103 protein-coding genes and 8 pseudogenes (2 of these 111 only partly in view) are annotated in these 110,657 nt (G+C 71.0%); 57 read left to right on the top strand and 54 right to left on the bottom strand.

Translation table 11 applies throughout. The features are described 5' to 3' along the window. Positions 1–1,603 carry the 5' portion of an AMP-dependent synthetase/ligase gene (locus NGB36_RS05005; protein WP_255918818.1) on the bottom strand. It extends 230 nt beyond the left edge of the window, so 1,603 of the gene's 1,833 nt are visible here — the first part of the coding sequence; the start codon lies at positions 1,601–1,603; its stop codon lies beyond the left edge, outside the window. A gap of 161 nt (positions 1,604–1,764) precedes the next feature. Next, positions 1,765–3,210, bottom strand: coding sequence for an NADP-dependent phosphogluconate dehydrogenase (gene gnd / locus NGB36_RS05000; protein WP_255918817.1), 1,446 nt, complete (start codon positions 3,208–3,210; stop codon positions 1,765–1,767). Between the two features lie 417 nt (positions 3,211–3,627). On the opposite strand from gnd, the gene NGB36_RS04995 reads away from it, so the two are divergent. The 6 genes from NGB36_RS04995 to NGB36_RS04970 all read left to right on the top strand — a co-directional run bounded on the left by NGB36_RS04995 (position 3,628) and on the right by NGB36_RS04970 (position 9,059). Next, on the top strand, positions 3,628–3,813 hold the full coding sequence (locus tag NGB36_RS04995; protein ID WP_255918816.1) for a hypothetical protein: 186 nt from the start codon (positions 3,628–3,630) through the stop codon (positions 3,811–3,813). A 248-nt stretch (positions 3,814–4,061) separates the two neighbouring features. Then, a complete protein-coding gene (locus NGB36_RS04990; RefSeq protein ID WP_255918814.1) occupies positions 4,062–4,823 on the top strand; it encodes a DeoR/GlpR family DNA-binding transcription regulator in 762 nt (253 codons plus the stop codon). Positions 4,824–4,865: 42 nt separating this feature from the next. Continuing rightward, a complete protein-coding gene (locus NGB36_RS04985; RefSeq protein ID WP_255918813.1) occupies positions 4,866–6,233 on the top strand; it encodes an ABC transporter substrate-binding protein in 1,368 nt (455 codons plus the stop codon). Continuing rightward, the gene (locus NGB36_RS04980; protein ID WP_255918812.1) at positions 6,233–7,216 is read left to right on the top strand and encodes a carbohydrate ABC transporter permease; all 984 of its coding nucleotides are present in this window, start codon (positions 6,233–6,235) and stop codon (positions 7,214–7,216) included. The genes NGB36_RS04985 and NGB36_RS04980 overlap by 1 nt, the downstream gene beginning before the upstream one ends. Next, the gene (locus NGB36_RS04975) at positions 7,213–8,073 is read left to right on the top strand and encodes a carbohydrate ABC transporter permease (protein ID WP_255918811.1); all 861 of its coding nucleotides are present in this window, start codon (positions 7,213–7,215) and stop codon (positions 8,071–8,073) included. Before NGB36_RS04980 ends, NGB36_RS04975 begins: the two co-directional genes overlap by 4 nt. Further along, positions 8,070–9,059, top strand: coding sequence for a zinc-dependent alcohol dehydrogenase family protein (locus NGB36_RS04970; RefSeq protein WP_255918810.1), 990 nt, complete (start codon positions 8,070–8,072; stop codon positions 9,057–9,059). Before NGB36_RS04975 ends, NGB36_RS04970 begins: the two co-directional genes overlap by 4 nt. 286 nt (positions 9,060–9,345) lie before the next feature. On the opposite strand, the gene NGB36_RS04965 is transcribed toward NGB36_RS04970, so the two are convergent. From NGB36_RS04965 to NGB36_RS04955, 3 genes and pseudogenes are all read right to left on the bottom strand, one after another. After that, a complete protein-coding gene (locus NGB36_RS04965) occupies positions 9,346–10,248 on the bottom strand; it encodes a chitosanase (RefSeq protein WP_255918809.1) in 903 nt (300 codons plus the stop codon). Positions 10,249–10,350: 102 nt separating this feature from the next. Next, positions 10,351–10,787 (bottom strand): annotated as a pseudogene (locus NGB36_RS04960) (DUF6624 domain-containing protein). A 22-nt stretch (positions 10,788–10,809) separates the two neighbouring features. Continuing rightward, positions 10,810–11,547: a GNAT family N-acetyltransferase gene (locus tag NGB36_RS04955; RefSeq protein ID WP_443740958.1), complete on the bottom strand. Its 738-nt coding sequence runs from the start codon at positions 11,545–11,547 to the stop codon at positions 10,810–10,812. A gap of 289 nt (positions 11,548–11,836) precedes the next feature. Here NGB36_RS04955 and NGB36_RS04950 point away from each other — a divergent pair, with 289 nt between their 5' ends. The 6 genes from NGB36_RS04950 to NGB36_RS04925 all read left to right on the top strand — a co-directional run bounded on the left by NGB36_RS04950 (position 11,837) and on the right by NGB36_RS04925 (position 20,257). Then, positions 11,837–12,769, top strand: coding sequence for an ATP-grasp domain-containing protein (locus NGB36_RS04950; RefSeq protein WP_255918807.1), 933 nt, complete (start codon positions 11,837–11,839; stop codon positions 12,767–12,769). Next, complete coding sequence (locus NGB36_RS04945) at positions 12,766–15,111, top strand: phosphotransferase (protein ID WP_255918806.1); 2,346 nt, start codon at positions 12,766–12,768, stop codon at positions 15,109–15,111. The genes NGB36_RS04950 and NGB36_RS04945 overlap by 4 nt, the downstream gene beginning before the upstream one ends. Further along, the gene (locus NGB36_RS04940; protein ID WP_255918805.1) at positions 15,108–17,009 is read left to right on the top strand and encodes an ABC transporter ATP-binding protein; all 1,902 of its coding nucleotides are present in this window, start codon (positions 15,108–15,110) and stop codon (positions 17,007–17,009) included. Before NGB36_RS04945 ends, NGB36_RS04940 begins: the two co-directional genes overlap by 4 nt. Before the next feature lie 144 nt (positions 17,010–17,153). After that, positions 17,154–17,822: a transglycosylase SLT domain-containing protein gene (locus NGB36_RS04935; RefSeq protein ID WP_255918804.1), complete on the top strand. Its 669-nt coding sequence runs from the start codon at positions 17,154–17,156 to the stop codon at positions 17,820–17,822. Positions 17,823–18,017: 195 nt separating this feature from the next. Further along, positions 18,018–18,479, top strand: a complete 462-nt coding sequence (locus NGB36_RS04930) for a MarR family winged helix-turn-helix transcriptional regulator (RefSeq protein ID WP_255918803.1) — start codon at positions 18,018–18,020, stop codon at positions 18,477–18,479. 104 nt (positions 18,480–18,583) lie between these two features. Continuing rightward, positions 18,584–20,257: an MFS transporter gene (locus NGB36_RS04925; RefSeq protein WP_372509371.1), complete on the top strand. Its 1,674-nt coding sequence runs from the start codon at positions 18,584–18,586 to the stop codon at positions 20,255–20,257. A 15-nt stretch (positions 20,258–20,272) separates the two neighbouring features. Here NGB36_RS04925 and NGB36_RS04920 read toward each other — a convergent pair whose 3' ends face one another. From NGB36_RS04920 to NGB36_RS04900, 5 genes and pseudogenes are all read right to left on the bottom strand, one after another. Next, a complete protein-coding gene (locus NGB36_RS04920; protein ID WP_255918801.1) occupies positions 20,273–22,042 on the bottom strand; it encodes a cholesterol oxidase substrate-binding domain-containing protein in 1,770 nt (589 codons plus the stop codon). 200 nt (positions 22,043–22,242) lie between these two features. Beyond that, a pseudogene (locus NGB36_RS04915) lies at positions 22,243–23,054 on the bottom strand (esterase/lipase family protein). Between the two features lie 291 nt (positions 23,055–23,345). Beyond that, positions 23,346–24,458, bottom strand: a complete 1,113-nt coding sequence (locus NGB36_RS04910; protein ID WP_255918799.1) for an AI-2E family transporter — start codon at positions 24,456–24,458, stop codon at positions 23,346–23,348. A gap of 131 nt (positions 24,459–24,589) precedes the next feature. Then, positions 24,590–25,603, bottom strand: a complete 1,014-nt coding sequence (locus NGB36_RS04905; RefSeq protein ID WP_255918798.1) for a PHP domain-containing protein — start codon at positions 25,601–25,603, stop codon at positions 24,590–24,592. 153 nt (positions 25,604–25,756) lie between these two features. Continuing rightward, on the bottom strand, positions 25,757–26,980 hold the full coding sequence (locus NGB36_RS04900; protein ID WP_255918797.1) for a GDSL-type esterase/lipase family protein: 1,224 nt from the start codon (positions 26,978–26,980) through the stop codon (positions 25,757–25,759). Between the two features lie 106 nt (positions 26,981–27,086). Between NGB36_RS04900 and NGB36_RS04895 the strand changes: the two are divergent. The 4 genes and pseudogenes from NGB36_RS04895 to NGB36_RS04880 all read left to right on the top strand — a co-directional run. After that, positions 27,087–28,160 (top strand): annotated as a pseudogene (locus tag NGB36_RS04895) (NtaA/DmoA family FMN-dependent monooxygenase); the annotation flags it as partial. 88 nt (positions 28,161–28,248) lie between these two features. Beyond that, the gene (locus NGB36_RS04890; protein ID WP_255918796.1) at positions 28,249–28,863 is read left to right on the top strand and encodes a flavin reductase family protein; all 615 of its coding nucleotides are present in this window, start codon (positions 28,249–28,251) and stop codon (positions 28,861–28,863) included. A 53-nt stretch (positions 28,864–28,916) separates the two neighbouring features. Beyond that, positions 28,917–29,753 (top strand): patatin-like phospholipase family protein, encoded by an 837-nt coding sequence (locus NGB36_RS04885; protein ID WP_255918795.1) that lies wholly within the window; start codon positions 28,917–28,919, stop codon positions 29,751–29,753. 33 nt (positions 29,754–29,786) lie between these two features. Next, positions 29,787–30,632, top strand: a complete 846-nt coding sequence (locus NGB36_RS04880) for a spermidine synthase (protein ID WP_255918794.1) — start codon at positions 29,787–29,789, stop codon at positions 30,630–30,632. A 69-nt stretch (positions 30,633–30,701) separates the two neighbouring features. Here NGB36_RS04880 and NGB36_RS04875 read toward each other — a convergent pair whose 3' ends face one another. After that, positions 30,702–31,787 carry a DUF8017 domain-containing protein gene (locus tag NGB36_RS04875; protein ID WP_255918793.1) on the bottom strand — a complete coding sequence of 362 codons (1,086 nt, stop codon included), beginning with the start codon at positions 31,785–31,787 and terminating at the stop codon, positions 30,702–30,704. 118 nt (positions 31,788–31,905) lie between these two features. Between NGB36_RS04875 and NGB36_RS04870 the strand changes: the two genes are divergently transcribed. Beyond that, positions 31,906–32,358, top strand: coding sequence for a DUF4442 domain-containing protein (locus NGB36_RS04870; RefSeq protein WP_255918792.1), 453 nt, complete (start codon positions 31,906–31,908; stop codon positions 32,356–32,358). Here NGB36_RS04870 and NGB36_RS04865 read toward each other — a convergent pair. Together NGB36_RS04865 and NGB36_RS04860 are read right to left on the bottom strand one after the other, a co-directional pair. Then, on the bottom strand, positions 32,341–33,888 hold the full coding sequence (locus tag NGB36_RS04865) for a sensor histidine kinase (protein ID WP_255918791.1): 1,548 nt from the start codon (positions 33,886–33,888) through the stop codon (positions 32,341–32,343). The two genes, NGB36_RS04870 and NGB36_RS04865, sit on opposite strands and share 18 nt — an antisense overlap. Beyond that, positions 33,885–34,649, bottom strand: a complete 765-nt coding sequence (locus NGB36_RS04860; protein ID WP_372509370.1) for a response regulator transcription factor — start codon at positions 34,647–34,649, stop codon at positions 33,885–33,887. The genes NGB36_RS04865 and NGB36_RS04860 overlap by 4 nt, the downstream gene beginning before the upstream one ends. Positions 34,650–34,855: 206 nt before the next feature. On the opposite strand from NGB36_RS04860, the gene NGB36_RS04855 reads away from it, so the two are divergent. From NGB36_RS04855 to NGB36_RS33685, 4 genes are read left to right on the top strand one after another with little or no spacing between them, the layout of a single operon-like run. Next, positions 34,856–36,178 (top strand): ferredoxin reductase family protein, encoded by a 1,323-nt coding sequence (locus NGB36_RS04855; protein ID WP_269469840.1) that lies wholly within the window; start codon positions 34,856–34,858, stop codon positions 36,176–36,178. A 43-nt stretch (positions 36,179–36,221) separates the two neighbouring features. After that, complete coding sequence (locus tag NGB36_RS04850; protein WP_255918789.1) at positions 36,222–36,713, top strand: FMN-binding protein; 492 nt, start codon at positions 36,222–36,224, stop codon at positions 36,711–36,713. Positions 36,714–36,768: 55 nt separating this feature from the next. Beyond that, entirely contained in the window at positions 36,769–37,536 is a 768-nt protein-coding gene (locus tag NGB36_RS04845; RefSeq protein WP_255919019.1) for an FAD:protein FMN transferase, read from the top strand. Between the two features lie 29 nt (positions 37,537–37,565). After that, positions 37,566–37,778: a DUF6126 family protein gene (locus tag NGB36_RS33685; protein WP_372509369.1), complete on the top strand. Its 213-nt coding sequence runs from the start codon at positions 37,566–37,568 to the stop codon at positions 37,776–37,778. On the opposite strand, the gene NGB36_RS04835 is transcribed toward NGB36_RS33685, so the two are convergent. Further along, positions 37,738–39,144, bottom strand: coding sequence for an MFS transporter (locus tag NGB36_RS04835; protein ID WP_255918788.1), 1,407 nt, complete (start codon positions 39,142–39,144; stop codon positions 37,738–37,740). The genes NGB36_RS33685 and NGB36_RS04835 overlap by 41 nt on opposite strands. 112 nt (positions 39,145–39,256) lie before the next feature. Between NGB36_RS04835 and NGB36_RS04830 the strand changes: the two genes are divergently transcribed. Together NGB36_RS04830 and NGB36_RS04825 are read left to right on the top strand one after the other, a co-directional pair. Continuing rightward, positions 39,257–40,039: an ArsR/SmtB family transcription factor gene (locus tag NGB36_RS04830; protein ID WP_255918787.1), complete on the top strand. Its 783-nt coding sequence runs from the start codon at positions 39,257–39,259 to the stop codon at positions 40,037–40,039. A gap of 130 nt (positions 40,040–40,169) precedes the next feature. Continuing rightward, positions 40,170–40,844, top strand: coding sequence for a DedA family protein (locus tag NGB36_RS04825; RefSeq protein ID WP_255918786.1), 675 nt, complete (start codon positions 40,170–40,172; stop codon positions 40,842–40,844). On the opposite strand, the gene NGB36_RS04820 is transcribed toward NGB36_RS04825, so the two are convergent. Further along, positions 40,829–41,371: a gamma carbonic anhydrase family protein gene (locus NGB36_RS04820; RefSeq protein ID WP_255918785.1), complete on the bottom strand. Its 543-nt coding sequence runs from the start codon at positions 41,369–41,371 to the stop codon at positions 40,829–40,831. The genes NGB36_RS04825 and NGB36_RS04820 overlap by 16 nt on opposite strands. 118 nt (positions 41,372–41,489) lie before the next feature. On the opposite strand from NGB36_RS04820, the gene NGB36_RS04815 reads away from it, so the two are divergent. After that, on the top strand, positions 41,490–42,245 hold the full coding sequence (locus NGB36_RS04815; protein WP_255918784.1) for an acyltransferase: 756 nt from the start codon (positions 41,490–41,492) through the stop codon (positions 42,243–42,245). 27 nt (positions 42,246–42,272) lie between these two features. Here NGB36_RS04815 and NGB36_RS04810 read toward each other — a convergent pair whose 3' ends face one another. Together NGB36_RS04810 and NGB36_RS04805 are read right to left on the bottom strand one after the other, a co-directional pair. Beyond that, positions 42,273–42,512, bottom strand: a complete 240-nt coding sequence (locus NGB36_RS04810; protein ID WP_372509368.1) for a DUF1059 domain-containing protein — start codon at positions 42,510–42,512, stop codon at positions 42,273–42,275. A 101-nt stretch (positions 42,513–42,613) separates the two neighbouring features. Next, on the bottom strand, positions 42,614–43,477 hold the full coding sequence (locus tag NGB36_RS04805) for an EamA family transporter (RefSeq protein ID WP_255919017.1): 864 nt from the start codon (positions 43,475–43,477) through the stop codon (positions 42,614–42,616). A 114-nt stretch (positions 43,478–43,591) separates the two neighbouring features. Here NGB36_RS04805 and NGB36_RS04800 point away from each other — a divergent pair, with 114 nt between their 5' ends. Both NGB36_RS04800 and NGB36_RS04795 read left to right on the top strand, forming a co-directional pair. Beyond that, positions 43,592–44,164, top strand: coding sequence for an XRE family transcriptional regulator (locus NGB36_RS04800; protein ID WP_255918783.1), 573 nt, complete (start codon positions 43,592–43,594; stop codon positions 44,162–44,164). A gap of 43 nt (positions 44,165–44,207) precedes the next feature. Then, complete coding sequence (locus NGB36_RS04795) at positions 44,208–44,768, top strand: YbaK/EbsC family protein (RefSeq protein ID WP_255918782.1); 561 nt, start codon at positions 44,208–44,210, stop codon at positions 44,766–44,768. On the opposite strand, the gene NGB36_RS04790 is transcribed toward NGB36_RS04795, so the two are convergent. Continuing rightward, the gene (locus NGB36_RS04790) at positions 44,765–45,268 is read right to left on the bottom strand and encodes a GNAT family N-acetyltransferase (RefSeq protein WP_255918781.1); all 504 of its coding nucleotides are present in this window, start codon (positions 45,266–45,268) and stop codon (positions 44,765–44,767) included. The genes NGB36_RS04795 and NGB36_RS04790 overlap by 4 nt on opposite strands. Before the next feature lie 121 nt (positions 45,269–45,389). Between NGB36_RS04790 and tdh the strand changes: the two genes are divergently transcribed. The 3 genes from tdh to NGB36_RS04775 all read left to right on the top strand — a co-directional run bounded on the left by tdh (position 45,390) and on the right by NGB36_RS04775 (position 48,644). After that, complete coding sequence (gene tdh, locus NGB36_RS04785; RefSeq protein ID WP_255918780.1) at positions 45,390–46,418, top strand: L-threonine 3-dehydrogenase; 1,029 nt, start codon at positions 45,390–45,392, stop codon at positions 46,416–46,418. A 74-nt stretch (positions 46,419–46,492) separates the two neighbouring features. Beyond that, positions 46,493–47,701: a glycine C-acetyltransferase gene (locus NGB36_RS04780; protein ID WP_255918779.1), complete on the top strand. Its 1,209-nt coding sequence runs from the start codon at positions 46,493–46,495 to the stop codon at positions 47,699–47,701. A 4-nt stretch (positions 47,702–47,705) separates the two neighbouring features. Continuing rightward, entirely contained in the window at positions 47,706–48,644 is a 939-nt protein-coding gene (locus NGB36_RS04775) for a LysR family transcriptional regulator (protein ID WP_255918777.1), read from the top strand. A 150-nt stretch (positions 48,645–48,794) separates the two neighbouring features. Here the strand turns inward: NGB36_RS04775 and NGB36_RS04770 are convergent, their stop codons facing one another. Further along, positions 48,795–50,027, bottom strand: a complete 1,233-nt coding sequence (locus tag NGB36_RS04770) for a S53 family peptidase (protein ID WP_255918776.1) — start codon at positions 50,025–50,027, stop codon at positions 48,795–48,797. A gap of 353 nt (positions 50,028–50,380) precedes the next feature. On the opposite strand from NGB36_RS04770, the gene NGB36_RS04765 reads away from it, so the two are divergent. Continuing rightward, positions 50,381–51,397, top strand: a complete 1,017-nt coding sequence (locus tag NGB36_RS04765; protein ID WP_255918775.1) for a LacI family DNA-binding transcriptional regulator — start codon at positions 50,381–50,383, stop codon at positions 51,395–51,397. 797 nt (positions 51,398–52,194) lie between these two features. On the opposite strand, the gene NGB36_RS04760 is transcribed toward NGB36_RS04765, so the two are convergent. Together NGB36_RS04760 and NGB36_RS04755 are read right to left on the bottom strand one after the other, a co-directional pair. Next, a complete protein-coding gene (locus NGB36_RS04760; RefSeq protein WP_372509378.1) occupies positions 52,195–53,850 on the bottom strand; it encodes a protein kinase domain-containing protein in 1,656 nt (551 codons plus the stop codon). A gap of 259 nt (positions 53,851–54,109) precedes the next feature. Then, positions 54,110–54,535, bottom strand: coding sequence for a CoA-binding protein (locus NGB36_RS04755; protein ID WP_255918772.1), 426 nt, complete (start codon positions 54,533–54,535; stop codon positions 54,110–54,112). Positions 54,536–54,663: 128 nt separating this feature from the next. Between NGB36_RS04755 and NGB36_RS04750 the strand changes: the two genes are divergently transcribed. Next, positions 54,664–54,924 (top strand): helix-turn-helix domain-containing protein, encoded by a 261-nt coding sequence (locus NGB36_RS04750; RefSeq protein ID WP_255918771.1) that lies wholly within the window; start codon positions 54,664–54,666, stop codon positions 54,922–54,924. A 50-nt stretch (positions 54,925–54,974) separates the two neighbouring features. Here NGB36_RS04750 and NGB36_RS33680 read toward each other — a convergent pair. Then, positions 54,975–55,334 (bottom strand): annotated as a pseudogene (locus NGB36_RS33680) (STAS domain-containing protein); the annotation flags it as partial. Positions 55,335–55,488: 154 nt separating this feature from the next. Between NGB36_RS33680 and NGB36_RS04745 the strand changes: the two are divergent. The 3 genes from NGB36_RS04745 to NGB36_RS04735 all read left to right on the top strand — a co-directional run bounded on the left by NGB36_RS04745 (position 55,489) and on the right by NGB36_RS04735 (position 60,347). Continuing rightward, entirely contained in the window at positions 55,489–56,115 is a 627-nt protein-coding gene (locus NGB36_RS04745) for a YigZ family protein (RefSeq protein ID WP_255918770.1), read from the top strand. Positions 56,116–56,184: 69 nt separating this feature from the next. Beyond that, on the top strand, positions 56,185–57,345 hold the full coding sequence (locus NGB36_RS04740) for an exonuclease SbcCD subunit D (RefSeq protein WP_255918769.1): 1,161 nt from the start codon (positions 56,185–56,187) through the stop codon (positions 57,343–57,345). Further along, positions 57,345–60,347 (top strand): AAA family ATPase, encoded by a 3,003-nt coding sequence (locus tag NGB36_RS04735; RefSeq protein WP_255918768.1) that lies wholly within the window; start codon positions 57,345–57,347, stop codon positions 60,345–60,347. Before NGB36_RS04740 ends, NGB36_RS04735 begins: the two co-directional genes overlap by 1 nt. Positions 60,348–60,360: 13 nt before the next feature. Here NGB36_RS04735 and NGB36_RS04730 read toward each other — a convergent pair whose 3' ends face one another. The 3 genes from NGB36_RS04730 to NGB36_RS04720 all read right to left on the bottom strand — a co-directional run bounded on the left by NGB36_RS04730 (position 60,361) and on the right by NGB36_RS04720 (position 64,537). Then, on the bottom strand, positions 60,361–62,085 hold the full coding sequence (locus NGB36_RS04730) for a DUF885 domain-containing protein (RefSeq protein WP_255918767.1): 1,725 nt from the start codon (positions 62,083–62,085) through the stop codon (positions 60,361–60,363). 101 nt (positions 62,086–62,186) lie between these two features. Then, a complete protein-coding gene (locus NGB36_RS04725) occupies positions 62,187–63,590 on the bottom strand; it encodes a GNAT family N-acetyltransferase (protein ID WP_255918766.1) in 1,404 nt (467 codons plus the stop codon). Positions 63,591–63,790: 200 nt separating this feature from the next. Then, positions 63,791–64,537 (bottom strand): SDR family oxidoreductase, encoded by a 747-nt coding sequence (locus NGB36_RS04720; protein ID WP_255918765.1) that lies wholly within the window; start codon positions 64,535–64,537, stop codon positions 63,791–63,793. A gap of 210 nt (positions 64,538–64,747) precedes the next feature. Between NGB36_RS04720 and NGB36_RS04715 the strand changes: the two genes are divergently transcribed. Further along, positions 64,748–65,530, top strand: coding sequence for a GntR family transcriptional regulator (locus NGB36_RS04715; RefSeq protein ID WP_255918764.1), 783 nt, complete (start codon positions 64,748–64,750; stop codon positions 65,528–65,530). 28 nt (positions 65,531–65,558) lie between these two features. Here the strand turns inward: NGB36_RS04715 and NGB36_RS04710 are convergent, their stop codons facing one another. The 5 genes from NGB36_RS04710 to NGB36_RS04690 all read right to left on the bottom strand — a co-directional run bounded on the left by NGB36_RS04710 (position 65,559) and on the right by NGB36_RS04690 (position 71,576). Continuing rightward, positions 65,559–66,734, bottom strand: a complete 1,176-nt coding sequence (locus NGB36_RS04710) for an ROK family transcriptional regulator (RefSeq protein ID WP_255918763.1) — start codon at positions 66,732–66,734, stop codon at positions 65,559–65,561. 68 nt (positions 66,735–66,802) lie between these two features. Then, complete coding sequence (gene mug, locus NGB36_RS04705; RefSeq protein ID WP_255918762.1) at positions 66,803–67,360, bottom strand: G/U mismatch-specific DNA glycosylase; 558 nt, start codon at positions 67,358–67,360, stop codon at positions 66,803–66,805. 25 nt (positions 67,361–67,385) lie between these two features. Next, a complete protein-coding gene (gene purB, locus NGB36_RS04700) occupies positions 67,386–68,819 on the bottom strand; it encodes an adenylosuccinate lyase (RefSeq protein ID WP_255918761.1) in 1,434 nt (477 codons plus the stop codon). A gap of 413 nt (positions 68,820–69,232) precedes the next feature. Continuing rightward, positions 69,233–70,024, bottom strand: coding sequence for an alpha/beta hydrolase family protein (locus NGB36_RS04695; protein WP_255918760.1), 792 nt, complete (start codon positions 70,022–70,024; stop codon positions 69,233–69,235). Positions 70,025–70,031: 7 nt separating this feature from the next. Continuing rightward, entirely contained in the window at positions 70,032–71,576 is a 1,545-nt protein-coding gene (locus NGB36_RS04690) for an FMN-binding glutamate synthase family protein (protein WP_255918759.1), read from the bottom strand. Between the two features lie 380 nt (positions 71,577–71,956). Between NGB36_RS04690 and NGB36_RS04685 the strand changes: the two are divergent. Then, positions 71,957–72,207 (top strand): annotated as a pseudogene (locus NGB36_RS04685) (transposase); the annotation flags it as partial. Between the two features lie 9 nt (positions 72,208–72,216). On the opposite strand, the gene NGB36_RS04680 reads toward NGB36_RS04685, so the two are convergent. The 5 genes from NGB36_RS04680 to NGB36_RS04660 form a co-directional block, all read right to left on the bottom strand. Then, the gene (locus NGB36_RS04680; RefSeq protein ID WP_255918758.1) at positions 72,217–73,059 is read right to left on the bottom strand and encodes an SGNH/GDSL hydrolase family protein; all 843 of its coding nucleotides are present in this window, start codon (positions 73,057–73,059) and stop codon (positions 72,217–72,219) included. A 64-nt stretch (positions 73,060–73,123) separates the two neighbouring features. Beyond that, the gene (locus NGB36_RS04675; RefSeq protein WP_255918757.1) at positions 73,124–74,146 is read right to left on the bottom strand and encodes a hemolysin family protein; all 1,023 of its coding nucleotides are present in this window, start codon (positions 74,144–74,146) and stop codon (positions 73,124–73,126) included. Then, positions 74,143–75,534, bottom strand: a complete 1,392-nt coding sequence (locus tag NGB36_RS04670) for a hemolysin family protein (protein ID WP_255918756.1) — start codon at positions 75,532–75,534, stop codon at positions 74,143–74,145. Before NGB36_RS04670 ends, NGB36_RS04675 begins: the two co-directional genes overlap by 4 nt. A 110-nt stretch (positions 75,535–75,644) precedes the next feature. Beyond that, the gene (locus tag NGB36_RS04665) at positions 75,645–76,070 is read right to left on the bottom strand and encodes a GNAT family N-acetyltransferase (RefSeq protein WP_255918755.1); all 426 of its coding nucleotides are present in this window, start codon (positions 76,068–76,070) and stop codon (positions 75,645–75,647) included. 41 nt (positions 76,071–76,111) lie between these two features. Then, positions 76,112–77,011 (bottom strand): LLM class F420-dependent oxidoreductase, encoded by a 900-nt coding sequence (locus NGB36_RS04660; RefSeq protein ID WP_255918754.1) that lies wholly within the window; start codon positions 77,009–77,011, stop codon positions 76,112–76,114. Between the two features lie 82 nt (positions 77,012–77,093). Here NGB36_RS04660 and NGB36_RS04655 point away from each other — a divergent pair, with 82 nt between their 5' ends. The 3 genes from NGB36_RS04655 to NGB36_RS04645 are packed head-to-tail and all read left to right on the top strand — an operon-like array spanning position 77,094 to position 78,016. After that, the gene (locus NGB36_RS04655; protein WP_255918753.1) at positions 77,094–77,393 is read left to right on the top strand and encodes a hypothetical protein; all 300 of its coding nucleotides are present in this window, start codon (positions 77,094–77,096) and stop codon (positions 77,391–77,393) included. Between the two features lie 16 nt (positions 77,394–77,409). Further along, positions 77,410–77,637 (top strand): toxin-antitoxin system HicB family antitoxin, encoded by a 228-nt coding sequence (locus NGB36_RS04650; RefSeq protein WP_255918752.1) that lies wholly within the window; start codon positions 77,410–77,412, stop codon positions 77,635–77,637. A 4-nt stretch (positions 77,638–77,641) separates the two neighbouring features. After that, positions 77,642–78,016, top strand: a complete 375-nt coding sequence (locus NGB36_RS04645; RefSeq protein ID WP_255918751.1) for a fic family toxin-antitoxin system, toxin component — start codon at positions 77,642–77,644, stop codon at positions 78,014–78,016. Positions 78,017–78,035: 19 nt separating this feature from the next. On the opposite strand, the gene NGB36_RS04640 is transcribed toward NGB36_RS04645, so the two are convergent. The 4 genes from NGB36_RS04640 to bioB all read right to left on the bottom strand — a co-directional run bounded on the left by NGB36_RS04640 (position 78,036) and on the right by bioB (position 81,979). Then, complete coding sequence (locus NGB36_RS04640; protein WP_255918750.1) at positions 78,036–78,701, bottom strand: class I SAM-dependent methyltransferase; 666 nt, start codon at positions 78,699–78,701, stop codon at positions 78,036–78,038. 82 nt (positions 78,702–78,783) lie between these two features. After that, positions 78,784–79,497, bottom strand: coding sequence for a dethiobiotin synthase (gene bioD / locus NGB36_RS04635; RefSeq protein WP_255918749.1), 714 nt, complete (start codon positions 79,495–79,497; stop codon positions 78,784–78,786). A gap of 18 nt (positions 79,498–79,515) precedes the next feature. Further along, on the bottom strand, positions 79,516–80,820 hold the full coding sequence (locus NGB36_RS04630) for an adenosylmethionine--8-amino-7-oxononanoate transaminase (protein WP_255918748.1): 1,305 nt from the start codon (positions 80,818–80,820) through the stop codon (positions 79,516–79,518). Further along, on the bottom strand, positions 80,813–81,979 hold the full coding sequence (bioB, locus tag NGB36_RS04625; protein ID WP_255918747.1) for a biotin synthase BioB: 1,167 nt from the start codon (positions 81,977–81,979) through the stop codon (positions 80,813–80,815). Before bioB ends, NGB36_RS04630 begins: the two co-directional genes overlap by 8 nt. A 151-nt stretch (positions 81,980–82,130) precedes the next feature. Here bioB and NGB36_RS04620 point away from each other — a divergent pair, with 151 nt between their 5' ends. Further along, positions 82,131–83,273, top strand: a complete 1,143-nt coding sequence (locus tag NGB36_RS04620; RefSeq protein ID WP_255918746.1) for an 8-amino-7-oxononanoate synthase — start codon at positions 82,131–82,133, stop codon at positions 83,271–83,273. A 180-nt stretch (positions 83,274–83,453) separates the two neighbouring features. On the opposite strand, the pseudogene NGB36_RS04615 reads toward NGB36_RS04620, so the two are convergent. Further along, positions 83,454–83,870: pseudogene (locus tag NGB36_RS04615) on the bottom strand (helix-turn-helix domain-containing protein); the annotation flags it as partial. Positions 83,871–84,141: 271 nt separating this feature from the next. On the opposite strand from NGB36_RS04615, the gene NGB36_RS04610 reads away from it, so the two are divergent. Further along, entirely contained in the window at positions 84,142–84,570 is a 429-nt protein-coding gene (locus NGB36_RS04610) for an ATP-binding protein (protein ID WP_255918745.1), read from the top strand. Positions 84,571–84,625: 55 nt separating this feature from the next. Here NGB36_RS04610 and NGB36_RS04605 read toward each other — a convergent pair whose 3' ends face one another. From NGB36_RS04605 to NGB36_RS04595, 3 genes are all read right to left on the bottom strand, one after another. After that, entirely contained in the window at positions 84,626–85,117 is a 492-nt protein-coding gene (locus NGB36_RS04605) for a C40 family peptidase (RefSeq protein ID WP_255918744.1), read from the bottom strand. Between the two features lie 307 nt (positions 85,118–85,424). Then, complete coding sequence (locus NGB36_RS04600) at positions 85,425–85,706, bottom strand: hypothetical protein (RefSeq protein WP_255918743.1); 282 nt, start codon at positions 85,704–85,706, stop codon at positions 85,425–85,427. Positions 85,707–85,733: 27 nt separating this feature from the next. Then, a complete protein-coding gene (locus NGB36_RS04595) occupies positions 85,734–86,369 on the bottom strand; it encodes an ATP-dependent Clp protease proteolytic subunit (protein ID WP_255918742.1) in 636 nt (211 codons plus the stop codon). Between the two features lie 78 nt (positions 86,370–86,447). Between NGB36_RS04595 and NGB36_RS04590 the strand changes: the two genes are divergently transcribed. The 7 genes from NGB36_RS04590 to NGB36_RS04560 all read left to right on the top strand — a co-directional run bounded on the left by NGB36_RS04590 (position 86,448) and on the right by NGB36_RS04560 (position 91,554). Beyond that, the gene (locus NGB36_RS04590; RefSeq protein ID WP_255918741.1) at positions 86,448–86,744 is read left to right on the top strand and encodes a type II toxin-antitoxin system Phd/YefM family antitoxin; all 297 of its coding nucleotides are present in this window, start codon (positions 86,448–86,450) and stop codon (positions 86,742–86,744) included. Positions 86,745–86,934: 190 nt separating this feature from the next. Beyond that, positions 86,935–87,237, top strand: a complete 303-nt coding sequence (locus tag NGB36_RS04585; RefSeq protein WP_255918740.1) for an urease subunit gamma — start codon at positions 86,935–86,937, stop codon at positions 87,235–87,237. A gap of 16 nt (positions 87,238–87,253) precedes the next feature. Further along, the gene (locus tag NGB36_RS04580; RefSeq protein WP_255918739.1) at positions 87,254–87,580 is read left to right on the top strand and encodes an urease subunit beta; all 327 of its coding nucleotides are present in this window, start codon (positions 87,254–87,256) and stop codon (positions 87,578–87,580) included. Further along, positions 87,577–89,298, top strand: coding sequence for an urease subunit alpha (locus NGB36_RS04575; protein ID WP_255918738.1), 1,722 nt, complete (start codon positions 87,577–87,579; stop codon positions 89,296–89,298). Before NGB36_RS04580 ends, NGB36_RS04575 begins: the two co-directional genes overlap by 4 nt. A gap of 20 nt (positions 89,299–89,318) precedes the next feature. Next, entirely contained in the window at positions 89,319–90,017 is a 699-nt protein-coding gene (locus NGB36_RS04570; protein ID WP_255918737.1) for an urease accessory protein UreF, read from the top strand. Positions 90,018–90,052: 35 nt separating this feature from the next. After that, the gene (gene ureG, locus NGB36_RS04565; RefSeq protein ID WP_255918736.1) at positions 90,053–90,751 is read left to right on the top strand and encodes an urease accessory protein UreG; all 699 of its coding nucleotides are present in this window, start codon (positions 90,053–90,055) and stop codon (positions 90,749–90,751) included. Then, a complete protein-coding gene (locus tag NGB36_RS04560) occupies positions 90,748–91,554 on the top strand; it encodes an urease accessory protein UreD (RefSeq protein WP_255918735.1) in 807 nt (268 codons plus the stop codon). The genes ureG and NGB36_RS04560 overlap by 4 nt, the downstream gene beginning before the upstream one ends. Here NGB36_RS04560 and NGB36_RS04555 read toward each other — a convergent pair. Then, on the bottom strand, positions 91,526–92,035 hold the full coding sequence (locus tag NGB36_RS04555; RefSeq protein WP_255918734.1) for a mycothiol transferase: 510 nt from the start codon (positions 92,033–92,035) through the stop codon (positions 91,526–91,528). The genes NGB36_RS04560 and NGB36_RS04555 overlap by 29 nt on opposite strands. Positions 92,036–92,209: 174 nt before the next feature. Between NGB36_RS04555 and NGB36_RS04550 the strand changes: the two are divergent. Both NGB36_RS04550 and NGB36_RS04545 read left to right on the top strand, forming a co-directional pair. Continuing rightward, a pseudogene (locus tag NGB36_RS04550) lies at positions 92,210–92,471 on the top strand (RNA polymerase sigma factor); the annotation flags it as partial. 109 nt (positions 92,472–92,580) lie between these two features. Next, positions 92,581–93,228, top strand: coding sequence for a DUF1707 SHOCT-like domain-containing protein (locus NGB36_RS04545; RefSeq protein ID WP_255918733.1), 648 nt, complete (start codon positions 92,581–92,583; stop codon positions 93,226–93,228). A gap of 32 nt (positions 93,229–93,260) precedes the next feature. Here NGB36_RS04545 and NGB36_RS04540 read toward each other — a convergent pair whose 3' ends face one another. From NGB36_RS04540 to NGB36_RS04510, 7 genes are all read right to left on the bottom strand, one after another. Continuing rightward, on the bottom strand, positions 93,261–94,307 hold the full coding sequence (locus NGB36_RS04540) for an NAD-dependent epimerase/dehydratase family protein (protein ID WP_255918732.1): 1,047 nt from the start codon (positions 94,305–94,307) through the stop codon (positions 93,261–93,263). 19 nt (positions 94,308–94,326) lie between these two features. Continuing rightward, a complete protein-coding gene (locus NGB36_RS04535) occupies positions 94,327–95,040 on the bottom strand; it encodes a lysophospholipid acyltransferase family protein (RefSeq protein ID WP_255918731.1) in 714 nt (237 codons plus the stop codon). Between the two features lie 16 nt (positions 95,041–95,056). Continuing rightward, on the bottom strand, positions 95,057–95,215 hold the full coding sequence (locus tag NGB36_RS04530) for a hypothetical protein (RefSeq protein ID WP_255918730.1): 159 nt from the start codon (positions 95,213–95,215) through the stop codon (positions 95,057–95,059). A gap of 112 nt (positions 95,216–95,327) precedes the next feature. Then, positions 95,328–96,305, bottom strand: a complete 978-nt coding sequence (locus NGB36_RS04525; RefSeq protein ID WP_255918729.1) for a cytochrome c oxidase assembly protein — start codon at positions 96,303–96,305, stop codon at positions 95,328–95,330. Between the two features lie 183 nt (positions 96,306–96,488). Further along, the gene (locus tag NGB36_RS04520) at positions 96,489–97,514 is read right to left on the bottom strand and encodes a 6-phosphofructokinase (RefSeq protein ID WP_255918728.1); all 1,026 of its coding nucleotides are present in this window, start codon (positions 97,512–97,514) and stop codon (positions 96,489–96,491) included. 172 nt (positions 97,515–97,686) lie between these two features. After that, positions 97,687–98,415 carry a type 1 glutamine amidotransferase gene (locus NGB36_RS04515; protein ID WP_255918727.1) on the bottom strand — a complete coding sequence of 243 codons (729 nt, stop codon included), beginning with the start codon at positions 98,413–98,415 and terminating at the stop codon, positions 97,687–97,689. A 21-nt stretch (positions 98,416–98,436) separates the two neighbouring features. Next, complete coding sequence (locus NGB36_RS04510) at positions 98,437–99,675, bottom strand: MurT ligase domain-containing protein (protein ID WP_255918726.1); 1,239 nt, start codon at positions 99,673–99,675, stop codon at positions 98,437–98,439. Between the two features lie 224 nt (positions 99,676–99,899). Between NGB36_RS04510 and def the strand changes: the two genes are divergently transcribed. After that, complete coding sequence (def, locus tag NGB36_RS04505) at positions 99,900–100,439, top strand: peptide deformylase (RefSeq protein WP_255918725.1); 540 nt, start codon at positions 99,900–99,902, stop codon at positions 100,437–100,439. Between the two features lie 34 nt (positions 100,440–100,473). Here the strand turns inward: def and NGB36_RS04500 are convergent, their stop codons facing one another. Beyond that, complete coding sequence (locus NGB36_RS04500; RefSeq protein WP_255918724.1) at positions 100,474–101,124, bottom strand: TetR/AcrR family transcriptional regulator; 651 nt, start codon at positions 101,122–101,124, stop codon at positions 100,474–100,476. 255 nt (positions 101,125–101,379) lie between these two features. Between NGB36_RS04500 and NGB36_RS04495 the strand changes: the two genes are divergently transcribed. Both NGB36_RS04495 and NGB36_RS04490 read left to right on the top strand, forming a co-directional pair. After that, positions 101,380–102,606, top strand: a complete 1,227-nt coding sequence (locus NGB36_RS04495; protein WP_255918723.1) for an acyl-CoA dehydrogenase family protein — start codon at positions 101,380–101,382, stop codon at positions 102,604–102,606. Positions 102,607–103,083: 477 nt separating this feature from the next. Further along, positions 103,084–103,599 carry a C40 family peptidase gene (locus NGB36_RS04490; protein ID WP_255918722.1) on the top strand — a complete coding sequence of 172 codons (516 nt, stop codon included), beginning with the start codon at positions 103,084–103,086 and terminating at the stop codon, positions 103,597–103,599. 229 nt (positions 103,600–103,828) lie between these two features. Here NGB36_RS04490 and NGB36_RS04485 read toward each other — a convergent pair whose 3' ends face one another. Then, on the bottom strand, positions 103,829–104,746 hold the full coding sequence (locus NGB36_RS04485) for a LysR family transcriptional regulator (protein WP_255918721.1): 918 nt from the start codon (positions 104,744–104,746) through the stop codon (positions 103,829–103,831). Between the two features lie 631 nt (positions 104,747–105,377). Between NGB36_RS04485 and NGB36_RS04480 the strand changes: the two genes are divergently transcribed. From NGB36_RS04480 to NGB36_RS04465, 4 genes and pseudogenes are all read left to right on the top strand, one after another. Beyond that, a complete protein-coding gene (locus tag NGB36_RS04480; RefSeq protein ID WP_255918720.1) occupies positions 105,378–106,586 on the top strand; it encodes an ATP-binding protein in 1,209 nt (402 codons plus the stop codon). Then, positions 106,583–107,012, top strand: a pseudogene (locus NGB36_RS04475) (roadblock/LC7 domain-containing protein). The gene NGB36_RS04480 and the pseudogene NGB36_RS04475 overlap by 4 nt, the downstream one beginning before the upstream one ends. A gap of 10 nt (positions 107,013–107,022) precedes the next feature. Beyond that, complete coding sequence (locus NGB36_RS04470) at positions 107,023–107,400, top strand: DUF742 domain-containing protein (protein WP_255918719.1); 378 nt, start codon at positions 107,023–107,025, stop codon at positions 107,398–107,400. Next, positions 107,381–108,007 carry a GTP-binding protein gene (locus NGB36_RS04465; RefSeq protein ID WP_255918718.1) on the top strand — a complete coding sequence of 209 codons (627 nt, stop codon included), beginning with the start codon at positions 107,381–107,383 and terminating at the stop codon, positions 108,005–108,007. The genes NGB36_RS04470 and NGB36_RS04465 overlap by 20 nt, the downstream gene beginning before the upstream one ends. A 217-nt stretch (positions 108,008–108,224) precedes the next feature. Here NGB36_RS04465 and NGB36_RS04460 read toward each other — a convergent pair whose 3' ends face one another. Continuing rightward, positions 108,225–110,657: the 3' portion of an alpha-mannosidase gene (locus tag NGB36_RS04460; RefSeq protein ID WP_255918717.1), read on the bottom strand. 612 nt of this gene lie beyond the right edge of the window; 2,433 of the gene's 3,045 nt are visible here — the last part of the coding sequence; the start codon falls outside the window, past its right edge; the stop codon is at positions 108,225–108,227.

The raw sequence follows: 110,657 nt of genomic DNA, 5'->3' as shown, positions 1-110,657 counted from the left end.
CGGCCTGCTCCCGGATCAGACGCTGCCACCGCGGCAACGCATCGGGATCCAGGGTGATCAACGCCCCTATGTACGGGCGGTTGTCACCCACCACCACACACTGCGAGACGAGGGGGTGCATCCGCACCCGCGCCTCCAGCACCAGAGGGCACACGCTCTTGCCGCCGCTGGTGATGATCACGTCCTTCTTGCGGCCGGTGATGGTGAGATAGCCGTCGCCGTCCAGGTACCCGAGGTCCCCGGTGCGCAGCCAGCCCTGGTGCATGGCCGCCTCCGTCGCCGCGCGGTCGCCGAGGTAGCCGGCGAAGACCGTATTGCCGCGCACCCACACCTCACCGTCATGAGCGATACGTATCGAGTTCCCCGGCATCGGGCAGCCGACCGTGCCGAACCGGACGCGCCCCACGGGCTGGGCCGTCACCGCCGCGGTGGTCTCGGTGAGCCCGTAGCCGTCGTACACGGTGATCCCGGCGCCCGCGAACATCAGCCCCAGTTCGCGGCTGAACGGCGAACCGCCGCTGACGGCATACCGTACCCGGTCCCCCAGCACGGCCCGCAGGCGCCGGTACACCATGCGGTCGAAGACGGCGTGCGCTGCTCTCAGCCATGGTCCGGGTCCCTTGCCCGCACCCAATGCGTGCTGCTCCACCGCCTCGGCGTAGCGCACCGCGACGTCCATGGCCCTGTCGAAGAGCCGGCCCCGGCCGGCCTCCTCGGCAACGCCGCGCGCGCACTTGAGCATTCTCTCGAAGACGTAGGGCACGGCGAAGACGAACGTCGGCCGGAAGGAGGCGAACGCGGGCACCAGCGCAGCGGCCGTGAGAGCGGGCTCGTGACCCATGATGACGCCCGAGCGTATGCAGGCCACCTGCACCATCAGGCCGTAGATGTGCGACAGCGGGAGGAAGGCGAGGATGGAGGGCTGCTCCCCGGGAGCGGCCAGCAGCGAACCCCAGCCCGCGTACAGCGTGTCGCACTCGGCCGCCAGGTTGGCATGGGTGATCAGGCACCCCATGGGCGTCCCGGTGGTGCCGGAGGTATAGGCGATGACCGCGACGGAGTGCGGCTCGACGGCCCAGCGCCGTTGGTGCACCAACTCCTCGGGCACGCCCCGGCCCTGATCGCACAGCGCCTGCACGCACCCGGTGTCCATCTGCCAGATCGAGCGCAGCGCCGGCAGCCGGTCGCAGACGGCGCCGACCGACATCGCGTGGTCCTCGCCCTCCACGACGACGGCCACCGCCTCGGTATGGGAGAGGATCCAGCAGACCTGGTCCTCGGAGGAGGTGGGGTAGACGGGCACCAGTTGGGCGCCGATCGACCACAGGGCATAGCTGAACAGCGTCCACTCGTACCGGGTCCGCGCCATCATGGCCACCCGGTCCCCGAAACCGATGCCGCTGGCCAGCAGTCCCTTGGCGAGCGCCACCACCTCGTCGCGGAAGGTCCTCGCCGTCACCGGGCTCCACCGGCCGGGGTCGCCGGGGTCACGTCTGGCGAGCTGGACTCTCCCCGGCTCCAGGTCGGCCACCTCGTACACCGTGTCGGCAAGGCCGCCGGAGAGCAGAGGTCCGACGATGTGAGGGCGGCTGAATTCGCGCACGGCACCCCCTTTGCGAGCCGGAACACCTCCCCGGTCAATGGGGAGGAGGACGGCAAGCTATCGGTCCGGAACCGCCGCTGCCTAGGACACCGGACGATTAAGTTCCGTAATGGGGGCACCGGTTGCCGCAGATGCACGGCGTGCGGCCCTCGGCACCCCGTCTACACCTCGGCCTCTGACCGGTCCTCGGACCAGCGCGTGTGGAAGACGCCCTCGCGGTCGGTGCGCCGGTAGGTGTGCGCACCGAAGTAGTCGCGCTGTGCCTGGGTGAGAGCGGCGGGCAGCCGCTCGGCGCGCAGGGCGTCGTAGTAGGCGAGGGCGGCGGAGAACCCGGGCGCCGGGACACCGTGCCGCGCCGCGGCGATCACCACCGTGCGCCACGAAGGCTGGGCGTCGCCGATCTCCTTGGCGAACTGCGGGTCCGCCAGCAGGGAAGGCAGCGCCGGGTCGGCGGAGTAGGCGCCGCGGATCCGGTCGAGGAAGGCCGCGCGGATGATGCACCCGCCGCGCCAGATGGAGGCCACGGCGCCCAGATCGATCTCCCAGCCGTATGCGTCGGCCCCGGCCTGGATCATGTTCCAGCCTTGCGCATACGACACAATCTTCGATGCGTACAGCGCATGCTCGACCTGCTCGGCGAAGCCGTCGGCGTCCCGGCCCCCGAGGGCGGAGGCGGCCGGGCCGGGCAGCGGCCGGGCGGCGGCGCGCAGGTCCGTGTGCCCGGACAGCGACCGGGCGAAGACCGCCTCGGCGATGCCCGGCACCGGAACCCCCAGGTCGAGGGCGGTCTGCACGGTCCACCGGCCGGTGCCCTTCTGCTCCGCACGGTCGGCGACGATGTCGACGAACGGTCTGCCGGTGGCGGCGTCTGTGTGGGTGAGGATGTCGGCGGTGATCTCGATCAGGTAGGAGTCGAGTCGCCCGCTGTTCCAGCGGCGGAAGATCTCGGCGATCCGCCCGGGCTCCAGGCCGGCCACGCCCCGTAGCAGGTCGTACGCCTCGCCGATCAACTGCATGTCGGCGTACTCGATGCCGTTGTGCACCATCTTGACGAAGTGCCCGGCGCCGTCGGCGCCGATGTGCGTGCAGCACGGTGCCCCGTCCGGCCCGTCCACGTGCGCGCTGATCGTCTCCAGCATCGGACCGACGGCCCGGTACGCCTCGGCCGAACCTCCCGGCATGATGGACGGGCCGTGCAGCGCACCCTCCTCGCCGCCCGAGACACCCGTTCCGACGAAGTGGATGCCGCGTTCGCGCAGCGCGGCCTCGCGGCGCCGGGTGTCGGCGAAGTGGGCGTTGCCCCCGTCGATGACGATGTCGCCCTCGTCGAGTAGCGGGGCGAATTCGTCGATCACCTCGTCGGTCGGCGCGCCCGCCTTGACCATCACCAGCAGGCGCCGCGGACGCTCCAGGGCGGCGACGAACTCCTGCGGCGTCTCGGCCGGGACGAAGCTGCCCTCGTCGCCGAACTCGTCGACCAGGGCGCGGGTGCGCGCCGCGGTGCGGTTGTGCACAGCGACGGTGTAGCCGTGCCGAGCGAAGTTGCGGGCGAGATTGCGGCCCATGACCGCAAGGCCCGTCACGCCGATCTGGGCGGTACCGGTCACCTCATGCTCCTTCCCCTCAGCCCCTCGTGGGCAGCCTGCCACGAGGTGTTCGCCGCGGCATCCCAGGCGGTACGGCGGTACCTCCAGTGTGCCCGGGCGCCCTCGCGTCCCGGTTGGACGACACGGCCTGACGCCGCGGTGCGGTTCATGTCGTCCGTCTCGTTCGTCGTGGCCTCCGGTGCCCGCGCGGGATCACCGTCCTGGTCGCCGACGACGACCCGGCAGTGCGCAGCGCCCTGCACACCATCATCGACGCCGTCGCTGCTGGGCGGAACGTTCGCAGCGGACCCCGACGACCGTGGCGCCCAGGCCGCGCCGTGCCGCGGAGCCCGCCGATGCCCACCACGCCTCCGATCCCCTCGACGCCCTCGACGCTTCCGGATCCTTGAGGCCGAGTGCGGGCGCGGACTGGCCCTGATGCACGCCCTCAGCGCAGCCTGCGGGGTCCAGCGCATCCCTGGCAAGCGCGTGTGGTTCCACATCACCGGGGACGAGGCGATTCACGGCGTCGCCCGCTGGCCGGCCTCGCCTCGACGGCGATCCGTACCTTCGCGCATCACCAACTGGCTTCTCGCCTTGCCCGCTCTCGTCCTCGCCGCCTGACCGCTCGGGCGGCGAACGGGCAGAGAACGGTCAGCTGCGGAGGGGCAAACGGGCACGGCCCGTTGCGGTGGGACGGCGCCGGATGGCGCTGCGCAGGGCGGATCCCCTGTGTGAAACGGGCATATCCGGTCGCAATCCTTTCGATAAAGATCCTGGTCAGCCAGGTGCGGGGCTTGTAGAAACTCATCCACAAGCCCGAACGGGCTTCGTCACACCTGAGCAGTGCGCTGGGAATCGAGGGGTGCGCCATGGACGCCGAAGAACGCCGTCGGCGGATAGTGGAAGCGGCACGGAGCACGGGGTCGGTCGATGTCGGCAAGGTGTCCGCGGACCTCGGGGTATCCAAGGAGACCGTCCGGCGCGACCTGCGCGTACTGGAGCAGCACGGTCTCGTACGGCGGATGCACGGCGGGGCGTATCCGGTGGAGAGCGCCGGCTTCGAGACCACGCTCGCTTTCCGCACCACCATGCACGTGCCGGAGAAGTCAAGTATCGCCGCTGCCGCCGCCGAGTTGCTGGGCGATGCCGAAACGGTCTTCATCGACGAGGGGTTCACACCGCAGTTGATCGCAGAGGCGTTGCCCAGGGACCGGCCCCTGACCGTGGTGACCGCCTCGCTGGGGACGGCGGGCACGCTCGCTGCCCGCGAGAACATCACCGTGCTGATGCTGGGCGGGCGTGTGCGCGGCGGCACCCTCGCCACGGTCGACCACTGGGCCGCCGGGATGCTCTCCGGCTTCGTCATCGACCTGGCGTACCTGGGCGCGAACGGCATCTCCCGTGAGTACGGCCTGACCACGCCCGACCCCGCCGTGAGCCAGGTCAAGGCCACGGTGATGCGCGTTGCCCGGCGTCGGGTGTTCGCCGGAGTGCACACCAAGTTCGGGGCCGTGAGCTTCTGCCGCTTCGCCGAAGTGACCGACTTCGACGCGATCGTCACCGGCACCGGGCTGCCCTCCGCCGAGGCCCGGCGCTACTCCCTGCTGGGCCCGCAGGTCATCCGGGTGTGAGCCGCACACCGCACACCGTCCCCTTCCGATCAGGAGCCGATCATGATCAACCACGTCATCCGCAGAGAACGCGGGATACGCACAGCGGCCGTGGCCGTGGCAGCCGGGGCGCTGCTGGCGGGGTGCGCCGGGGCCGGCGGCGCCGGAGGCTCTTCCGGTGGCAACGCCATCAATGTGCTCATGGTGAACAACCCGCAGATGCTGGAGCTGCAGAAGCTCACCGCGGCGAACTTCACCAAGGAGACGGGCATCAAGGTCAACTTCACCGTGCTGCCCGAGGACGACGTCCGTGACAAGATCAGCCAGGACTTCTCCAACCAGGCAGGCCAGTACGACGTCGCCACCATCAGCAACTACGAGGTGCCGTTCTACGCCAAGAACGGCTGGCTGCTGCCGCTGGACGGATATGCGGCCAAGGACGAGGGATTCGACCAGGCCGACATTCTCGCGCCGATGCGGGAGTCGTTGACCGGGGGCGACGGCAAGCTGTACGGCGAACCGTTCTACGGCGAGTCGTCGTTCCTGATGTACCGCAAGGACGTCTTCGCCGCGAAGGGCTTGACGATGCCGGCCCATCCAACCTGGCAGCAGGTCGCCGAGCTGGCGGCGAGGACCGACGGCGCCCAGCCCGGTATGAAGGGGATCTGCCTGCGTGGCCAGCCCGGTTGGGGCGAGGTGATCGCCCCGCTGACCACGGTGGTCAACACCTTCGGCGGGACCTGGTTCACCAAGGACTGGCAGGCACAGCTCACCTCGCCCGCCTTCGAGTCCGCCACCGATTTCTACGTGAACCTGGTACGTCAGCACGGCGAGTCCGGGGCAGCCCAGTCCGGATACGCCGAGTGCCTCAACGACTTCACCCAGGGCAAAACGGCCATGTGGTACGACTCCACCGCTGCCGCCGGTTCCCTGGAGGCTGCCGGCTCACCGGTGAAGGGCAAGGTCGGCTATGTCCCCGCACCGGTGGAGAAGACCAACAGCTCGGGCTGGCTGTACACCTGGGCCTGGGGGATACAGAAGGCCACCAAGAGCGCCGATGACGCGTGGAAGTTCGTCTCCTGGGCCTCCAGCAAGCAGTACCAGCAGCTGGCGGCGAAGGACGCAGGGTGGGCCAATGTGCCCGCGGGCACCCGTGCCTCCACCTACGCCGATCCCTCCTACCGGGCCGCCGCATCCGCGTTCGCCGATGTCACCCTGGCCTCGATCGACAGCGCCGATCCGCGCAACCCCGGCATCCAGCCACGTCCGACGATCGGCATCCAGTTCGTCGACATCCCCGAGTTCTCCGATCTGGGCACCAAGGTCTCCCAGGAGATCAGTGACGCCATCGCGGGACGTGAATCGGTCGGCCAGGCGCTGCAGCACTCCCAGGCACTGGCCGCACAGGTCGCCAAGGGGTACCAGAAGTGATGAGCACCCCTGCCACCACCCGGGCCACAGCGCCCGCCGCCCGCACCGGACCACCGGCCACCTGGGCCGCAGGGGCCCGCAGCCGCGGCCGGGCCCTCGCCTGGGCGAGGCGCGCGCCGCTGATGCCGGCTCTGGTCTTCCTGATCGCCGTCACCCAACTGCCGTTCGTGGCAACCCTGGTGATCTCCCTCTTCGACTGGAACGCGCTCTACCCGGACGAGCGGCACTTCACCGGGCTGTCCAACTACACGGCGGTGGCCACCGACCCGGCGCTGCGCCAGTCTGTGATCACCACCGCCGTGCTGACCGCGGGCGTGGTCCTCGTCAGTCTCGTCCTGGGGCTGGGAATCGCGCTCCTGCTCGACCGCCGGTTCTTCGGCCGGGGCATCGTGCGCACCCTGTTCATCGCCCCGTTCCTGCTGGTCCCGGTGGCGGCCGCGCTGCTGTGGAAGCACGTGCTGTTCAACCCCGAATACGGGCTGATCGACGGCACGCTGACCTGGCTGGGCCATCTGTTCGGCGTCGCGCACCCGCCGCAGCCGGACTGGGTGTCCTCGATGCCGCTGGCCTCGGTGGCCACCGCACTGGTGTGGCAGTGGACCCCGTTCATGATGCTGATCCTGCTCGCCGGGCTGCAGAGCCGTCCGATGGAGATGGTGGAGGCCGCCCGGCTGGACGGCGCGGGCAACTGGCAGATCTTCCGTTATCTCACCCTGCCGCACCTGAGGCGCTATCTGGAGCTGGGCATCCTGCTCGGATCGATCTACATCGTGCAGAACTTCGATGCCGTGTTCACCATCACCTCCGGCGGCCTGGGCACGGCCAACCTCCCCTACACCATCTACCAGACCTTCTACCAGGCCCATGAGTACGGACAGGCCTCCGCAGCCGGCGTCCTCGTCGTGATCGGCTCGATCGCGATCGCCACCTTCGCCCTGCGGGTGGTGTCCTCCCTTTTCCGCGAGGAGGTGTCCCGCGCATGACCCAGGCCGCCATGTCCCTTCGGCACACTGCGCGCCGCGCCAGGCGCCGGGGAACAGCTCTCGGCCTGCTCGCCTGGCTGGCCGGCATCGTCTTCGTCCTTCCGGTGCTGTGGATGGTGCTCACGTCCTTCCACTCCGAGACGGACGCGGCCACCAACCCGCCGTCGCTGACTGCGCCGTTCACCCTGAGCGCGTACCGCGAGTTCTTCGGTGCGAGCGGCGCCAGCCCGTGGCCGGCGCTGATCAACTCCACCACGGCGAGCGTGGTCTCCACGCTGCTGGTGCTCCTGCTCGCTCTCCCCGCCGCTTACGCACTGTCGATCCGGCCGGTGCGCAAGTGGACCGACGTGCTGTTCTTCTTCCTCTCCACCAAGATGCTGCCGGTGGTGGCCGGGCTGCTGCCGGTCTACCTGTTCGCGAAGAACGCCGGTCTGCTCGACAACATCTGGCTGCTGGTCATCCTCTACACCTCGATGAACCTGCCGATCGCAGTGTGGATGCTGCAGTCGTTCCTTGCCGACATCCCCGGATCCCTCATCGAGGCCGCCCAGATGGACGGGGCACGGCTGCCCACGATCCTGGGCCGTATCGTCGCCCCGATCGCAGGCCCCGGCATCGCCGCCACCGCACTGATCTGCTTCATCTTCAGCTGGAACGAGATGCTCTTCGCCCGTGTGCTCACCGGCGTCGTCGCCCAGACCGCACCGGTGTTCCTCACCGGATTCGTCACCAGCCAGGGCCTGTTCCTCGCCAAGGTCTGCGCCGCCTCCACCGTCATCTCCCTGCCGGTGCTCGCCGCAGGATTCGCCGCCCAGGACAAACTCGTCCAGGGCCTGTCCCTAGGAGCCGTCAAATGAGGGCCGCCGTCATCGAAGCCCCCGGCACGGTCACCGTCACCACCGTGCCCGACCCCGCACCGGGGCCGCGTGACGTGGTCGTCCAGGTTGCTGCCTGCGGCCTGTGCGGTACCGATCTGCACATCCTCCAGGGCGAGTTCGCCCCCACCCTGCCGGTCATCCCCGGGCACGAGTTCGCCGGCGAGGTCGTCGAGGCCGGCTCGGAGGTCACTGAGGTCGCGGTCGGCGACCAGGTCGCGGTCGACCCGTCGCTGCACTGCCATGAATGCCGCTACTGCCGCATGGGCCGTGGCAACCTGTGCGACCGCTGGAACGCCATCGGCGTCACCGTCTCCGGCGGAGCCGCCCAGTACGTCGCCACGCCGGTGGCCAACTGCGTCCGCCTCCCCGACCACGTCGACGTGCGCGACGCGGCGCTCATCGAGCCGCTGTCCTGTGCCGTCCGCGGCTACGACATCCTCGGCAGCCGGCTCGGCGCCCACGTGCTCATCTACGGCACCGGCACCATGGGCCTGATCATGCTGGAGCTCGCCAAACGCACCGGCGCCGCCCGCGTTGACGTCGTCGACACCAACCCCGACCGGCTCGCCACCGCCACCCTCCTCGGCTGCTCGAACGCGGCGAGCAACGCCGACGAACTCGACCGGCCCGGCGGCTGGGATGTCGTCGTCGACGCCACCGGAAACCAGGCCGCCATCCAGGACGGACTCGGCCGGGTGGCCAAGGCCGGCACCTTCCTTCAGTTCGGCGTCGCCGACTACGCAGCCCGGGCCACCATCGACCCGTACCGGATCTACAACCAGGAGATCACCATCACCGGCTCCATGGCCGTGCTCCACAGCTACGAACGCGCCGCCGAACTGTTCGCCACCGGCGTCCTCGACCCGAAGCTCTTCATCAGCCATCGCCTGCCCTTGGAGCAGTACCCGAATGCACTCGACCGCTTCCGCTCCGGGCACGGACGCAAGATCGTCGTGGAGCCCTGACCGGCCGCACCGACGGTGAGCACGAGACAGACAAGATCATGTGCCGTGCCGTGCCGTGCCGTGCCGTGCCGTCGCCGGAACGGCGGGACCGGACCGGCACGGCACATCGTCCGACCGCGGCCAGCCCCAGCCCGATGCGCGCGACCGGCGACCCGCCGGCAGGCAGGCGTTCCAGGCCCATACGCGGTCACCTCCGATACCCGGCACCCGGCATCCGGCGGTCACGCTACAGCTCCCGGTGCTGAACGCCCGGGGACGCGGGCCCGTCGGCGGGGCGCCGAGCGCGTCAGATCGGATCGCCCGGTCCACGCTTGGGGATGGTGAAATTGAAATCGGCGCCCACGTGCAGCGGCAGCGGCAGGTCCCACTCGCCGGCAGAGGCCATCTGGTCCAGCGCCTGCACGCGGTCGACCGAACTCGGCCAGTCCGTCTGACGGCCCGGGGTCTTGGGGTGCTTGAGATGATTGGTACGCACTTGGTTGAAGATGCCCAGCCAGGTGTGCTCGTTCACCCCGGAGGCCGGAGTCCCGCCTGCCTTGGAGGTCGTCTCGGCGACGAGCACGAGCAGTCCGTCCGGGCTGTCCGGTGTGCCGTCGGGGCCCATCTCCACTGCGGTGTCGAAGAAGTTGGCAACGCCGAGAGCCGACTGGATGCCTACTTTCTGCGCCTCGGCGAGCGCGGGATCCAGGTAGTGGGCGTGGGCCTGCTCGAACTGGGCCTGGACGAACACCGTGTCCTTGGCCGCCTGCTTCCACGCGGCCGGAAAGCCGTTCAGCCCGGTGTGCGCGTCGCTGCTCGCGGCGGCGAGCTTCTTGAGCGCAGGCAGGTATTTGGCCAGCGGGTTGTCCGGCTCCTGGGAGTCGTAATACGTGACGAGGTCGACGTCGTCGTTGGTCGCGGTGCAGAACCCGATGTAACCGGCGGTGTAGCCGCAGCCGTCGCCGTAGTCCTGGATGTCGGCGAAGCCACTGGTGATGTCGCCGTTCTCGAAGACGTTGGTGATCTCGTCGATGGCGTAACGCTGGTCGTCACTGAGGGCGATGCCTTTGTTGATGCCCTTGGGCGCCGCAGCAGGGGTACCGGCGGTCGTGGCAGTCGTGGAGGCCAAGGCGGAGGGAACGGTGACGGCGGCGAGTGCGGTGACGGATGCCGCGACGGCGATCCCGGTGAGCCGATTCCGTAAGGCCATGGGGCGTCCCTTCTGTGGCGCTGAGAATGATAGGAAGCTTTCCTAACACATCTCACGGTGCGAGTGTGCCGATGTCAAGAGGCGGACCGAGCAGACGGTGCGTCAGCCCGCGCAGAACGTGGCGGCATACTCCTCGAAAGACTCGATACCGACGTCCACGCGCAGTTCGTCCATGCGCCCGGGGTCCTCGCGCGGCCACGCAACCGGCGAGCCGTCCTCCACTCCGGCGATCTGTGTGCCGTCGATCTGCTTGTGCCCTCGTTCATCAGCGTCCGATCGTGCAGGAAAGCCAGCTCGCGAGCGCCGGCTGAACCTGCGTCCACCGCCTGCTGCATCAACCTGAGTGCCTGTCGCTGCACATCGAGCTGCCGGTCGGCGTGCTGTGCGATCAGCCACGCGGCGCGTGCGGCTTTCTCACCGACCAGTTCCGCCGTGGGCCAACCGTGCTCGTCCATGATCTCGTTCAGCCGGTCACCGTGCTGCGCTGTCAACCGGCGCCACGCCAGGATCTGCACACGGAGTTGGCGCCTTACCGGGATTCAACTCAACGCGCCCAGCGGCTCACTCCGCACTGCGGTAGTGGTATCCGCACACTTCGCTGAAACCAGTCCGCTCATAGAGCCGGAGAGCTGGAACATTGTCGCTCTCCACCTGGAGATACATGTGGTCGGCCTGGTGTCCGCCGGCCCACTCGGCGAGTGCGGCGAGCACACTGCGCGCCGCGCCCTTACCGCGTGCCCGGGGAAGGGTGGCCATTCCGAAAAGCCCCGCCCAGCCGGTGTCGGCGACCGCGCGGGCCACGGCAACGACACCACCGGCGACCATGGCACACGCATAGGCGGACGGCGCGTTCACGCGCTCGAGCATCTCCCACTCAGCGGCGGGGTCACCGCCCTGACCGTGCACAGCGTTCCAGACGTCGAACCACGCGGTTGTCGGCTGGTCGTCCCATCGAATCCGCAGCGAGCCGGACGGTGTCTGCGCGACGCGGGCGGCTGGGGCTGCCCGCAACGACATCGGACTCTCACGACGATAGCCGCGCTCCGCCAGGATGGCGTCGAGCCCTTGGGGGCATGCCCCCGGGGCGATCTGGAAGCGCGCGGTCATGCCGCGGTCGGCACAGAACTTCTCTGCCGTGACCACCCTGCGTACCAATGCGTCCGGCCCGGCATCACCATGTGGCAGCACGGTCTGCGCCCACCACGCGCAGCCCGGGGCATGGCGCAGCCACCACCCATGGACATCCTCGACGTGTGCCGCCGGAAGTGCCCGTGCTGCTCTTTGCTGCAGGCCCCTCACCGTCTCCGGGCCGCTCCTGGCACCCACTGCCGGCACCGCCTCCCGCACCGCTGTCGCCAGCCATCCACGGATTCTGGCCCACTCAAGGGCCACTTCTGACAGCGCCCCCGGTGCTCGGGCACCTGTGCTGCGGTGGCACCTGGCGGCGTCGTGGGGCCTCACCCGGATGGATCCGCTGATCGGGCGCCCGGCGTTCACCCCTGGTTGGCTCAATGTTCAACCGGCGTTCGTCGGAGCAAGACCATATCCGTGCGCTGTGTCCTGGCCGCCCGGACGAGAGGACAGTCCGATGAGGCTGTGTTTCGTCGTGGAAGAATGTTATCGCCGTGACAGCATGCCCTTGGCTGTTGTCCGCCAATTGGCCGATTGGGGGCATGATGTCCATGTGTTCGAGCCGGGCAGATCCATAGCCCGGATATCAGAACTGGCGCGCGATAGGGATTACGATGCGTGGGTTCTCAAGACCGTCTCGGGCGGCCCCGGGCTGAGCGTGCTGGAGGCCGTCGCCGCCAGCGGACTGACCACGATCAACGACGTCAACGCGATCCGGCTGGTCCGTGACAAGGCCGTAGCCGCGGCCGTCGCCCGTCGGGCGGGTCTGGCGTCGCCGTTGACGTATTTCGCGGCCGTCCCCTCGCTGTTGCAACAGGTCCCTGCCGACCACTACCCGCTGGTCGTCAAGCCCACGGGGGGCAACTCTGGCCGCGCGGTGCATCTCGTGACGAACCCGCCCGAGCTGGCCTCCCTCGCCGGTTCGCTGGCCGGACAGGGTTACTTGATCGCCCAGCCCTACGTCGAGAACCCCGGTGTCGACGTCAAGGTGTACAGCGTCGCAGGGGAGTTGCACGCCACGATACGGCGCTCGCCGCTGCACCCGGACGTTCCGGTACGGGGCACCACCACCGCGTTGACCAGCGAACTGGCCAGGATTGCGACCGCTGTCGGCGAGGTCTTCGGTCTGGACCTGTACGGCGTGGATCTGGTCGAGGGCCCGGACGGCTGGGTCGTCGTCGACGTCAACGACTTTCCCAGTTTCCGGCAGGTGCCCGATGCGGTGACCCGTGTGGCGCACAGCGTCGTCCGACTCGCCGCTCTGGAACGTATTCCACGAACTCTGGGCGCCGATCTCGCGACCACCGGCCTGAGGCAAGGCGCCGATTCGGCAGTCTCGCGTTCACTCATACCGGCCACGGACGAAAACGAAGTCGGGTGGAGGATATGAGGGTTTGCCTGATCGCCCGCAGGCCGAACCATCCGCTGCTGGCAGCGCTGCCCGGTCTCCTGGGGGCCCGGCATCGCGTCGAGACCGTCGATCCGGGGGGACCGACCGGGCCCGCGGCCGCCTGTCCGCCTGCCGACCTGTACCTGCTCAAGGCCCACTCGCCGCAGGCCGTGGAACTCGCCCGGCAGGCCGAGAGCCGGGGCGGCCTGGTGGTGAACAGCGGCGACGCGACCGAGTTCTGCCAGGACCGGGTCCAGATGGCCGAACGAGCCTTCCGCGTCGGCCTGCCGTTCCCGCAGACCTGTCATTTCTCCTCGTTGTCCGAGCTCGGCGCCGCACTGGCGAGACCGTCGGCGTCGGAGTTCCCCCTCATCGTCAAGAGCCGCACGAGCCGCCGGGGGGATCTCGTGGCCCGCTTGGCCGGACCCGCGGACGTGCGCTCGCTGGAGGCTCGGTGGGGGGACGAGCCGGTGGTCACCCAGGATGCGGTCGCCAACGACGGACGCGACTACAAGGTCTATGTGATCGGCTCACGGGTCTTCGCGAAGCTCTGTGGCAGTCCGCTGGACGGCCGAGCGCCAACGGTCACCAGCGCGCTCGACGTGGACCGGTTGCCGCGGGGGTGGCTCGATCTGGTCCGCGCGGTCGGCGAGAGCTTCGATCTGCAGATCTACGGTGTCGACATCCTGGCCACTGTGGACGGTCCGATGATCGTCGACATCAATCCGTTCCCCGGATGCCGTGGCATCCCCGGTCCGCCCGAAGCGCTCGCGGACTTCGTGATCCGGACCGGCGCCGGAACCGCATCCGCTGTCTCACCGACTCGAATACCGTCGTGCGCCGCGCCCACACCGCGTGACGACGGTCCGGCGCCCGGGGAATCGACGGTGGAGGCGGTCCACCATGTGGTGCGGAAGACTTTCGCCGCCCTGGCCGGCCGGGCACCGGATGCATTGCGGGTCGCCTCTGTGCGCCGCAAACCCGGCCGGGGCTTGACCGTCGGCTACCGGTCGGCGGCCGAGGGGCGGCCGTCCCTCGGCACGCAGGAAGCTCTGGTGACGGCTCGCATCGCCGAGCCGGACCTACGCGATCCCTGCGCAGGCAAGCTGATCGCCTCCGTCGAACCGGCGGACTTCCAGGGACGTTGGCCCGGCGTCCTGCACTGCAGCCGAATCGGCCTCACCGTGCAGTGCTTCCCCCATGACGCCGAACTCCCGGCCCTGGCCGCGGCGTTCGGCCCCACGGCCACCGCGCTGAACTGCGATCTGGCCGCGGCGCTGACGGACGGAGCCAGGGAGGTGCTCGGCTTCCCGGGCGCGGAACCGGCCGAGGTGCTCGTCAGCCCGGTCCGGTACAAGCCCGGGGACCGATGCGTGCTGCAGTACCGGGTGCGACTGACCACTCAGGAAGAGCTGGTCTTCTTCGGCAAGCTCTACCGGGATGCCGCGCGTGCCGAAGCGGCGTACCGGCTGGCCGGGCAGCTGTGGGCGGCGTGGGCGGCGCACGAACGGGCAGGCCCAGGCCCTCATCGAGGGCCGACGACGGTGCCTGCGGCAGTGCCGCGGCCGTTGGCGCTGCTGGAGGAGCTCGGGCTGGTGATCACCGAGACCGCGGGCGGTGCCCACGGCGGTGGCCAGATGCCGGGCAATGTCCTGCTACGACCACCTCGCCGCCCGCGCGGTGGCGTCGTCCCACCCAGGACCGCGCTCGCTGCCGCGGCCGGGGCCCTCGCCTGGCTGCACACCAGCGGCGTGCCGGCAGAGCCCCGCGCGTCATCCGGCCGTGACTGTGCGGACCGGGTACGGAAATGGGGCCAGGCGCTTTGCGAGGCGGTGCACGGTGCCGACGCGGAGCTGCACGGGGCGGTCGCCCGCCTGACGGACACGCTGGAGAGCCTGACGCGGACCGGAGCGGAGGAAACCGTCCTCGCACACGGTGCGTTCAAGCCGAGCCAGCTCGTCTTCTGCGGGCCCGACCACCCCGTCATCACCGACCTGGACGGCGCCGGACCCGCAGATCCGGCACTCGACGTCGGGTGCTTTCTCGCCTACCTGCGCCCCCCGGGCCTGTCGCGCGGCCAAGGCGCTGCCCGCTCCTGGTATGCGACAGCGAGGGAGGCCTTCGTCGACTCCTATCTGGCGGAACTGGCCTCTCGCGGCGCCGCCGCGCCGTACCTGGCGGGACTGCGACGCCGAGCCGCTCTGTACGACGCGGCGCTGCTCGTGAAGATCGCGTCGCGTCGCGTCCGCCGCCTCAACAGCCCGCGTCCCGCGGAGGTCCGGGAGACCGCGTGTGAGATCGCCCGGTGTGTGGAACGGTTCAGGGAGGAGGGGGAGAGATGATCCGGTTTCTCTTCCGGCACCTGAAGGGTCGTCGGCTGGCCGTCTTCGTGGCGGCCGCTTTGACCTTCGTCGCCGTGGCGTGCGACGTTCTCGCGGCGATCCCGTTCAAGATCATCCTTGACAAGATCGTCGACCACCGGGACCCGTCCCTGCCCTTCTCCGGCTGGCTGATGACCTACTTCGACCGCTTCGGCGCCCGAGGCGGGCTGACCCAGGCTGAGGCGCACACCCGGCTCGGTGTCGTCCTCTTCGCCGGCGTGATGTTCCTCGCGCTCGGGGTGATCAGCGCGGTGGTCGCGTATGTCCAGCTCTCTGTGGCCGCCTTCGTCGGGCAGGATCTCGGGGCGAGGCTTCGTAAGCATCTGTTCGCCCACGTCGAGCACCTGTCCCTCGACTGGCATGTGCGTCAGCAGGTCGGCGAGATCGTCCAGCGGATCAGCGGCAACATCACCGACATCGAGAAACTCGTCACCGACGGCCTGGTCGACCTGCTGTCAGGCGTTTTGACACTGGCCGGGATCCTCACCGTCATGCTGGTGATCAACTGGCAGTTCACCCTGTTGTCGATGTGCATCGTTCCGCTGCTGTTCGTGACCGTCCTCATCTACACCCGGTGGGTCAAACGGGCCTCGAAAGAGGCCGCCCGCGCTGCCGGTGGCGTGGCCCGAGTGGCCAGCGCGAGCATCACCGCGATCGTCGAGCTCAAGGCCTTCACCCTGGAACGGTGGACCGCTCGGGTCTTCGGGGAGCATGTCGACCGGCAGCAGCGCTTCGCCCTGCAGGCCGGACGCCGCCAGGCCGAGTTCAACCCCCTGGTGATCCTCTTCATCACTCTGAGCGATGTGGTGATCATCACCGTGGGGGCGCTCATCGCCGCCGCGCATTCGGGGAGCTATGCCCTGGGTTTCCTCACCGTCCCCACCGCGAGCCTCACCGTCGGCACGCTGACGGTCTTCCTCGCCTACTCCAAACAGCTCTATCAGCCCATGCGGGACCTTTCCAAGCTCACCCTGTTGGCCTCCACCGCCTCGGCCGCCTCCGGACGCATCCAGGAAATCCTCGACCAGCCCGTTGAGGAGCGTTATGCGCCCCGCGGTCCCGTGCACCCCTCCCGTGTCCGCGGGGACATCGTCTATCGCGGTGTGGTGTTCGGCTACGACCCGCAACGGCCCGTCCTGCACGGCATCGATCTGGAGATCCCCACGGGCACTCGCCTTGCCCTGGTGGGACTGTCCGGCAGCGGCAAGACGACCACCGCCCGACTTCTGCCCCGGTTCTACGAGCCCTGGCAAGGCTCACTCACCATCGACGGAGTCGACGTGCGGGACTACCCGCTGAGCGACCTCCGCCGCAACATCGCGATCGTGCCCGAGGATTCGATCCTGTTCGAAGGAACCGTGCGCGACAACATCGCACTGGGGTGTCCGGAGGCCACCGACGAGCAGGTCGAAGCCGCCGCGCGGCTGGCCTGCATCCACGACACGATCGCCGCCTTGCCGGGAGACTACGCCGCCGAAGTCCGTGAGATGGGCAGGAACTTCTCCCGCGGGCAGCGCCAACGCGTCGCGATCGCCCGAGCGATCCTCCGCGACGCACCCATCCTGATCCTCGACGAGCCCACCACCAATCTCGATGTCGAGGCCGAGGCGGAGGTCCTGCGTGCGCTGGACCACCTCACTCGGGGCCGCACCGTCATCGTCATCTCCCACCGGCTGAGCACTCTGGGCCAGGTCGACGAGATCGCCGTCCTGCAGTCCGGCCGCATCGCGGAACGCGGAACCTACCAGCAGTTGCGAACCGGAGGAGGTCCCTTCGCCCGTATGCTCGCCGAGCAGTACCGCTATGCAGCCGAACCCGTCAGGTTCGGGACGGTCGGTGATGTGCCGGGTGCCGATTGACCCTTGCTCGATCCTTGCTTGACGCCGCTGGGGTGATCGAGGGGCACAGGCCAGGGGCGCATACTCGTCGGGGGCGCCGAACTCGACACGCGCAGTGCGGGCGCGCGCCGTGGTGACCGACTGGATGGCGGAGAGGTCCGAACGATGGCGCGTGGTCGCTGGTGGCTCGTTGCGGCGGCGGCAGTGCTGCTGGGCTGGGGCGTGATGCACAGCGGCACGAATCCCACGTCGTCCTCGCCGTCCTCGGGGGCCGCGGCCCGGGACGGGGCCGTCGCGAGCCCCGGTGTCCCGGCAGCGTCCCCCAGCGCATCGCCGTGGAACTGGTCGTCCTATGACCCGGCTCAGTGTGCCGCCCAGGTCCGGGTGTATGCGCGCCAGGCCGGGGTCGACCCGCAACTGGTGATGGCCATCCTCTACAACGAGGCATACAAGCCGCATGACCCCGCCTTCGAGCGCGCCTGGCTGCAGGCCAATCCGGACGCCGCCCTCGGCATCGCGAACATGCACCGCGCGACCTTCGACCAGACCAAGCAGGGCAGTCCGTTCGCCGACAGCCGGTGGACGGATCTGCCCGGGAACCCTGCCCTCGCCGTCCAGTCAGCCGCCTGGTATCTGCACGATCTGGCGACCGACCTCCCTGCCCACACCGTCGGCCCGCTCAGCCGCGACGAGCTGCTGGCGCTCGGCTACAACACGGGACCGGACAACATGCTCGCTTTCGCGCGAGGTGTTCCCCTCGGCCCTTCGGCCCGGGCATATCTCGATCGGTTGCAGGGGAACTGGGCCAGGGCAGGCGCAGCCGTCCGCGGGTGAGGCCGTGGGGGAGCGGGTCGGCTCCCCCACAGCACGACCCGATTTGAACGGCTCGGCGCCGCACGCACCGATCACCGCCTGCGGCGCCTCGGATCGTTGGTGCGCAGACGTCGCTCTCCTTCGCCGAACGCGGCGTCCGCCGCGCCGCCAGGACGGCATCTTGTACACCTGGGTTGATAAAGCTAACTTTGCTATATGGGCGCTGTGGGACAGGATGTCGGTCTCGGGGCTGTCGAGGAGACCGTCCGGCTGGGTGGCGATCTGCGGGTCGCGGTGGGACGCATCGCGCGGCGACTGCGGCAGGCGCACCGGACCGGTGATCTGACTTTCTCCGAGGCGTCGGTGCTGGCCCGCCTCGACCGGGAGGGTCCGACGACCCCCGGGGTCCTGGCCGAGTTGGAACGGGTGCGTCCGCAGGCGATGACATCCACCGTGGGCGCTCTGGAGCGACGCGGCCTGATCGCCAGGAGCGCGGACGTCGAGGACGGGCGACGCGTGGTGGTCTCGGTGACCGAGCAGGGGCGCCGTGTGCTCACCGATATGCGACAGGCCAGCACGATGCGGCTGGCCCGTGGCTTGGAGCAGTTCACACCCGCCGAGCGTGCGCGACTGGAGCAAGCGGTGCCGCTGCTGGACCGTCTGGCGGGGCTGCTGTGATACCCGGCCCCGCTTCCCGGCCCCGGCCGCCGGGCCGCGAGAGGCGGCGGGGCGCAAGCGGTGACGGCTACAAGTGGGTGGCCCTGTCGAATACGACACTCGGCATGGGCATGGCCGCCCTCGACGCCTCGATAGTGATCATCGCGATGCCTGCGATCTTCCGCGGTATCCATCTGGACCCGCTCGCCCCGGGCAACATCAGTTATCTACTGTGGATGATCATGGGCTATCTGCTGGTGACGGCGGTGCTCGTGGTCGCTCTCGGCCGCCTCGGCGACATGTTCGGCCGAGTGCGGACGTACAACCTGGGTTTCACGATCTTCTCCGGCGCCTCCCTGGCCCTGTCTCTCGACCCGCTCACCGGCAGCGCGGGCGCGCTGTGGCTGATCTGCTGGCGGCTGGTACAGGCGGTCGGCGGCGCGATGCTCATGGCCAACTCGGCGGCCATCCTGACCGATGCCTTTCCCACAGAGCAGCGCGGTATGGCGCTGGGTGTCAACCAGATCGCAGCACTGGCCGGGCAGTTCCTCGGTCTGATCGCGGGCGGGCTGTTGGCCGCCTTCGACTGGCGTGCGGTGTTCTGGGTCAACGTACCGATCGGCGTCATCGGCACCATCTGGTCGTACCGGAGCCTGCGTGAGGTCGGCACCAGCAGGCCAGGCCGCATCGACTGGCCGGGCAACCTCGCCTTCACCGCGGGCGCGGCGGCGATCCTGATCGGCATCACCTACGGCATCCAGCCGCACGCCGGGCACACCATGGGCTGGACCAGCCCGCTGGTCATCGCCTTGCTCTTCGGCGGTATCGCGCTGCTCGGCGTGTTCTGCCTGATCGAGACCAAGGTTGCCGAGCCGATGTTCGAGCTCGGCCTGTTCCGCATACGTTCCTTCGCCGCGGGCAATGCCGCCGCGCTGCTGACCGCCATCGCGCGCGGCGGGCTGCAGTTCATGCTGATCATCTGGCTGCAGGGCGTCTGGCTGCCGCTGCATGGCTACGCCTATGCGGACACCCCACTGTGGGCCGGCATCTACATGTTGCCGCTCACTGCAGGATTCATGCTCGCCGGACCCCTCTCGGGACATCTGTCCGACCGTTACGGGGCGCGTCCGTTCGCTACCGGCGGGTTGGTGATCGTCGCCTTGTCCTTCCTCGGGCTGCTGGCCTTGCCGGTGGATTTCGACTATCCGGTCTTCGCCGCCCTGCTCCTGCTCAACGGGATGGGCCAGGGGCTGTTCTCCGCGCCCAACACCTCCTCCGTCATGAGCAGTGTGCCGCCCGGGCGGCGTGGCGTCGCTTCCGGGATGCGGGCCACGTTCCAGAACTCCGGTATGTCGCTGTCGATCGGCATCTTCTTCTCGCTGATGATCGCAGGGTTGGCGGCCCGGCTCCCGCAGGCCCTGGCGGCCGGCTTGCACGGGCAGGGCGTGCCGGCCGCCGTGGCCACGCAGGTAAGCCAACTGCCGCCGGTGGCCACGTTGTTCGCCGCCTTCCTCGGCTACAACCCGATCGGTCACCTGCTCGCGCCATCCGGGGTGCTGCACTCCATCCCCGCCGCCCACGCCCAACTGCTGACGAGCACCGCGTACTTCCCGCGGCTGGTCGCGGGCCCGTTCCACCACGGCCTGATCGTGGTGTTCACCGCCGCTGCCGTGATGGCGGCCATCGCCGCGATCGCCTCGCTGTTGCGCGGCGGACGCGGCGACAGCAGGGCACAGACCCCGTCGGCCGCAGGCGCGGTCCCGGCCGAAGCACCTGCGGGGCGAGAAGACCGCACCTGACGCGCCTGGTGCCCCTCACGCCCCCAGCAACTGCTTGAGGAACGGGCTGGAGAACACCCCTGCCGGGTCGTAGCGGTGCAGGGTGGCCACGGCGTCGTCCCACTGCGCGCCCGCGGGCAGTCCGGCGCGGAAGGCGTCGGGCCACGTGGTGCCGATTACGGTGGGGTCGGTCCAGGGGCCGCCGGATGCGGTGTGGGCCCAGCCTTTGGACCACTCGGGGCGGACCATCGACCAGCCCGTGTAGTGGCCGAGGATCCACTGGTCGAGCTGGGCGAAGAAGGGCGCCGATTCGGGGGTGCCCGGGTAGGTGGCGAAGTCCAGCCAGACGACGGTGTCCCACTCGGGGTGGTCCGGCCTCGCCCTGGCAGGGGAGAGCAGCGCTTCACTGCCGCCGCCCACGGCGGCGGGCGTGTCCACACCGGTGATCCGCAATTCGACGGGGCAGTTGACGGGATACTGTCCGGCGTTCTGCGCCGCCGAGACCTGGGCCTGGTAGGCGACGTAGAAGTCGTGGACCACCCGCTGCACATCCGTACGGGAGCACACCACGGCCCAGCCGGCCTCGAAGATCCGCAGGGTGGTCGGCTGGACGTAGAGCAGGACGTTCTTCGACCAGCCCCAGACGTCCCAGACCCCAAGCGTGATCATCCCCGACCCGGCGACGCTCATCTCGCCGTTGGTGAAGGTCGGGGTGAGCCCGCCGTCGCCCTGGAGGATCTGCTTGATCTGGTCGGACTCGGTCTGGGTGACTTGATTGGCGAAGGTGTACGGGTATGGGGCGTCCAGCTCTGTGGAGAACAACGGCTTGGTGGGTGCGACGCTCCACACCTTCAGCCACGGGATGGTGGTGAACGGGAACCAGATTGCCTCCACTCGACCGGTGGTACCGAGGTACCGGTCCAGATTGGAGCCGCTGCTGCCGGGCGCACCGAAGAGGTCGGTCACCTGGATGTCGAACCAGTTCTGGCAGCGCATGCGGGTGTTGGCCGGAACCTGAAGCGTCACTTCGGTGAGGAAGGCGCGCCCGAGGTGGACCAGAAAGGCACCGATGTCCGGATCTTCGCGCTGGAAGGTCCGCAGCACGTACTGGGCCGATGCCGCGTTCCAGACCACGGCGGTGAGCGAGAGCACCAGATTGCTCAGGCTCCCGAAGCCCGCACCTGCGGGCGGCTGCTCGCCCGGAGCCGGAAGACCCGTGCCGTGCGCGCCGATGGCCAGCGCCCCTCCGACGGTCAGGTCACCGGGAGCGGGGATCGCGGCCAAGCCGAGGCCCGCGCCTTCCAGGGCGGCGTGCACGGCGTCCAGGGTGGCGCCCGTCTGCGCCGTCACGCTACCGGGGTTTCCGGAGTTGCCCGGACGGATGCTGATCGCGGTGAGGTGCGGCTTGGTGTCCACGAGCACGGTACGTGAGACGTCCTGGCCGTTACTTGCCAGGAACGGCGCCCAGTTGTGGCCCTGGCCCTGGGCCCGCAGCTGGTAGCCCTGGGCCAGGGCCCAGTTGGCGAGGGTGACCACGTCGGAGGGCGCGGCGGGGACAGCCGTCCACACCTGGTCGAGCACGATCTGCTCGGACCAGTTGGAGAAGGCCTGTTGGGCGAGGGTGATTCCGGCCGGGAAGGCGGGTGGCACCGGCAAGGTCGCGGCGTCGGCGGTCAGCCGGAACAGCGGGGTCCAACCGCCGGCCGTGACGACTGCGGCCCCCGCCGCAGCGGCGAGGAGGCCGCGTCGGCTGGGGCCGGCGGAGGAGTCAGGGGTGACGCGCGCGGGGTGTCTCTTGGAGTCCATGGCAAGCCCCTTGCTGCATGGGAGAGGGGTGCGGTGCGGACGGTGAAGAGAGAGTAGGATGACGCACCGTCAGATACAATGCGCGCGCCCATGGTCGCTTCGGTCGTTTCCGCGGTGCATCAGGCCGGCACCGCGGGCTTCGCCAAACTGCTCACCCTGGTCACGTCCGGCGAGCCGGTCACTGCGCTGCCCGACTACGTTCAGCCGCCGTTGACCGGCAGTGTGAGGCGGCAACTCGGTGCGGTCGCGTGGGCCGGATCGAGTGCGTTGAGGACGTCGTGCAGGGCGTTGGCGTCGTAGGAGATGGCCAGGTGGTCCGAAGTGTCGAGAGGGCACTGGTCCTGCAGCTCGATGTTGGTCACGTCCGGACCGCTCAGGAATGCCGAGGTGTACGGGGTGATCACCCCGTCGAACCGGGTCGCGATCACCGTGTAGTGCACTCCGGGCACGGTGTCGCCGCCGCCGTTGAGGCGCCGCAGGAAGGCGGAACCGGCGATCTGGTCACGTACGGACTGGCGTAGTAGCGGGGCATCATGCCGCCCTGGCTGTGCCCGACGATGTCCACCTTGGACGCGCCGGTCGCCGCGAGAACCCGCTTGACGAAGGCGGCGAGCCGGCCGGCCGATTCGGCGACAGGTGCCGTTCCACCAGGTTTGGTCGACCCCGGCAGGCCGACGTGGATCTGCGGCTGCTGGCCGTAATTGAGGGCGAAGACGCAGTACCCGCTGTCGTGCAGCAGCGGGGAGAGCGTGTACCAGTTGTCGGTCATGTTCTCGATTGTGCCGTGTACCAGCACCACCGGCTCCGGATGAGCCGCCGATGGCCGACAGGACCAGTTGTTCGCACCGGGCGGCGAGGTATCGGGGTGCAACGTGGCGTTGATCGTCGCCGCGGCTCCCGAGTAGACCACGGGAAGCCGTGGCGCGGCTGCGGCTGCGGGTGCCGGTGTGGCCGCACTCACGGCGAGGGCTGCGTCGAGGGTCGGGACCACCGTCTGCGTCCATGCTTTCATGACTCGGCTCCCGCCACGTTCGCTTGCCTTATCAGGCAGTACATTGCTCAAGAACATTGCGCAAGAGCTCCTACGCGGGAAGCGGTGTCCGGGTCAAGGAGCCGACGCGGCCTCAACTCCGATTGCGCTGTGAACCGTGACCGCAATGGCGCATGCGGACCGCACTTCACTGCTGACCGGAGCGCTGGCCGATCGGATCAGCTGGCGAGCGGTCTTGTGGATCAACGTGCCCATCGCCCGTGCCGCCCGGCTGATCGCGCTTCTCGCCTTCGCACTCCCCGCACGGGGCCTTCATGACGCGTCGAGGCGGGGGAAGGCGACCTCCGTGAGCAGGAGGCGGATGGCGGCGGCGAGCGGAATGGCGATCAGGGCGCCGGCGATCCCCAGCAGGGTGCCGCCGATCAGTACGGCCACCACGGTGACCATGGCCGGAACCTCGACCTGTCTGCTCATGATCTTCGGTACCAGGAGATAGTCCTCGGCGAGCCGGTAGACGGTGTAGAAGGCCCCCGTGGCGCCGGCGACCGGCAGTGACACGGTGAGAGCCACCAAGGACACGATCACCCCGGCGATGGTCGATCCCACCACGGGGACGAGGTCCAGGAGGGCGACGAACAGGGCGAGGAGAAGCGCGTAGGGCACGCCTACGATCTCCAGCCAGGCCAAGGTGCCCACCGCGGCGATGAGCGCGAGCATCACCTGGCCGATCACGTACCGCCCGACCTTGGCGAAGACCTCCTCCGTGATGAGTGTGACCCTCTCCCGCCGGGAGGCGGGGACGAGCCGGAAGAGGGTGGCCTTGATATGGGGAAGGCCCAGCAGGAAGTACACGGTCAGCACGGCGACGACCACCACCGATGCCAGGGTGCCGAACACCAGCTTTCCGGCCCCGAGCAGCCCCCCGGCGACGGAGAGGCCACCGCTGCCGGTCAGCACGTGCTGGAGGCCCTGCTCGATATGGAACTGCTGGTTCAGCCGGCCCAGGACCGAATGGGTGTTGCTCAGTGTGCGGAGGTAGACGGGGAGTTCGCGAGCGAGCTGTCCGGCCTGTTCCGCCAGCGGTGGGATGGCCAGTGACAGAAAGCCGGCCAGCACGCCGAGGGCGGCCAGGCCGATCACACACACCGCCGCCCACCGCGGCAGGCGGCGACGCCCGAGCCACCGCGCGATCGGGTCGAGGCCGAGGGCGAGGAAGAGCGCCAGTACGATCAGCACCAGCACCGAGCGGACGGCGAGCAGTGCCTCGACCACGGCCGCGGTCACCGCCACCCCCGCGGCTCCGGCCATGCCGATGAAGAACGGCGACCGCCGGTTCAGCGGCTTCCCTGGGCTGCCCAGTCCCCGCTCCCCGTCCGGCCTGCCGCGCCCGCCGGGTTGCCCCTCGGAATCGCTCGACGGCCTCACGCCTCGTCACCTGCTCAACCGTTCGCTGTGCCGGAGTGCGAAGTCAGCACAACCAGACCAGCATGGAACGAGCGGGCGCGCGAGCGGGGAATGGGGACGGCCATCAGGGTGACCGCCGTTCGTGGGTCGCATCACGGGGTGCTTCGTGCCCAGTCCAGGAGCTGATCGGCGGTCCAGGTGGTGATGACGGCGCCGCGCGGAACGCCGCATTCCTCGGCCCTGGCGCATCCGTTGATCTGCCAGTCGAGCTGGCCAGGGGCGTGGGCGTCGCTGTCGATCGAGAAGAGCGCGCCGATGTCCACTGCCTGACGCAGGAGGCGCCGGGGCGGGTCGAGGCGCTCGGGTCTGCTGTTGATCTCGACGGCAGTGCCGTGCTCCGCACACGCGGTGAACACCGCGGCCTCGTCGAACTGTGACTCCGGGCGCTGCCTGCCGGTGAGCAGGCGACCCGTGCAGTGTCCCAGCACATCGACGAGCGGGTTGGAAACGGCCGCGACCAAGCGGCGGGTCATCGCGGAGGACGGCATGCGCAGCTGGGAGTGGGCCGATGCGACGACCACGTCCAACTCATCCAGCAGAGCGGGCTCCTGGTCGAGTGATCCGTCCGGGAGAATGTCACACTCGATGCCGGTGAGCAGCCGGAAGGGCGTCAACTCCTTGTTGAGCTCAGCCACGACCCTCAGCTGCTGCCGCAGACGCTCCGGGCTCAGCCCGCGGGCGACGGTGAGCCTGGGGGAGTGGTCGGTCAATACCGCCCACTCATGGCCGAGATCGATGGCTGCGCGGGCCATCTCCTCGATGGGGCTGCCGCCGTCGGACCAGTCGGAGTGCAGGTGGCAGTCCCCGCGCAGAGCTGCCCGCAGCGACCGGCCCTCGCCGGTGGCGGCTGCGCCCGCCTCGTTCTCGAGCCGCTCCAGATAGCCGGGTGTCCGTCCGGCCACGGCCTCCCGGATCACCTGGGCCGTCGTCGGCCCGATCCCCGCCAGCCTCTCCAGCGTTCCGGCCGCTGCCCGCTGCTCCACTTCGGCCTCGGGCAGCTGCCGGACCACCGCGGCGGCGCGGCGGAATGCCCTGACCCGGTAGGTCGGCGCCTGGGCACGCTCCAAGAAGAACGCGATCCGCTCCAAAGCGGTCACCGGCTTCATGGCGCACCTCCCGGTTGCGGACCGGCGCGTCCCCCCTGATCAGAAGCGTCGGCCCCACTGCGGCGGGCTCGCAACACGAGCGGTGGGCCACCGCTGCGGCGGCTCCTGCGTGACGCCGCCCCTGTGAACGGTTGCGGCCCGATGGGCGTTGCCTCAGGCACACTCGGCGGCGAACGGTCCGCCGGTCCCGAAGGCCAGCCGGGCGAAGCGTTCGCCGATGCGGCGGTGTGTGGCGGCGTCCGGGTGGAGCTGGTCGGGCAGCGGCAGCTCGGCGAAGTCCTTCTCGCCGTAGAGGTCGCGGCCGTCCATGTAGTGCAGGTTGGGGTCTTCGACCGCCCGCTGCTTGACGATGCGGGAAAGTTCCTCACGGATGACGCTGAGCGTCAGCTTCCCGGCCGCGCGCTCCGCGGGGTCGCCCGCGGCCCGGAACTGCAGCTTCCCGGCGTTGAGGTTGATGAAGTCCGGGGCGCTGGGGCCGGGGGTGTCCTCGTGGATGGGGCAGAGGATGGGTGAGACGACCAGCAGCGGCGTGCTGGGGTGCCCTTCGCGGATGGTGTCGAGGAAGCCGTGCACCGCCGGGGTGAAAGCACGCAGACGCATCAGGTCGGCGTTGACCAGATTGATGCCGATCTTCACGCTGATCAGCTCCGCGGGAGTGTCCCGCAGGGCGCGGGCGGTAAACGCATCGAGCAGGGCGCTGCCGCCCAGGCCCAGATTGATCAGCTCCACGCCGCCGCGGGATGCGGCCAGCGCGGGCCAGGTCGTGCTGGGACTTTCGGCGTCGGAGCCGTGGCTGATCGAACTGCCGTGGTGCAGCCACACCTTGCGGCCCGTGTCCGGTACGGGCTCGACGGCGGCATCGGTGCGCAGGGCGACCAGCTGGGTGATCTCGTTGTGCGGCAGCCAGATCTCGATGTCCTTCACACGGTCGGGCAGATCCGCGAACCGGACGGTGCCGACCGGGCCGGGCCGGGTCTCGGCGGAGCCGGTGGTGATGTCCACGATCAGGACGTTGCCGCCGGGCGCGTTCTCCCGGCCGGCCAAGCGGCCGTCGACAAGCAGGTCGTACACGCCGTCGGGACGAGGCGGGGCACCCTGATAGACCGTCTTGGTGGCGAGCGTGTCGAGCTCGACAGCGGTGGCCCGGGTGCGGAAGACCAGCCGTACGCCGGAAGGCTGGGCCTCCGCCATGGCCAGCTGCCCGTCGGCGCACTGTGAGCGGGCCCGGGCGGGCAGCCGGTGCGGCAGCACGCCGTGCTCGGTGCGCTCCAGGTCGAGCGCACCGCGCAGGAGGTGCGCCGTGATCGGTGTGGTGATCCAGTCCGTCGGCCGGGGTGTGGTGGAGGGCCCGGGGACGTCGTCGTGCCGACCGTTCATGATCTCAGCCTGTCAACCGAATGGCCGATCCGCATATGATTTTCCGGCTCGGCACCCCGGCGGCCGCCGCTCGCCGCCCATGCGGTTCTCACCCGGGCAGCGCGCCCTCGGGCTCGCGGCGACCGTCAGCACCACCTTCAACGAACCTTACGAACTCGCCCGCCGCCTCTCCTCCCTCGACCACCTCTCCGGCGGGCGCGCCGCCTGGAACGTGGTGACCACCTCCGACGCCTTCACCGGCGCCAACTTCCGCCGCGGCGGATATCTCGACCACGCCGACCGCTACACCCCGTGCCGCCGAATTCCTCGAGATCGCCCGGGCGCTGTGGGAGTCCTGGCCGCCCGGCGGCACTCCGCGGACCGTGCACCACACCGGACCCCAGTTCGATATCACCGCCCGTGCCACGCTTCCGCATTCTCCCCAGGTCCACCCGGTGCTCATCCAGGCCGGCGACGCCGACGAGGGCCGAGAGTTCGCCGCCGCCACCGCCGACATCGTCTTCAGCCGCTACGGAACCCTCGAGGCGGGCCGCGCCTTCTCCGCCGACGTCAAACGCCGACTCGCCCGCTACGGCCGCAAACCGGACGAGCTGAAGATCATGCCTGCGGCCACGTTCGTGCTCGGCGACACCGAGCAGGAGGCGCAGGAACGCGCGGCGCACATCCGGCGCCAGCAGGTCAGCGCGCAGACCGCGATCGCTCACCTGGAGAACGTCTGGGGCCGTGACCTGTCCTCGTACGACCCGGACGGGCCGCTGCCGGACGTCGATCCCGTACCCGACAGGGACCTCGCACACGGCTGGGTCCACTCCGGCGACCGGTTCGGCACGGCGACGCAGTGGCGCGCCGCCGCCACGGAGAAGAAGCTCACCATCCGCGAACTCGTCATCGAACTCACCGGACGCCAGTCCTTCATCGGCACCCCGGCCTCCGTCGCCGCTCAGATCACCACACACGTCCAGGCCGATGCAGCCGACGGCTTCGTCCTGGTACCCCACCTCACCCCCGGCGGACTCGACGACTTCGTGGACGACGTCGTCCCGCTGCTCCAGGAAGGCGGCGTCTTCCGCACCGAATACTCCGGCCCACCCTGCGCCACCACCTGGGCCTGCCGGTACCCCGCGGCACGGCCACGCCGAAGGGAAGGGTAAAGCGAGGGGCAAAGCGATGGCAGCCATGAGGGGCCGGCGGGCGCACCCTGCGCGACGCTGGGCGCGGCCACGATCCGCCGTTGGGATGCACGCCCGGCGGCATGGATACTGGCGGGTATGCGTGTCGACTTCGATCCCGCGGTCATGGGCCGGACCTCCTTCTACAAGCTGCTGACCGCGACGGTGGTGCCTCGCCCGATCGCCTGGGTGTCCACGGTCTCGGCGGACGGCTCCGCCAATCTGGCGCCGCATTCGTTCTTCGGCGTAGCCTGCGTCAGCCCGCCGATCGTGCAGTTCACCTCGGTGGGGCGCAAGGACTCGCTGCGCAACGTCGAGGAGACCGGGGAATTCGTGGTGAACCTCGCCCCCGAGCGGCTCTTCGAGCAGATCAACGCGACCGCCACGGACTTCCCGCACGGCGTCAGCGAGTTCGACGCGGTGGGCATCGAGCGGGAGCCCAGTACGCGGGTGAAGCCGCCGCGCGTCGCCGCCTCGCCGGTCGCGCTGGAGTGCGTGGTGCACAACACGCTCGGGCTCGGGGACTCCACAGTCGTCTTCGGACGGGTGGTGCACGCCGTGGTCGACGACGCCGTGCTCGCCGACGGGCACCCCGACGTGCGCGCGTTGCGGCCGCTGACCCGGCTCGGCAAGGACGAGTGGGGCACGGTCGGCGATGTGCTGGAGATCTCACGGATCCGGTACGCGGACTGGCCGGGCCACCGCGAGGGTTGAGTTCCACGACGTCGTCCGATACGACAGTCGTCGACGGAAGGGGCGGGGCGGAGATGACGGCGCAGACCGCGTTGGTGCTGGGCGGCGGCGGGATCACGGGCGTCGCGTGGGAGATCGGCATGCTGGCCGGGCTCGCCGAGGCAGGTGTCGATCTACGCGCCGCCGATGTGGTGATCGGGACCTCGGCGGGTTCGGTCGTCGGAGCGCAGCTGCGCTCCGGGATGTCGCTCGACGAGCTGTACGAGCGGCAGCTCGCGGAACCGAAGAGCGAGATCGGCGCCCGCATCCCGCCCGCCCTCGTCGCCAGGGTGGCGTGGGCGATGCTCGCCGCCCGCGATCCCGAGGCGGTGGGCAGAAATCTCGGACGTATGGCGCTCGCCGCCCGCACCGTCCCGGAGGCCGAGCGGCGCGAGGTGATCGCCTCACGGCTGCCGGTGACCGACTGGCCCGACCGCGCGCTGCGGACCACGGCGGTCGATGCGCACAGCGGTGAGTTCACCGTCTTCGACTCCGGCAGCGGTGCCGAGCTGGTCGACGCGGTCGCCGCCAGCTGCGCGGTTCCCGGCGTATGGCCGCCGGTCACGATCGGCGGCCGCCGGTGGATCGACGGCGGCGTGCGCACCGTCGCCAACGCCGACCTGGCCGAGGGCCACCGCCGTGTCGTCGTCCTCGCCCCCATGGGCAGGGGGTACGGACCGAGCGCCGCACGCCAGGTCGCGCAGCTGACCGAGAACGGTTCGCAGGCGGCGCTGGTGGTCGCGGACACCGCGGCCCGGCGCGCCTTCGGGCGCAATCCACTCGATCCGGCGCGCCGGGCGGCCGCGGCACGAGCGGGGCGAGCCCAGGCCGCGGCCTGCGCCCAGGCCGTTGCCGCGGTGTGGAACGCGTGATCCGAAGCGCCGGCGGGCGGCGAGAATGGACTGATGGACGAACGCGTACCCGTCGCACGTGACGTCGATTTCGGCACGGCGAGGCTGCTGCCGGACGTGGACCGGCCGCACGCCTGGCTGCTCACCGTCGACGGCGCGCCGCAGTCGTACGTCGACCTCGACGACCCCGGGCACCTGGAATTCGAGTACGTGCAGCGTCTCGCCCACGTCGTCGACGGCGCAGCCGAACCCGGCGCGCCGCTCGACGTGCTGCACCTCGGCGGCGGCGCGCTGACGCTGCCGCGCTACGTCGCCGCCACCCGCCCCGGATCGCGTCAGGACGTCGTGGAGGCCGACCGCGGCCTCGTGGCGCTGGTGGCCGAATACCTGCCTGCCCGCCCCGGGGACGGCATCACGACGCATGCGGCCGATGCCCGTGCATGGTTGCGCGGCGCGCCCGAGCGGTTCGTGGACGTGCTGATCGCCGACGTCTTCGGCGGCCGGCGGGTGCCCGCCCATCTGACGTCCGTGGAGTATGTGCGCTCGGCCGCCAGAGTGCTGCGGCGGGACGGGCTCTACGTGGCGAATCTCGCCGACAGCGTGTCGTTCACCTTCCTGCGTCCGCAACTCGCCACGCTCGCCGCGGTGTTCCCGCACGTCTGCCTGATCGCCGAGGCGTCCGTGCTGCGCGGCCGCCGCTTCGGCAACATCGTGCTGGTCGCGGGGGAGCGGGAGGTGCCGGTGCAGTACCTCGCCCGGCACACTGCGGCCGACGTCTTCCCGGCGCGCGTCGAATACGGCGACGCGGTGCGGCGGTTCATCGGCGACGCGCGGCCGGTACGCGACGAGGAGGCCGTGCTGTCCCCGGAACCGCCGGACGGCGCCTTCTCCATCGGCTGAGCGGCCCGAGCGGCCCGAGCGGCCCGAGCGGCCCGAGCGGCCCGAGCCGGCTGCGCCGGGACAAGCGGGCTACTGGATCTGGCGGATGCTGTTCTCCATGGCCGTGATCGTCGACGCCGGCACCTGGCCCGGGACGCCGGTGGCCGTGTACAGCACCCAGACGGTAAGGGTGTTGTCGGCGCCGACCCATGCGACGGCGTAGGCCGCACCATCGGTGGAGCACGGGTTGGTCCTCCGCACACCGGTCTCGGTCGCGGATGCCGCGTATCCCTTGATTCCGTGTCCGTTGGTGAACGGGACGGGCTTGGTCGCCCTGAGCGTGCCCTTCTTCCCGCTCTTGAGGTCGGTGAATCCGTAGTAGGCCCATGAGGCCGCCTGCGTCTCGGCGGCGTCCTGAACCGACTTGGCGCCCACCGCGCCCTTGGTGCCCGCGGCGGCGAGGGAGTTGTCCTGGCACCAGTTCTGCTTGTACTCCGCGGGGCCGCCCATCTCCACCTCGGGGTTGCCGTTCGGGTCCTCGAAGCCGATGTCGGTGCCCGAGCTCAGCGCCGTCCAGTCCTGGGGGATGTCGAAGGCGACCTGGCGGTCGCCCCGCGCCACGGCCTTCCAGCCGGGCACCACCGGCTTGGTGCCGGCGTTACTGCTGTGCGGATCGCCGTTGAAACCGTCGTTCGGGGCGGTGGCGTCGCTCCCCGACGACTCCGCGGACGGCGCGGACGTTGCGGTCGCGGACGAGTTCGGGTTCGCGACGGTCCTCTGGCCGTCGTGCCCGCCGAGCAGCACCGCGGCGCCGGCCGCGCCCGCCAGCAGCACCACGGCCGCGGCGATGGCCAGACCGATCACCGGTCCTCTGCGGCTGCCCGGCCCGGGCGGCGCAGGCGGCGGCACCGGTGCGCCCCACTGGGGTGCGGGACCGAAGCCCGGGTACTGCCCGTACACCGGCTGCTGTCCATAGGCCGGCTGGTGGCCGTATCCGGGCTGTCCGTATCCGGGCTGTCCGTAGGCCGGCGGACCGAACCCCGGTTGCTGTGGCGGCTGCGGTTGCTGCGGATAGCCGTAACCTGGGGCCGGGCCCTGCGGGTTGGGCGGCTGAGGCTGCTGATGGCCGGGGTGTCCCTGAGACTGCTCCCCCGGCCGCTGGTCTTCGGGCCACATGTCCGCAGAGATTACGGCGTGGCGGTCGGCCGTGCCACGGCCGCCCCGTCCTGTGAGACACCGGCCCGTACCGACGGATGGCTACTCATTGGTTGCTACTCGCTGGTAACATGTGGGCATGTCTGAGACCGTGCCCTCGATCGGCGAGCTGCTGAGCTCCACTGTGCCCATGGCGCGCACCCTGAAGCTCGAATTCCTGGAAACGACCCCGGAGCGCGCCGTGGTGCGGCTGCCGGACCGGCCCGAGTACCACAACCACATCGGCGGCCCGCACGCCGGTGCGATGTTCACCCTCGCCGAGTCGGCGAGCGGCGCGATCGTCCTCGCCGCCTTCGGGGACCAGCTCTCGCGCGCGGTACCGCTCGCCGTGCGCGCCGAGATCGGCTACAAGAAGGTGGCCATGGGCCCGGTCACCGCCACTGCCACGCTGGGCCGCCCCGCGTCCGAGGTGGTCGCCGAACTCGACGCCGGGACGCGGCCCGAGTTCCCCGTCGCCATCACCATCGAACGCGAGGACGGCGCGACGACGGGCGAGATGACCGTTGTGTGGACGCTACGCCCGAACTCCTGACGATTCGTCAGTCGAACGGGGGGTGCTGCGGCCGTCGTCCGCGCCGTCGGGGGAGGCCAGGCGCGGGCCCGGTCCGCCGCCCGGCGGCGACCCCGGCAGCACGACCTCGAACCGCGTCCTCCCCGGCCGGCTGGTGAGCCGCACCCGGCCGCCGTGCGCGTTCACCACCGCCTGGACGATGGCGAGCCCGAGCCCGGTGGAACCGGCGGCCCTGGAGCGGTTGGGGTCGGCGCGCGCAAACCGCTCGAACACCTCGTCCTGCAGCGTCTGCGGGATCCCGGGTCCGTCGTCGGTGACGGTGACCACGGCCCCGTCACCGCGCGGCCGCAGTTCGACCGTGACCTCCGTACCGGCGGGGGTGTGGGAGCGAGCGTTGGCGAGGAGATTGGCAAGGACCTGGGCGAGCCGGTGACCGTCACCGGCGATCGTCACCGGGTCCTCCGGAAGGTCCAGCGTCCAGCGGTGGTCGTGACCGGCCGCGCGGGCGTCACTGGCGGCGTCGAGAATCAGCCGGGTCAGATCGACCGGCTCTCGCGCCAGCGGGCGGCCGGCGTCGAGGCGGGCCAGGAGCAGCAGATCCTCGACGAGCCCGCTCATGCGTTTCGCTTCCGACGCGATCCGCTCCAGCGCGTGCCGCACCTCGCCGGGGACCGGGCCGCGGTGGCGCAGCGCCAGTTCGGCGTGGCCGCGCATGGACGCCACCGGAGTGCGCAGTTCGTGGCTGGCGTCGGCGGCGAAGTGGCGCAGCCGCTCCTCGCTCGCGTGGCGTCGGGCCAGTGCATTGCCGACGTGGCCGAGCATGCGGTTGAGCGCGGCCCCCACCTGGCCCACCTCGGTCCGCGGATCGGAGTCCGGCACGGGATGCGGCATCGCCACCTCACCGCTGGCGAGCGGCAGTTCGGCCACGGTGGAAGCGGTTGCCGTCACCCGGTGCAACGGGCGCAACGACAGATGCACCCACAGCGCGCCCGCGGCTCCGGTCGCCGCGACCGCGATGCCGAAGACCACGAGTTCGACGAGCTCCAGCTGCTCCACGGTCTCCTCGACCGGGTGCAGCGGCAAACCGGTGATCATGATGTCGCCGTCGTCGCCGTGGACCGCGGCCACCCTGTAGTGGCCGAGTGCAGAGAGGTTGACGCTGTAGCCGCGGCCGTTGGCGGGCAGGGCGGCCAGGGTCCGCCGGTCGTCGGCCGTGAGCGGCACGGTGGCGTCGGTCTGGCTTCGCACCACCGCGGCCTGGGTGGGCGTGCCCTTCAGCAGCCGGGCGCCGAAGGTGCCGTCCGCCTGGCCGCGGGTGTCGGGCCGGTTGTCGGCATCGGGCCTCCGCTCGTGCTCCAGGCTCGCCGCGAACCGCCCGCCGGATGCGACCAGCTGCTGGTCGACCCGGCTCACCAGGAACCCTTCGAGCGCCCACACGGTGCTGACACCGATGGCGAGGCAGGCCGCCGCGAGCAGCAGCACCAGGCCCGTCGTCAGTCGGGCGCGCAGCGTCCGCGGCACCGGCAGCCTTCGTATCACCCGCCCGGTCATTGGGCGTCCGGTTTGAGCACGTAGCCGACGCCGCGCACGGTGCGGATCAGCGGCGGCCGTCCGGCGTCGATCTTCTTGCGCAGATAGCTGATGTAGAGCTCGACGACGTGCGCCTGCCCGCCGAAGTCGTACGACCACACCCGGTCCAGGATCTGCGCCTTGCTCAACACCCGGCGCGGGTTGCGCATGAGGAAGCGCAGCAGCTCGAACTCGGTCTTCGACAGTTCGATCGCCTCCCCGCCCCGGGTGACCTCGTGCGCCTCCTCGTCCATCACCAAATCCCCGACGACCAGCCGGTCGGCGCTCGGCTCACGCGCCATCCCGGCGCGCCGCAGCAGCCCGCGCAGCCGCGCCAGCACCTCCTCCAGGCTGAACGGCTTGGTCACGTAGTCATCCCCGCCGGCCGTGATCCCGGCGATCCGGTCCTCGACGGCATCGCGCGCTGTGAGAAAGAGCACACACACGTCCTCCAGTGCTGCGCGCAGTTCCCGCAGCACCCGCAGTCCGTCCATGTCAGGGAGCATCCAGTCGAGGACGACGGCGTCGGGGCAGAAGTCACGGGCCACGGCGAGGGCGGAGGCGCCGTCCGCGGCGGTACGCACCCGCCATCCCTCGTAGCGCAGAACACCCGAGAGCACCTCGGTGAGATCGGGCTCGTCGTCGACGACGAGCACGCGGGGCGGGGTGCCGTCGGCGCGCAGCAGGGAGGGGGCAGCGGCGGAGGTCTCGGGGCCGGGAGTGTCCATGATGCGATCCAGCATCTCCTGCCCGGGGCTGAGAGGGGAATCTCGGGTTCCTCTGCGTTCCCTCTGAAACCAGTTCCGAACGTGTTACAGGCGGGGCCTTCAGAGACGTTTCAGAAGTTCCGCTGCGAGGGTGGGGCCCTCACGCCGAGGAGAGCCCAAGAAGAGCCGAAGACAGGAGTCCGGTGGCCACCACGTACGACAGCCGTACCGACACCCGTGCGCTGCGCTCCGCCCCGCGGCCGAGGAACGTCGTGCCCGCCCTCGCCCAGCTGCTGATCTATGCGGGGGCGGCCGGAGTGCTGGGCCTGTGGTGGATGGACACCACCTCGGTGACCGGCACCGCCGACTGGATCACCGGAGCAGGCCGGATCACCGGGCTGCTCGCCGGTTACGCCTGCGCCGTGCTGCTCGCTCTGATGTCGCGCTTCCCGCTGCTCGAACGCGGCGTCGGCAGTGACCGGCTGGCGCGCTGGCACGCGATGGGCGGGCGTTACACGGTCTCGCTTGCGCTCGCCCACACCCTGCTGATCATCTGGGGTTACTCGATCAGTGCGCACACCGACGTCGTCAGCCAGACGACCACGCTGGTCTTCCACTACCCGGACCTGCTCAAGGGCACGATCGGTTTCCTGCTCCTGCTCGCCACCGGCGTGATCTCCGCACGCGCCGCCCGCGGCAGGCTGCGCTACGAGACCTGGCACTACCTGCACTTCGCCACCTACCTCGCGGTCTTCCTCGCCTTCTTCCACCAGCTGTCCAACGGCGCCGACTTCGTCGGGCACCGCCCCGCGCAGCTGGCCTGGTACGCCCTGTACATCGGGGTCGGCGCGCTGCTGGTGTGGTGCCGCTTTCTCACCCCGCTGCGCCGGGGGCTGCGCCACCGGCTGGCCGTCGCCGAGGTGCGCCCCGAGTCGCCCGGCGTGGTCTCGGTTTATGTGACCGGGCGGCATCTGGACGAACTCGGCGCCGAGGCAGGGCAGTTCTTCCGCTGGCGCTTCCTCACCCGGGGACTGTGGTGGACCGCCAACCCGTACTCGCTGTCCGCACCGGCCCACCCGCAGTACCTGCGCATCACCGTCAAGGCCGTCGGCGGTCACAGCGCCGCCCTGGCCGGTCTGCGGCCCGGGACCCGGGTGTGGGCCGAAGGCCCGTACGGCGCGTTCACCGCTGCCCGCCGCAGCCGCCGCAAGGTGCTGCTGCTCGGCGGCGGCGTCGGCATCACCCCGTTGCGCACGCTCTTCGAGACTCTGCCCGGCGACGTCACACTCATCTACCGGGCGCGGCGCCCGGAGGATCTGGTGCTGCGCGGCGAACTCGACGCGATAGCCCACGACCGCGGCGCCGTCGTGCACTACGTCGTTGACGAACCGGCGGAGTACTCCTCCCCGCTCACCGCACGGGCACTGCGCGGTCTCGTCCCGGACCTCGCCGGCCACGACGTCTACCTGTGCGGGCCACCGGGGATGACCGACGCCGCGATCCATGCGCTGCGGCGCGCCGGAGTGCCGCGCCGCCGCATCCACCACGAGTCGTTCGCGTTCTGACAGGCCAAGACAGGTCACAGACGTCTGAAGGGAGGCCCGGGCCGTGCGCCGAGCCGTCATCGCCACCACATCGACCGTCGCGGGCGTGGTCCTGCTGCTGTCGCTCAAGCCGCACCACAGCGCCGGCCCCGCGCTCGCCGGATCCGGCGCCGGGTCCGCGACGCTGCCCAGCCAGGGGGCGGGCACGCCGGCGCCCACGTCCTCCTCGACAGCGTCCGCGCCGACGGCGGGCTCGGGCTCGAAGAAGAGCAGCGCGGACAGCGGAAGCTTCGTCGGATCCACGGTGCAGACCGACTACGGGCCCGTGCAGGTCGAGATCACCATGTCCGACGGCAAGCTCACCGGTGTCACCGCGCTGCAGACCCCGTCCGGCGCCGCCCGCAGCCAGGAGATCGCCGCCTACGCCGTGCCGCGCCTGACGCAGGAGGCCCTCGGCGCCCAGAGCGCACAGATCGACGCGGTCTCCGGCGCCTCGTACACCAGCGCCGGCTACATCCAGTCCCTGCAGAGTGCCCTGGACAAGGCCCGTGCCTGAGCGGGACGCGGCGACGGAGGCGGGCAGCGGCGGCCTGCGCCATGTCGAGCACGCGATGGGTACCGTCTTCTCCTTCGACGTACGGGACACGCCCACCCCCGCTGTCACCGACGCCCTGCGGGACGCGGTCGCCTGGCTGCACCGCGTCGACGAGGTCTTCTCCACCTATCACCCCGGAAGCCAGATCAGCCGTCTAGGGAGCGGCGAGATCCGGCTCGGCGACTGCGACCCCGAGGTGGCCGAGGTGATGGGACTGTGCGAGTGGGCCGGGCGCGTCAGCGGCGGCTGGTTCAGCCACACGCCCGGTGGCAGCCTGGACCCGTCCGGCATCGTCAAGGGATGGGCGATCGAACGCGCCTCGGACATCCTGTACCGAGCGGGCGCCCGCAACACGTGCGTCAACGGTGGCGGGGACCTGCAACTGCGCGGCGAAGCGGCCCCCGGCATCCCCTGGCGGATCGGTGTCGCCCACCCGCTCCACCCCGGGGACCTGACCACCGTCGTCACCGGACGCGACCTCGCCGTCGCCACCTCCGGCACGGCAGAGCGCGGCGCTCACATCCTCGACCCGCGCACCGGCGCCCCGGCCTCCGGCGCGCTGCTGTCGGTCACGCTCGTCGGCCGCCACCTCACCGACGTCGACGCGTACGCGACTGCCGCCTTCGCCATGGGCGATGCCGCGCGCTCCTGGACCGCATCGCTCGACGGTACCGAGGCCTTCGCCGTCACCCGTGACGCCCGCGCGTGGTGGACCGCGGGCTTTCCCGACCACGGCCTCGTTCCCGCGGCCGCCGGGCCCGGACCGCGGCAGCCCGCGGTCTGAGTCCTTCGCGGCTCGGCTAGGGTTGCCGCGTGGGCGAGGACATCACCGCAGGGCAGACGGCAGCCGCCGCTCCGGCCGGCCCTGCGCCGGTACAGCGCGAGGCGCCTGCGAGCAACGGTGCCGGCACCGAGAAGTACAAGGAGCGCGGGGTGTTCCTGCGCGTCTTCATCTATGTCTTCGCCACGCACCTGTTCGCCGGGTTCATCTGGCTGCTGTTCTACCTGGGCGGCCACCGGATGTAGCGGTGTCGCCGGCGCGGGTGGTCGTGGCGCCGGGCGCCGTGAGCGCGGCCGTGAGCGCGGCGAGGAGAAACGCTCCCGCGGCGAGCAGCGCGGACAGGTGGAGACCGGGTATGAAGCGGCTCGCCGCCAGGCTGCCGAAGAGCGCGACACCGAGCGCGCTGCCGATCTGCCGGGCGGTGTTGAGGGTGGCGGCCGCCGTCCCGCCGCGTTCGGTCGGCGCCGACTCCATGACCGCCGTCGTCGCTGCGGGCATGGTGAAGGCCGTCCCGCCCCCGGCCAGCGCCATCGGGATGACGAGAGAGGCGTACGGGGAGTGCGGGCCTGCGAGCACCCACCCGGCGAGGCCCGCGGAACCCGCCAGCAGACCGGCGACCATCGGCACCCGTGGACCGGTGTGCGCGCAGAGGCGTCCGGACAGGAACGAGGAGGCGGTCATCACCGCGAACAGCGGCAGCAACCCCAGGCCCGCCTCGAGCGGGCTGTAGCCGCGGAGCCGCTGGAAGTAGAGCGTGGCGAGGTAGATCAGGCCGTAGATGCCGAGGTTCAGCAGCAGGCCGACCATCGTCCCGCCTGCCAAGCCACGCGCCCGGTGGGACGGCAGCCGTGGCTGGCGGGGCGCCGGCCACCGCACCAGCGCGGCGCATCCGAGGCCCGCCGCGATGCCGGCGCCGAGGCAGCCGGTGACCAGCGGATCGCTCCACCCGAGGGCACCGGCTTCGTTCAGCCCGGCGGTCAGCGCCGCGAGCGAGGCGATGCCGAGCAGCTGCGCGGGCAGCCGCAGCGATGTGCCCGCACGGGGAGCAGGGGCGGGTACGGAGCGGACGGTCAGCACGATCGCCAGCAGGCCGAAGGGCAGGTTGATGCCGAACGCCGCCCGCCAGTCCAGGAACCGCACGGCGAGACCGCCGACGAGCGGCCCGGCAGCCGCCCCCAGACCGGAGAGCGCCGCCCACGCCCCGAAGGCGCGGGCGCGCGCCTCCGGCTCCGGGTAAGCGGCGCGCAGCAGCGCGAGTGACGCCGGGACCATGAGGGCGGCTCCGATCCCCTGCACCAGACGGGCAGCGATCAGCAGCCCGGCCGTGGGCGCGGCACCGCACGCCGCAGAGGCCGCCGTGAAGACCACAAGCCCCGCGACAAAGGTGCGCCGGTGCCCGAACCGGTCACCGAGCCGACCGCACAGCAGCATCAGAGCCGCGAAGGCCAGGGTGTACCCGTCCACCACCCACTGCAGCGCCGAGGCACCGGCCCGCAGATCGGAGCCGAGCGACGGCACGGCCACCGTCACCACGGTGACGTCGAGGATCACCATGAAGAAGCCGAACGACACCGCGACCAGCGGCAGCCACCGCCGCCGTCGGAGATCCATGTCAGGGAAACGCCTGTTCAGAGAAGGTCGTTGACGCAGGGAAGGCATATCTCCACCGTGTCATCGGAACACTTCGCCGTGCGTCGAAACGTCCGCGACCTACCCTGAGGGCATGGACACGCAAGCAGCGGCAGCACCCGCCCGTGAGGCGGACGTCGCCCGCGCCGCCGTCGCTTTCGGAGACCCGTCGCGCGTGCTCGTCCTGCTCGCTCTCGGTGACGGACGTGAGCTGCCCGCGAGCGTGCTCGCCGCCGAGGCCGGTATCAGCGCCTCGACGGCGAGTGCACACCTCGCGCGGCTTCTCGACGCAGGCCTCGTCACTGTCGAGGCCCACGGCCGCCACCGCTACTACCGTCTCAGCGGCCCGGACGTCTCCGACGTGCTCGAAGCCCTCGCCCGCGTCGCACCGCCCAAGACAGTGCGCTCGCTGCGCGACGGCACCCGCGCCGAGGCGCTGCGCCGCTGCCGTACCTGCTACGACCATCTCGCCGGGCGGCTCGGGGTCGAGCTGATGGACGCCCTGCTCGCGCACGGCATCCTCACCGGCGGCGACGGCCGCTACCGCTCTGACGGGGCCGGCCGCGACCGGCCGTCCGCCCCCGGCCGCGACGCCTCGTACCAACTCACCGACCGTGGGCGCGAGGTGCTCACCGCATTCGGTGTGGACCCGGACGCGTTGCCGCGCCGGCGGCCTGCGATCCGTTACTGCGTGGACTGGAGCGAGCAGCGGCACCACCTCTCCGGTGCGCTCGGGGCCGCCATCACCGGCAGGCTGTTCGCCCTGGGCTGGATACAGCGGGGCGAGGCGCGGCGGATCGTCCGTCTGACCGATGCCGGGCGGGAGGGACTGGAGCGTACTTTCGGAATCCGGCGGGACTGGGACGGCGTCGCCTGACACCGCTCACCACTCACCAGCCGTACTCACCGCACGGGTGCGACACGCGCAGAATTGCGCCCGCCCTGCGCGGTTCGCTTAGGCTTTTGGTGATCGGGTGGCCTGCGGCATCCGGGGAGAGGAATCGGCCTTGCACATTAATGAATGGCTTCAGACCATCCCGCCCCTCACCATCTACCTGCTCGTCGCGGGCGTCATCGGCACAGAGAGCCTCGGCGTGCCGCTGCCCGGCGAGATCGTGCTGGTCAGCGCGGCGCTCATGGCGTCGCAGGGCCATGTCGACCCGGTGGTGGTGGGAGTGTGCGCCATCGCGGGGGCCGTGATCGGCGATTCCATCGGCTATGCGATCGGCCGCAAGGGCGGCAAGCCGCTCTTCGAGCGGATCGGCCGAAGATTCCCCCGCCATTTCGGTCCGGAGCACCTCGCGAAGGCCGAGCGCTCCTTTCAGCGGTGGGGCATGTGGGCGGTGTTCTTCGGCCGGTTCGTGGCGCTGCTGCGGATTTTCGCTGGGCCGCTCGCCGGAGCGCTGAGGATGCGCTACTGGAAATTCCTGACCGCCAATGTTCTCGGCGGCATCGCATGGGCGGGAGGGACCACGGCCGGCGTGTACTACATCGGCCTCGTCGCCGAAGCCTGGCTGCGGAAGTTCTCCTACCTGGCGCTGATCGCCGCCGTGCTGCTCGGCATCGCCTCGTTCGTCGTCGTACGGTGCCGGGCCGGCTCCCGTCCGTCGTCGGGGGAGGAGCCGCAGAACCTGGCCGCCCGTGCGGCGGTGGAGGAGGAGCGGGCTCAGCTGCCGTCGTAGACGGCGCGGTGCGTGCGGGCCAGCTGGACGTAGTGCTCGGCGTTGAGGCGCACCATCTCGCGTTCCTCGTCGGTCAGTTGCCGCTTGACCTTGGCGGGCACGCCCGCGACCAGCGATCCGGGGGGCACCTGCAGCCCCTGCGGCACCAGGGCGGCCGCGGCGACGAGTGAACCGGCGCCGATGTGCGCGCCGTTGAGCACGGTGGCGCCCATCCCGACCAGCACGTCGTTCCCGACGGTGCACCCGTGCAGCACCGCGTTGTGCCCGACGGAGACCCGCTCGCCGACGACGGCGGGGAAGCCGGGGTCGGCATGCACGGTGCAGTTGTCCTGGATGTTGGACGAGGCGCCGATGGTGATGCGGTCGCAGTCGCCGCGCAGCACCGCGTGGTACCAGACGCTCGCCCCACCCGCGATGTGCACGTCGCCGAGGACCACCGCCGTCGGGGCGACGAACGCCTCAGGCTCCACCGCAGGAGCGTGCCCCACCACCTGACAGACCAACGCCCGCTCACGCCGTTCAGTCATCCGCGCACCCGCCTCGCCCTCGTCTCCGTACGGAGCTTGCACCGTACAACCCCACCGGCGATGCGCGTCACACCCGCCTGAGCTGCTGAGCCCTGCCACAGGTCGATACGGTGTGCGAGTGCCGAAGAACAGCAACGTGTTCCCGTCCCTGACGGCCTGGCGCCGGCGTGCCGCGTCGCGGCTGGTGCACTCCGGTTGGCGCTGGGTGCGTGAGGCCGGGGCCGTCAGCGCCGAGTCGCCGGGGCCGTACTGCTTCCGGAGGATCGGGGCCGGCACCCGCCTCGCGTTCCCGCAGGGCACGATCTTCGGCGAGCGATGGATCGAGATCGGCGAGTGCTGCATCATCGCCGAGCAGGTCACCCTGACCGCCGGGATGATGCCGGATCTCGACCTCGGCCCCGACCCCGTCGTACGCATCGGCGACGGTGTGGTGCTGGGGCGCGGAAGCCACGTCATAGCCTCGCAGCCCGTCGTCTTCGGCGACGACGTCTACTGCGGGCCGTACACCTACGTCACCAGCGACAACCACTCGTACGACGACCCGACTCAGCCGATCGGCAAGCAGTGGCCGCGCAGCGCTCCGGTGGAGATCGGCAGCGGGAGCTGGCTCGGCACGGGAGCTGTGATCCTGCCGGGCGCCAGGCTCGGACGCAACGTGGTCGTCGCGGCGGGCGCGGTCGTACGCGGCGACGTGCCGGATCACGCGGTGGTGGCGGGCGCGCCCGCCCGGATCGTGCGCAAATGGGATCCTGAGGAGGGCTGGCAGCCGCCGATGCGCAGCCCGGCGCCCCCGCCGATACCCGCGGGCGTCACCGCCGAACAGCTGCGCGGGCTCGGGCTGCCCGATCCGCTGCCGCCGGCGACTGCGACGTAGCCGCCCGGCTGTGCCCGAGGGGTGCGCTCACAGATCGAATATCTCGCCCTCGGGAGGCGGCGGCCCCGACTTCGGAATCGTCGGCACGACCTCGTCCTTGAGACTTGCCCGGATCTGTATGCGCAGTTCCGGGCTGTCGGGGTGGTGGTGCACCGAGATCGCGTGCTCGGTGGCGGCCCGTACGACCTCCTCCTCGTCCCCCGAAATGGCGAGCGAGCAGTGCGACTCGCTGGGGTAGTCGCGGCAGTCGACGACTTTCCTCGTCATGACGACCTCCTGGACTCCGAGTCCCACTCTTCACATTAGACCCGGTGAACAAGCGTGCAAAAGGTGCGGAAAGGGGATGAAAAGGAGGTGAAGCGGCCGGGTCAGCCGGTCGCCAGCAGCACGGATCCGGCGAGCGCGAGCGCTGCGCCCGCCGCCTGTACCAGGCGCAGCCGTTCCTTGAGGATGCCGCGCGCGGCGAGCGCGGTGACGACGGGGTAGAGCGAGGCGAGGACGGCGGCCACGGCGACGGGACCGCTGCGGGCGGCCATCGCGTAGGTGCCGTTGGCGGCGACATCGGTGAGACCCACGCAGGCGAGCGCGGGCAGGGTGCGCCACACCGCGCCGAGCCCGTCCGGCGGCAAGGTCCGCGCGCCGCGCCGCGCCGAGACCGCGAGCGCCGCGCCGCCGAAGGTGACACTCACCAACCGCTGCACGAACAGCGCGAGGAAGAGGCCGGTGACGTTCGCGGAGGCCTGTGAGATCAGCGCCATCACCGCGCCGAAACCGGCGGCCGAGGCGAGGGTGAGCGTGATCGTCTTTCGCTGCACGGGCGCCCCCCGCAGCTGTGGCCCGCCCGCGAGCGCGATGCCGATGACGGCCACGAGGATCCCCACGCACTGCAGCGGCACCGGCCGTTCGCCGAGGACGAGCCCGACCCCGACCGGCACGGCCACACCGACGGTGGCGAGCGGAGAAACGACACCCATCGGGCCAAGTGACAACGCCCGGTAAAAGCAGAGCATCGCGCCGGGTCCCGCCACTCCCGCGGCCACCGCGAACCACAATCGCGGACCGGCCTCGCTCCAGCCGCCCGTGGCGACGACGATCACGCCGAGCACCACTGCTGCCGCCGCCTGCGAGAGGACGACGACCGTCAGCGCCGGGAATCGTCGGGTCAGCAGTCCGCCGCCGAAGTCGGCGAGGCCCCACAGGAGGCTGGTGGCCAGGGCGAAGGCTGCTGTCATCGGGTACCCCGCAGTAGAGTGCAGTGTGATGGACATCGTGGTACATCACACGATAGTGCATCTTGGTGCACAGAGTCATCCAGAATATTGGACGCCAGACCTTGGGACGGAAGCGTGCCAGATCTCGACATCGTCGCGCAGTCGCTCGCCCGCAACCTCAAACACCTGCGGCAGGAGCGCGGTTACTCCCTCGACGCCCTTGCCGCGCGGTCCGGAGTCAGCCGCGGGATGATCATCCAGATCGAGCAGGCCCGCACCAATCCGAGCATCGGCACCGTCGTGCGGATCGGCGACGCCCTCGGGGTAAGCATCGCCGGACTGCTGGACTACGCGGACAAGCCGCCGGTGCGGCTCATCGGCCCTGACCAGGCGGTACGGCTGTGGAGCACGCCCGCCGGCAGCCACGGCACGCTCCAGGCGGGCACCGAGGCGCCTGGCCCGCTCGAACTGTGGTCATGGCGGCTGATGCCCGGCGAAGGCCACGACTCCGATCCCCATCCGCCCGGCACCGCGGAGCTGATCCGGGTGGACGCGGGGGAGCTGACACTCGTCGTGGAGGGCACGGAGTACCTCATCCCGGCCGGTACGACGGCGAGCTTCGAGGCCGGGGTACCGCACGGCTACCACAACGCCGGTGCCGTCGCGGCCGAGATGACGCTCGCCATCTCCGTTCCCCCTCCGCGCTGAGGACGCTCCCGGGCCCAGGTCGGAGCGGGTTATCGTGCGGACCATGACGAGTGCACCCATCGGGCGCTTCGACGAAGCCCTGCCCGCCGCCGAGCACACCGACCTGCTCGCCGCGCCAGTGGCCGCCGCCCTGCGAGCCTGGCAAGGCCCTGTCCCCGTCGAGCAGTTGCTCTACGTCGACACCGACCCGGCCAACGCCGACACCGCCGTCTTCGGCGAGGTCTACGGCGTGCCGCCCGAGCAGTCCGCCAACTGCGTGGTGATCGCAGGCAAACGCGGCCAGGAGGTCACCCTCGCGGGGTGCGTCGTGCTCGCCCACACACGTGCGGACGTCAACGGCATGGTGCGCCGCCATCTCGGAGTGCGCAAAGCGTCCTTCGCCTCGATGGACACCGCCGTCGGCGAGAGCGGCATGGAGTACGGCGGCATCTCACCGATCGGCCTGCCCGCGGGCTGGCCGCTGCTGATCGACGCCGCCGTCACCGACACCCCGTACGTCGTCATCGGAAGCGGACGCCGGCGCGGCAAACTGCTCGTCCCCGGCAAGGCGCTCGCCGCACTGCCCGGCGCCGTCGTGCTGGACGGACTCGGGACCGTCGTCTAGCCGGCGCGCTCCGAGACGTCCAGCGAGAGCGCGATGGAATGCTCGGCGAAGCCGAAGTCGCGGTAGATGCGCTCGGCTTCGGGTGTGGCGTGCAGGTCGACACGGGTCACGCCGCGCTCGGCGAACCAGTCGAGCAGCGCCTCGGTCGTCGCCCTGGCATAGCCGCGGCCGCGGTGGCCGGGATCGGTACAGACGTTGAAGACGAAGCCGAACCGGCCGGAAGGGTGTGCGGGCGCGGGCAGGCGCTGCTCGATGGTCCCGACGGCACAGGCCGCGAGCCCTCCGGCGCCGTCCGCCCCGTCCCCGCCCGCGTCCGCGTCCACGACGAACGCGCCCAGCTCCGCTGTGCCCTTGCCGGACAGAAGGGCGCGCACCATTTCACGGGCCGCCTCCTCCCAGTCGCCGGGTTCGTCACGGCCGGTCATGGCCTGGAACATCACTCGGCGCAGCCGGACCAGCTCGGCGGCGTCCTCGGGGCGTGCGGCTCGTACAGGTATCACGCGAGCACGTTAACCCAGGTGCAGGATCACGCTTGCGGGAGGCATCGTGAAGCTCAGCTGTTGCCGCGCTTAAGAAATCCGCGATGGACTGAACGCTCCCGGCCGGGCAGATTGCGTAGCCGTGAAGGCACTTGTCAAGGAGAAGGCAGAGCCCGGACTGTGGCTGATGGACGTACCCGAGCCGTCCATCGGGCCCGGCGAGGTGCTCATCAAGGTGCTGCGCACCGGCATCTGCGGCACGGATCTGCACATCCGTGCGTACGACGGATGGGCACAGCAGGCGGTGCGCGCTCCGCTGGTCCTCGGGCACGAGTTCGTCGGCGAAGTCGTCGACACCGGCCCGGATGTGGCGGACGTCAAGACCGGTGACCTGGTGAGCGGTGAGGGCCACCTGGTGTGCGGCAAGTGCCGCAACTGCCTGGCCGGCCGACGCCACCTGTGCCGCAGCACGGTCGGCCTCGGGGTCGGCAGGGACGGTGCGTTCGCCGAATACGTCGCGTTGCCGGCCTCCAACGTCTGGGTGCACCGGGTCCCGGTCGACCTGGACATAGCGGCGATCTTCGATCCGTTCGGGAATGCCGTGCACACGGCGCTGTCCTTCCCGCTCGTCGGCGAGGACGTCCTGATCACCGGCGCAGGACCCATTGGGATCATGGCCGCCGCGGTGGCCCGGCACGCCGGCGCCCGCAACGTCGTCATCACCGACGTCAGCGACTACCGGCTCCAGCTCGCCCGCTCGGTCGGGGTCAGCCTCGCCCTCAATGTGGCCGAGACCTCGATCGAGCAGGGGCAGCGCTTGCTCGGCCTGCGCGAGGGCTTCGACATCGGTCTGGAGATGTCCGGGCGCCCCGAGGCGATGCGCGACATGGTCGCCAACATGACCCACGGCGGCCGGATCGCGATGCTCGGGCTGCCGTCCCAGGAGTTCCCGGTCGACTTCGCCCGGATCGTGACCTCCATGATCACGATCAAGGGGATCTACGGGCGCGAGATGTTCGAGACCTGGTACGCGATGTCGGTGCTGCTGGAAGGCGGCCTCGACCTCAGCCCGGTGATCACGGGCCGCTACCCGTACCAGGAGTTCGACGAGGCCTTCGACAATGCCGCCGGCGGACGCTGCGGCAAGGTCATCCTCGATTGGACCGCCTGAGCATCCCCTCCCTGTCTCCCGCTCCCACTCCTGCTCTCCCACTCCCGGACCCCGCCCCTAGGAGACCCACGGTCATGTTCGACTCCGTGCGCGACGACCTGCGCGCCACCCTGGACGAGATCAGCGCCGCCGGACTGCACAAGCCCGAGCGCGTGATCGGCACCCCGCAGAGCGCAGCCGTCGCCGTCACTGCGGGCGGCCGCCCCGGCGAGGTGCTCAACTTCTGCGCCAACAACTACCTCGGACTCGCCGACCACCCCGAGGTCGTCACCGCCGCAAAGGCCGCCCTCGACCGATGGGGTTACGGCATGGCCTCCGTCCGGTTCATCTGCGGCACCCAGGAGGTCCACAAGGAGCTCGAAGACAGGCTCTCCCGCTTCCTCGGCACCGAGGACACCATCCTGTATTCCTCCTGCTTCGACGCCAACGGAGGCGTCTTCGAGACCCTGCTCGACGAGCGGGACGCCGTCATCTCCGACGCCCTCAACCACGCCAGCATCATCGACGGCATCCGCCTGTCCAAGGCCCGGCGCCACCGCTACGCCAACCGCGACATGGGCGATCTGGAGACGCAGCTGAAGGAGACCGCCGGAGCGCGCCGCCGCCTGATCGTCACCGACGGCGTCTTCTCGATGGACGGCTACGTCGCGCCGCTGCAGGAGATCTGCGAGCTCGCCGACCGCTACGACGCCATGGTCATGGTCGACGACTCGCACGCCGTCGGCTTCGTCGGACCGGGCGGCCGCGGCACGCCCGAACTGCACGGTGTGATGGACCGCGTCGACATCATCACCGGCACCCTGGGAAAGGCACTCGGCGGCGCCTCGGGCGGCTACGTCGCCGCGCGCGCCGAGATCGTCGCACTGCTGCGTCAGCGTTCCCGTCCGTACCTGTTCTCCAACTCCCTCGCCCCGGTCATCGCAGCCGCCTCCCTCACGGTGCTGGACCTGATCGAGGGACGGGAGCCGGGCCTCGGCGCCGAGCTCCGGCAACGCCTCGCCGACAACACCGCCCTGTTCCGCTCCCGCATGACGGAGGCGGGCTTCGACATCCTCCCCGGCGACCACCCCATCACCCCCGTCATGATCGGCGATGCGGCCGTCGCCGGGCGCATCGCCGAGCTGCTGCTGGAGCAGGGCGTCTACGTCATCGGCTTCTCCTACCCCGTCGTCCCGCACGGCCAGGCCCGCATCCGCGTCCAGCTCTCCGCCGCCCACTCCACCGCCGACGTCGAGAAGGCAGTGGCCGCCTTCACCGCAGCCCGGGAGGCCCTGGCAGGATGACCTGGTGATCGATGCGCGGCGGCTGCGGATTCTGCGGGCCGTGGCGGACCACCGGACGGTGACCGCCGCGGCGGCCGCGCTGTACCTGAGCCCGTCCGCGGTCTCCCAGCAGCTGGCCGCTCTGGAGAGCGAGACCGGTCACCGGCTGCTGGAGCGCAACGGGCGGGGCGTCCGGCTCACTGCTGCGGGCGAGATCCTGCTCACCCACGCCAACGCCGTCCTCGCCCAGCTGGAGCGCGCCGACGCCGAACTCGCCGCTTACGCATCCGGCGCCGCCGGGCAGCTGACCGTCGCCTCCTTCGCCACCGGTATCGCCCAGGTCCTCGCCCCCGCCATCGCGCAACTCGCCCTGACCTCGCCCGGCATCCGGGTGCGGGTGTGCGACGCGGAGGGCGACGAGAGCCTGCCGATGGTCCTCGACGGACAGGCCGACCTGGCGGTGGCGGTGGAGTACCGCGGCGCGCCGCGCGAGGACGACCAACGCCTCGCCCGCGTTCCGCTGTACGCGGAGCCCTTCGACGCGGTCCTGCCGGTCGGCCACCGGCGCGCAGCCTCGGCCCGGGTGCGGATCGACGAACTGGCCGACGAGGCGTGGATCGGCCCCTACCCCGGCAACCCGTGCCACGACGTGATGGTGCTCGCCTGCGAGTACGCCGGCTTCAAGCCCCGCCTCGAACACTCCTCCGACGACTTCCGTGCCGTGGTCGCCCTCGCCGCCGCCGGTGCCGGGGTCGCGCTCGTGCCGCGCTCGGCGTTGCGGGGCACGGATCTGTCGGGGGTGGTGGTGTGCCAGGTCGACGACGTCCGCGCGACCCGGCGCGTCTTCGCCGCGGTACGACGCGGGGCCGAGGAGCACCCCTTGATCCGCCCCGTGCTCGACGCCCTGCGCTCCGCGGCCGCCCGCGGAGGGCTCGACGACGCGGACGCGGGTCAGCGGGACTGACGCACAACTTCGCGTCCGCACAACTTCGCGTCCGCACAACTTCGCGTCCGCACAACACCGCGTCCGCACAACGCAGAGCGCCGGGCCGCCCCCTCGCGCGGGGACGGCCCGGCTGGTGTGCCGGTGACGATGTGCCGTTGACGATTGGCGTCAGCCGGTGAAGGCGGTCAGGCCGTTGGGGGTGCCCAGGCCGGTCGGGCCGTCGTAGCCGACCTCTGCGCTGCACAGGTAGGCGGGGGAGCAGGTGGCGGTGGAACCGGTCGTGACGTCGTTGAGTGCCGAGGGGTGGGCGTAGGCGATCGATGCCGGGATGCTCGCCGAGTGGGCGCCCGCGTCGGCGTAGACGCCGGCGACGAGCGGGGAGGCGACGCTGGTGCCGCCGTAGACGGTCCAGCCGGAGGCGCCGTACGTCTGGTAGACGGCGACACCGGTGGCCGGGTCGGCGACGGCCGAGACGTCGGCGACGGTGCGCTTGGAGCAGCCGGAGTCGGTCTGCCAGCCGGGCTTGGGCTCGTATGCCGAGCAGCCGGAGCCGGTGCCTTCGGTGCTGGAGGTGTTCCAGACGCTCTCGCTCCAGCCGCGGCTGTTGGAGGCCCGGGTGAGCGAGGTGCCGCCGACGGCGGTGACATCGGGCGAGGCTGCCGGGTACTCGACGCCGTAGCCGCCGTCACCGGAGGAGACGGTGATGGCGATGCCCGGGTGGTTGAAGTAGCTGCTGTCGTAGGAGGTGTCGGAGGAGGACTCCGAGCCGCCGTAGCTGTTGGAGATCTCGGTGGCGCCGAGGCCGGCGGCGGTGTTGACGGCGGTGCCCAGGTTGGTCATCGACGCGCTGGATGCCTCCACCAGGATGATGTGCGCGTTGGGGGCGATGGCGGAGACCATGTCCAGGTCGAGCGAGATCTCCCCGGACCAGCTGCTGTTGTTGCGCGGGAGGCTGGTGCCGCCCGTCTGGTTGACCTGCTTGAAGCAGCCGTTGGAGGTGGTGCAGGCGGGCAGGCCGTACTGCGCGCGGTAAGTGGCCATGTCCGAGGCCGCGTTCGGGTCGTTGTAGGCGTCCACGATCGCCACGGTCTGGCCCGCGCCGCCGTTGGCAGGGATGTTGTAGGCGCTCAGAAGGTCGCTCGGTCCGTAACCGGAGGGGGTGGCGTTCGGGGTGACTCCCTCGGCGTGGACGTGTTCGGTCACGCTGGTGACGTGCAGGGCGTTGCAGTACTCCTGGCCGGGGGTGGTCACCACGGCGCAGGCCCGGGCCCACGAGACGCCATGGGTGGCGGCGTCGGCCGGGGTGGTGAAGGCGAAGAGCCCGGTCGTGGCAAGCGCTGCGGAGCCCAGCAGCGGGAGTGCTGATCTTCGGACCGACGCGGTTATCGATGTGGTGCGCAACGTACTGCCTCCTGAGTGTGATCTACCTGGGGCATGTGTGGTGCGACTGTGTAAAGGGGTTGCCCTGACAGCAGTTGGGGAGAAGTGGCCGATTCTGATGCCACCCCGAGATGGGGTGGCAGGCTGAGCGTGAACGTTAAGTGAGATGATGGCGCGGCGACAAGATGCTTGCGGAAGATCATCCTCAGTTTTACGAACCGGAAAACTCCGCAGCGGCAATTTCCATAAAAGGGGTGAATTCGAACTTCTCGCATGGCTCGTCGTCAACGAGAAGGCGGCCGGGGGCGGATGAATGCCTTGCTATCTGCAAACGGCCGCAAGAGGCTTGCGCCAATTGCGCTACAGTCGTGCTCATGAGTCGACGGCTTGCTGAGGTGGCGCAGAAGGTCGGGGTGAGCGAGGCGACCGTTTCCCGGGTGCTCAACGGCAAACCGGGGGTCTCCGATGCGACCAGGGCTGCTGTTCTCACGGCTCTGGACGTACTCGGTTATGAGCGGCCGACCCAACTGCGCGGCGAGCGCATGCGATTGGTCGGCCTCGTCCTCCCGGAGCTGCAGAACCCGATCTTCCCGGCGTTCGCCGAGGTGGTCGGCGGGTCGTTGACCCAGCAGGGCTTCACGCCCGTGCTGTGCACCCAGACCGCGGGCGGCGTCTCGGAGGCGGACTATGTGACGCTGCTGCTCCAGCACCATGTCTCCGGGGTGGTCTTCTTCGGGGGGCTGTACGCCCAGTCCGACTCCCCGCACGACCACTACGGACAGCTCTCCGAGCGCGGGCTGCCCACGGTGCTGCTCAACGCCGCCGTCGACGAGCTGGACTTCCCGCAGGTCTCCTGTGACGACGCGGTGGCCGTGGAGCAGGCCATGGGCCACCTGATGCAGCTCGGGCACCGCCGGATCGGACTGGTCCTGGGCCCGCCGGATCACGTCCCATCGCAGCGCAAGCTGGCGGCGGCCCGGGCGTTCGCCGAGCGCGAGGGGATCGACCTGGCGGAACGGGACCGTGTCGGACATGCGCTTTTCACCATCGAAGGCGGGCAGGCGGTGGCGAGCCGGCTGATCCGGGACGGCGCCACCGGGCTGGTCTGCGCCAGCGACCCGCTGGCCCTGGGCTCGGTGCGGGCCGCACGGCGGCTGCGGCTCGATGTTCCCGCCGATGTCTCGGTGGTGGGTTACGACGACTCCGCGCTCATGACGTGCACCGACCCACCGCTGACCACCATCCGTCAGCCCATCGAGGCGATGGGCCGGGCCGCGGTCGAACTGCTCACGGGCGCGATCGCCGGCGCCCGGGTGGCTCACGACGAGCTGCTCTTCGAGCCGGAGCTTGTGGTACGCCGGTCGACGGGGGTCGCCCCGACGCAACGCTGAGCCGCGCAGTCGGCGGACGGCCCCGGGAATGCCCGGGGGCCGTCTCGTGCGGTCGGTTCAGCCTGATCTTGCGAGAAACCCCGTGGATAAATGAACGTCCGGGACGAATCGCATCCTGAGCTGTGCAGCGCGGAGCGCTGCACAGCAGCTCGGGGAGCTGCCCTGCGGGCCAGCTCGTGTTGGCGGTGAAGGTGAGCTTGACGTAGCCAGCGCCACGGCCGCCCTGGGCTCCCTCGGCCTCGTACTCGGTCATGCCCGGGGTGGAGGCTCCGCTGCCGTTGGCGGCGCCGGCAGCGAAGGGGGTGAGTGCGGCCCCGTATAGATGGCCACAATATCCTGAATAAGAATCAGCAAAAATCCTGTGAGTGTCTGCAAATCACTGCAGTCGGTGGGGGCTCGGGAGGACGGAATCACCGCCCCTAGGACGCCGAGCGGCTGCGCGCCACCGTCACCGTGACGCGGCAGCCAGGGCGAGGAGTTGGGGCTTGCGGAGGTCGAGAACCTGCCCGACGCCGTGCGCCGGGGCCCCACCGTCCTCCACGCTCATCCTCTGCCGAACGGCGCTCGCCCTGCGGCACACCGGACCCGGTCTGGGAGGCGGCGAACTGACCTGGCTGGAAGGCGCCCCACCGGCGTACTCGACTTCGCCCGCGGTGCGGACTTCTGCTGCGGCGTCAATCTCCCCACGGTCCCGGTCGGACTGCCCGCCCATGACGCGGTGCTGCTCCGTGCGCTGCTGCCCTCGGGCCGGCAGCCGCCCGATACCGCGGTCTGGCTGCGCACGGACAGCGCCCGCCTCACGCTCGCAGCGCGGCCCAGGTGTTCACGCCCACCTGGCCGTCGACGGTGAGGTGGTGGTCGCTCTGGAAGCGCTCGACGGCGGTCCGGGTGTCCGGGCCGAAATTCCCGTCGACACCGCTGGACCCGACGCTGTAGCCGCGAGCCTGGAGGATGCACTGGACTTCGACGACCCGTTCTCCTGTGTCGCCGTACTGGGTGAGTTGGGTCCCGGAGTAGTAGTTGCAGGATTTCCAGGGCTCGGGGTTCGCCGTCGGCTTCGGGGACGGCGTGGGGGCGGACCCGCCGGTACCGCTGTTCCCGCCGCTCGAACCACCCGGTCCGGAGGAGCCACCCCCGCCGTTGCGGCCACCGTTCGATCCACCGGCGGCACCACCCGCAGACGCCTGGCTGCGGTCGCCCGGCGCTGGGCGGCCGGACCGCGATGCACTCGCCCGAGGGGCCGTGTGCGCTGTCGACCGCGAGGGGGCGGGGGACTGGCCACTGCCCGCTTCCACAGGGAGATTGACGCCGGAGACGGTCGGCTGCGCCTCGTTGCGTCCCGAGCCGCTGGAACCGGAGTGGCCGGCCATCGCCCACGTCACCCCGGCGCCCGCCAGCACGACGGCGGTGGTGGCAGCCGCGACGGCGAGTCTGCGGCGCCGGCGGGCGCTTCCCGGAGCCTGCTCCGGTATGACGGGCGGGCGCGGGGAGCCGGCGCCGGCGGCGGCCGGTGGGCGCCAGCCGAGATCCGGACGCGTGGCTCGCTCTTGGCCGGCGTCGGCGTCGGTGGGCGAGGTCCGTGGTGACTGCGGCGGCACAGGGGAGTGCGGCTGCTCACCGCGCGGCCTCAGCATTGCGGTGTGCAGGTCCGTGGCCGCCGTGTCCGGCGTGGCCGGCGGCGCAGACGTGCCCTGCGCGACCGCTGCCAGCAACTGCCGTGCCCGCTGAGCATCGGGCCGCGTCTGCGCGTCCTTGTCCATCAACTCCCGCAGCACGGGGGTCAACGGACCCGCCCGGCGCGGTTCGGGCAGCGGCTCGGTGACGATCGCGGTCATGGTGGACCAGGCCGAGGTCCGGCGGAACGGTGACGTCCCCTCGACAGCCGCGTAGAGGGTCGCCCCGAGCGACCAGATGTCCGAGGCCGGTCCGGGCTGCTGCCCCTGGGCGCGTTCGGGCGCGAGGAAGTCCAATGAGCCGACGAGCTGGCCGCTCTGCGTCAGATTCGAGGTCGTACCGTCGCCGGGGTCGTCCATCGTCGCGATGCCGAAATCGGTGAGGACCACTCGGCCACCGCGTTCGAGCAGGATGTTTCCCGGTTTGACATCGCGGTGGAGCACACCGACGCGATGAGCCGCACCGAGTGCGTCCGCCACCTCCGCACCGATGGCGGCAGCCTCCCGTGGATCGAGGACTCCCCTCTCCTGAACCACGTCATCGAGAGACGGGCCGTCGACGAGCTCCATCACGATGATCGGGCGGCCGTCCTCCTCGGCGACGTCGTACACGGAGATCACGCCCGAGTGCCGGATCCGCGCCGCGGCCCTCGCCTCACGCTGCATCCGCAGCCGCAGATCCGCCAGCTCGGCACTCGATGCGTCCGAGAAGGTGCGAAGCTCCTTGACGGCGACTTCACGGCCAAGGACTTCATCGACGGCTCTGCACACCATGCCCATGCCGCCGCGGCCAAGCTGTTCGATCACCCGGTAGCGCCCGGCCAGCAACCGGCCGTTCGGCTCCCCTTCGGGGCGTGCCGCAGACACCGCTCCGCTCCCCGTTCGTAGTCGTGCCGGCACAGGGCCCTGAAATTGCAGCGTCACCTTACAACGGGCGCCGTTCGCCCCACTACCGAGCCGTCCTGCCGCACTCCGCGTCAGGAACGGCCGGGCGTGACGAGCCCCGATCCATAGGCCGGGACGACGAGTTGGGTACTTGTCACGCGCGCCGAGCCCGCTGGCTCAAGGAGTTGAGTTCGATCGCGGGACAGCGGTCCATCACCATCTCCAGCCCCGCGGCGCGCACCCGCTCGTGCGCCGCCTCGTCGACGACTCCGAGCTGGAACCAGACGGCCCTGGCGCCGATGGCCACGGCCTCGTCGGCGACCTCACCGGCGAGATCGCTGTTGACGAAGACGTCCACGACGTCGACGTCGAACGGGATGGTGGACAGCGACGGATAACCCTTCTCGCCGTGGACCGTCTCGGCCTTCGGGTGCACGGGCACGATCCGCTTGCCGTGGCGCTGCAGCACCTCCGCGACCCCGTACGCCGCGCGCCGCCGGTTGCCGGACAGCCCGACGATCGCCCAGGTGTCACCGACCTCTGTGAGGATCTTGCGGATCGTCGCCGGGTCGCCGTACACGCCTGCCTCCTGTGGATGGGGTGGATGGGAACGACACTCGTGCACGGCAACCGGCGCCGGGTCCCGGAGATTCCCGGGACCGGCAACCGTAGGATCGGCCCCAGAGCCGCCGGTCGCCGGTACGCGCCATGCCGCGCCTGCGGCCGCCGTCCGCACTCACCCCGAAGCGGGGCGAGCGGCCGGAGCTGACCCTCCTCGCCTGGCTGCAGACCAATCGCGGCAGCGCCCCCGAGGTCGCCGCAGGCCTCGGCATCCATCCGCAGACGGCACGCAGGCGACTCCGCCGCGTGCAGCGGCTCTTCGCTGTGGCGCTCATTGATCCCGACGCCCGCTTCGAACTCGAAGTCTCGCCCCGCGGGCGGCTCAACCGTCTCAGCCGTCCGCCCTGAGTGCGCGATCCAGCGTCCCGTGGACCGGCAGATCGTGGGTGAACCCGCGTGAGTCTGAGGAACCGCAGCACACGCCCCTGCGGGCAGACCAGCCGCAGCATGTGCCCCTGCTGGCGTGCTCTCCTGTGGGCGCCGACGAGCACACCGAGTCCCGCCGGGTCGCAGAACGTGACGTGCGTCAGGTCGACGATGATCCTCACGCGCCCGTCACGAACGGTGAGCCGCTCGTCGAGGTGGGCGCGGAGCACGGGGCCGGTCGCCAGGTCGAGTTCGCCCTCCACAGAGGCGACCGACCATCCCTCCCACTGGACGCAGGACACGACGAGCGGCGCCGACGGTCGCTCACCCGTGTCGCTGCGGTGGAGCGGGGACGGCCGGCTGCCCGTTGCGGCACCGGTGTGATCCGGCATGGCGACCTCCGTGCGGATCCTTGCCGATCAGCGTGGAGTCAGCGTCGGTCACGCGAGCCACCCGGCACAGGGCCACCCGGCCTCACCGTGGTGGGCCGACCGTCCCCGGTGCGGCTCTGGCGGAGGGACCGAAGGGCCCGCATAGGGTGAGGGAATGCAGGAGCAGTACCGGACGGTCGCGCGCGAAGGCGTGCACGAGATCGAGATCAACAAGTCCCGTTTCATCTGCGCGCTCGCACCGGCCGCGACGGAGCAGGAGGCCCAGGAGTTCATCGCGCGCATCCGCAAGGAGCACCCGTCCGCCACGCACAACTGCTTCGCGTATGTCATCGGCGCCGACGGCGCGATCCAGAAGGCGATCGACGACGGCGAGCCCGGCGGCACCGCAGGCGTGCCCATGCTGCAGATGCTGCTGCGGCGCGAGGTGCGGTACGTCGTGGCCGTCGTCACCCGCTACTTCGGCGGGGTCAAGTTGGGCGCGGGCGGGCTCATCCGGGCTTACGGCGGCGCCGTCGGCGAGGCGCTCGACGCGTTGGGCACCGTCACCCGACAGCGGTTCCGGCTTGCCACAGTCACCGTCGACCACCAGCGGGCGGGGAAGCTGGAGAACGACCTGCGCTCCACCGGGTGCGTCGTGCGCGATGTCCGGTATGCCGAGGCCGTCACCTTCGAGGTGGCGCTGCCCGAGCAGGAGCTCGACGCCTTCCGCGCATGGCTCGCCGACACCAGCGCCGGCACCGCGGTGCTCGAACTCGCCGGCGAGGCGTACGGGACGGCATGACCGCCGAGGGGCGCCCGGTTCACCGGTTGCCGCCGAGCCTGTCGGACCCTGCCGATACGCTCGGGGATCATGCGGTTGCTGCACACGTCGGACTGGCACCTGGGACGCTCGTTCCACCGGGTGAGCCTGCTGTCCGCGCAAGAGGCGTTCATCGACCACCTCGTCGAGGTGGTGCGCGGTGAGCACGTCGACGCGGTGCTGGTCGCCGGTGACCTCTACGATCGCGCGGTGCCGCCGCTGCCGGCCATCGCGCTCTTCGACGACGCCCTGCACCGGCTGGCGACGCTCGGCGTCCCCACGGTCATGATCTCCGGCAACCATGACTCGGCCCGCCGACTCGGCGTCGGCGCACGGCTGATGGAGCGCTCCGGCATCCACCTGCGCACCGACCCCGCGGGCTGCGGCGCGCCGGTCGTCCTCTCCGGCCCGCACGGGAACGTCGCGGTCTACGGCCTGCCCTATCTGGAACCGGCCCTGGTACGGGACGAGTTCGGTGTCGACCGCGCGGATCACGCGGCCGTGCTCGGGGCGGCCATGGACCGCGTCCGCGCCGACCTCGCCGCCCGTGCACCCGGCACCCGCTCCGTCGTCCTCGCCCACGCCTTCGTCACCGGCGGCGAGGAGTGCGACAGCGAACGCGACATCACGGCCGGCGGTGTCGCCTCCGTGCCGGCCGGGATCTTCGACGGCGTCGACTACGTCGCCCTCGGGCACCTGCACGGCTGCCAGACCATCACCGAGCGGGTCCGCTACTCGGGCTCCCCGCTCGCCTACTCCTTCTCCGAGGCCGGCCACCACAAGAGCATGTGGCTGGTCGACCTCGGCGAGGACGGCGGCGTCACCGCCGAGCGCGTCGACTGCCCGGTGCAGCGGCCACTCGCCCGCATCCGGGGCACCCTCGACGAGCTGCTCACCGCCCCCGCGTACGCGTCGAGCCAGGACGCCTGGGTCGAGGCGACCCTCACCGACGCCCACCGCCCGCACGATCCGATGGCCCGCTTGGCCAAGCGCTTCCCGCACATCCTCGCCCTTGCCTTCGACCCCCAGGACGCGCCCGACGACCCGCTGGTGTCGTACGCGCAGCGGCTGCGCGGCCGCACGGACCAGCAGATCGCCGACGACTTCGTCACCCATGTGCGCGACCGCGGCCCGGACGAGCGGGAGCGCTCCGTGCTGCGCGACGCACTGGACGCCGCACGCCTGCGCGATCCGCGTACCGAGGCGGTCTGATGCGCCTGCACCGGATGACCGTCACCGCCTTCGGACCCTTCCCCGGCACCGCGACCGTCGACTTCGACGAACTGTCCGCAGCCGGGCTGTTCCTGCTGCACGGGCCGACCGGCGCCGGGAAGAGCTCCGTGCTCGACGCCGTCTGCTACGCGCTCTACGGCGGCGTGCCCGGCGCCCGCCAGGGCATGCGGCTGCGCAGCGACCACGCCGATCCGCACACCCCCACCGAGGTGGAGCTCGAACTCACCGCGGGCGGACGGCGGTTGCGGCTGACCCGGCGCCCCGAGCAGCCCCGGCCGAAGAGACGCGGCACCGGCACGACGGTGGAGAAAGCCTTCGCCGCCATGAGCGAGTACCGGGCGGACAGCGGGGGCTGGAAGGGACTGAGCCGTTCGCACCAGGAGATCGGCGAGGAGGTCACCCAGCTGCTCGGCATGAACCGCGAGCAGTTCTGCCAGGTGGTCCTGCTCCCGCAGGGCGACTTCGCACGCTTCCTGCGCGCCGATGCGGGCGAACGGGCGGTGCTGCTCGGCAGACTCTTCGACACCGGCCGGTTCGCCGCGGCCGAGGAATGGCTCGCCGAGCAGCGCAGGCTCGGCGAGATGCGGGTGCGCGGCCACGACGAACACCTGATCGCGCTCGCCCACCGCATGCAGCAGGCTGCAGGCGCTACCGAGGACGGCCAACCGCTGCCGCAGATCGCGCCCGGCGATCCCGGCCTCGCCGAGCGGATCCTGGAATGGGCCGCCGTGGCCCGCGCGGACGCCCGTGAGCAGGCGGACATCACGCGACTGGCCCTCGCCACCGCCGAGGCCGGTCACCGCGCCGCCGAACGCGCCCTGGAACAGGCCGTCGAGACCGACCGCCTGCAACGGCGGTACGCCGCCGCCGTCGCCCGCGCCGCCGCACTCGACGCGCACCAGCAGGCTCACCGCGAGGCCCAGCACGCACTGGAACGGGCTCGCGCCGCCGATCTGGTGGCCCCCGCCCTGGCCGTGCGCGATGCCGCACTGCGCGATCACGACGCGGCGCGCGCCGCCGAACACGCCGCACGCGAACGGCTGCCCGACCGCTGGTCCGGCGCCGACGCCGAGGTGCTCGCCGAAGAGGCCCGCCGCGCAGGCCGGGACCTCGGCCGTCTCGCCGCCGCCCGCCGGGCCGAGCAACGCGCCGCCGAACTGGTGCGGGAACGTGACGCGCTCGGCCGGGAGGCGGCCGCGGACGAGGCCGCCGGGCGGGGGACGGCGGCCCGGCAGGCGGAGTGGGAGGCCGTGCGCGCCGCACACCAGCGGCGCATCGACGCCGCGCACCGGGCCGCGACCCGCACCGAGCAGCTCGCCGCGGCACTGGAGGTGACGCGTGAGCGGCTCGAGGCGGCGCGCCTGCGCGACACCCTCGCCGACGAGGAACGCGCCGCCGCCCGGCGACTGCTGCACTCCAGGGAGGCGGCCGCCATCGCCCACGAGCGCTGGCTGGAGCTGAAGGAGCGCCGGCTGCGCGGCATCGCCGCTGAACTCGCGGCGGAGTTGAAGGAAGGCGGCCCCTGTGCGGTCTGCGGCTCGACCGACCACCCGGCACCGGCGCTGCCCGGCGCCGGGCATGTCGACCGTACGGCTGAGGAGGCGGCGCACGCCGCTCACCGGGCGGCGGAAGCGACCCGCGAACGGGCCGACGCGCAGCTGCACACCGTACGGGAGCGGCTAGCCGCGGCCCGCGCCGCGGCCGGTGACCGCGACACCGACGCACTCGTCGTCGAACTCGACGACGCGCGGCGGGTCCACGCCGCCGTACGCGACGAGGCGGACGACCTGCCTGCGGCGCGCGAGCAGTTGGAGCACGCCGAGCGCGAGCACGCCGCGCGCCTCGACGAACAGCAGCGCGTGCGCTCGCGCGCCGCTGCACGCGCCGCGCGCCGAGACGCGCTGGAGCGCGAACTCGCCTCCCTGAGCGCCGACATGGCTGAGGTACTGCCGGACGGCGCAACCGACGTGGCCGAGGTGGAACAGCAGGCCCGGCTCCTCGCCGAGGCCGCCGACGCGGCACGCGCCGCGACGGCCACAGCACAGCGCCTCGCGCAAGCAGAGGCGCGGCTCGCCGAGACGGCGCGGCGCGAAGGGTTCGCCACACCGCGCGAGGCGGCCGACGCGATGCTGGACGAGGACACGCGGCAGGAGCTGCGCGAACGCATCGAGCGCCAGCGCGCCGAGCAGTCGGCCGTCGCCGCCGAACTCGCCGATGAACAGGCGCGCGCGGCCGCCGCAGCGCCGCCCGCCGCACCGGACGCGCGCCGCGCGGAGCTCGACGCCGCCACCCGCCTGCTCACCCGTGCCTCCGCCGCGGACTCCGCCGCCCGTGGCCGGCGCGCACAGCTGGACCGGCTCTCCGCCGAGGCCGCACGCCGCACCGCCGAGCTCGCGCCGCTGCGCGAGGAACACGCCCGGATGCGGCAGCTGTCGTACCTCGCCGCCGGCACCTCCTCCGACAACCAGCTGCGGATGCGGCTGGAGTCGTACGTGCTCGCCGCCCGCCTCGAACAGGTCGCGGCCGCCGCGAGCATCCGCCTGCACCGCATGTCCTCGGGCCGTTACACCCTCGCCCACACCGACGCCCGCGCCGGCGGCCGCGGCCGCTCCGGACTGGGGCTGCAGGTCGTCGACGCCTGGACGGGCACTGCCCGCGACACCGCGACGCTCTCCGGCGGTGAGACCTTCTTCGCCTCGCTCGCCCTCGCGCTGGGCCTCGCCGACGTCGTCACCGACGAGGCGGGCGGCGTCCGCCTGGACACCCTGTTCATCGACGAAGGGTTCGGCAGTCTCGACGACCAGACCCTCGACGAGGTCCTCGACGTCCTCGACCAACTGCGCGAACGCGACAGGGCGGTGGGCATCGTCAGCCACGTCGCCGATCTGCGGCACCGCGTCCCCGCCCAGCTGCAGGTGGTCAAGGAGCGCGACGGGTCGACCGTGAGGCACCGCACGACGGTGCCGTGGCCGACCCGTTGAGCCCCTTGCGCCATCACAGGTGGGACAACTCGTCCACCAGGTCGTCGAGGCCGAGCGCGCCCTGGGAGAGGGCGGCCATGTGCCACGCCTTGAGGTCGAAGGCATCGCCGTGCGCGCGCCGTGCGGCGTCGCGGCCCTTCAGCCAGGCACGTTCGCCGAGCTTGTAGCCGATCGCCTGGCCGGGCATGCCCAGGTAGCGCACGAGCTCGCTGTCGAGGAAGTCGGCGGGGCGTCCGCTGTGCAGGCCGAAGAACTCCCTGGCCAGCTCGGGCGTCCACACCTCGCCCGGGTGGAAGGAGGAATCCTGCGGGATCAGCAGCTGCAGGTGCATGCCGATGTCGATGATGACGCGGACCGCACGCATCATCTGCGCGTCCAGGTAGCCCAGCCGCCTGCCCGGGTCGGTGAGGAATCCCAACTCGTCCATGAGCCGCTCGGCATACAGCGCCCAGCCCTCGACGTTGGCGCTCACCGAGCCGACCGTCGCCTGGTAGCGCGACAGCGTGTCGGAGACGTGCACCCACTGGGCGAGCTGCAGATGGTGGCCCGGCACACCCTCGTGGTACCAGGTGCTGACCAGGTCGTAGACGGGGAAGCGGTCACGGCCGAGCGTCGGCAGCCAGGTGCGGCCGGGCCGGGAGAAGTCCAGGGCGGGGGCGGTGTAGTACGGCGCAGCCGCGCTGCCCGTGGGTGCGATCATCGCCTCGACGCGGCGTACCGGCTCCGCCAGGTCGAAGTGGGTGCCGTCGAGCGCCTCGATCGCCTCGTCCATCAGGCCCTGGAGCCACTCGCGTACCGCGTCGACCCCCTCGACCGCCTCGCCGGCCTCCTCCAGATGCGCCAGCGCCTGCTGCGGGGTCGAGCCGGGCAGTACCTTCTCGGCCTCGGCGCGCATCTCGGCGTCGATGCGCCGGAACTCCTGCCAGCCCCAGGCGTAGGCCTCGTCCAGATCCAGATCGGTGCCGTTCCACTGGCGAGCCCAGCGTGCGTACCGTTCGCGGCCCACCGCGTCGGGGGCGCCTTCGACGGCGGGGGCGTAGTGGTCGCGCAGCCAGTCCCGCAGCTCGGCGATGGCCCCGGTGGCGAATGCGGCGGCACTGTCGAGCTCGTCGCGGCGCGCCTCGGGCCCGGCCGAGACGAACTCGGCGAACCAGCTGCGCTCTCCGCCGAGCCATTCGCTCAGCTGCCCGATGACGGTGGTGACCTGACGCGGGCCTGCGGGCAGCCCGCGCTCCAGACCTGTCGCGAGCGAGTCACGGTACCCGGCGAGCGCCTCGGGCACATTGCGCAGCCGCCCCGCGATCGCCTTCCAGTCCGCGTCCGCCGCGGTCGGCATCAGAGTGAAGACATCGCGGACCTCGTGGACGGGCGAGAAGAGGTTGCTCACGCGCCGCAGGCCCTCACCGGCCTCGTGCACGGCGAGCCAGGCGGTGAGCCGCTCGCGCAGCAGCCGGGCGCAGCGGCGCTCGGCGTCGTCCCGCACGGCGGGCGAGTCGGGGCCGGCGGTCTCGGCGGCGTCCAGCTGGGCGAGGGTGCGCCGGGTCAGCTCGGCATGCCGTTCCTGGCCGGCGGGGGAGAAGTCGGGCAGACGGTCGTCGCCGGGGTTGAGGCCGAGGTACTGGCCGGTGATGGGGTCGAGGTCGGCCAGCGCGTCGACGTATGCGTCGGCGATCCGGCGCGGCAGCGACTTGCCCTCCGGCGTGTGGAGGGCGTCGGGAGCATCTGTTGTATCGGGCATGCGGACATCCTGGTACGGGATCCGGGCCCGCGTCGATCACTTTGTGCCGCCCCGCTCGAAGCGGGGCGGCACAAAGCCGGATGGATCGGTGCGATCAGTCGTCACCCCTGCCGGGCGGCCTCGCGTCCCAGCTCGGCGTGCGGGCTGCCCGCCGGGGCGGTCGCGTGCTCCCGCAGGGTCGCTGTGATCACGAGGGTGCCCTCTTCGACCTGGTAGTCGAGCGGCAGACCCAGTCCGCGCATGGCGGCGACCATGGCCGTGTTCACCGACCGGGTCACCGCATAGACGGCGGCGCAGCCCGCCTCGTCGGCGAGGCCGACCAGCCGCCGCATCAGCTCGCCACCGATGCCGCGGCGCTGCCAGTCGTCCTCCACCAGCAGCGCGATCTCGCTCTCGTCACCGTCCCAGAGCAGATGGCCGAGCGCGACCAGCCTGCCGGAGGCGGTCTCGACGGCGAGGGTACGGCCGTGCCGGGGGCTGAGCAGATGGCGCAGATAGTGGTCGGCGTCGCCGACGGGACCGTGGTAGCGGCTCAGCAGCGTCGCGCGTGAGCAGCGGTCGTGCATGGCGCGGGCGGCGGGCAGATCGCGGGGGTCGGCGCGGCGGATGCTGATCTCGTTGCCCTCGGGGAGCGTCAGAACGTCGCGGCGGCGCGGGACGCGCGGACCGAGCCGGGAGTCGAGGGCGACAAGGGCACGGGCGCGCGCGAACTCGGTGGGGGTGAACGGCAGATACGGTCGCTCGATGGTGATTGTGCCGCCCGATGGGTCCCTCAGCCGCATCACGGTGTCCTGCAGCGTCCCCTCGGGGGGCGGCAGTCGGTCACCGTCGGCGCAGGGGCGGGACCTTATCGTGCACCGGCCCAGCAACTGACGTAGAGCCAGCGGGAGTTCGGCGGCGTCAAGTGCGGTGCGGGCAGCGAGGTTGAGCACTCGCGTCGGGGTGTCCACCAGGTCGTGGGCGTCGGCCCGCTCCAGCCAGGTGTCCCGGCCGCCTGCCGAGGCGACCACGCGGATGAGCTGCTGCGCCGTCAGCGGCGCAGGGGCGCGGACGAGGAACTCGTCGACGGTGCCGTCGGAGAGCGGGTGGGTCTGGAGGGTGAGGATGTCCACCTGGGCTGAGGCGAGCGCTCCGCACAGGGCGGCCAGGCTGCCAGGTGCGTCACGCACGGTCGTACGCAGCCGCCACAGCGTGGTTTCGGCCGCCGCGGCCCGCATGGGGTCGGGGTCGGCCGATGTGGCTGCCGCCGCCGCGGCGGTACCCGCGCCGGGCGGCGAGTGACCGTGGCGGCGTGCCCACCACGTGTGGAACCCGACAGCGCCCAGCAGGGCCATGGCGGAGAGGATGAGCAGGTCAGGGCCCTCGGGGCCGTGTGCCACGAGATTGGAGAGAAGGTCGGCGACGGAGGCCGCAATGAAGACCGCGGCCAGCTCGACGGCGTCACGCCGCCAGTGGTGCCCGGGGTGGAGGGCCTGGAGGTTCTTATTACGGGACGATTCATTCATGGCTCCAGAGTTGCGCACCCCTGTTGCGTGATCACGAACGCTTCGTGTCGGATGGGTAAAGGGTGTCGCCTGTGCACGGGTTGTGCGTTTTACGGTCCCTTTTATGTGTCTTCTGCGGTTCTTCGCCTACGCGCGTCAACGCGGCCGGCCGCCGATCCGCGGCTGATCGGCGACGCCGGCGGCGCGTTGGTGACAGTGCGTCACAATCCTCCGGTCACCCGCAGGACGGCGCCGGTGGTGTACGAGGCGTCGGAGGACAGCAGCCACTCGACCGCGCCCGCCACCTCCTCGGGCTCACCGGGACGGCCCATCGGCACCCGGCCGGGATTGCGCCACGGCCGCTCGGGGTCGCCCATCGCCGCGTGGATGTCGGTGACGATCATGCCGGGCTGTACGGAGTTGACCCGCACACCGTCCGCCGCCAGCTCCTTGGACAGCCCCAGGGTGAGCGTGTCGACGGCAGCCTTGCTCGCCGCGTAGTGCACGTACTCGCCGGGGCCGCCGAGCGTGGCGCCGCCGGAGGAGATGTTGACGATCGCACCGCCCCGACCGCCGTGGCGGGTGGACATCTCCAGCACGGCGCGGCGCGCGCACAGGATCACGCCCATCAGATTCACGTCGATCACGCGGCGCATCACGGCGGCGGGCGTCTCGGTGAACCGCCCCAACGGGCCTGTTATACCGGCGTTGTTGACCAGTCCGGTGATCGGTCCGAGGTGCTGCCCGACGGTGTCGAAGAGCGCGTCGACCTGGGCCTCGTCGCTGGTGTCCACCTGCACCGTGACGCACTCGGCTCCGGCCGCCCGCACCTGGCCTGCAACCTTCTGCGCGGCGTCGGCGGCCTTCTCGTAGCCGATGCCGATGTGGTGTCCTCGCTGGGCCAGGCGCAGCGCGACGGCAGCGCCGATACCGCGGCTCCCACCGGTGATCACCGTGACTGGACTCATCTGGCCTGATACCTCCCGTTTCGCGAACATCTCGTGAACGCTGATCGTATCCGGCCGACCGTGGGCGTCAGGCAGTGGAGCATTGGTCTTGACCAAGGCGGGGGGCGGCCCTATCGTCGCGTAGTAGTGAAACAACCCTTAATAAACAAGGGTGGAAAAACACGAGGCGGGCCAAGGCCCGTGCAGCACACGCCGATTGCGGAGGACAGGGTGGGGACCACGCATCTCGAGCCGGTGCAGGAGCCGAAGTACTGGCATCTGAAGACCGTGCTCAACGAGGCGCTCGACTCGGAGTTCGCGGTGGGCGAGGTGCTGCCCAACGAGCGGGAGCTCGCGGCGCGCTTCGGCGTCGCCCGCGCCACACTCCGCCAGGCGCTGGAACAGCTGGAGCTCGAAGGCCGTCTGCAGCGCCGTCGCGGTGTCGGCACCACGGTCGCACCGCCGCGCATGGGCGTCTCCATCGGCCCGGCCCAGGGCAGTTGGCCGGGGGCGGCGGGCGACGCGTGGCGCACGGTCGGCTGCGTCGAGGCCCCGGCGCCTGCCGCCGTCGCCCGGTTGCTGGGCGAGGACCCCGACAGCGCCGCGGACGCAGGCACCCTCGTGCACACCGTCCGCCGGGTGCGGATGATGCACGGCCAGGCCGTCGCCACCGAGCTGCTGTACGTACCGCGTACCTCGGTCCCGGGGCTGCCGGAGACGCTCTCCCCGGCCACCCATCCCCGTGCCGTGCTGCGGGAGTTGAACCGACTCGACCTGGAGAGCGAGGACCGTGCCGTCGAGCTCGGCTCCGCCCGCGCCGAGGACGCCAAGCAGCTGGAGCGGCTGCCGGGCGCCCCCGTTCTGGTGGTGACCACCCGATACGTGGCCGCCGGACGCGTCGTCGCGGTCGCGGTGGCGACGTACCGGGCCGACACCTGCCGCCTGACCTTCGGCGACACCGGGTCGATGGAGATCACTCACCACGACGGCGCAGAGCAGCGCCAGGCCTCCTGACAGCAGGCGCCCGCGGGCACGCGACGCGCTATCGTCGTGGGCCCGCGCTTGGGCCGGTGCCCGGGGGCTGCTCGACCGCGAAGAGCTGTTCCTCGACGTGGTCGAGGGCCAGCCGCAGTGCCCCGGTGGCCACCGCTTCCGAGCCGAGCGCAGAGAGCGTGACCTTCGGCGTGCGCAGGCAGTAGCGCGACAGTTCGTCGCGCAACGGCTGCAGCACTCCGTCGAGCCCGTTGGCCCATCCGCCGATCACCACGAGCTCCGGGTCGAGCGCGAGCACCAGCGCCGCCACGTCGTGCACCAGCCGCGTGACGAAGCGCTCCACTGCCTCCCGGGCCTGCGGGTCGCCGTCGCGGGCGAGCTTGAAGACCCGGGCCACCGCCCGCTCGTCCAGCGGGTCGAGCGGTCTGCCCGTGGTGGACAGCAGCCGTTCGGGCGTCGCCTCGCGGCCCAGCAGATGCAGGGCCCCGATCTCACCGGCCGCGCCGCCGAATCCGCGGTGCAGCCGTCCTCCGATCAGCGATCCGGCGCCGGGGCTCAGCCCGGTCATGACGAACACGATGTCGTCGCTGCCCACCGCGGCACCGGACCAGTGCTCGGCGACCGCGGCCGCATTGGCGTCGTTCTCGACCAGGACCGGACAGCGGAATGAGCGGCGCAGCCGCTCCCCGAGCGGCAGCCCGGTCCACCCCGGCAGAGCCGTGCTGAGCTTGACGGTGCCGTCCGACTCGACGATGCCGGGGCTGCCCACGCCGACCGCCCACAGGGTGGAGCGCGCCACGCCCGACCTGCGCAGCAGCTCGGCGACGGTGCCGCGCACCCGCTCCAGACGGTGGTCGGCAGGCTGCTGTTCCTCCAGCTCGTGACCGTGTCGGCCCAGAACCCTGCCGCCGAGATCGGCGAGTACCACATGGACCCGGTGCGGAGAGATCTCGATGCCCAGCAGATGGCCCGCTTCGGCCTGGAAGCGGAAGCGCCGCGCCGGACGGCCCTGTCTGCGGGGGTCGGCCGGATCGGCGGCCGCCTCGACGACGAGACCTGCCTCCGTCAGGCCCTCGATCACCCCCTCGACCGTGGGCCGGGACAGGCCTGTGGTCTGCACCAGCTCGGTGAGGGTGAGCGGCCGGGCTTCACGGAGGGCGTGCAGAACCACCGCGGAGTTGATTCTGCGGAGCAGCGAGGGGTCCCCGCCGGTGAGCCGCACCACCGTACGACCTCCTGCCTTTGCACGTGTGTGGCCGGATCGTACCCGGCGCACGGCGGTGCGGCGAGGGGTCATCCTGGTCCGGACCAGCAGTGATGGCCGGCGGCGGCGCGCAGCCGTGCGTACTCCTCGGCCATCGTCTGCAGCGTCCAGTGCGCATTGAGGCCGCTCGGATTGGGCAGTGCCCAGATGCGTGTGGAGCCGATGGTCCGCTCCTGCGGCCCTATGCGTGCCCGCCGCTCACCGAACGCGGTGCGGTATGCGGTGACGCCCGCCACCGCAAGCCAGCGCGGCCGGTAACGCAGCACGGTGGCGGCGAGCTGCTCGCCTCCCTCGCGCAGCTCTGCCGCCGTCAACTCGTCGGCGCGGGCCGTCGCCCGGGCCGCGACGTTGGTGATGCCGAGGCCGAAGCCGGGCAGCTCGTGCTGCTGCGCCGGAGCCAGCTGACGCGGAGTGAAACCGCAGGCGTGCAGCACGGGCCAGAACCGGTTGCCGGGACGGGCGAAGTGATGCCCGGTAGCGGCCGAGAGCAGCCCGGGATTGATCCCGCAGAAGAGCACGTCCAGACCGTCCGCGACCACATCGGGAACCGTACGGCCGCGGGCGGCCTCCAGCTCTTCCGGCGTCATGCGCGGCCCGTGGTGCGCGCCGGGCTCACAGAATCGCCCCGGGCGTGTACGCGGCCGCCTGCGGGTGCCGTTCCACGACCTCCTCGACGCGCCGGACCACCGCGGCGACCTGGTCGGCGGCCGCGCCCGTGAACGAGAGCCGGTCGGCCATCAGTGCGTCAAGTCCCGCCCGGTCCAAGGGGATCCGCTCGTCGTCGGCGAGGCGGTCGAGCAGCTCGTTGCGCTCGGCACCCTTCTCGCGCATCGCCAGCGCCGAGGCGACGGCGTGCTGCTTGATGGCCTCGTGCGCCACCTCCCGGCCCACCCCGGCACGCACCGAGGCCATCAGCACCTTGGTGGTGGCAAGGAACGGCAGATAGCGGTCGAGCTCGCGGGCGATCACGGCGGGGAACGCCCCGAACTCGTCGAGCACCGTCAGGAACGTCTCCAGCAGGCCGTCCAGGGCGAAGAAGGCGTCAGGGAGCGCGACGCGACGCACGACCGAGCACGACACGTCGCCCTCGTTCCACTGGTCCCCGGCGAGCTCACCCGTCATCGAGGCATAGCCGCGCAGGATCACCGCGAGACCGTTGACCCGCTCGCAGGAGCGGGTGTTCATCTTGTGCGGCATCGCGGAGGAGCCGACCTGGCCGGGCTTGAAGCCCTCGGTCACCAGCTCGTGTCCGGCCATCAGCCGGATTGTCTTCGCCAGCGACGAGGGAGCGGCGGCCAGTTGCACCAGGGTGCTGACGACGTCGTAGTCGAGCGAGCGCGGATAGACCTGGCCGACGGAGGTGAAGGCCCGCGCGAAGCCCAGGTGCTCCGCGATCCGGCGCTCCAGATCGGCGAGCTTGGCGGTGTCGCCGCCGAGCAGGTCCAGCATGTCCTGGGCGGTGCCCACCGGGCCCTTGATGCCGCGCAGCGGGTAGCGCGCGATGAGCTCCTCGACCCGCTCGTACGCCACCAGCATCTCGTCCGCCGCGGTTGCGAACCGCTTGCCGAGCGTGGTGGACTGCGCCGCCACATTGTGTGACCGGCCTGCCATCACCAGTTCGGCGTTGTCGGCGGCGAGCCGCGCGAGCCGGGCGAGCGCGGCCACCGTACGGTCCCGGACCAGTTCGAGCGAGAGCCGGATCTGCAACTGCTCGACGTTCTCGGTCAGATCGCGCGACGTCATGCCCTTGTGGACGTGCTCGTGACCGGCGAGGGCGTTGAACTCCTCGATGCGCGCCTTCACGTCGTGGCGCGTGACCTTCTCCCGCTCGGCGATCGAGGCGAGGTCGACCTGATCCAGGACGCGCTCGTAGTCCGCGAGAGCCTGCTCGGGCACCTCGATCCCCAGGTCCTTCTGCGCCCGCAGCACGGCGAGCCACAGGCGGCGTTCGAGCACCACCTTCTGCTCCGGGGACCAGATGGTGGCGAGCTCGGCCGAGGCGTAGCGGCCGGCCAGGACGTTCGGAATGCGGGGCTTGGAGGTCACGTGTCCAGAGTCTACTGGGCGGTCCACGGTCACCCGACGGCCGTCCGCGCAAGCCGGAGGCGTGCAGTCCTACGGCTCGATCGGCAGCAGCACCGGCCGCTTGGGTGGACGCCCGTCACCGGAGGGTGTGACACCCATGGCCGTCGAGCCTCTCATAGACCTCCGCCTGCGCAAGAGCAAGGACTTGAAAAATAGTTCCACCGCCGAGGTGTGACTTCTGAGGCGTCACTGCGCCCCTGGGGCTGATGAGATCCTGCGGCAGCCCGATTTGCCAGTCTCATCCACCGAAGTCTGCTTCGCTCAAAGATATGCAGTCTAAGATCTTGTCTCGTCGTGGACGGGCCTGTCACGCGAGAGGCGAGGGCGCAGTACTGGCGTGCGTGAAGTTGCTCTGATCAGGCGAAAACGGTCTCTCAAGTACCCAAGACGTCCTTTCCTGCGGGTCGTGAGGCGTGGATGTACTGGTCGGCCCAGGCGCTGATGATGTGGGCGGCTCGCTGCGCCTGCCCTCGTGCGGTCAGGAGGTGGTCTGCTCCTTCGAGCGAGACGAAACTTCGCGGGTGCCGCGCCTCGCGGAAGATCTCCGCGGCGTTGGCGATGTCGACAGTGTCGTCGGTGGGCGAGTGCATCACGAGCAGCGGCCGGTCCAACTCACGCACCCGGTCGTGCAGACGGGCACGGCGGACGTCCTCGACGAAGGCGCGCTTGAGGACCAGGGTCCGCCCGCCGACGAACCACTCGTGCTGCCCCTCGCGGAGCACACGGTCCACGACCGCGTCGTACTGGTGCTCCACGTGGCTGGGGTCGGCGGGCGCCCCGATCGTGGCGACCGCGCGGACGCCGGTCGCCTCGGTCGCCGCGGCGATGGCGGCGGCGCCTCCCCATGAGTGACCCACCAGCAGATCCGCCGGAGTCCCCCGCTCTGCCATCAGGTTTGCCGCGCGGACGCTGTCCTGGACCTTGACGGTGAAGGAACCATCACCCCAGTTGCCGTCGGAATCGCCGATCCCGAGGTTGTCGTAGCGCAGCATGCCGATCCCCTCGCGGGCCAACTGCTTGCTGACCCGCGAGGCGGCCGGCGAGTTCTTGCCGAGCGTGAATCCGTGGACGAAGATCCCCCAGCCCCGGACCTCGCCCTCCGGCAGGTCGATCGACCCGGCCAGCTCGGGGCCGACGACGCTCTTGAATCTCACTTCTTCGGACACGTTGCGATCACTCCGGCCGGGTGTTCGTGGAGGTCGGCGCGCCGACGAGCAGCTCGGTGATCTCCTTGGCAAGGTGCGGGCCGAGCTCGCCCCAGCCGTCCTTGTAGCCGTAGACGCCGGCCAGGGTGCGGGCCTCGTAGTCGCCGTTCATGATCTCGACGTCGTCCGCGGTGATGAGTCCCGGGTGGGCGAGGCCGACAGCCGACGAGACCTTCATCAGCTCCCTGCGCAGTGTGCGCAGGTAGACAGCGGCCCGGGTAGCCTTCGAGGTCGGGTCCAGGCCGCGGGCCAGCCACTGGTTCTGGGTGGCGATGCCGGTGGGGCACTTGTCGGTGTGGCACTTTTGCGACTGGATGCAGCCGATCGACAGCATCGCCTCACGGGCCACGTTGATCATGTCGGCGCCCAGGGCGAAGGCGACCGCGGCGTTCTCGGGCAGGCCGAGCTTGCCGGAGCCGATGAAGGTCAGCTCGTCGGTGAGCCCGAGCTCGGCGAAAGTGCCGTAGACCCGGGAGAAACCCATCCGGAACGGCAACGACACCGAGTCGGCGAAGATCCGCGGCGCCGCTCCGGTGCCGCCCTCGCTGCCGTCGACGGTCACGAAGTCGACGCCACGGTCACCACGCGCCATCAGCGCGGCCAGCTCCTGCCAGAAGCCCAGCTCGCCCACCGCGCTCTTGACCCCGACCGGCAGACCGGTCTCGGTGGCGAGCAGCTCGACGAAATCGAGCATCGAGTCGACATCGCTGAACGCGGTGTGCCGCGACGGGGAGGCGCAGTCCTTGCCGACGGGGATGCCGCGGATCTCGGCGATCTCCGGGGTCACCTTGGCGCCCGGCAGCATCCCGCCCAGGCCCGGCTTGGCACCCTGGGAGAGCTTGATCTCGATCGCCTTGACGGGGGCGCTCGCGACCACGTCCTTGAGCTTGTCGAGGTTGAAGCTGCCGTCCTCGTTGCGGCAGCCGAAGTACGAGGTGCCGATCTGCAGCACCAAGCCGCCACCGTTGCGGTGGTACGGCGACAGGCCGCCCTCGCCGGTGTTGTGCATCGTGCCGGCCAGCGCCGCTCCCTTGTTGAGCGCCGTTATGGCCGCGCCGGAGAGCGAGCCGAAGCTCATCGCAGAGATGTTCACGACGCTCGCCGGCCGGAAGGCCTTGGCGCGCCCGCGCGGCCCGCCCAGCACCTTGGCCGAGGGCAGCGGCGCCTGCGGGTCGTGCGCGTCGGGCAGAGCGCCGGCGAAGGTGCGCTGCTTCAGGTAGGCGTGCCCCTGGACGTGCTCGACGTCGACCTCGGTGCCGAACCCGAAGTAGTTGTTCTCCTCCTTCGCCGACGCGTAGATCCAGGTGCGCTGGTCACGGCTGAATGGGCGCTCCTCCTCGTTGGAGGTCACGATGTACTGCCTCAGCTCCGGCCCGATCGTCTCCAGCAGGTACCGGGCGTGCCCGATCACGGGGAAGTTCCGCAGCAGTGCGTGCCGCTTCTGGACAAGGTCGCGGGCTGCCACCAGCGCCACTGCTGTTGCGGCGACGGCGCCGATCCTCCGGGGCTGCATGAACGTTCCTCCTCGAGGCACGGCTCCCTCGCCACGCGGTGGATCCCGCTTGTGTCACATCGGGCGCCAGACGGCGCACGCAGTCAAGGGCGCGCCGACGCCATCGAAGAAAGCCGGAACGACTCTAAAGGGCCACACGAATATGCACAGCGACGGCGATCACACCACCCAAACGACCGGGCCCAGGCCTCGCCCGCACACCAGAGCCAGACATCAGCTTGTTGTTGGACCTCGCCGGTTCACCTGACCTGCTGATCTTGGTTCGTTTCCTGAGGCAGCAGGACGGCCGTTCGCTTCGAGGTGTCGAGCAACATCGCGTGAAAGAACGGCCGCTGGTGAAGAGTCTCGCCCCTGAACAGTCCGCTGACGCCACGCTGGGCATGCTGCCCCGCTTTCGTGTCCAGTTCCACGGCTGCCTCTACATCCGGGCGGATGCGCTCTTCGAGCTCACCGACGCGGTGCTGTGCTCGGACGGCCCGGTGACGTCGCGCTGGTCGAGCTGACACTCACAGCCGGGCACCGGCGTGGGCACGGCGCGATGTACGACGCGGTCAATCGCGGCTGGTTGGAGCCGCGCCGCCTACGGCGGCTGCAGGCCTCCACCCCGTTGCCCCGTGCGGCCGACGGGCGGGGCTCCGGGCTAGGGCCCCACCTGTCGCCAGTCCGTCACAGAGCCGGGGTTTGTGTGGTCCGCAGGGGTGACCCAGAAGGCTTTGCCCAGCTCAGCGCTAAACTGCGCGCCTGTCCGGCCGTCCCCGGAGGAGCGGCCGGTCAGCCGCCTGCCGACCCACGGCAGCAGATGCCGACGGGTGAACCTCACATCGGCGACGCGGCGCGCTGCCCACCCCGGCGGCACATCCGGCGGCAACGGCTCGTCCCAGTCGTACTGCGGCGGCAGACCCAGTGCCTGCCACACGGCCTCGGCCACCCGCTGGTGCCCCTCCGCGTTCAGATGCAGCCGGTCGTCCGCCCACAGCCGCCGGTCGCCGAGCACCTCGGCCCCGAACAGGTCCACGACCACTGCGCCGTGGCGTGCGGCGAGCGCGTCGACATGGGTGAAGAGCTGTTCCATCCGGGGCAGGAACCGCGTCGCCACCGGCCCGCGCCGCGCGGGGCTGCGCATCAGCACGAGCTGTCGGCAACCGGGAGCAAGCCTGATCACGGCTTCCTCCAGCCGCTCGCAGACCAGCTCCACGTCGCACTTGGGCCGCAGCACGTCGTTGAGGCCGCCAACCAGGGTCACCAGATCCGCGCCCATCGTCGCCGCGACGTGCGTCTGCTCCTCCACGATCTGCCCGATCAGCTTGCCGCGCACCGCCAGATTCGCGTAGCGGAAGCCGGGGGAGAGCTCGGCGAGACGACTCGCCAGGAGATCGGCCCAGCCACGGCAACTGCCGTCGGGCAGGTCGTCCGACATTCCCTCGGTGAAGGAGTCGCCGACGGCGACGAAGCTGGTGAGCGGGGCATTGGCGTCAGATCGCATGGCGCCGCGATCCTATCCGGAGCCCTTCCGCCCCTCACCGCAGGGAGCCTCACCGCACGCCGGGTCAGGTGCTCGCCGGCGCGTGGCCCACCAGCTCCCGCAGCACGTCCTCCATCGTCACAAGACCGACCGCGCGGCCGTCCGCGCCGACCACCGCGGCCAGATGCGCCCGTCCCCGCCGCATCGCGGTGAGCACGTCGTCGAGCGGCATCGTGGCCCGCACCCGGGTGATCGGACGCAGCGCCGAGGCGGCGAAGGGCTCCTGGCGGGGTACGGCGTCCAGCGCGTCCTTGACGTGCAGGTACCCCAGCACGCGGCCCGATGCGTCGGCGACCGGGAAGCGCGAGAAGCCCGAGGACGCGGCGAGCCGCTCCAGCCCGTCCGGGGTGATCCCGAGCGGCGCGTACACCACCTGCTCCGCAGGCCGCACGACCTCGCCGACCGGCCTGCGTCCCAGCTCCAGGGCGTCCTGCAGCCGCTCGGCCGCCCGCTCGTCGAGCAGCCCGGCCTGCCCGGCGTCGGTGACCATGCGGGCCAGCTCGGTATCCGAGAACGCCGCGGCCACCTCGCCCTTCGGCTCCACGTGCAGCAGCCGCAGCAGCGCGTCGGCGGAGGCGTTGACCGCGAAGACCACCGGCCGCAGCGCGTGGGTGAGCGCCACGAGAGGAGGCCCCAGGGCGAGTGCGGTGCGCGCCGGCTCGGCCAGCGCGATGTTCTTGGGCACCATCTCACCGAAGAGCATGTGCAGGTACGTGGCCGCGGCCAGCGCGATCACGAACGCGACCGGATGCACCAGACCGCCGGGCACGTGCGTCGCGTGGAAGAGCGGCTCCAGAAGGTGCGCGAAGGCAGGTTCCGCGACGGCGCCGAGCACCAGCGTGCACACGGTGATGCCCAGCTGCGCCGTCGCCATCAGCGCGGAGAGGTGCTCCAGGCCCCACACCACGCTGCGCGCCCGCCTGTCCCCGTCCTCGGCGAGCGGCTCGATCTGGCTGCGGCGCACCGAGACGAGGGCGAATTCGGCGCCCACGAAGAACGCGTTGGCGACCAGCGTCAGTGCGCCGATGCACAGCTGGAGAACGGTCATCGCGCCGCTCCCGTGGCACCTCCGGCGACCCCGCCGCCATCCCGTTCCTCGTCTTGTTCGTCGTCCTGCTCGTCACCCTCCGGCCCGGGCGGCGGCGAGGTGATCAGCAACCGTGCGGCGCGGTGGCCGGTATCGTCGGCCACTTCGAGCAGCCACCCGCCCACCTCCACGGTGTCGCCCGTCACGGGGATGCGGCCGAGCAGCGTGGCCACCAGGCCGGCGAGCGTCTCGTACGGCCCCTCCGGCACGCGCAGCCCCACCGCCTCCGCCTGGTCGATGCGGGTCGCGCCGTCCACCTCGTAGACCGTGCGGCCGTCGCCGGTCACGCGCAGGTACGCAAGGTCCGGCGTCTCATGCGGGTCGTGCTCGTCGCGCACCTCGCCGACGACCTCCTCGACGATGTCCTCCAGCGTCACGACGCCCGCCGTGCCGCCGTATTCGTCGATGACCACGGCCATGCTCTGCTCGCCGGAGAGCCGGTCGAGGAGCCGGTCGACGGTGAGCGACTCCGGGACCAGGAGCGGCTCCTTCATCAGCTCGGTGACGGGCCGGCGGTCGCGCAGGTCCGCCGGGACGGCGAGCACGTCCTTGATGTGCACCACCCCCACCACCGTGTCGAGGCCGCCGCGGTGGACGGGGAAACGGGAGAGCCCCGTCCGGCGGGTGGCGTCGGCGACGTCGGCCGCGGTCGCGCGCGCGTCGAGCGCCGTGACCTGAACGCGCGGCGTCATCACGTTCTCCGCGGTCAGCTCGGCCAGGTTCAGGCTGCGGATGAACAGCTCGGCGGTGTCCGCCTCCAGCGCGCCCTCCTTCGCGGAGTGCTTGGCCAGTGCTTGGAGCTCCTCGGGGCTTCGGGCCGAGGCCAGTTCCTCGGTCGGCTCGACGCCGATGCGCCGCAGCACCCGGTTGGCGGCACCGTTGAGGTGGCCGATCAGCGGACGGAAGGCCGCACTGAAGGCACGCTGCGGCGTGGCGACCGCCTTGGCGACCGGCAGCGGACGGGAGATCGCCCAGTTCTTCGGCACCAGCTCGCCGACGACCATCAGCACCACCGAGGACAGCGCCGTGCCCAGCACCAGTGCGATGGAGGACGCCGCTGAGCCGAGACCGGCGGCCCGCAGCGGACCGGTGAGCAGCTTGGCCACCGATGGCTCGGCGAGCATGCCGATGATCAGGCCGGTGACGGTGATGCCGAGCTGTGCGCCGGAGAGCTGGAAGGTCAGGCCCCGCACCGCCTTCAGCGCGCTGTCCGCGCCCCGCTCGCCGTTCTCCGCCGCCCGGGCCAGGATCCCCCGGTCCACGGTGGTCAGCGAGAATTCGGCGGCCACGAAGACGCCGCAGGCCAGCGCGAGGGCCAGGGCGAGGAACAGCAGCAGCACTTCGATCATCGGGGGACACCTCGCTGCCATGATCGGGCAGGGGCGGGCGGCACGCGCAGCGGCCGCGGTCGGGTACGGAAACACCAATAGTAAAGGATGAGCAAAGTGTGGGCGGACGCTCAGCGGGCGAGCAGCTTGGTCCAGCGGCTCCACTGCGGCTCGGGCGCATACCCCGCCGCACGCCAGGCGTGATGCGCCCGCTCGTTGCGGTCGAGCACCATCGCGTCCCCGCGGCGTCCGCCGAGCGCGACGAAGCGCCGCTCGGCGGCTTCGAGCAGATACGAGGCGATGCCTTGACGCCGCGCATCCGGGTGTACTGCGAGGCGGTACAGATGGCAGCGCCAGCCGTCGAACCCGGCGATCACCGTGCCGACGAGCACACCGTCGCGCTCGGCCAGCAGCACCGCCTCCGCATCGCGTTCGATCAGCCGCGCGACGCCGTCCCCGTCGTCGCTGATGCTCGTGCCCTCCGCCGCCTCATGCCAGAAGGCGAGCAGGGCGTCCACGTCGGCGGGCACAGCGGTACGTATCGCGACATCAGCCATGGTCGTCAGCAAACCAGCGGGCCCTGCCCCGGTCCAGCGGATTACTCACCGTCCTGCCTGCGAAGCTCAGCGATCACCGGGGCCATCTCCTCCATCGACGGCTCCAGCACGGTGACGTAGGTGAAGCCGAAGCGCTCGCGGTTGGCCCGCAGCCGCTCGGCGATCTCGCGCACCGTTCCGACCAGCAGGGTCGGCACCTGCAGGATCTGCTCCTCCGTCAGGTGCGGCGCGTACGGCTGCAGCTTGTGCGCCGCCGCCTGCGGGTCGTCGGTCACCGCCACGCGCTGGACGAGGATGTTCAGCTCCGGCAGAACCGCGCGACCGCGGGTGTACTCGCCGAAGGCCGCGACCCGTTCGGCGATCGTCTCCGCGCTCAGCAGGCGCATCGTCCCGGCGGGTTGTCCCGGTGCCTGCTCGGCACCGGTGAACGCGGCGATCTGCGCGTGGCGCGCCGCCAGCCGCAGCACCCGCTTGCCGTTGCCGCCGACCAGTAGCGGCGGCTTGGGGCTCTGCTCCGGGCGCGGTTCGTACTCGGGATCCGTGAGCAGCCGGTCCAGCTCTGCGACGGTGTGCTCCAGATGATCGACGCGGCTGCCGGGAGTGCCGAACGGTATCCCGGCGTCCTCGAACTCGGAGCGCACATAGCCGGTGCCGAGACCGACTTCGAGACGGCCCCCGGAGAGCCGGTCCGCGGTCGTCACCTCGCGGGCGAGCAGCGCGGGGTTCCAGAAGCCGGCGTTGAGGACGAAAGTGCCCACCCGGGGCCGCTCGGTGGCCTGGGCCGCGGCGATCAGCGACGGGAACGGAGCGGGCCACCCCAGGTGGTCGGGCACGAGGAGAACGTCGTAACCGAGCGACTCGGCATAACGGCACTTCTTCGCCCATTCGTGACCGGACGCCGCTTCGAGGAAGTTGATCCCGAACCTGAACTGCCGTGCCATGCAAGCCTCCTGAGGGTTCCGGTTTGCCGCCCCCATCTTCCCTGAGCACTGCCGCTCCCGTCGTCCCGTAGCCTCGGCGGCCATGGATGGGCTCATGGTGCCGCAGGCCGCACGCGACCGGCAGGTGCTGCGATTCGGCGTCTCGGCGCACGAGTGGTGCGACACGCCGCCGCAGCGGGTGGCGTCGCTCGCCGACCGCTGGCCGCTTACGCCCGGCGAGCAGCTCGGCAGCGGCACTTCGCGCGTGATCGCATGCCTGCGTGCCGACGGCACCGGCGCCTTCCTCAAGCTCACCCCCGATCCCGCCGTCGCCCGAGCGGCCCGCGGCCCGGCGGACCCGCACAACCGGCTGGTGCCCGCCCTTGCCGATGCTAGCGGATAAGCGCTAGCTTTATGTCATGGCGAAAACGCAGCTGAACGTGAGGGTGGACGAGGCCACCGCGGAGACCGCCCGTGCGCGGGCGTCCCAGCGCGGGATCAGCGTCAACCGCTACATCGAGGAACTCGTCCTCGGCGACCAGGGCGAGAGCGGCAGGACGTTCGTCCAGGCCGCCGCCGACTTCATGAAGCAGTACGAAAGCGTCTTCGCCGAGGAGTTCGGCGCGGAGCGAGAAGGCCGCCGTTGATCCTGTGAACCTCACCATCGACCTCGCTTGGCTCCTCATGGTCGCCGAACGCAACACGCCCGGAGACCCGCAGGTCACCGACTGGGGCGCGTTGCTGGCCGCCGTCGCACGTCACCAGGGTGAGATCTTCGGCACCCCCGTCTACCCCGACCCGCAGCTGCGCGCTGCCGCGCTCCTCCAACTGCTCGTCCACATCCCCGCGTTGGAGCGCTCCAACGCACTGTTCGCCACCGCCGTCGCCTACGCCTATCTCGTCGCAAGCGGGCTGAAGGTCGTCACCTCGCCCGAGCAAGTACGGGATCTGGCCCGGCTGGTGAAGGACGGCACGGCGGACGTCGGCCGGATCGCCGACGAGCTGCGCACCTGGAGCGCCGGCTGAGCACGCTGCCGGACAGGGCTCAGCCCGGTCGTCGCACCGTGGCCAGCACATGCGTGGCGCTCGGCACCGGCAGCCGCCCCTGCGGGATCCGCAGCCGTCGCAGCGTCTCCATGCCGAACCCCGCCGCCTCGACGTTCGCGACCGTGTCACGACCGGTGTGGCAACCGCCCATCAGCAAGGGCCAGCACGTGTGGTCCACCGCCCACTGGACCACCGCGGCAGCGGCCGAAGGCGCCCGGACGTGCTCGAAGATCCGCAGTTCACCACCCGGCTTCAGCACCCGGTGCAGCTCCGCGAGGGCGCGCCGCTGATCCCGTACCGAACACAGCACCAGGCACGCCACCGCGCCGTCGAAGGCCTCGCTCTTGACCGGGAGGCCCTCGGCGGTACCCGGCACCACATCCACCGGCAGACCGGCACGGCACGCGGCATCCAGCGCCAGCCGGCGCAGATGGCGGTCCGGCTCGATCGCCACCACCTCGCAGACCTCACGCGGGTAGTGCGGGAAGTTCAGCCCCGTACCGGCGCCGATCTCGATCACCCGCCCGGAGAGCCCGGCCAGCAGCTCCCGGCGCAATGCCGCCACGCCCGCCCGCTCGTCCATGACGGGCGCGATCCTGCTGTAGAAGCGGGCGAAAACCGGATGGTGCACGGCGTCCCGCGGGGCGCTCGCCTGTCTGTTCACGCCGCTGCCCCCTTCGTCGATGACCTGATGGTGGCCTGTCGGTGACCGCCCTCAGTGAGGATTGTCCCGCCGGGCAGGCGCATCAAACCGCGGCGGCAGCGAATGCGCCCGCGTCCCAGCTGCCACCCAGTTCAGCGGCGACCCAATCGGGTGCCGCGCGGCGGAAGGCGGACGGCGCAAGGCGGCCCGCGCCCTCCGGAACCGCCCCCAGCAGCGGCACCCCGGCGGTGCCGGGCAGGTCGGCGACGTTGCAGCGGGCGGCGAGATCGGGCTCGCGCGGCCAGCTGCCCACCACCACGCCCGGACACGTCAGGCCCCGCCGCCGCAGCTCACGCACGGTCAACTCGGTCGCGTTGAGCGTCCCGAGACCGGCCGGCGCAACGACGAGCACGGGCGCGCCCAGTAGCGCCGCCGCATCCGCCAGCGTCGCGCCCCGGTCGTCGAAGCGCACGAGCAGCCCGCCCGCGCCCTCGACCAGCACCAGATCGTGACCAGCGGCGAGCTTCTCCGCGGCTTCGGCCACCGCCTCCGCCCCGATCTGCGGCATCGCGGCACGCCGGGCGGCGGTCGCCGGGGCCAACGGCTCTGGGTAGCGGGCGAGTTCGGCCGTCGTGAGCGGGCCGGCGAGCCGCGCCGCCTCGGCGGTGTCACCGGGCTCACCGGCGCGCACCCCCGTCTGGGCGGGTTTGAGCACTGCCACAGTGCGGCCGCGGCACAGTGCCGCGGCCGCGATTGCGGCTGTCGTCACCGTCTTGCCGACCTCGGTCCCCGTCCCCGTCACGACGAGTACCGGCATCTCGTGCACCGCCTTCCCTCAGCCCTCACGCGCTGCCGCTAGCACCGCGCGGCAGATCCTGGCCACGTCGTCGTCCCCGGTGACGTAGGGCGGCATGGTGTACACCAGATCACGGAACGGCCGCAGCCACACGCCCGCGCGCACAGCGGCGCGGGTCGCCGCCGCCATGTCCACTTCGTGGTCCAGCTGGACGACGCCGATCGCGCCGAGCACGCGGACGTCCCGCACCCCCGCGATGCCCGTCGCGGGCGCGAGCCCTTCGCGCAGCCCGGCCTCGACCCGCTTGACCTCCAGCTGCCATTCCTGGCCGAGGAGCAGATCGATCGAGGCGAGGGCCACCGCCGAGGCGAGCGGATTGCCCATGAACGTCGGGCCGTGCGCGAGCACTGGCACCTCGCCGCGCGAAATGCCCTCCGCCACGCGCGTGGTGCACAAAGCGGCCGCCATCGTCAGATACCCGCCGGTGAGCGCCTTGCCGACACACATCACGTCAGGCGCGATCCCGGCGTGCCCGGCCGCGAACAGCGCTCCCGTGCGCCCGAATCCGGTGGCGATCTCGTCGAGGACCAGCAGCACGTCGTGCTCGTCGCACGCCTCGCGCAGCACCCGCAACAGTCCGGGGGAGTGGAACCGCATACCGCCCGCACCCTGCACCACGGGCTCGACGATCACCGCAGCCAGCTCGTCAGCGTGGCGGGCGACCGTTTCCCGCAGATGCGCGGCGTACGCCGGATCCGGCGCCGCGTCGAAGCCGGCGGGCGGGGCGTCGGCGAAGACCTGCACGGGCAGTGCACCCGACCACAGGTGGTGCATGCCGCCGTCCGGGTCGCAGACCGACATCGGCTGCCAGGTGTCCCCGTGGTAGCCGCCGCGCCACGTCATCAGCCGCCGCTTGCCGGGGAGTCCACGCGAACGCCAGTACTGCAGGCACATCTTGACGGCGACCTCGACCGAGACCGAACCGGAATCCGCGAGGAAGACATGCCGCAGCGGCTCGGGGGTGATCTCGACGAGGCGCTCGGCGAGCCGCACGGCGGGCTCGTGGGTGAGCCCGCCGAACATCACATGGCTCATGCGCTCCAACTGGCCGCGGGCGGCCTCGTTGAGCACCGGGTGGTTGTAGCCGTGGATCGCCGACCACCACGACGACATCCCGTCCACCAGCTCGGTGCGGTCCCCGCCGGGTTTGGCGATCCGCAGCCGCACACCGCTCGCCGACTCCACGAGCAGGGGAGCGGTGCGGCCAGGCATCGGACCGTACGGGTGCCAGACGTGCTGCCGGTCGAGCGCGAGGAGCCGGCCGACGGTGTCCCGCTCAGGCATTGGGCGGCAGGTCGGTGCCGGCACCGCGGCGGCGCACAGCGACCAGATCGGTACGGGCGTCGGGGGCCTCGGACGCAGTCCCGGCCGCCCCGGCGGACTCGCCTCCGCACGGCTCGCAGCCGCCGGCGGCATGCGAACCGCAGCCGCCGGCGCCGGCGCGGTGCTCCGGAAGCGTCGTGGTGCCCGCGCCCTCCACCTCGAACCCGGCGTCCGCGATCATCTCCAGATCCGCCTTGCCCGCCTGGCCCTCGCTGGTCAGATAGTCGCCGAGGAAGATGGAGTTGGCCAGGTGCAGGGCGAGCGGCTGGAGCGTGCGCAGGTGGATCTCGCGTCCTCCGGCGAGCCGCACCTCCACGTCCGGGCAGGCGAACCGCACCATCGCCAGGATTCGCAGGCACCGCTGGGGAGTGAGCTGCCATTCGCCCGCCAGCGGTGTGCCCTCGAAGGGGATGAGGAAGTTCACCGGGACCGAGTCGGGGTCGAGTTCGCGCAGGGCGAAGACGACGTCCACCAGATCCTCGTCGGACTCGCCCATGCCGGCGATCAGCCCGGAGCAGGCGGAAAGGCCGGCTGCTTGCGCCTGCTGGACGGTGGAGACCCGGTCGGAGAAGTCGTGCGTGGTGCAGATGTCGCCGTAGGTCGCCTCGGAGGTGTTCAGGTTGTGGTTGTAGGCGTCCGCGCCCGCCGCACGCAGCCGGTCCGCCTGCCCGTCGGAGAGCAGGCCCAGGCATGCGCACACCTCGACGCCCTCATGCCGGCTCTTGATCGCCTCGATGGTCTGCGAGACCCGGTCGACGTCCCGGTCGGTCGGCCCGCGCCCGCTGGCCACCAGGCAGACCCGCTTGGCGCCGCCGGCCACACCCGCGCCAGCGGCGGCCGCCGCCTCGTCCGGCTTCAGCCAGGTGTACTTCAGGATCCCGGCCTCGGAGCCCAGCCGCTGCGAACAGTACGAGCAGTCCTCGGGGCACAGCCCGGACTTCAGGTTGACCAGGTAGTTGAGCTTCACCCGTTTGCCGAACCACCGGCGACGCACCTTCCCCGCCGCGGCCACCACATCGAGCAGATCGTCGTCAGAGGTCGCCAGCACGGCCAGCGCCTCCTGGCGGGTCGGCAATTCGCGCCGCAGCCCCTTGTCCACCAGCGTCTTCAGCAGGTCCATGGCGCAGATCCTCGCTCACGGCATGGCCCCGGGCCAATGGCGGACCGCACAACACACGCCGATCAGGGTGTGTGGATCGCCACACACGGTGATGCGAACGCGATGGTTAGGTTGCTACCGGACCTTTTCCCGCCGACGCACCAGGATGGCCATGACCCGCGACCCGTTCGAGTGGATCGGCGACCGTGCCGCGGCCCGCCTCCGTGCCGGCCTGGTACGGGAGCTGCGCCCGCGGCCCGCTGACGCCGACGTGCTCGACCTCGCAAGCAACGACTACCTGGGTCTCGCCCACCACCCCGAAGTCACCCGGGCCGCCGCCGACGCCGCGCTGCGCTGGGGCGCGGGGTCCACCGGATCGCGCCTGGTCACCGGGACCACCGAGCTGCACACCGAACTGGAAGCCGAACTCGCCGCCTTCTGCGGCTTCGAGGCGGCGCTGGTCTTCGCCACCGGCTACGCGGCCAACCTCGCCGCCGTCACGGCCCTGACGGCCGCCGGGACGCTGATCGTCTCGGACGCCGGCAATCACGCCTCGCTCATCGACGGCTGCCGGCTCTCGCGCGCCGAGACCACCGTCGTACCGCACCGCGATCCCGAGGCGGTGGCCAAGGAGCTCGGTGCGCACGACGGACCCGCGCTCGTCGTCACCGACTCGGTCTTCTCCGTCGACGGCGACTGCGCCCCGCTCGCCCGGCTGGCCGCCGTCTGCCGGGAGCCGGGCGCGGCCCTGCTCGTCGACGATGCGCACGGTCTCGGCGTACTCGGCGAGGGAGGACGCGGTTCGGCCGACGCCGCAGGGCTCGCCGGAGCGCGCGGCCTGGTCTGCACCGTCACGCTGTCGAAGTCGCTCGGCAGCCAGGGCGGTGCCGTGCTCGGCCCGGCGCCGGTGATCGAACACCTGGTCAACTCCGCACGGACGTTCATCTTCGACACCGGCCTGGCGCCCGCGGTCGTCGGGGGAGCGCTCGCGAGCCTGCGGCTGCTGCGTCGGGAGCCCGACCGGGCGGCGAGCGCCCGCGAGGCCGCGCACCGCCTGCACTGGGGGCTGACCGACGCCGGACTCGACGCCGTGGCACCCGATGCATGCGTGCTGTCGGTGCGCGCGCCCGGGCCCGAGGCGGCGGTGCACTGGGCGGCGGAGTGCCGCGCGGCAGGGGTCGCGGTCGGCTGCTTCCGTCCGCCGTCCGTCCCCGACGGGATCTCGCGGCTGCGCCTGTCGGCGCGCGCGGACCTCACCGACGAGCAGATCGCCGAGGCGCTCGAGACGATCGTCCGCACGGCGCCGCGGAGCTGAGCGGATGCCCCGTACGGAGCGCGCCGACGAACCGGGCCATTCGGCCGCGGGGAAGAGTAGCGCGGGGCCGGTGGGAGCCCTGGAGTCGCGTACGGCGAGCATCCGCCACCTCGGCTGGGCGGTCTCGACGCAGTTGTTGGTGCCGCAGCTGTATCCACCTCGCGCCGCGCTGGAATGGGGCAGAGCCGCCCGGGCGGTGACCGCGCTCGCGTAGGCGGGCCCGCAACAGGCCGGGGACGACGCAGGTCTCCAGCGTTCGGGCGCGACAGGCGTCGGTCTCCGGGTGATGAAGTCCCGGTAGGAGGGCGGGAGCAACTCCCGGTACTGTTGCCACCAGCCACGACGGCCGGTCCGCCGCTCCCCGGCAAGTGCCCCGAGCACACGCCGCAGTTCGGGCTCGGCCGTCGCGTACAACGCCAACAGCCTTATCACATCGGCTGGGTTCGCGGCGCTTCTGCCGGTCTCCATCCGGCTGACCTACGACTGGTGCCACCCCACGCGCTGGGCCGCTTGGACGCTGGTCAGGCCGGCCAGCTGCCGCTGGCGGCGCAGTTCCGCGCCGAGTGTGCGCCGGCGCACGGCTGGTCCCCGCTCCATGCTCCACGTCACCTCCGGATCCGGGACGCCTCGTCGGGCGCCAAGGCGACAGTGTGCAGCGCAAATCCGGTCTCCCGTAGCAGAGTTCACTGCTTTGAGGGACAGATATATGCAGAGGTTGGTGGATCGCCCGGTTCGGCGGCAGCATGGATGGCACTCTGGTGCGTAGCAGCACTCCGGGAAGGTTGCCGCTGACATATCCGTCCGCGGGAGCGCTCGGGTACGCCGACCGCCGGAGTCCCGGAGCCGGCGGAAAAGGGACAACGTCGCCATGGCAGACCATCAGGAAGCATCCGTCACCCTTCCGAGCGACCCTGCCTCGGTGACCACGGCTCGCAAATACGTGGCCGCAATCCTCGGTGAATGGGGACTGCCCGACGACGCTCCCGCCGGCGACACCGTGGCGCTGATCGTCTCGGAGCTCGCCACCAACGCCGTGCAGCACACCTTCGGGCAGTCGCCCACCTTCACCGTCGACCTGCGCCTCGACCGCGACGAGCAGTTGAGGATCGGGGTCACCGACAGCCATCCGCGCTGGCCGCAGCGGCTGCCCGCGGCCGTGCAGCAGGACAACGGCCGCGGCATGGTGATCATCCGTTACCTCACCGCCGAGTCGGGCGGCCGGATGTCCGTCACCCCGACGGAGGAAGGCGGCAAGACGGTCTGGATCAGCCTTCCCTGGGCCGTCCCCGCGCGGTGACGTCCTCCAGCAGTGACCTTTCTCAGTCGTCTCTCATTCCTCGCTCAATCGTCGCTCAATCGTCGTCCACCCGGCCGTACCAGACGTCGTCCGACCAGATCCGCTCCAGACGCACCAAGCCCCCGCTCTTGGGGGCGTGCAGCACTTCGCCGCGTCCCGCGTAGAAACCGACGTGGTAGATGCTGTCGCCGTAGTGGAAGAAGACCAGGTCGCCGACCCTGCGGTGGTCGGGTCGAATGTGCACGGCGTAGTCGTACTGGTCTTCGGCGGTGCGCGGGATGTCCTCGCCGGCCTGCTCGTAGGCGAACTGCGTCAACCCCGAGCAGTCGAAGGCATCGGGTCCGGCCGCTCCCCACGCGAACGGCGCCCCCTGCTCGGACTGCGCAATGTGGTAGGCGCGCATCGCCAAGGTCTCGTCGGCCTGGGCCCGCGTGGTCATTCCCGGTATCAGGGAGGTTCCGGCGAGTGCGGCCGCGGTGAGCATGGAGGTCGCGCCGATGCGGGTGAACAGCGCGGGGACAGCCGGTCGGTACAGATGCGCGGTCATGCGCGGCCCTTCGTCGTCCGCCTGCGAAGGGTGGCCTGTCGGGTTCGGACAGACGAAGTCATGCCCGGCCGCTTCCGCGGCTTCACCCCAAGGGGTCGGCCTCACCGGCCGGCCCCGGTCGTGAGCGGGTCCTCCGCTCCTGCCGTCAAACGGATCGTCATGTCGTCCGGGCAGCGGCAGGATTGGGCGTCCGCCGGGACCGCCCCGCCACTGCGGCGGGGGCTTGTCGTTCCAGGGACAGTCGCGCACACGCGCAGTCGCTTCGCACCACGGCGGGGTCTGTACGGATGTCGGCCTGCCGGGTGATTCAATCGCGAACGCACGGGATCGCGGGCAGCCGGGTGCGCCGCTCACCGTCGAGCACGCGCAGCGCACGCAGCAGTGGAGCGCCGTGCATCTCGCGCTCGCCGCGTTCGTACATCCGCTCCAGCGCCGCCCGCAGCGCCTCGGCCCGGCCCACCAGGGCCTGCGCCGCCCGCAGCGCCGAGTAGGTGTCCCCGCACCGGGCGGGGTTGACCCGGCCGAGCAGGTCGGCCACCTCCAGGTAGCAGTCGACGAGCTCGCCCTCCGCCCGGGTGAGCGCGGGCATCCTCGGCAGCTCCGGCAGCACCCCCGCTCACCCCTTGCCGCGCGGCTGCGAGGCCTTGCGGCTGCGCGTGAGGTGATCCACGATTCCGTACTCCTGCGCCCCTTGGCCGTCGAGCACCGTGTCCCGTTCCATGTCGGCGTGGACGCCTTCGATGTCGCGTCCCGTGTGACGGGCGAGCATCCGCTCCAATGTCTCGCGCTGCCGCCCGACCTCCGCCGCCTGGATCTCCAGGTCCGACGGCTGGCCACGCGTCGGCTCGGCGATGAAGGGCTGCTGCAGCACCACGCGTGAACCGGGCGTCGCCAGCCGCTTGCCGGGTGTCCCGGCGGCCAGCAGCAGCACTGCGCACCCGGCGGCCTGGCCCAGGCACACCGTCTGGATGTCGCACGAGAGGAACTGCATCGTGTCGTAGATCGCCGAGGCGGCCGTGAACGAGCCGCCGGGCGAGTTGATGTAGAGCTGGATGTCCTGGCCGGGCGCGGAGTGCTCCAGATGGATCAGCTGCGCCATCACGTCGTTGGACGACGTGTCGTCGATCGGGGCGCCGAGCATGACGACGCGCTCGGAGAGCAGCTTGGAGTAGGGGTCCATGGTGTGCACGCCCTGCGACGTGCGCTCGGTGAACTCCGGCACGACGTAGCGGCCGGTCGGCGGGTTCGTCACTGGCACCTTCCACCTCCGCGGGGTGAACCTGCTTCACGTCAAAATGTACAGGACGTACATCCCGTTATGATGGGGAGCATGACCCATGAAGTCCCGGTGACACAAGCCCGCGCCGAGTTCGCCGAGCTGATCAACCGAGTGGTCTACGGCGGGGAGCGCGTCGTCGTCACCCGTCACGGCAAGCCTCTCGTGGCCCTGGTCACCGCCGCCGACCTGCGGCGACTGGAGGAGGGCGAGGCGGCGGCGGAGGTCGCGGAGGAGCAGGTGGTCAGCACCGTCTCCACCGTCCGGCAGAGCGTTCCGGCCACGGGTGAACGCCACCGCTTCGGCATCGCGGCCCAGCACGGCGACCCATCGCGGGCCCGCCGCGACTGATCGCGCCCGGCCGGGAAGGACCTCGATACGAGGTCTCATACGGATGAAACACCGCTGACACGGTGATGTAATCACGATGCAAAATGCTCGGATGTGGCTGGTCAAGAGCGTGAAGACCGGGGGTACGGTGCCTTCCGCATCCCGGTATGACTAATCCGCATCCCGGGCAAGTGATCGTGAGGTGGTACGCGTGCAACTGAGCCCGCACGAGCAAGAGCGACTGCTCATCCATGTGGCGGCCGACGTGGCCGAAAAGCGACGCGCGCGAGGGCTTCGGCTCAACCACCCGGAGGCGGTCGCGCTCATCACCTCACACATCCTTGAAGGCGCCCGCGACGGCCGGACCGTCGCCGAACTGATGTCCTCCGGCCGGAAGGTCCTCAGCCGGGACGAGGTCATGGAGGGCATCCCGGAGATGCTGCACGACGTGCAGGTCGAGGCCACCTTCCCGGACGGCACCAAGCTCGTCACCGTCCACGACCCCATCATCTGACGGGACGGGCCGCACCATGATCCCCGGAGAGATCCTGTACGCGGGCACGCCGGTGGCCCTCAACGAGGGCAAGCCGGTGACCCGGCTGACCGTGCTCAACACCGCCGACCGGCCCATCCAGGTCGGCTCCCACTACCACTTCGCCGAGGCCAACCCGGGCCTCGACTTCGACCGTGCCGCTTCTCGGGGCCGCCGCCTCGCGATCGCCGCCGGCACGGCGGTGCGCTTCGAGCCCGGCATCCCCGTCGAGGTCGAACTGGTCGCCATCGCGGGCGACCGCGTCGTCGCCGGCCTGCGCGGCGAGACCGCAGGACCCCTGGAAACGACCGGTGAGGACGCATGACCGAGCTGACCCGTGCCGCCTATGCCGATCTGTTCGGCCCGACGACCGGCGACCGCATACGTCTCGCCGACACCGACCTGCTGATCGAGATCGAGCGCGACCTGTCCGGCGGTCCCGGACTCGCGGGCGACGAAGCCGTCTTCGGCGGCGGCAAGGTGATCCGCGAGTCGATGGGCCAGTCCCGGGTCACCCGCGCCCAGGGCGCGCCGGACACCGTCATCACCGGCGCCGTGGTGCTCGACCACTGGGGCATCGTCAAGGCCGATGTCGGCATCCGGGACGGGCGCATCGTCGCCGTCGGGAAGGCCGGCAACCCCGAGACGATGGACGGCGTCCACCCCGCCCTCGTCATCGGCCCGGAGACCGAGATCGTCGCCGGCAACGGCAAGATACTCACCGCGGGCGCCATCGACGCCCACGTCCACTTCATCTGCCCGCAGCTCGTCGACGAGGCGCTCGCCTCGGGGATCACCACGCTGGTCGGCGGCGGCACCGGCCCCGCGGAGGGCAGCAAGGCGACCACCATCACCCCCGGCGCCTGGCATCTCGCCCGTGTCTTCGAGGCGTTGGAGTCGTCGCCGGTCAACATCGGCCTGCTCGGCAAGGGCAACACCGTCAGCGCCGAGTCGATGCGCGACCAACTGCGGGCCGGAGCCGTCGGCTTCAAGATCCACGAGGACTGGGGTGCGACTCCGGCCGCCATCGACGCCTGTCTGACGGTGTGCGAGGAGAGCGGCGCACAGGTCGCCATCCACACCGACACCCTGAACGAAGCCGGCTTCGTCGAGGACACCCTCGCGGCGATCGCCGGCCGGGGCATCCACGCTTACCACACCGAAGGTGCCGGCGGAGGCCACGCGCCCGATATCATCACGGTCGTCTCCCGGTCCAACGTGCTGCCGTCCTCGACGAACCCGACGCGCCCGCACACCGTCAACACCGTCGAGGAACACCTCGACATGCTGATGGTCTGCCACCACCTCAACCCTGCGGTGCCGGAGGACCTGGCCTTCGCCGAGTCCCGGATCCGGCCCTCGACCATTGCCGCCGAGGACGTCCTGCACGACCTGGGCGCGATCTCGATGATCTCCTCCGACTCCCAGGCGATGGGACGGATCGGCGAGGTCGTGCTGCGCACCTGGCAGACCGCGCATGTAATGAAGCGACGGCGCGGCGCGCTCCCGGGCGACGGGCGGGCCGACAACCATCGGGCTCGTCGATATGTCGCCAAATACACCATCAACCCGGCCGTCGCCCAGGGGCTCGACCCCGAGATCGGCTCGGTCGAGGAGGGCAAGCTCGCCGACCTGGTGCTGTGGGAAGCTGCGTTCTTCGGCGTCAAGCCGCAGTTGGTGATCAAGGGCGGCCAGATCGCCTACGCACAGATGGGCGACGCCAACGCCTCGATCCCGACGCCGCAGCCCGTGCTGCCCAGGCCGATGTTCGGGGCCACCGGACGGGCACCGGCCGCCAACTCGGTCAACTTCGTGACGCAGTCCGCCCTCGATGACGGCCTCGCCGAACGACTGGGCCTGGACAAGCGATTCTGCGCGATCGGTTCCACCCGCGCGGTCACCAAGGCCGACATGCGGGAGAACGACGCGCTGCCGCGCGTCGAGGTCGACGCCGACACCTTCACCGTCCGCATCGACGGGGACGTCGTCGACCCGGAACCCGCCATTGAACTCCCGATGGCCCAGCGCTACTTCCTCTTCTGACGAGCACCTGTGAGTACCTGATGAGAACCGCATCGCACGCCGACGCCGCCAGGGGCGCGCTGCTGGTGCTCGCCGACGGACGGTTCCCGGCGGGCGGGCACGCGCACTCCGGCGGGGCCGAAGCCGCCGTGAAGTCGGGCCGCCTGCGTGACGCGGCAACACTCGAATCGTTCTGCCGCGGCCGTCTGCACACGGTGGGTCTGGTGGCCGCGGCCCTCGCCGCCGCGGCCGCTGCCGGGCTCGACCCCGTCCTCCTCGACGAGGCCGCCGACGCCCGCACCCCCTCGCCCGCGCTGCGCGCCACCGCCCGCAAGCTCGGACGTCAGATGATGCGCGCCGCCAGGGCCACATGGCCGTCGCCCGCACTCGACACGCTGGCGAAGGCACGCCCCCGCGGCGCCCACCAGCCCGTGGTGCTCGGCCTGGCCGCGGCCGCCGCCGGCCTCGGATCCCTGGACGCCGCGCACGTCGCCGCGTACGAATCCGTCAGCGGACCGTCCACTGCCGCGGTACGCCTCCTCAGCCTCGACCCGTTCGACGCCACAGCGGTCCTGGCGCGGCTCGCCCCGGAACTCGACGCCACCGCCGCGGCCGCCGCCGACGCGGCCCGCCGCGCGCTCGAAGACGGCACCGACGCCCTGCCCTCCGCATCGGCCCCGCTGCTCGACATCGCCGCCGAACAGCACGCCGCCTGGCCCGTACGGCTCTTCGCCTCCTAGCCTCCCCGCACCGCACGCAGCACCCGGAGCACACCATGCACCTCGATCACACTGAGACCTACCCGCAGCGCCACACGTACAGCGCAACCGCCGCCCGCCCCGACGGCACCCGCCGCGCCCTGCGCATAGGGCTCGGCGGACCGGTCGGCTCCGGCAAGACCGCGACCGTCGCCGCACTGTGCCGCACGCTGCGCGACGAACTGTCCATAGCCGTCGTCACCAACGACATCTACACCCGCGAGGACGCGGAGTTCCTGCTCCGCAACGCCGTGCTGCCGCCGGAGCGGATCAGCGCCGTCGAGACCGGCGCATGCCCCCACACCGCGATCCGCGACGACATCTCCGCCAACCTCGAAGCGATCGAGGAGCTGGAGGAGAAGCTCGGACCGCTCGACCTCGTGCTCGTCGAGTCCGGCGGCGACAACCTGACCGCGACCTTCTCCAAGGGGCTTGTGGACGCCCAGATCTTCGTCATCGACGTCGCGGGCGGCGACAAGATCCCCCGGAAGGGGGGCCCCGGCGTCACCACGGCCGACCTGCTCGTGATCAACAAGACCGACCTCGCTCCGCTCGTCGGCGCCGACCTCGGCGTCATGGCCCGGGACGCGAAGGCTCAGCGCGGCGACCTGCCGGTCGAGTTCACCTCCCTCGTCGCCGAGGACGGCGTCGCGCCGGTGGCGTACTGGGTGCACGAGCAGCTCGCGGCCTGGACCTCGGCACCGGACGCGGCATGACCACCGCCCTTGCCGGCAGCGTCCCGCGTGCGGGCGTCCGGGCCACCGCGCGCATCGTCGCCGTGGCCGATGGGCGCGGTGGCACCGCGCTGCCCGTGCTCGCAGGGGAGGGGCCGCTCGCGCTGCGCCGGACGCGGGCGTCCGGGCCGGACACACACGTGACGGTGGTCGGCGCGATGAGCGCGCCGCTGGGAGGCGACCGGATCGTCGTGGAGGTGACGGTGGGCGCCGAAGCACGGCTGACCGTCGGGGCGTCGGCCGCCACGGTGTCGCTGCCGGGGCGTACGGGCGGACGCGCCTCGTACGACCTACGGCTCACCGTCGGTGAGGGCGCGGAACTGCACTGGCTGCCCGAGCCGGTGATCGCCGCGGCAGGCAGCGATCTCATCATGACCACGCGTGTCGAACTCGCCCCGGGCGCACGCCTCGTGCTCCGCGAGGAGCAGGTGCTGGGGCGTGCACGGGAGGAGACCGGACGCCTCGTCAGCAGGCTGCTCGTCCGTCACGACGGACGTCCGCTCCTCGACCAGGAGCTCGCCTTCGGACCTGATGTGCCGGGCTGGGCGGGGCCGGCCGTCCTCGGGGAGTACCACGCGGCCGGGCAACTCCTCGTCGCCGGCCTCGGGTTCGACGACACCTCGCCCGAGCCGCGCCTGCTCGGTGACACGTCGGGTGACGGCGACGCGGTGCTGGCGCCGCTCGCCGGCCCGGCCGTTCTCGCCACTGCGATCGCCCCGGACGCGCTTCGCGTGCGGCAGCTCCTCGACCGTGCGGTCACATGCGTCGCAGCACACCGCGGATGAAGGCGGCCTGGCCCGCGTGCTGCAGGTCGTCGGCGATGACGCTCACCAGCCGGACGCCCAGTGTCACGGGCGGGGTCCAGCTTTCGTCGACGATGCGGTCGAGCGCGGCGGCGCTGACGCCGTGGACGTACCGCACGGTGTGCTCGTGCACCGCGTCGTAGTAGCCGGTGAGCAGTGACGGGGAGTCCACACGCACCTTGGCCACGTCGGCCGGGGTGTGGCCGTAGCCGGTTGACGCGGCGGGGAAGGGCAGGGCGAAGCGGTTCGCCCAGCCCTGGGCGGTCCAGATCTGCTCAGTGCCCGCGACGTCGGCGATGTGGTCGTCCTGAATGCGTGTCAGGTGCCAGACGAGCCAGGCGATGGAGTTGCCCCGGCCGTCGATCCGCGCCGACAGCTCGTCGGCGCCGAGGTCTTCGACGGCCTCGTACACCGTCTCCTGGATGCGGCTGAACGCATCGGCCAGCAGATCCGAGCTCTTCACCGGTAATCCTTTCCTGCCAGGCCCGCGGGCATGTCCGCCGTGATTCAGCCTCTCACGGTCGTGCGGCCTCGCGGCGACGGTGGCGCGCCGCGAGGCGGCATTGTCCTTCGCCGGGTGCGGCTTTTGTCTCACGGCTTCGGCGCAACGTAGCCGCCACTGACCCGGCCCACTCACCCCGAGCCCTGTGTGGCACTCAACCGAGCGGTAGCGGTCGCCGAGGTCGAGGGAGCACAGGCAGCGCTCGCCCGCGTCGACGGCCTTGACCTCGACGGCTACCACCTCTTCCACGCCATCCACGCCGATCTGCTCCGATCTGCCCCGGCGCCTGGGCCGCACGACCGAAGCGGCACGGGCCTACGTGGTGGCGATCGCCCGTACCAGGAATGCGGCCGAGCGCGATTTCTTCGAACGCTGCCGCCGGGCACTGGAAGGGTGACTGCGCCGGTCCGCCCTGTTGCCAAGGCGGCCTATCGCGATATAGCTTGACTGCAGTCGCGTCCGCGGACCACTGCGGAAGCCCGCCGTCGAGAGCCGAGGGAGCAGCCATGCCCGCAGCAGCCTCCGAACCCGCGCCGGAGCGCGGCCGTCTCGCCAAGCTGCCCGGCTCCGCACCCGCGATGCGCGCCTCGGACGAGGAGCGCGACCGGGTGGCGGCGGTGCTCGCCGACGCGCTGGCGACCGGACGGCTGGCCGCGGACGAACACGCCGAACGCCTCGAAGCGGTCTATGCCGCCCGTACCCGGGAAGAACTCGCCCCGCTCACCGCCGACTTGCCCGAGCCGTCCGAGCCCGCCGCTCTGCCCGTACACCTCGACGACGCGCGAGTCACGGCGCTGTTCAGCAAGATCAGGCGCGGCGGTCAGTGGCCGGTGCCGCCGCACACCGTCGTACGCTCCCGCTTCGGCGCCGTCGTGCTCGACCTGCGTCACGCGATCTTCACCCGCCGCGAGGTCGTCATCGAGGCGGGATCCTTCTGCGGCAAGATCGAGATCTATGTGCCGGAGAACGCCCAGGTGTACGACACCGGCACCGCCGTGTTCGGCAAGCGCTCCCAGCGCGGTCGCAGCGGCCCCAAGGAGGACGGCGGCCCGGTCATCCGGATCACCGGGCGTTCGCTCTTCGGGCATGTGCGGGTGTGCCGCGGGCGCACCGGCTGGCTCTGGGGCAACTGGGGCTGGGGCGACTGGCACTGAGACACCCGCCCGGTGACCGGCACGCCCGCCGGTCACCCGCCGTGTGCCGCGAGCCACGCGTCCTCGGCCGCGTAGCCGAACAGGTCGCCGTGCGGGTCGTAGGTCTCGGCCATCAACGGGAAGGCCTCGCGCCAGTCCCGGCCGTCGAGTTCGGCGACCATCCACTCCACGGTGGCGGGCAGCGACTCCTCGTATCCCGTCGCCGGCCGGTACCCCAACTCGCGCTCGGCCGCGGACATGTCGAGCACCATCGGCCGGGGCACCGACCACGGAGTGGCACCCACGGTGCCCGCCTGCGGCGGCCCGTCCAGGAGCACGGTCCGTGAGCGATGCCCCATCACCGCGTCGATGGCCGAGCCGATCTCCGCCACCGTCGGCGCCTGCGGGTCACCGGCATTGAGCACCCGCGATCCGGGCTTCAGCGCGGCCAGCCGCACCAGCTCGGCGATGTTCGCCGTGTGGACCGGGTGGAAACGGCTCTCGCCGCGGTAGGCGAGCATCCGCACGGGCCGCCGGTCCAGCGCCCGTTTGACGAAGTACAGCTCGCGCGGCCGCCGGTTGAAGGGGCCATGGACGGTGCCCGCGCGCAGCAGCGTGCACGGCAGCCGGTCCTCCGCCGCGAGCAACTCCCGCTCCAGCGCCGCCTTCCGGGAGGCGTAGCTCTCCCCGCCGGGTGAGACCGTCGGCTGCGCTTCCGGCACCGGGACCGGCAGCTCGGGGAATCCGTCCGGCTCGCTCTGGGTGTCCAGACTGCGCCCGCGCTCGTCCTCGTACACCGCGGCGCTGGAGATCACCACCGCAGAACCGATCCGCCCCGCAAGGCCGATCAGCTGGGCCGCGTGTTCCTCGCCGTAGGCGACGCAGTCCACCAGGACGTTGCAGCCGTCGCCGAGCGCCTGAGTGAGCGCGGCGGTGTCCTCGCGGTCCATCGCGATCGCCTCGACCTCGTCCGGCCACGTCCCGTCCCGGTGACCGCCGAGCGAGGCGGCCCGCACGCGCCAGCCGTCCTCGGCGAGCGCGCGGACCACGGGCCGTCCGATCTGACCTGCGGCCCCGATCACCACAGCTGTTCTCGTCATGGCCCGGAGGCTACGGGGATCAGGCGATCCTGCGCAGCTGGGAGGAGGTCGTGTTCGCTTGGAGCTCAGCCTTGACCTCGCTGGCGTAGCGGTCGACGTACTCCTGGCGCGAGAGGTTCATGATCGCGTACATGATCTCGTCGGTGACCGACCGCAGCACGTACCGCTCGCCCTCCATCCCCGCGAACCGGGAGAAGTCCATCGGCTTGCCGAAGCGGATCCGCACCCGGCGGATCTTCGGGACGATCCTTCCCGGCGGCTGGATCTCGAACGTGCCGACCATCGCGCACGGGATCACCGGTGCCCGGGAGACGATGGCCATCGCCGCCACCCCCGTACGCCCCTTGTACAGCCGGCCGTCGTGGGAGCGGGTCCCCTCCGGGTAGATGCCCATCAGCTCACCGCGCCCCAGCACCGCGAGCCCCTCGCGCACCGCGGACTGCGCCGCCGTCCCGCCGGTGCGGTCGACCGGGATCTGCCCGGCGCTGCGGAAGAACGACGCGATCAGCCTTCCCTTCAGGCCGGGCCCGGTGAAGTACTCCTGCTTGGCGAGGAAGGTGATCCTGCGGGGAAGGATCGCCGGCATCAGGAAGTGGTCGGAGAAGGAGAGATGGTTGCCGGCAACGATCGCCGGGCCTTCCTCCGGGATGTTCTCCAATCCCTCGATCTGCGGGCGGAACAGCAGTCTGAGCAGCGGGCCGAGCAGTACGTACTTGAGCACGCAGTAGAACATTGCAGGCGCCTTTCGCTCAGTCGTCCCTGGTCGCCAACGAGCCGGCGGTGAGCAGCAGGAGGAGCACCCAGCCGGACCACAGCCACCCGTTCCCTCCGAGCGTCACCGAGTAGGCGCACGCCGCAACGAGGGCCACCACGGTGAGCACTGCCGTCGCCCGCGCGGATCCCGGCATCGAAGACCCACCTCCCCACCGGGCCGCCCGCACCGGCTGCGGTCGCGTCCCGTGGATCCATCCTCGCTCCGGGCAGCGCCGTGCGCCACGGGTTCGCCCCATATCGCCGGGCTCAGCCTCGGCCGTTCCCCTGCAGCGAGGCCAGGTAGGCGTTGTACGCCGCCAGCTCCCGGTCGCCGTCCCGGTCGGCCGCCCGGTCCTTGCGCCGGGACTGGCGCTGCTCGGAGACGTACCACTGGAAGACGAGCGCGAGCAGCACGAGCACCGAGGGGATCTCGCTGAAGGCCCAGGCGATACCGCCGGCGGCGTGCTGGTCGGCCAGGGCGTTCACCCCGAGCGAGGCAGGCGGGTTCTCGAAGGTCTTCACCATCGGGGCGGTGGCCATCATCAGGGCGATGCCGAAGAACGCGTGGAACGGCATCCCCATGAACAGCTCCAGGATCCGCATCACGTACCCGGGCCGGTGCGGTCCCGGGTCGACACCCATGATCGGCCAGAAGAACACCAGGCCGACCGCGAGGAAGTGCATCATCATCGCGATGTGTCCGGCCCTGCTGCCCATCAGGAAGTCGAAGAGCGACGTGAAGTACAGGGCGTACAGGCTTGCGATGAACAGCGGGATCGTGAACGCCGGGTGGGTGATGATCCGCAGGTAGCGGCTGTGCAGCAGTGCGACGAGCAGCTCGCGCGGCCCCCTGCGGCCCCGCCCTGCCGTCGGCAGTACCCGCAGGGTGAGCGTCACCGGCGCGCCGAGCAGCAGCAGGATGGGGGAGAGCATGCTGATGATCATGTGCTGCACCATGTGCACGCTGAACATCACCATGCCGTAGTCGTTGAGCCGGGTGCACATGGTCAGCGCCACGGTCACCACGCCCAGGGTGAACGCGACGACGCGCCCCGCCGACCAGGCGTCACCGCGGCGGCGCAGCCGTACCACGCCCCAGCCGTAGAGACCCAGCGCGAGCAGGCAGCCGATCAGGAAGAACGGGTCGTTGCTGTACTCCAGGCCCCGCCCGAGCGTGAACGGGGGCAGGTCCATCTGCATGCCCGCCATGCCCTGCCCGACCATGCCGTGCCCGCTGTGATCCATCCGCTCTCTCCTGACGCCTGCGGCGGCGCTCGTGCCTCGTCCCCGCCACGGCCATGCCGTGGTGTGCACGACATTGTGCCGATTCGGACCGGTGCGCCCGCTCCAGAGTAGAGCCGCCCCCGTCCGGCGGTCCGGGCGGGGGCGGCTCGTGGCTGACTGTGCTGCTGTCGGCCGGTCAGCGCGTCACAGGACGCACTCGGCCTCGATGTAGCGCTCGGCCGGAACCGTCTTGAGGTGCTCGACCGCTTCGGCCAGCGGCACCAGCGTGATGTCGGTGCCGCGCAGTGCCGTCATCATCCCGAACTCGCTGTTGTGCGCGGCCTCCACGGCGTGCCAGCCGAAGCGGGTGGCGAGCACCCTGTCGTACGCCGTGGGCGTGCCGCCGCGCTGCACATGGCCGAGGATCACCGGGCGGGCCTCCTTCTGCAGCCGCTGCTCCAGCTCCACCGAGAGCTGCCGGGCGACTCCCGCGAACCGCTCGTGGCCGTAGACGTCGGTGCCACCGGTGTCGAACTCCATCGTGCCCTCACGGGGCTTGGCGCCTTCGGAGGCCACCACGATGGCGAACTTCTTGCCCGCCTCGAACCGCTTGGCGACCATCCGCGTCAGTTCGTCTATGTCGAACGGCCGCTCGGGGACGACGATGGCGTGCGCACCCGCGGCCATGCCCGAGTGCAGGGCGATCCAGCCGGTGTGGCGGCCCATCACCTCGACGATGAGCACCCGCTGGTGGGACTCGGCGGTGGTCTTGAGCCGGTCGAGTGCCTCGGTCGCCACCATCACCGCGGTGTCGAAGCCGAACGTGACGTCGGTCGAGGCGATGTCGTTGTCGATCGTCTTGGGCACGCCCACGATCGGCAGCCCGGCGTCGGAGAGAAGGCGGGCCGCCTTGAGGGTGCCCTCGCCGCCGATCGGGATGACGGCGTCGAGGCCGAGGTCCTGCACATGGCCCTTGGCCCGCTCCACGCCGTCGCGCAGATGGGCGGGCTGTACCCGGGAGGAGCCGAGGATGGTGCCGCCCCGGGCCAGGATACCGCCGACCGCATCGAGATCGAGCTTGCGGTAGTCACATTCGAGCAGGCCCTTCCACCCGTCGTGGAAGCCGATGACCTCGTCGCCGTGGTCGGCTACGGCCCGGTGCACGACGGACCGGATGACGGCGTTCAGTCCGGGGCAGTCGCCGCCGCTGGTCAGCACACCAATACGCATTGCTCTCGCTACTCCTGCACCTGCAGATGACCGGTCGGCCGGACCCCGTCGTCCGGAGAGGTACCCCGCCACCCTACCGGGGCGAGGGAAATGCGACCCGACTTGCCGGTTTCGTTCCGGTTGCCGGGAAGTTGGCGGCGCCGCCGTGCGACGGCGCCGCGGGCGGTGATCGTCAGGCCGGCTGGCTCGCCGCTGCGATGCGCTCGGCGCGCAGTGCCTCGTACCACCGCTCGTCCACCGGCGGCAGCGCGTTCACGTCCAGTGCCAGCTTCAGCAGCATGTCCGCGATCTGCGGGTTCCGTGCCATGACCGGGCCGTGCATGTAGGTACCGAAGACGGTGTCGCACCATGCGCCCTCGGTGCCGTCGCCGGTGCCGTTCCCGCCGCCGTAGCGCAGCCGGGCGAACGGCCGGGCGCTGGGGCCGATCACCGTGTTGCCCTGATGGTTCTCGAAGCCGGTCAGCGGCGGCAGACCGAGCCGTTCGTCGACGTCGGCGAGGACGTCGCCGACGTGCCGGGCGCCCTCGTTGCGCACGCTGCGGACGTCGAGGACGCCGAGCCCCGGCTCGACGCGGCCCAGGTCGTTGATGAACTCGTTGCCGATGATCTGGTATCCGGCGCAGACGGCGAAGACGATGGCGCCGTTGGCGACAGCCCGGTTGATGCCCCCGTCGCGACGCAGCCGCTCGGCGGCGAGCCGCTGCGGACGGTCCTCGCCGCCGCCGATCAGATAGATGTCACCCGAGGTGGGGACCTGCTGGTCGGAGCGCACGTCGATACGGGTGACGTCGAGGCCGCGCTGCCTCGCGCGCCGCTCGACGACGAGGGCGTTGCCCTGGTCGCCGTAGGTGCTGAGCAGGTCGGGGTAGACCCACACCAGGCGCAGGCTGGAATCGCTCATGCTCGCAAACCTTTCCGGGGGTCAGTTGCCGATCAGGCGGCGGAGGTCCTGGAACGCGGTGTAGTTGGCGATGGCTTCGATCCGACCGGGGGGCGCGGAGCGCGCGGCCTCCGCGAGATCCGTGCAGACGTGGAAGTCGAGACCGGCGACTTCGAGCCGTACCGCCAGGTCCAGCTTGCGGTCGCCGAGGACGAAGATCGGGTGCCCGGCGAGCCGGGTGTAGTCCACGTCCCACAGCCAGGAGGTGTCGGTGCCGTCGGCGCTGCGGGCGTTCACCGACAAGATCACCGGCGCGGGCGGGCCGTCGATGAGCGAGAAGGTCTCCAGCCAGCCCGCTGGGTTCTTCGCGAGCAGCAGCCGCAGGTCACGGCCCTGGTACTGGACGACGTCGTAGCGCCCGGCGACCGCCTGGACGTGGTACATGCGGTCGAGCGCGTTCTTGGGGGCGATCCCGAAGATCGCGGCGACGGCGGCCGACGTCGCGGCGTTGGCCTTGTTGGCGCGGCCGGGCAGCTGCAGCTGGATCGGCCAGGCGACACCGTCCGGCGCGACGACGTAGTCCCCGGACAGCGCCCAGGTGGCGACGGGGCGGCGGAAGCCGCAGTCGCCGCAGAACCAGTCGTCGCCGGGGCGCTGCAGCACGCCACCGCACGACGGGCACGACCAGGCGTCGTCCTTCCACTCCTGGCCTGCGGCGACCCAGACCACGGTCGGGCACGAGGAGGCGGCCCAGGCGACCAGCGGGTCGTCGGCGTTGGCGACCACCACCGCATCGGTGCCGGACAGGCCCTCGCGCCACTTCTCGGCGAGCATCCGGGTCTCGGAGGCGCGGTCGAGCTGGTCGCGGGAGAGGTTGAGCAGGGCGATGGCCTTGGGGGAGACGTCGCGGGCGACGCCCGCGAGGTACTTCTCGTCGACCTCGATCACGCCGTAGCGGGCAGAGGAGCCGCCGGCGAGCGCGGAGGTGATGCCGGCCGGCATGTTGGCGCCCAGGGCGTTGGAGACCACCTCGCCGCCGGCGCGCAGTGCCTCGGCGATCAGCCGGGTGGTGGTGGTCTTGCCGTTGGTCGCCGACACCAGCACCACATCCAGGTGGTGCGCGAGCCGGGCCAGCAGTTCGGGGTCGAGCTTGAGTGCGACCCGGCCGCCGATCACCGATCCGCTGCCGCGGCCCGCGGCGCGCGACACCGCTGCTGCGGCCTTCCCCGCCGTCACGGCCAGTTTGGCCCGCGTCGACAGCGGCTCCGTGTTGCCTGCCATCGTCCTTCGATCCTCCTCGCGTCCGGCACCGGGCCACCCGCCCACGGCGGCTTCCGCCGCCGTGAGGGGGAGGAAGCCCGCGGTCGTCGGCGCTGCGCCGCGGCCGGGAAACTCCCGCGGTCCGCGCCGTTCCGCCGGGCGGGAGGCTTCGGTCACGGATCAGCCTATCGAGTCCCGGCGCCCGCTCTGCACCGCGGCGTCCGCGGCGCCGTACCCTTGCCGCCATGCGACGCGGCACCATCCCCGGATCCAGCGGAACCGTCCGGCCGGTCAGGCTCCTCGGCGACCCCGGACTGCGTGCCGCGAGCGCCGAGGTGACCGACTTCGGCGACGAGCTGGCCCGGCTGATCGAGGACATGTTCGCCACGATGTACGCCTACGACGGCGTGGGTCTTGCGGCGCCTCAGATCGGCGTGCCGCTACGGGTGTTCGTCTACGACTGCCCGGACGACGAGGAGCGGCGCCACCTCGGGCACGTGATCAACCCGCGGGTGGCCACCGCTGACGGGGTCACCGTCGCCGGGTCCGAGGGCTGCCTTTCACTGCCGGGGGTGTATGCCCCCACGACGCGCTTCGACCGCACTGTGGTCGAAGGAAGCGACCGGCACGGCAGGCCGCTGCTCGTCACCGGGACGGGGTTCTTCGCCCGCTGCCTCCAGCACGAGTGCGACCACCTCGACGGCGGGCTGTTCACCGACCGGCTCGCGGGGCTGCGCAGGCGCCGCGCACTGCGGGCCGCGCGGCGTGCGCCCTGGGCGCGGTGAACCGCCCCTGCAGCCGTGGCATCGGCGAGGCCGCTCAGAGCCCCGGCCCGCCGGGGATGTCGCCCGCGGCCGCGAGACGTCCCCACAGCAGATCGGCGAGGTGCCGCACCAACTGGGCGCGGGAGCAGGGGCGTTCGCCCAGCCACCAGTCGCCGGCGGCGTGCATCATGCCGACGATGCCGTGGCCCCACACCCGCGCAAGCTCCTCGCTGTTGGGGCCGAGGTCGAGGCGCTCGGCGATGATCTTCGCCAGCTCCTCGCCCAGCCGGCGCAGCAGCGGCGCGGTGTGGCGTCCGACGTCGAACCCCTTCTCGCTGTCCGGGGCGGTCTCGGCCTCGGTGGGGTGCATCAGGAAGCGGTATACCTGGGGGCGCGCCTCGATCGCCGCGAGATAGGCGTCGAGTGTGGCCTCGACGCGCTCGCGCCGCGCGCCGGGGGTGTCGAGGGCGGTCCGCAGGGTGACGAGCAGCGCGTCGGTGTGGCGCTGTGCGAGGGCCCGGTACAGCCCGTTCTTGTCGCCGAAGTGGCGGTAGAGGATCGGCTTGGTGATTCCGGCCTCGGCGGCGATGGCATTCATCGATGCCTCGGGCCCGTCCCGGAGCACTACCCGGTCGGCAGCTTCGAGCAGTTCCCGGCGACGGCGCTCCGCCGCCTGCTGCTGGTCCAGTCGTTGGCTGGTCTGCACCCGAGCCTCCCCGCCCGTCCGGTATCCGGATCGCCTCTGCTGTTTGCTCCTACGCAGCGCAACGTAACACCCCCGGACCGGATGACCTGCGCTGGAGTCGCGACTTGACAGGGCTACCGGTCGGTAACAGACTGGTGTTACCGTTAGTAACACCGTGTCGGCGGAGCATAGCACCGTCGGCATACCACAGTGCCGTCAGCACATCACGGCGCGGTGAGCGACCAAGGTGCAGTGGGAACTGCGTGGAGGAAAACGATGGGCGACTTCACACTCGAGCTCAACGACGACCAGAAGGGCGTGCGCGACTGGATCCACGGATTCGCCGCCGACGTCATGCGCCCGGCCGCCGCCGAGTGGGACGAGCGCGAGGAGACGCCCTGGCCGGTGATCCAGGAGGCCGCGAAGATCGGCCTGTACTCGATGGACTTCTACGCCCAGGCCTTCTTCGACCCGACCGGACTCGGTATCCCGGTGGCGATGGAGGAGCTCTTCTGGGGTGATGCGGGCATCGGCCTGTCGATCGTCGGCACCACACTCGCCGCCGTCGGCGTGCTCGCCAACGGCACCGAGGAGCAGATCGGCACCTGGGTCCCGCAGATGTTCGGCACGCCCGACGACGTCAAGGTCGCCGCCTTCTGCTCCTCCGAGCCGGACGCCGGCTCCGACGTCTCGGCGATGCGCACGCGCGCCGTCTACGACGAGGCCAAGGACGAGTGGGTGATCAACGGCACCAAGACCTGGGCGACCAACGGCGGCATCGCCAATGTCCACATCGTCGTCGCTGTCGTCGACCCCGAGCTCGGCGCTCGCGGCCAGGCCTCCTTCATCGTCCCGCCGGGCACCCCCGGGCTCTCCCAGGGCCAGAAGTTCAAGAAGCACGGCATCCGCGCCTCCCACACGGCGGAAGTGGTCCTGGAGGACGTGCGCGTCCCTGGCTCCTGCCTGCTCGGCGGCAAGGAGAGGCTCGACGAGCGGCTCGCGCGGGCACGGGAGAAGCAGCGCAACGGCGGCGAGCGGATCAAGAACGCGGCGATGGCCACCTTCGAGGCCTCCCGCCCCGCTGTCGGCGCCCAGGCGGTGGGCATCGCCCGCGCCGCCTACGAGGTGGCGCTCGACTACGCCAAGACCCGCGTTCAGTTCGGCCGCCCGATCATCGACAACCAGGGCATCGCCTTCACCCTGGCCGACATGCGCACTCGCATCGACGCCGCGCGGCTGCTGGTGTGGCGGGCCTCCTGGATGGCGACCGCGGGCAAGCCGTTCACGGCCGCCGAGGGGTCGATGTCCAAGCTCTACGCGGGCGAGACCGCGAAGTGGGTGACGGCCAACGCGATGCAGATCCTCGGCGGAAACGGGTTCACCCGCGAGTACCCGGTCGAACGGATGCACCGTGACGCCGCCATCTACACCATCTTCGAGGGCACCAGCGAGATCCAGCGCCTGGTGATCGCCCGCACCATCTCAGGTCTGCCCATCCGCTGACGCCGCTCCCACCGCTTCCACTCCTCGTACGCCGCCGGCGCCCCTCTTCTGCGGGAGGGGCGCCGAACTGTGCGGCAGGCGGGCGGAATTGGTGCGTAACTGCGTCTTGATCTCGGGCAGCGACGTCGACATGGCCGTGTCGTGCTGAGCCCGAGCGGCAACTCGCCCGACGGCTTCCCCAACTCGGGGCTCTGCGCCTGGCACGACTTCAACGGCACGGTCCCGTACACGAACATGCCCTACGTCCTGGACGGGGCTACGAGCGGTGGACCGGGCAGGTCACGATCGGGGGAGGTTCGCCGCAGCGTCATTGACCCAGTGCGTCGGGCGTCGCTATACGGAAAACAGGGCCGGTTGACGGGACAACCCTTCGCCGACGGGCCGTCAGGATCCGCTTGCGGCAGCGGTACGGTTGCCGGCGAGCGGATCGCGTTGCGGGCGGCCGGCGTCATCCGCCGGCCGGGAGGAGGCGCAGCCGTGATCCACACCGAACCCGTGCCCGGGGACATCGGGCTCACCCAGATCCCCGGCCCCGTAGGCAAGTTCATCGAATTCGGACAGTGGATCAACGGGAACGGCTTCAAAAACTACGAGCACGCGTTCCTCGTCCTGCCCGACGAGCAGCTGATCGAGGCCGAGCCCGGGGGTGCCCGCATCGCACCGTTGTCGGAGTACGAGCAGCGCAACGTGGTCTACGTCTGCCCCGCGACGCTCACCGAGAACCAGCGGGAGGCGATCTGCGCGGCGGCGCACCGCTACGTCGGGGTGCCCTACTCGTTCGCCGACTACCTGGCCATCGCGGTGCACCGCTTCCACATCCCCGCCCCCGGGCTGCGCCGCTACGTCGCCTCGTCCCGGCACATGATCTGCTCCCAACTGGTGGACCGGACCTACCTCGACGGTGGGGTGCACCTGTTCGCCGACGGCCGGTGGCCCGGGTATGTGACGCCGCTGGCGCTCTACGACCTGCTCGCCAGTCCGCCGCAGGCGTGACCGTCCGACTCCTGCAGACGGGGTGAAGGTTCCGCGCAGTGAGGGCAAGCGCTTTCTGGAGGGGTTGCATGAGCCTTCAACTATCGGGAAGTGTGGGGGGAGGCGCCTGCTGCCAACTCTCCGGCCTGGGCGCGCACTTCACCGGGGACGGTTGAGCGCGCCGTCCGCGGTGAATGGCGGGATCCCTCTGGCGCGGGAGGTCGGGGGGATCCCGCGCCGGGCCCTGGGCCTAGACCTCGTCCCGTCCCGCGCAGAGCCTGGCCGCCTGCGTCCGCAGCGCGTCGAGGAGCAGGCGGGCGCTGGCCGCGGTCGTCGTGCGGAGCATGGCGACGCCGATCTGGCGCGCCAACGGCGGGCCGTCGACCTGTCGTACGGCGAGGTCGTCGCGGTGCGGGCCGAGGGCGAGCCGCGGCAGGAGCGCCACGCCCGTGCCGGCGGCCACAAACCCCTGGATCACGCCGTAGTCGTCGGTGCGCAGCACATGGACCGGCTCGAACCCCTCGCGCTCGCACGCCCACGACAGCAGCCGGTCGCACGGGTCCCAGTCGGTCGTCCCGACGATCCAGCCGTCGTCCTTGAGCGCCGCGAGCGGCACCCGGTCCATTGCGGCGCAGGGGTGGCCCGCGGGCAGCACGAGCAGCAGCGGATCGTCGAGCAGCGGGAACAGCGCGAAGTCCTCCTGCAGGTCGAGCCGGTCGCCGGGCTGCGAGAAGACCAGGGAGAGCTGGAGTTCGCGGGCGCGCAACGCGTCGAGGAGAGTGGGCAGCTCGCCCTCGATGAGCGAGACGTGCACTCCCTGGTCGTGCAGGGTGCGGACGGCGGGCGGGAGGAGCAGCGCACCCGCGGTGGGGAAGGTGCCCACGCGCAGGGTCGCGGCGCCCCGCTCGACCATGCCGCGCACCTCCTGCTCGCCCAGTTCGACACGTTGCAGCACGGCCTCCGCGTGCGGCAGCAGCACCTCGCCGATCTCGGTGAGCTCGGCGCCGCGCGGACCGCGCCGCACCAACTGGGCGTCGAAGTGCGATTCGAGCGAGGCGAGGTGATGCGTGACGGTCGGCTGGCTGTAGTGGAGCGCGCGTGCGGCGGCGGCGAGGGAGCCGTGCCGCGCGATCGCGCGGAGCACCTGGAGATGGCGTAGATCGAGCACGGCGGCCTCGGATATAGACGGAATATGGACAGCTGAAGAGTAACCCAGCCACTGTCTCGTTGTTGGGTTCCTGTGAATCCTTGCGATGTGGGCGGTGGCGGGCCGCTTATGTGCTCCATGGTGCATTGTCCGATTTCTGTGTCGTTTTCTGGATGGTCGAGTGGGTGTTGTGCGCCCCTCTTTATCGTCTATTTCGGAACTGCTGAACGATGATCTTTCTCATCCGTGCTTCGCGATATACGGGAACAGTCTGCGGTTGCGCGTTCCGTGGGTCACAGGTGGTCGACGGCGTTCAGGAACGGTCATCAAATTGCCTTCCTTGAAAGGAAGTTGGCGTGAAGCGTTGTACTTGCAGGAAGCCATGCGACGGTGCCTCAGGTGGCCCTAATGGCCACCTGACTCACAGGTAACCCGACGCTGCGTCGAAGACGTGCCCGCACCTGTTTCCTGTCAACGTGATTATGTGTGAACGCAACGTGTGTATTCTGTGTTAGCGTCCCACGGCGCGACGCCGATTTGTGAAGGGAATCGCCGTGGGTGGCATGCACGATTTCAGCGGCGCCGGATGGGTTTCGCCTGTCCTCGCATACGTCATGGCGTGTGTCGGGTCGGCCCTCGGACTGCGCTGCACATGGAGCGCCGCAACGAGGACCCGGCGGAGCTCGAGGACCTCTTCCGGCTCGACCACCTGACCACGCGCATGCGCCGCCATGCGGAGTCCCTGATCATCCTCTCCGGCGCGGCGCCCGGCCGCGGCTGGCGCAGGCCAGTGCCGCTGCTCGACGTCGTGCGCTCAGCGGTCTCGGAGGTCGAGGACTTCCCGCGGGTCGACGTCACGCAGATTCCCGACGTCCACCTCACCGGTGCCGCCGTCGCCGACCTCACCCACCTGGTCGCCGAACTCGTCGAGAACGCCACTTCGTTCTCGCCCCCGCACACCCGGGTCCTCGCCCGGGGCCAGCAGGTCGGCTCCGGCGTCGTGGTGGAGATCGAGGACCGCGGTCTGGGCATGGGCAAGGAGGCGCTCGAAGAGGCCAACCAGCGCATCGCCGACGTAAGACGGATCGACCTGCTCGACACCGAACAGCTCGGCCTGTTCGTCGTCAACCGGCTCGCCCACCGGCAGGGCGTGTCGGTGTCGCTGCAGCGCTCCGCGTACGGCGGCGTGACCGCCGTCGTCCTGCTGCCCGAAGCCCTGCTGGAGGCCGAGCCCGCCGAACAGGTACCAGCCGAGGTCGCGTCCACGGCCGGCACCCACGCCCGGGCCGGCCAGGACGACCGGTCCGAGGACCGCCCCCGCCCGGCGCAGCTGCGCGCCGCCGACCGCCAGGGCGACGCCGTGCCGTTCCCCGCCCAGCGCCGCGCCCCGGAGAGCGAGCCCGCGGGCCCCGCCCGGCCGCGGACGCCCGGAGGGAGCATCCCCGTGCCCCACACGACGCCGGCTCCCGCCGCAGGCCCAGCCCGGGACGGCGGCGCTCCCTCGCAGAACGGCAACGGCAACGGCCACGGGAGCGGCCGAGGAAGCGGACACGGCATGGGCGAAGGAGCGGGCAAGGCGGCGGCCGACGGTCCCGCGGAACCGCTGCCGCGCCGCACCCGGCAGGCGAGCCTCGCGCCTCCGCTGCGCGGCCGCCCGGAGACCCCGCCCCGGTTCGTACCGCGCGATGCCACCGCGTCCGGTCCGTCCCGCCGCTCCCCGGAGCAGGCGCGGGCCACGATGGCGTCGCTGCGCGCCGGTTGGGCGCGCGGCCGCGGCACCGGTGCGCAGCGGCCCCCGGAGGCGGCCCCGGAGGAGCACGAGTCGAGCGAGATCCCGCCCCGAGGAGATGAATCACGATGACCGGCGACATCCGGCAGTCCGCCGAACTCAACTGGCTTCTTGACGAGTTGGTTCTCCCGGGTCGCGGAGATCACGCAGGCGGTGGTGCTCTCCGGGGACGGCCTGCCGGTCGGTGCCTCGGCGGACATGACGCGTGACGACGGCGAGCGGTTCGCCGCGATCGCGTCGGGCTTCCACAGCCTCGCCAAGGGGTCCGGGCGGCACTTCGGTGCCGGCTCGGTGATCCAGACCATGGTCGAGCTGGAGGGCGGCTTCCTCTTCGTCGTCGCCGCCGGGGACGGATCGTGCCTGTCGGTCTTCACCGACGCCTCCGCCGACGTGGGTCTCGTCGCCTACGAGATGGCCCGACTGGTCAGGCGGGTCGGCGAGCATCTGGAGACGCCCACCCGGGCCGGAGCGGCGAGCGGCTTCGCGGAACCGGAATAAAGGATTCTTCATGATCGACTCCTCCACGCCGCACTGGTACGACGACGAAGCGGGGCCGCTGGTACGGCTGTACGCGATGACGGCGGGGCGCGCCAGACCGGGCAGCGAGGTGTTCGACCTCATGGCGGTCGTCCAGGCCGTGGAACCGGACGAGCACGCGACGATGCTTTCACCCGAGCAGAACGCGATCCTGCAGTTGTGCGCGCAGCGGGCCCGGCCGGTGGCGGACATCGCCTCCGACGCGGGTCTGCCCCTCGGAGTCGTGCGCGTACTGCTCAGCGACCTGCTCGCCGCCGGGCTGATCCAGGTCAGCCGCCCTGTACCCCCTGCCCGATTGCCGGACGCACGGCTTCTCAAGAAAGTGATCGATGGTCTCCGAGCGCTCTGACGCACCGAACCCCGCCAGGTCCGCGCCGTCCAGTAACTTCATGGCGCTGAAGATCATGGTCGCCGGAGGCTTCGGTGCGGGCAAGACCACGTTGGTCGGCTCGGTCAGCGAGATCCGCCCGCTGCGCACCGAGGAGCGGCTGACCGAGGCCGGACGTCCGGTCGACAGCCTCGACGGCGTCGAGGACAAGGCCACCACCACGGTGGCCATGGACTTCGACCGGATCACCATCCACGAGGACCTGGCGCTCTACCTGTTCGGCACCCCCGGGCAGGACCGGTTCTGGTTCATGTGGGACGAGTTGGCCCAGGGCGCGCTCGGTGCCGTCGTGCTCGCCGACACCCGGCGGCTGCGCGACTGCTTCCCGGCCGTCGACTACTTCGAGCATCGGGGCATCCCGTTCATCGTCGCGGTCAACTGCTTCGACGGCGCCCGCCACTACCGTGCCGAGGAGGTGGGCTCGGCGCTCGACCTGGATCCGGGGACGCCCGTCGTGCTGTGCGACGCACGGGAGCGCGCCTCCGGCAAGGAGGTGCTGACCGCTCTCGTCGAGCACGCCAGCCGCCTGTACGCGGCACAGCTGGTCGACGACTCACACGGCGCATAGACGCCGGACGGCGCCGGTCCCTCGCACCGCACCGGCAGGGACCGGCGCCGTCCGGCACGCCCTCAGCTCCCCGAGGGCTTCGCCGGCGCGTCGATCGCGGTGAATTCGTCTTCGGTGAGCGGCGGTGCGCCGACCTCCAGCGACCGGTCGAGCATCGAGTACGACGGCTGGTGGCTCAGCGCCGGGACGTCGGATGTCCATGGGCGTTGCCTTCCGCTCAGTGTCCGTGCCGGGACAGCCGCAGGGTGACGATCTCGAACGGGCGCAACCGCAGCTCCACGCCGTCGTCTTCGAGTACCGGGCGAGTGGATACGTCCCGCAGCGGACGCTCCAGCAGGTCGCAGGCCGTGACGCCGTCGGCGTCGAAACCGGCGGTCAGGCGGGTGCGCGCCCTTCCGCCGCGTGACTCGTAGAGCCGTACGATCACGTCCCCGCTCGCGTCGTCGGCGAGCTTGACGGCCGAGACCACCACCGCGTCGTCGTCCACCGCCACCAGCGGAGCGACCTCGGCGTTACCGGGGACGCGGCGCTCGGGCAGGTTGATGCGGTAGCCCTCGCGGACGGCGTCGGCGATTCCCGCACCGGGAAGGAACGCGTGGCGGAAGCGGTGCACGCCCTGGTCGGTGTGCGGGTCGGGGAAGCGCGGGGCGCGCAGCAGCGAGACCCGCACGGTCGTGGTCGTGCCCGAGTCCTCCGCGCGGACGGTACGGGTCACGTCGTGCCCGTACGTCGAGTCGTTGACGATCGCGACCCCCCAGCCGGGCTCCTCCAGGTGGACGAAGCGGTGGTTGCACGCCTCGAACTTCGCCGCTTCCCAACTGGTGTTGGTGTGCGTCGGACGGTACAGGTGCCCGAACTGCGTCTCGGAGGCGTACCGGTCGGCATGGATATCGACGGGGAACGCGGCCTTGAGGAACTTCTCGGTCTCGTGCCAGTCCACCTCCGTGTCGATGTCGAGACGCTTCTCGCCGGCCGTGAGCGTGAGCACCTGGGTCACGCGCGAGCCGCCGAAGGAGCGCGCCACGCGCACCGACACCGCATCCGGGCCGTCGTCCGCCACCGCGACCTCGTCGGCGTCCGTCAGATCGGTGACCGTGTTGCGGTAGAACGCGTCGACGTCCCAGGCGTCCCACATGTTGGGGAAGTCGGGGTGGATCTGCAGCAGATTGGCCGCCCGGCCGGGGGCGACCGTCTCGCGCCCGGCCGCCACGTCGTACGCGGAGACCACCAGGCCCCGCTCGTCGATCCCGACCCGCAGCAGCCCGTTGTCGAGCAGGAAGCCGCCGCCCGGCCGCTCGGAGACGGTGCACCGGCCCTCGGCCGGCGCTGCGGGCCGCGCACCGCCCGCGGGCACCCCGCCGCGCCTGTGCGGCGCGCCGTTGAAGACGAGCACGGAACCCGACGCCGGGTCACCGGCGAGCGCCCGCTGTGCGTCCGCGATGACCGACTCCAGCTCCTCGGCCACCGCCGCGTACGTCTTCTTCGCCTCGCGGTGCACCCACGCGATCGACGAGCCCGGCAGAATGTCGTGGAACTGGTGGAGCAGAACGGTCTTCCACACCCTGTCCAACCGCTCGTACGGGTACGGGGAGCCGGCCCGCACCGCTGCCGTGGCCGCCCACAACTCCGCCTCGCGCAGCAAGTGTTCGCTGCGCCGGTTGCCCTGTTTGGTCTTCGCCTGGCTGGTGAGCGTCGCGCGGTGCAGCTCCAGATACAGCTCGCCCACCCACACCGGCGGGGCGGGGTACTCGGCCTGAGCCTTGGCGAAGAATGCCGCCGGCTTTTCCCATTCGATCCGCGCCGACCCCTCCAGGCTGCGCATCCGCGCCGCCTTCGCGATCATCTCGCGTGTCGTGCCGCCACCGCCGTCGCCGTAGCCGGTGGGCGCGAGGGAGCGGCCTGCTGCGCCCTTGTCCTTGAAGTTGCGTACGGCGTGGGCGATCTCCTGCCCTTTCATCGAGCAGTTGTAGGTGTCGACGGGCGGGAAGTGCGTGAAGATCCGGGTTCCGTCGATCCCCTCCCACCAGAAGGTGTGGTGCGGGAACTTGTTGACCTGGCTCCACGAGATCTTCTGCGTCAGCAGCCACTTGGAACCCGCCGCCTTGATGATCTGCGGCAGTCCCGCGGCGAAGCCGAAGGTGTCGGGGAGCCACGCCTCCTCGTTCTCGATGCCGAACTCGTCGAGGAAGAAGCGCTTGCCGTGCACGAACTGACGGGCCATCGCCTCGGAGCCGGGCATGTTGGTGTCGGACTCCACCCACATGCCGCCGGCCGGGACGAACCGGCCCTCGGCGACCGCCTTCTTCACCTTCGCGTAAACCTCGGGCCGGTGCTCCTTGATCCATGCGTACTGCTGGGCCTGCGACATCGCGTAGACGAACTCCGGCTCGTCATCGAGCAGCGCCGTCATGTTCGCCGTCGTCCGCGCCACCTTGCGCACGGTCTCGCGCAGCGGCCACAGCCAGGCGGAGTCGATGTGCGCGTGGCCGACGGCGCTGATGCGGTGCGCGGAGGGCTCGGCGGGCGCGCTGAGCACACCGGCGAGCCGCTCGCGCGCGGCAGCGGCCGTGCCGCCCACGTCCTGCAGGTCGATCGCGTCGAGCGCCCGGTCGATCGCGCGCAGGATCTGCCAGCGGCGCGCACCCTCCAC

The organism is Streptomyces humicola (genome assembly GCF_024436035.1).
GTDB classification, from domain to species: Bacteria; Actinomycetota; Actinomycetes; order Streptomycetales; family Streptomycetaceae; genus Streptantibioticus_B; species Streptantibioticus_B humicola.
The sequence above is the reverse complement of the archived record's forward strand: the minus strand, read 5'-3'. Positions and strand labels throughout refer to the sequence as shown.

What these genes read in the sequence shown, in the direction of transcription:
- NGB36_RS04995 (WP_255918816.1), top strand. Translation starts at nt 3,628, where the DNA reads ATGCACGCCCTCAGCGCAGCCTGCGGGGTCCAGCGCATCCCTGGCAAG.
- NGB36_RS04990 (WP_255918814.1), top strand. Translation starts at nt 4,062, where the DNA reads ATGGACGCCGAAGAACGCCGTCGGCGGATAGTGGAAGCGGCACGGAGC.
- NGB36_RS04985 (WP_255918813.1), top strand. Translation starts at nt 4,866, where the DNA reads ATGATCAACCACGTCATCCGCAGAGAACGCGGGATACGCACAGCGGCC.
- NGB36_RS04980 (WP_255918812.1), top strand. Translation starts at nt 6,233, where the DNA reads ATGAGCACCCCTGCCACCACCCGGGCCACAGCGCCCGCCGCCCGCACC.
- NGB36_RS04975 (WP_255918811.1), top strand. Translation starts at nt 7,213, where the DNA reads ATGACCCAGGCCGCCATGTCCCTTCGGCACACTGCGCGCCGCGCCAGG.
- NGB36_RS04970 (WP_255918810.1), top strand. Translation starts at nt 8,070, where the DNA reads ATGAGGGCCGCCGTCATCGAAGCCCCCGGCACGGTCACCGTCACCACC.
- NGB36_RS04965 (WP_255918809.1), bottom strand. Translation starts at nt 10,248, where the DNA reads ATGGCCTTACGGAATCGGCTCACCGGGATCGCCGTCGCGGCATCCGTC.
- NGB36_RS04950 (WP_255918807.1), top strand. Translation starts at nt 11,837, where the DNA reads ATGAGGCTGTGTTTCGTCGTGGAAGAATGTTATCGCCGTGACAGCATG.
- NGB36_RS04945 (WP_255918806.1), top strand. Translation starts at nt 12,766, where the DNA reads ATGAGGGTTTGCCTGATCGCCCGCAGGCCGAACCATCCGCTGCTGGCA.
- NGB36_RS04940 (WP_255918805.1), top strand. Translation starts at nt 15,108, where the DNA reads ATGATCCGGTTTCTCTTCCGGCACCTGAAGGGTCGTCGGCTGGCCGTC.
- NGB36_RS04935 (WP_255918804.1), top strand. Translation starts at nt 17,154, where the DNA reads ATGGCGCGTGGTCGCTGGTGGCTCGTTGCGGCGGCGGCAGTGCTGCTG.
- NGB36_RS04930 (WP_255918803.1), top strand. Translation starts at nt 18,018, where the DNA reads ATGGGCGCTGTGGGACAGGATGTCGGTCTCGGGGCTGTCGAGGAGACC.
- NGB36_RS04925 (WP_372509371.1), top strand. Translation starts at nt 18,584, where the DNA reads ATGGGCATGGCCGCCCTCGACGCCTCGATAGTGATCATCGCGATGCCT.
- NGB36_RS04920 (WP_255918801.1), bottom strand. Translation starts at nt 22,042, where the DNA reads ATGGACTCCAAGAGACACCCCGCGCGCGTCACCCCTGACTCCTCCGCC.
- NGB36_RS04905 (WP_255918798.1), bottom strand. Translation starts at nt 25,603, where the DNA reads ATGAAGCCGGTGACCGCTTTGGAGCGGATCGCGTTCTTCTTGGAGCGT.
- NGB36_RS04900 (WP_255918797.1), bottom strand. Translation starts at nt 26,980, where the DNA reads ATGAACGGTCGGCACGACGACGTCCCCGGGCCCTCCACCACACCCCGG.
- NGB36_RS04890 (WP_255918796.1), top strand. Translation starts at nt 28,249, where the DNA reads ATGCGTGTCGACTTCGATCCCGCGGTCATGGGCCGGACCTCCTTCTAC.
- NGB36_RS04885 (WP_255918795.1), top strand. Translation starts at nt 28,917, where the DNA reads ATGACGGCGCAGACCGCGTTGGTGCTGGGCGGCGGCGGGATCACGGGC.
- NGB36_RS04880 (WP_255918794.1), top strand. Translation starts at nt 29,787, where the DNA reads ATGGACGAACGCGTACCCGTCGCACGTGACGTCGATTTCGGCACGGCG.
- NGB36_RS04875 (WP_255918793.1), bottom strand. Translation starts at nt 31,787, where the DNA reads ATGTGGCCCGAAGACCAGCGGCCGGGGGAGCAGTCTCAGGGACACCCC.
- NGB36_RS04870 (WP_255918792.1), top strand. Translation starts at nt 31,906, where the DNA reads ATGTCTGAGACCGTGCCCTCGATCGGCGAGCTGCTGAGCTCCACTGTG.
- NGB36_RS04865 (WP_255918791.1), bottom strand. Translation starts at nt 33,888, where the DNA reads ATGACCGGGCGGGTGATACGAAGGCTGCCGGTGCCGCGGACGCTGCGC.
- NGB36_RS04860 (WP_372509370.1), bottom strand. Translation starts at nt 34,649, where the DNA reads ATGCTGGATCGCATCATGGACACTCCCGGCCCCGAGACCTCCGCCGCT.
- NGB36_RS04845 (WP_255919019.1), top strand. Translation starts at nt 36,769, where the DNA reads ATGGGTACCGTCTTCTCCTTCGACGTACGGGACACGCCCACCCCCGCT.
- NGB36_RS04835 (WP_255918788.1), bottom strand. Translation starts at nt 39,144, where the DNA reads ATGGATCTCCGACGGCGGCGGTGGCTGCCGCTGGTCGCGGTGTCGTTC.
- NGB36_RS04830 (WP_255918787.1), top strand. Translation starts at nt 39,257, where the DNA reads ATGGACACGCAAGCAGCGGCAGCACCCGCCCGTGAGGCGGACGTCGCC.
- NGB36_RS04820 (WP_255918785.1), bottom strand. Translation starts at nt 41,371, where the DNA reads ATGACTGAACGGCGTGAGCGGGCGTTGGTCTGTCAGGTGGTGGGGCAC.
- NGB36_RS04810 (WP_372509368.1), bottom strand. Translation starts at nt 42,512, where the DNA reads ATGACGAGGAAAGTCGTCGACTGCCGCGACTACCCCAGCGAGTCGCAC.
- NGB36_RS04805 (WP_255919017.1), bottom strand. Translation starts at nt 43,477, where the DNA reads ATGACAGCAGCCTTCGCCCTGGCCACCAGCCTCCTGTGGGGCCTCGCC.
- NGB36_RS04795 (WP_255918782.1), top strand. Translation starts at nt 44,208, where the DNA reads ATGACGAGTGCACCCATCGGGCGCTTCGACGAAGCCCTGCCCGCCGCC.
- NGB36_RS04780 (WP_255918779.1), top strand. Translation starts at nt 46,493, where the DNA reads ATGTTCGACTCCGTGCGCGACGACCTGCGCGCCACCCTGGACGAGATC.
- NGB36_RS04765 (WP_255918775.1), top strand. Translation starts at nt 50,381, where the DNA reads ATGAGTCGACGGCTTGCTGAGGTGGCGCAGAAGGTCGGGGTGAGCGAG.
- NGB36_RS04760 (WP_372509378.1), bottom strand. Translation starts at nt 53,850, where the DNA reads ATGGGCATGGTGTGCAGAGCCGTCGATGAAGTCCTTGGCCGTGAAGTC.
- NGB36_RS04750 (WP_255918771.1), top strand. Translation starts at nt 54,664, where the DNA reads ATGCCGCGCCTGCGGCCGCCGTCCGCACTCACCCCGAAGCGGGGCGAG.
- NGB36_RS04745 (WP_255918770.1), top strand. Translation starts at nt 55,489, where the DNA reads ATGCAGGAGCAGTACCGGACGGTCGCGCGCGAAGGCGTGCACGAGATC.
- NGB36_RS04740 (WP_255918769.1), top strand. Translation starts at nt 56,185, where the DNA reads ATGCGGTTGCTGCACACGTCGGACTGGCACCTGGGACGCTCGTTCCAC.
- NGB36_RS04735 (WP_255918768.1), top strand. Translation starts at nt 57,345, where the DNA reads ATGCGCCTGCACCGGATGACCGTCACCGCCTTCGGACCCTTCCCCGGC.
- NGB36_RS04730 (WP_255918767.1), bottom strand. Translation starts at nt 62,085, where the DNA reads ATGCCCGATACAACAGATGCTCCCGACGCCCTCCACACGCCGGAGGGC.
- NGB36_RS04725 (WP_255918766.1), bottom strand. Translation starts at nt 63,590, where the DNA reads ATGAATGAATCGTCCCGTAATAAGAACCTCCAGGCCCTCCACCCCGGG.
- NGB36_RS04720 (WP_255918765.1), bottom strand. Translation starts at nt 64,537, where the DNA reads ATGAGTCCAGTCACGGTGATCACCGGTGGGAGCCGCGGTATCGGCGCT.
- mug (WP_255918762.1), bottom strand. Translation starts at nt 67,360, where the DNA reads ATGACGCCGGAAGAGCTGGAGGCCGCCCGCGGCCGTACGGTTCCCGAT.
- NGB36_RS04690 (WP_255918759.1), bottom strand. Translation starts at nt 71,576, where the DNA reads ATGCAGCCCCGGAGGATCGGCGCCGTCGCCGCAACAGCAGTGGCGCTG.
- NGB36_RS04680 (WP_255918758.1), bottom strand. Translation starts at nt 73,059, where the DNA reads ATGCGATCTGACGCCAATGCCCCGCTCACCAGCTTCGTCGCCGTCGGC.
- NGB36_RS04675 (WP_255918757.1), bottom strand. Translation starts at nt 74,146, where the DNA reads ATGACCGTTCTCCAGCTGTGCATCGGCGCACTGACGCTGGTCGCCAAC.
- NGB36_RS04670 (WP_255918756.1), bottom strand. Translation starts at nt 75,534, where the DNA reads ATGATCGAAGTGCTGCTGCTGTTCCTCGCCCTGGCCCTCGCGCTGGCC.
- NGB36_RS04665 (WP_255918755.1), bottom strand. Translation starts at nt 76,070, where the DNA reads ATGGCTGATGTCGCGATACGTACCGCTGTGCCCGCCGACGTGGACGCC.
- NGB36_RS04660 (WP_255918754.1), bottom strand. Translation starts at nt 77,011, where the DNA reads ATGGCACGGCAGTTCAGGTTCGGGATCAACTTCCTCGAAGCGGCGTCC.
- NGB36_RS04655 (WP_255918753.1), top strand. Translation starts at nt 77,094, where the DNA reads ATGGATGGGCTCATGGTGCCGCAGGCCGCACGCGACCGGCAGGTGCTG.
- NGB36_RS04650 (WP_255918752.1), top strand. Translation starts at nt 77,410, where the DNA reads ATGGCGAAAACGCAGCTGAACGTGAGGGTGGACGAGGCCACCGCGGAG.
- bioD (WP_255918749.1), bottom strand. Translation starts at nt 79,497, where the DNA reads ATGCCGGTACTCGTCGTGACGGGGACGGGGACCGAGGTCGGCAAGACG.
- NGB36_RS04630 (WP_255918748.1), bottom strand. Translation starts at nt 80,820, where the DNA reads ATGCCTGAGCGGGACACCGTCGGCCGGCTCCTCGCGCTCGACCGGCAG.
- bioB (WP_255918747.1), bottom strand. Translation starts at nt 81,979, where the DNA reads ATGGACCTGCTGAAGACGCTGGTGGACAAGGGGCTGCGGCGCGAATTG.
- NGB36_RS04620 (WP_255918746.1), top strand. Translation starts at nt 82,131, where the DNA reads ATGACCCGCGACCCGTTCGAGTGGATCGGCGACCGTGCCGCGGCCCGC.
- NGB36_RS04610 (WP_255918745.1), top strand. Translation starts at nt 84,142, where the DNA reads ATGGCAGACCATCAGGAAGCATCCGTCACCCTTCCGAGCGACCCTGCC.
- NGB36_RS04605 (WP_255918744.1), bottom strand. Translation starts at nt 85,117, where the DNA reads ATGACCGCGCATCTGTACCGACCGGCTGTCCCCGCGCTGTTCACCCGC.
- NGB36_RS04600 (WP_255918743.1), bottom strand. Translation starts at nt 85,706, where the DNA reads ATGCCCGCGCTCACCCGGGCGGAGGGCGAGCTCGTCGACTGCTACCTG.
- NGB36_RS04590 (WP_255918741.1), top strand. Translation starts at nt 86,448, where the DNA reads ATGACCCATGAAGTCCCGGTGACACAAGCCCGCGCCGAGTTCGCCGAG.
- NGB36_RS04580 (WP_255918739.1), top strand. Translation starts at nt 87,254, where the DNA reads ATGATCCCCGGAGAGATCCTGTACGCGGGCACGCCGGTGGCCCTCAAC.
- NGB36_RS04575 (WP_255918738.1), top strand. Translation starts at nt 87,577, where the DNA reads ATGACCGAGCTGACCCGTGCCGCCTATGCCGATCTGTTCGGCCCGACG.
- NGB36_RS04570 (WP_255918737.1), top strand. Translation starts at nt 89,319, where the DNA reads ATGAGAACCGCATCGCACGCCGACGCCGCCAGGGGCGCGCTGCTGGTG.
- ureG (WP_255918736.1), top strand. Translation starts at nt 90,053, where the DNA reads ATGCACCTCGATCACACTGAGACCTACCCGCAGCGCCACACGTACAGC.
- NGB36_RS04560 (WP_255918735.1), top strand. Translation starts at nt 90,748, where the DNA reads ATGACCACCGCCCTTGCCGGCAGCGTCCCGCGTGCGGGCGTCCGGGCC.
- NGB36_RS04545 (WP_255918733.1), top strand. Translation starts at nt 92,581, where the DNA reads ATGCCCGCAGCAGCCTCCGAACCCGCGCCGGAGCGCGGCCGTCTCGCC.
- NGB36_RS04540 (WP_255918732.1), bottom strand. Translation starts at nt 94,307, where the DNA reads ATGACGAGAACAGCTGTGGTGATCGGGGCCGCAGGTCAGATCGGACGG.
- NGB36_RS04535 (WP_255918731.1), bottom strand. Translation starts at nt 95,040, where the DNA reads ATGTTCTACTGCGTGCTCAAGTACGTACTGCTCGGCCCGCTGCTCAGA.
- NGB36_RS04530 (WP_255918730.1), bottom strand. Translation starts at nt 95,215, where the DNA reads ATGCCGGGATCCGCGCGGGCGACGGCAGTGCTCACCGTGGTGGCCCTC.
- NGB36_RS04525 (WP_255918729.1), bottom strand. Translation starts at nt 96,305, where the DNA reads ATGGATCACAGCGGGCACGGCATGGTCGGGCAGGGCATGGCGGGCATG.
- NGB36_RS04520 (WP_255918728.1), bottom strand. Translation starts at nt 97,514, where the DNA reads ATGCGTATTGGTGTGCTGACCAGCGGCGGCGACTGCCCCGGACTGAAC.
- NGB36_RS04515 (WP_255918727.1), bottom strand. Translation starts at nt 98,415, where the DNA reads ATGAGCGATTCCAGCCTGCGCCTGGTGTGGGTCTACCCCGACCTGCTC.
- NGB36_RS04510 (WP_255918726.1), bottom strand. Translation starts at nt 99,675, where the DNA reads ATGGCAGGCAACACGGAGCCGCTGTCGACGCGGGCCAAACTGGCCGTG.
- def (WP_255918725.1), top strand. Translation starts at nt 99,900, where the DNA reads ATGCGACGCGGCACCATCCCCGGATCCAGCGGAACCGTCCGGCCGGTC.
- NGB36_RS04495 (WP_255918723.1), top strand. Translation starts at nt 101,380, where the DNA reads ATGGGCGACTTCACACTCGAGCTCAACGACGACCAGAAGGGCGTGCGC.
- NGB36_RS04480 (WP_255918720.1), top strand. Translation starts at nt 105,378, where the DNA reads ATGGAGCGCCGCAACGAGGACCCGGCGGAGCTCGAGGACCTCTTCCGG.
- NGB36_RS04470 (WP_255918719.1), top strand. Translation starts at nt 107,023, where the DNA reads ATGATCGACTCCTCCACGCCGCACTGGTACGACGACGAAGCGGGGCCG.
- NGB36_RS04465 (WP_255918718.1), top strand. Translation starts at nt 107,381, where the DNA reads ATGGTCTCCGAGCGCTCTGACGCACCGAACCCCGCCAGGTCCGCGCCG.